Genomic DNA, 111,044 nt, shown 5'->3' with positions numbered 1-111,044 from the left:
GCGACGCGGGAGTCGGGCGCTTCCTGTACGCGTCGACCTGCTCCGTCTACGGCGCCTCGGGCGGCGACGACCTGGTCACCGAGGACGCCCCGCTGCGCCCCGTGACGCCGTACGCGGAGTCGAAGGTGCGGGTCGAGGACGACGTGCACGCGCTCGCCGACGACGACTTCACCCCGGTGTTCATGCGCAACGCCACCGCCTTCGGCTACTCGCCCCGACTGCGCGCCGACATCGTCCTGAACAACCTCGTGGGCCACGCGCTCCTGTCCGGCGAGGTGCTGGTCCTCTCCGACGGCACCCCCTGGCGCCCGCTCGTCCACGCCGCCGATATCGCCCGCGCTTTCACCGCCGCGCTCACCGCGCCGCGCGAGGCGGTCCACGACCGCGCCTTCAACATCGGCAGCGAGATCAACAACGTCACCGTCGCCGAGATCGCCGAGCAGGTCGCCGAGGCGGTGTCCGGCGCGAAGGTCGTGATCACCGGCGAGAACGGCGCCGACCCGCGCTCGTACCGCGTGGACTTCTCCCGCTTCCGCAACGCCGTCCCCGACTTCGACTGCGAGTGGACGGTCAAGCAGGGCGCCCTCGAACTCGCCGACGCCTACCGGAAGTTCGACCTGACCCGGGAGGACTTCGAGCAGCGCTTCACCCGCCTCGCCGTGCTCAAGGCGGCCTCCGAGGCCGGCACCGTCGACGACACCCTGCGGTGGCGCCGATGACCGCAGTCGGCGAGGAGATGCACGCACTGGTGGAGCGGCTGTACCCGCTCTGCCGGAGCATCACCGGCGACGGCGTGCGCGCCACCCTGGACATCGTCGGCGAGTACGTCCCCTTGCAGGTGCACGAGGTGCCGACCGGGACGCAGGTGCTCGACTGGACCGTTCCACAGGAGTGGAACATCCGGGACGCGTACATCGCCGACAGCTCGGGTCGGCGGGTCGTCGACTTCGCCGCGTCCAGCCTGCACGTGCTCGGCTACAGCGTCCCGGTGTCGCGGACCATGCCGCTCTCCGAGCTGCGCGACCACCTGCACACGCTGCCGGAGCACCCGAACTGGGTTCCGTACCGCACGAGTTACTACAAGCCGGAGTGGGGCTTCTGCCTGGCCCAGGAGACCCTGGACGCGCTGCCCGACGGCGACTACGAAGTCCACATCGACTCCACCCTCGCGGACGGCCACCTCACCTACGCCGAGCACGTGGTCCCCGGACAGGTGGCCGACGAGGTCATCGTCTCCTGCCACACCTGCCACCCGTCGCTGGCCAACGACAACCTGGCCGGCATCGCGGTGGCGACGTTCCTGGCCCGCGCGCTGGCGCAGCAAACGCCGTACTACACCTACCGGTTCATCTACGCGCCCGGCACCATCGGGGCGATCACCTGGCTGGCCCGCAACGCGGAGCGGATCGAGCGGGTCAAGCACGGCCTCGTGCTGGCCTGCGCCGGAGACACGGGCCAACTGACGTACAAACAAAGCCGACGCGGCGACGCGGAGATCGACCGGGTGCTCAAGCACGTACTGGCCGCGTCCGAACGTCCGCACCACATCAACGAGTTCACGCCGTACGGCTACGACGAGCGGCAGTACTGCTCACCCGGGTTCAACCTCGGCGTGGGCTCGCTCAGTCGGACCCCGTACGCGGGCTACCCGGAGTACCACACCTCGGCGGACAACCCGGACTTCGTCTCCCCGGAGGCGATGGCCGACACGCTCGCCGTCTGCCGCGAGGCGTTCGCCGTTCTCGACCGCAACCGGCGGTATCTCAACCTCAGCCCCTACGGCGAACCGCAGTTGGGCCGGCGCGGGTTGTACGACGCGCTCGGCGGACGCAGCGACACCAAGCAGGCCCAGATGGCCATGCTCTGGGTGCTCAACCTCTCCGACGGCGAGCACAGTCTGCTGGACGTCGCCGAACGGTCCGGGCTGCCCTTCGACAGCGTCGCCGGAGCGGCCGACGCCCTGCACGAGGCCGGACTGATCAAGACATGACATCGACGACCACCGACGGAGAGAAGGCGGCGCCAGTGCGGTCCGCCAAGCGGGCCCTCGTCGGCCGGCTCTCCTGGGGACTGGCCGACCAGGCCGCCTCCAGCATCAGCAACTTCGCGGTGGGCATCTACGTGGCCCGCTCGCTGGGGGTCACCGCGTTCGGCGTGTTCAGCCTCGCCTGGGTGACCTACGGCGTGGTGCTCAACGTCTCCCGGGGCCTTGCCACCGACCCGCTCGTGGTCCGCTTCAGCGGAGTCCCGGAGGCGTCCTGGCGCGGGGCGGTGGCCCGCTCGACGGGCACCGCGGTCTGCGTCGGTACGGCCCTCGGAGTGCTGTGCCTGGCCGCCGGGGTCGGCCTCGGCGGCCGGGTCGGGCCCGCCTTCGCCGCCCTCGGTCTCATGATGCCGGGGCTGCTGCTCCAGGACGCCTGGCGGTTCTCGTTCTTCGCCGCCGGCGACGGGCGGAAGGCGTTCGTCAACGACATCGTGTGGGGCATCGCGCTGATCCCCGCCATGGTGGTGGCGGCCCACGTCGACACCGTGGCCGCGTTCGTGCTCGCCTGGGGCGCGTCCGCCACGGTCGCGGCCGGATACGGCTGCATCCAGTCCGGCATCCGGCCCCGGCCTGCCCGGGCCCGCGGCTGGCTGCGCGAACAGCGCGACCTCGGCTACCGGTACCTGGTCGAGAACGTCAGCCTCAGCGGCGCGAGCCAACTCCGGGCGTACGGCCTCGGTGTGATCGTCGGAGTGAGCGCGGTGGGCGCGGTGCGCGGCGCCGAACTCCTCCTCGGCCCCTTCCTCGCCGTACTGATGGGGCTCTCGCTGGTCACCGTCCCCGAGGCGGCCCGCGTGCTGCGGCAGGCACCCCGACGACTGGGCAGGTTCTGCCTCTACCTCGGCGGGGGACAGGCCACCGGAGCCCTGCTCTGGGGCTCGGCGCTGCTGCTGATGCCGGGCAGGCTCGGCGAGTTGGCGCTCGGCGACGTCTGGCACTCCTCCTCGCACCTCATCGTGCAGATCACCCTCAGCGTCGCGGGAGCGGGCCTCGGCACCGGCGCCGCGGCCGGACTGCGCGCGCTCGGCGCCGCCCACCGCAGCCTGCGCTGCCAGCTGTTCGCCTCCGCCTGCTACGTCGGCGGCGGGCTCGGCGGCGCGGCCCTCGGCGGTACGGCCGGCTCGGCCTGGGGCGTCGCCGCCGCGACCATCAGCGGCTCGGCCGTGTGGTGGCTGCAACTGCGCTCCGCCCTGCGCGAGCACCGCCGCGAACCCATCCCCGAAGTGAGGACCTCATGACCGACCGACCGAGGCTGAGCATCGGCCTGCCCGTGTACAACGGCGAGGAGTACCTGGCCGAGTCGTTCGACGCCCTCCTCGGCCAGACCTACGAGGACTTCGAACTGGTCGTCTCCGACAACGCCTCGACCGACGGCACCGAGGCCATCTGCCGCAAGTACGCGGTGCAGGACTCCCGCATCCGGTACATCCGGCTGCCCCGCAACATCGGCGCCACCCCGAACCACAACCACGTCTTCGCCGAGTCCCGCGGCGAGTTGTTCAAGTGGGCCTCGCACGACGACCTCTACGGCCGCGACCTGCTGACGCGCTGCATCGAGGCGCTGGACGAGCGGCCGGACGTCATCCTCGCCCACACCGACCAGGCCGTCATCGACGGCGACGGACAGGTGACGGTCCCGTACGAGTACACGCTCGCCACCGGCTCCCCGAGCGCGCCGGAGCGCTTCCGCAGTCTGCTGTTCGAGCCGGGCGGCGACGACTTCTACGGGGTGATCCGGGCCGACGTGCTGCGCCGGGTGAAGCCGATGGACAGCTACCACCACGCGGACCGCACCTTCGTCGCCGAGATCACCCTGCACGGACGCTTCCACCAGGTCCCGGAACTCCTCTACTTCCGCCGCGACCACCCCACCCGCGCCGAACGCGCCAACCCCTCCAAGCGCGCCCGCTGCGTCAACCTGGACCCGCGCCGCGCGGGCGCGCTGCACCCGACGCCCCGGCTGCTCGCCGAGTACATCTGGGGCTTCGCCTCCGCGATCCGCCGGGCACCGCTGTCCCCGGCCGACCGGCGTGCCTGCTACCGCCACCTGGCCTCCTGGATGACCAGCCGGGTCCGGCCCGGTGCCGGCGAGCGCGTCGAGGACCGTGCCCCGGTCGACCCCGCCCAGCTCACGGTCTCCGTGGACGCCCTGGTCGCCGGCCGCGAAGGGAGGCACGCATGACGTCGGCGGCTCAACAGCCGGTGCGCGTCGGGGTGTTCGGTCTGCTCGGCTCCGGCAACCTCGGCAACGACGGCTCGCTCGAAGCCGTCCTCGGGTACCTCCGCGCCGACCACCCGGACGCGGTCGTGGACGCCCTGTGCGGCGGACCCGAGGCCGTGACCGCCCGTTTCGGCATCCCCGCCACCCGGATGCACTGGAACCGCGCCGAGTACCGCACCGCGTCCCGCCTGGGCTCGATCGCCGCGAAGGGCCTGGGCAAGTTCGTCGACATCTTCCGCACCGCCGCCTGGGTGCGCCGCCACGACGTGGTGATCGTGCCGGGCATGGGCGTCCTGGAAGCCACCCTGCCGCTACGGCCCTGGGGCTTCCCGTACTCCCTGTTCCTGCTCTGCGCGAGCGGCAGGCTGACGCGCACCCGCGTCGCGCTGGTCAGCGTCGGCGCCGCCGAGATCCGCAACCGGCCCACCCGCGCCCTGGTCCGCTGGTCGGGCCGCCTGGCCGCCTACCGGTCCTACCGGGACGCCCAGTCCCGGGACGCCATGCGGGCGATGGGCGTGGACACCGCGCGCGACGAGGTCTACCCGGACCTCGCCTTCTCCCTGCCGGCACCGCAGTCGAGCGCGCCCTCGGACGTGCCCGGCACGGTCTGCGTCGGCGTCATGGACTTCCACGGCGGCAACGACGACCGCGCCCGCGCCGACGAGATCTACGCGCGCTATCTCGACGGGACGATCCGGTTCGTGCGCACGCTGGTCGAGGAGGGCAGGCCGGTCCGGCTGCTCACCGGTGACCGGTGCGACGCGACGGTGGTCGCCGCGATCCTCGAAACGGTCGACTCACCGTTGGTCACCGCGGCCGAACCGGCCTCCCTGGACGACCTGATGAACGAGATGGTGGCCGCCGACACCGTGGTGGCGGTCCGCTACCACAACCTGATCTGCGCGCTGAAGACCGGCACACCTGTGCTCGCGCTCAGCTACGCGGCGAAGAGCGACGCGCTCATGGAGCGGATGGGCCTCGGCGCGTACTGCCACCCGGCGCGCGAGGTCGACGCCGACCGGTTGCTGGAGCAATTCCGGGCGCTGGAGAAGCGAGCGCCCGAACTGCGAGGGACCCTCACCGAGCGGAACCAGGCCGCCGCACGCCAACTGCAGGACCAGTTCAGCTCGTTGACCGCGGCCGTGTTCCCCGCGACCCACCACACCCACGCCCGCCAGGAGTCTCCATGAAAGCCACCGAAGTCCCGGAGATCGCCGGCGCGTTCCTCTTCGAGCCGACGCCGTACACCGACGAACGCGGCTTCTTCTGCCGCACGTTCGACGCCGACGTGGTCCGCTCGGTGGGCCTGGACCCGGACGCCTTCGTCCAGGACAGCCTGTCCCGCTCGGTGCGGGGCGTGGTGCGTGGCCTGCACCTGCGCTCCGGCGCGGGCGAGGCCAAACTGGTGCGGTGCTCGTACGGGCGGATCTTCGACGTCGTCGTGGACCTGCGTCCGGATTCGCCGACTTACCGCCATTGGACCTCCTTTGAACTCACAGGAGAATCACAACCAACTCTTTACATTCCCGCGGGATGCGCGCACGGTTTTCAAGCACTGACCGATACCGCCGACACCTCGTACCGGATCGACCGCCCGCACGATCCGTCGGAGGACGTGACCATCGCCTTCGACGACCCGGAGCTGGCCATTCCCTGGCCGCTGCCGGTTGCACTGATGTCCCAGCGGGACCGGGAGGCGCCGAGCCTCGCCGAGGTCCTGAAGCACAGAGAAAGTTGAGGTCCTCGTGGACACCGAAGTGCTTGACCTGCCCCTGTCGCGGACAGCCAACGAGCGGCTGCACGCGCTGATCCCCGGGGGCGCTCACACCTACGCCAAGGGCGACGACCAGTACCCCGAGAACCTGGCCCCGGTCATCAGCCACGGCAGCGGTGCCCACGTGTGGGACGTCGACGGCAACCGCTACATCGAGTACGGCTCCGGCCTGCGGTCGGTCAGCCTCGGCCACGCCCACCCGCGCGTGATCGAGGCGGTGCGGCGCGAACTCGGCCGCGGCAGCAACTTCGTCCGGCCGTCGATCGTGGAGGTCGAGGCCGCCGAGCGCTTCCTGGCCACCGTGCCGACGGCCGAGATGGTGAAGTTCGCGAAGAACGGCTCCGACGCCACCTCCGCCGCGGTCCGCCTCGCCCGCGCCGCCACCGGCCGCACGCGGGTGGCCCTCTGCTCCGACCATCCGTTCTTCTCCGTCGACGACTGGTTCATCGGCACCACCCCGATGTCCGCGGGCATCCCGTCGACGACCACCGAGCTCATCGCCTCCTTCCCCTACGGCGACCTGGCCGCCACGGAGGAGCTGCTCGCCCGCTACCCGGACGAGATCGCCTGCCTGATCCTCGAACCCGCCACCCACACCGAGCCCCCGCCCGGCTACCTCGCCGGCCTGCGCCAACTGGCCGACCGGCACGGCTGCGTCCTGATCTTCGACGAGATGATCACCGGCTTCCGCTGGTCCGAGGCGGGCGCCCAGGGCCTCTACGGCGTCGTGCCCGACCTCTCCACCTTCGGCAAGGCGCTCGGCAACGGATTCGCCGTCTCCGCGCTGGCCGGGCGCCGCGACCTGATGGAGCGCGGCGGACTGCGCGACTCCACCAGCGACCGGGTGTTCCTCCTGTCCACCACGCACGGCGCCGAGACGCACTCCCTGGCGGCCGCGATGGCCGTGCAGGCCACCTACGTCGAGGAGGGCATCACCGCACGGCTGCACTCCCTCGGCGAGCGGCTGGCCGCCGGTGTCCGCGACGCCGCCGAGGCCATGGGCGTCGGCGACCACGTCGTCGTCCGGGGCCGGGCCAGCAACCTGGTCTTCGCCACCCTCGACGAGAACCTGCAACCGTCGCAGCAGTACCGCACCCTGTTCCTGCGCCGACTCCTCGCGGGCGGAGTGCTCGCCCCGTCCTTCGTGGTGAGCAGCGCGCTCGACGACGAGGACATCGACCGCACGGTCGACGTGGTGGCCCAGGCGTGCGCGGTGTACCGCAAGGCACTTGACGCCTCCGATCCCACTCCCTGGCTGGCCGGGCGGGCGGTGAAGCCGGTGTTCCGCCGCCTGGCGTGAGGTGACATGACGTCAGGGGCGCTCGCGCCGACCGGCGACGGCCGTCCTGCGGGACGGCCGGTCACCCAGCCGGTCGGCCGCCCGGTCGACCAGCCACGCGGTCGCCGGAACCACCGCCAGCGCGGTGCACCAGCCGCCGAGGGCGTCGGTCGGATAGTGCGCGCCCAGCCCGACCTCCGCCCACCCCATGACCGCGCCGGCCACCAGCCCCGCCGCGAGCACGAGTGACGTACCGGCCGCCTTCCCGAGGGCGAACCGGTCCGTCGCGAGCAGCGCCGCCATGAGGGCGAGCGCGGTGGCGAAGGCGGTGTGCCCGCTCGGGTACGACAGGTTGCCGGGCCCGTGGATGGTCCGCCCCACCACATGCTTGAGGACCGTGGTCGTCCCCACGGTCACGCCGGCCCCGGCGACGACGAGTACGGCAGCACGGGGAAGCCGAAGCAGGAGACAGCCCACCACGCCGGCCACGATCACCGTCGCCGACCCCGCGGGTTCCCCCAAGAAGTCCAGCACCAGGGCGACTTGGCGCCACGGCGCCCGCACACTGTCCGACGTCGGCGGGAAGATCCACCGGTCCACCGCACCGGGCGCGCTGTGCCCGGAGTACAGCACCCCGATGACCACGACCACCAGCGCGGCGAGCACCCCGATCAGCCCGAGCCGTGGACGCAGCGACGGGGGCAGCACCGCACGCGCCGCGAACTCGCCCGACCCGGCTTCCAGGTCCTCTCCTGCCGCACGATCCAACGCGAGCCCCCCGTCGTGTCCCCTTCGCGAGCCATCAGCACCCTAACTCCTGGGCATCGAGGACGCGCAGACGAGGGAATTGCGGGCCGCTGGACTCCGCCAGGTGGCAACGGCGGTGGAGGGGTACGAGTTCGGGCTGCTGGGGGCGTTGAGCGGTCGCCGTGGCGGACGTCGACTGGATCTGGGCAGTCCGCTGCAGTGCGCGGTCCTGGTCCGGCTGCTGCTCGCGGAGGGGCGGCAGTGCGGGCTCGACGACCTCATCGACGCGCTGTGGGAGGAGCCGTCGGCCCACGCGGTGCGCTCGGTGCAGACGTACGTCTACCGCATCCGTCGTCTCTCGCTGGGCGAGGAGCGGTCCCTGCTGGAGACCACGCAGGGCGGATACCGGCTCGACATCGCGGAGCGGGACGTCGACGCCCAGCGCTTCGAGCGGCTCATCCGTGACGGCGAGGAACTGCGGGCCGCGCGGCAGACCGGCCAGGCGCTGCGCGCGTTCGACGCCGCGCTGGCGCTGTGGTCGGGGGAGCCGCCGTCCGGGGTGCCCGGTCCCTACGCCCGGCGGCACCGCCGACGGTTCGCCGAGCCGCGGCTGAACGCCCAGATTGCGCGGCTGGGATGCGCCGACGAACTGGGCGGGCACACCCGCGTGGCCACGGAACTGATCTCGCTGATCGCCGACCATCCCCTGCGGGAGGACCTGTACGCGCTCCGCATGCGCGCCCTGCACCGCCCGTCGTCACCCTCTCCTTCCCGGCCCACGCCACCCGACGGCTCCGCCTCGGGACCAGCACGCTCAACGCACCCTTCCACTCCCCGCTTCTCCTGGCCCGCGCGCTGGTGTCCGTCGACATCCTCAGCGGGGGACGGCTCGACGTCGGATTCGGGCTCGGCTGGTCGTCCGACGAGTACGGGTCCATCGGGGTGCCGTGGCCAGGACGCGGAGCCCGGCTGGAGGAGATCCTGGACGTCCTGGAACACGTCCGGTCCGGCTCCTCGGCCGAGTACAAGGGGGAGCTGTGGACGATCCCGAGCGCGCACATCGAGACCCTCCCGGTGCAGCGCCCCCGCCCGCCGGTCCTCCTGGGCGGTTTCACCCCGGCCACGCTGGAACGCATCGGCCGGCGCGCGGACGGCTGGGCCGGAGTCGCCCTCCCGGTGCCCCAACTCGCCTACGTCATCAGCCAGATCCGGCAGTTCGCGGAGGCGGCCCGACGTGACCCCGACAGCCTGCGCACCGTCGTCCGCGTGAACCCCACGGTGACGGCCGGGGCCGCACCGGACGACGCCGTTCCGCACCGGGGAACCGTCGTCCAGGTCTCGGACCACCTGCTCGCCGCCCACGCGGCAGGCGCCGGCGAGGTCCTCGTCGACCTGCGGCAGACCGCGCGGAGCGCGGACGAGCCGACGGACCTGGCACACCGCTTCCACGAGCAGCTGAGCAAGGGTTGGGGAGCACCATGTCCGACGTAGTCGCCTCGAAACCGGATGTCCACGACATGGTCGTGGTGCACCTGCACCGCACGTTCCGGCAGTCCTGCGCGGAACTGCCGGCCCTGGTGCGAGGACTGCGCCCCGGCGACACCGCGCGGGCCGCGCTGGTCGTCGACGCGGTGCGGTTCATGCTCATGGGCCTGGAAGCCCACCACACCAGCGAGGACGAGTACCTCTGGCCCCTGCTCACGGCACGCACGTGAGCGCGCGCCGAGGCGGTCGCGCGCCTGGAGGAACAGCACCACCGCCTCGAAGAACTGGTCACGGAGGTGAGGGGCGCGCTGGACGCACTGGCCGCCGACCATCTGAGCGTCGCCGAATGGGAGAAACTCGGCGAGGTCAGCCTGGCGAAGCTGGACAAGAAGGACCTGCTGCGCGCCTTCAGCGCGTTGATGGCCGTGGCGACCCCCGAAGAACAACGCACCCTCCTCACCAAGGCCCCGGCCCCCGCCCGCCTCCTCTGGCGCCTCTCCGGCCGCCGCGCCCACACCCGCAGGTAGGCCCGTCTGCGCGCGGTCCACGGGGGCTGAGCGACCGGGGCCGATGCCCGTACAGAGTTGCTTATGGTGCAGCATGTTGCGTGAGAGGCAACGTCGAATCCGGGGTTCACCTGTCCTCTGGATGCCTTGACAAGGGTTTGGGGGCGCCCTCAAACTGACGTTGCGCTTACCGCAATCCGTTTCGCTATACGCACCGAGGTGTCATGATGATTCCCGCGTGCCTTCTCGTGGATCTGCCGCGAGGCGAGGCCTACCGGCTCGACATCGATCCGCCGGTTTCGGTGTTCCACACCGACGACGGCGAGGTCTTCGCCATCGACGACACGTGCACTCACCAGGACGCCTCGCTCGCCGACGGCTGGCTGGAGGGGTGCGAGGTGGAATGCCCGCTGCACGCTTCGAAGTTCGACCTGCGGACGGGAGCGGTCGACGCCCCGCCGGCCAAGCGCCCGGTGCGTACCCATGAAGTGCTCGTCCAGGACGGCATGATCTACGTCGTGCCGTCCACGGACGCCCCGAACCTGCCGCCCTGCGTCGCGTCCCGGCTCGCCGGCGGACCCGCGTGAGGACCGTGGCCGTGGTCGGCGCCTCGCTGGCCGGGCTGTCGGCGGCACGCTCGCTGCGGAAACAGGGCTACGACGGACGGCTCGTCGTCATCGGCGACGAACCCCATCGCCCGTACGACAGACCGCCGCTGTCCAAGGAGTTCCTGGCCGGAACGGTCGGCGAAGCCGATCTCCTGCTGGAGGCGGACGGCGAGGACCTGCGCGCGGAGTGGCTCCTCGGCGCCCGTGCCGTCGCCCTCCAAGTCGACGGCGCGGAAAGGGTGTTGACCCTCGACGACGGCCGGGAGGTCCGCGCCGACGGCGTCGTCCTCGCGACCGGCGCGGTGGCACGGAACCTGCCGGGCACGGACGGCCTGGCCGGCGTGCACACCCTGCGCACCCTGGACGACGCCCGTGCCCTGCGCGACGAACTCGCCCTGGGCGGACGGCTGGTGGTGATCGGCGGCGGCTTCATCGGCGCCGAGGTCGCCTCCACCGCGTACGCCCTGGGACTGGACGTGACGGTGATCGAAGCGGCACCGACCCCCCTTGCGGGACCGCTCGGTGAGACCATGGGCAGCATCGTCTCCGCCCTCCACGAGGCCCACGGCGTACGGCTGTTGTGCGGTGCCGGGGTGAAAGGGCTGAGCGGGGAGGACCGGGTCGACGCCGTGCTGCTGGAGGACGGGCGGACCGTCCCCGCCGACATCGTCGTCGTGGGGGTGGGCGCGCGACCGTGCGTCGACTGGCTCGGAGGCTCCGGCGTCGAGCTCGACAACGGCGTCAAGTGCGGCGCGGACGGCCGTACCAGCCTCGCCGGGGTGGTCGCCGTAGGAGACTGTGCCAACTGGTACGACCCGCGGGCCGGTTCGCACCGCCGGGTCGAGCACTGGACCGGGGCGCGGGAGCGGCCCGACGCGGCGGTGGCCGCGCTGCTGTCCTGGGGGGCGGCGGAACCGGGGATGCCCCGGCCGCCGTACTTCTGGTCGGACCAGTACGGCGTGAAGATCCAGTTCGCCGGTCACGCGGCCGGTGCCGACAGTGTGACCGTCGAGGAGGGCGCCCCCGGCGACCGGAGTTTCCTCGCCGTCTACCGGTGTGCCGGCCAGCCGGTCGCCGTGCTCGCGATGAACCAGCCGCGGCTGTTCATGCGGTGGCGCAAACAGCTTGCCGCCACGGTGAGTTGACCGTAACTACGCCGTCCGGAGTCGTTCGTCCCGGCGCGTGACCGACCGATCCACGACGTTCTCCGAGGAGTGCACTGTGACCTCGACCAGCCTGCCGGACAGCCTGATCGCCACCCTGCCCGGCTCCTCCTACACGGACCCGGCCATCTTCGCCCAGGAACAGGAACGCATCTTCGAGACGATGTGGTTCTGCGTCGCGCGCTCCTCCGACCTGGCCAAACCCGGCGCCTTCCGGACCGTGGACGTCGGCCGCGAGAGCATCCTCGTCACCCGCGCCCGCGACAACTCCATACGCGCCTACTTCAACGTCTGCCGGCACCGCGGCGCCAAGCTCTGCACCGAGGAGGCCGGAGAGGTCAAGCGGGCCTTCCAATGCCCGTACCACGCCTGGACGTACGACCTGAACGGCAAGCTGGTCGCGGCGCCGAACTTGACGAAGATGCCCGATGTCGGCCGTACCGAATTCGGACTCGTGAGTGTCGCCGTCCGTGAATGGCTCGGCTATGTGTGGGTCAACCTGGCGGAGAACCCACCGTCGTTCGACGAGGACGTCATCAGCGAGGTCGTCACCCGGCTCGGCGACGTGGAGTCCCTTGAGCACTACGACATCGACCACCTCTCGGTGGGCCGGCGCATCGTCTACGACGTGAAGGCCAACTGGAAGCTCATCATCGAGAACTTCATGGAGTGCTACCACTGCGCCACGATCCACCCCGAACTCACCGAAGTACTCCCGGAGTTCGCCGACGGCTACGCCGCGCAGTACTACGTCGGCCACGGCGCGGAGTTCGGCGAGGAGGTGCGGGGCTTCACCGTGGACGGGTCGGAAGGGCTCGACCGCATCCCGGGGGTGAGCGAGGACCAGGACCGCCGCTACTACGCGATCACCATCAAGCCGCAGGTGTTCATCAACCTCGTCCCCGACCACGTTATCTTCCACCGGATGTACCCGGTGGCCGTCGACCGCACGATCGTCGAGTGCGACTGGCTCTACCTCCCGCACGTCGTCGAGAGCGGCAAGGACGTCAGCCGGTCCGTGGAACTCTTCGACCGGGTCAACCGCCAGGACTTCGAGGCCTGCGAACGCACACAGCCCGGAATGAGCTCACGGATGTACGCCAAGGGCGGGGTGCTGGTGCCCAGCGAGCATCACATCGGCGCGTTCCACGACTGGGTGAACGAGCGTCTGGGGATCACCCCGGGGTGACTCAGCCCAGGTAGCCCATGCGGTGGCTGATCTCCTCGGCGCCCTTGACCAGGATCGGCGCGAGTTCGTGCAGCCGCTCCTCGGTGAACCGGTAGGCCGGCCCCGAGGCGCTGACCGCGGCGATGACCTCGCCGTCCCGGTTGCGCACCGGTGCGGCCACGGCGTGCAGCCCGACCTCCAACTCCTCCAGCGTCCAGGCGTATCCGCGCTCCCGGGCCTCGGCGAGGTTCTTCTCCAGCTTGGTCTTCGAGGTGATGGTCCCCGGGGTCACCTTCTTCAGGCCGGCCTCCGACAGCAGCGCGGCGCGCTCCTTGGCGGGCATGTGTGCCAGCAGGACCTTGCCGCTGGAGGTGGCGTGCAACGGGGTGAGTTCACCGACCCAGTTGTGCGCGGTGACGGCGCCGGGGCCGCGGACCTCGTACAGGTTGATCGCGTACTGCTCCTGCATCACCGCGATGTTGACCGTCTCGCCGATCTCCTCGGCGAGACGCTCGCAGACCGGGCGGCCCTGCTGGGTGATGTCGATCCGCCCGGTGACCGCGCCGGCCAGCCGCACGATCCCGAAGCCGAGCCGGTACTTGCCGCGCTCACCCGCCTGCTCCACCAACCCCCGCGCCTCCAGCGCCCCGAGCAGCCGGAACGCGGTCGACTTGTGCACGTCGATCTCACCGGCCACCTCGCTGACCCCGGCCTCGCCGCGCTGGGCGAGAATCTCCAGCACGCTGATGGCGCGGTCCACGGACTGCACCCCGCCGGACTGCGAACCTGTCGTTTCAGTATCTGGACTGTAGTTGCTCACAGCGAAACTATACGCGTAGTACGCTACAAGGTGTTTACTGTGGGGACTCTGACCAGGTCTTTTGGGCTGGTAGCGGCGGATTCAGGTGCCGGGAGGCGTCCTGGCTCCACCTGCGGGTTCCCGGGAGTTCCCGCGAAAGTGTGCGCTGATCGTGCGCTGGGTCCGGGGGTGCCGGGCCGGATGACCGTTGCTGCGCCGGGCGACGGTGGGGCTGTTGAAGCCGTCGGGCCCGCGGACGCGGGGAACGAGGTCCACGGTGGCAACCCGACGCTGCGGTCCGTGCTGGACGAGCGGCAGGTCGGCCACGTCGCTCGCCGTCGCGTGCTCCGCTGAAGTCACCACTGGTGCAGGGAAGTTCCGCACGGACGTCCTGGCCGCGAAGACATCCGCCGCAACGCAACCGCACCACCGGCGAACTCGCCTACTGCCGCTGCTGGTCACCGACCCCGACGCCCCTGGCCTTGCACGCCCACGCCTTGCTCACCGTTGTCCGCGCCGACGATCACGTCGACCACCCCGCCCCGGACGGATCGTGTGCCGCCCACAGGGCGCGGCGTACGGGCACGTCGCCTGCCGCCAGGGGTGAGGCGTGCCCCATGGCCCGGGCCATGGGGGCGCAAACCTGGGTGAACTCGGGCCCGGAACCGAGGGACATGGCAGTCCTGTCCTTTCGGCTCACGGGTCTGAACTGGTGCGATGCGGCGACAACTCGACCGCTTGCAGAGAGACGCGACGCGATCGCCGTGCCGGGGAAGGCCGCCTAGGTGAGAGAGGCGGCGGCGGGAAGGACGAGGACCTTGCCGGAGAGCGCGCCATCTGCGGCCTCGGCGTGCAGTGCCGGCAGTTCGGCCAGGGGCACCCGGCGAGCGATGTCGACGTGCAACGCTCCGGAGTCGACCAGCGTCACCAGCCTCGCCAGCTGCGCGGCGTCGCTGTTGACGAAGAGGTTGACGCCGCGCACGCCGCGTTCCTCGTCGGAAGGCGCGGGCATCCACACCGTCGTGTTCACCACGATGCCGCCGTCGCGGACGACGGAGGTCAGCGCGGCCAATTGCATCGGATCGACCGGCGCGAGGTTGAGCACGACGTCGACCAGCGCGGACAGCTCGGGGACCCCGTGGCCGAACACCTCATCGGCACCCGCCGTCCTGACGCGTTCACTGCTGCGCGGTCCGGCCGTGGCGATCACATGTGCGCCGGCGTGCTTGGCCAGTTGGACGGCGTAGCCGCCGACCGCGCCGCCCGCACCGTTGATCAGCACCCGCTGGCCGGCGGTCAGCTTGGCGTGGTCGAAGAGGGCCTGCCAGGCGGTGAGCCCGACCAGCGGCAACCCGCCCGCGTCGGCCAGCGGGATGCTCGCGGGCGCCGCCGTCAGCAGGCCGGCCGGTGCGAGCGCGTACTCCGCCGCCGCGCCGGCACCGGTCATCGGCAGGAAGCCGACAACCTGGTCACCCGCCCTGACCCCGGCGACACCCTCGCCCAGTGCGTCGACCGTGCCCGCGACGTCGATGCCGGGGGTGTGCGGCAGGGTCACCGGGATGGGGCCCTGCATGAAGCCCGCGCGGATGTTGCCGTCGACCGGGTTGAACGACGTCGCGGCCACCCGGATCCGGACCTCCCCGGCCGCGGGGACCGGCTGTTCCACGTCCTCGTAACGCAAGACGTCCGGAGAACCGTACTCATGGAAACGTACAGCTTTCATGGCACATGCCACCTTTCATGACGGGGAAATATGCTTCAAATCTGAAGCATTATGGAACCTGGGCATGCCTCGGCTTCGAGACAGTGCCTTCAGGTGTGTGAGGGAAGACAGCCGCTAGGCGGCGGTCAGGAGCTGAAGCTTGCCGTGGCTGGGGGAGCCGGGCACGGCGGTGAACACCAGCAGCGTCTGATGCTGCTCCGGATCCAGCAGCATCTCGGCGTACAGTTCCAGCTCCCCCAACTCGGAGTGCAGGTAGCGCTTGAGGTCGTGATGGTGGGTCACTCCCACCTCGTGCAACCGCCAGATGTTCGCGAACTCGGAACTGACCTCCAGCAGCGCCGCGACGATCTCGCCGGCCCTCCCGGTGGGATCCGCCGTGTACGCGTCCCGGATCTCCGCGGCGAAGACCCTGCCCCGTATCGGATGGTCCTCGACGGGGTACAGCCCACGGACCCGCGGATCACCGGTGAACCAGCGGTAGACCAGGTAACGGGACATGCCCGAGTACTGGGTGTAGTCACCGAGCAGGGCGACCGCCGGGCGCGTCTGCAGCAACGCCTCGCCGAGCCGTGACAGCACGATCGCGGGCACGTCCGAGAGACCGGCGACGATCCGCAGCATCGTGGGACCGATGTAGTCGTCCCGAAGGACTCGCCGCGGCGCCGGGATTCCGCCCAGAACGAAGAGGTGGTCACGCTCGCTCTCGTTGAGACGCAGTGCCCGGGCGAGTGCGACGAGTATCCGCTCCGACGGAGCCGGACCTCGCTGCTGCTCGATACGGCTGTAGTAGTCGGCCGACATCCCGGCCAGCGCCGCCACCTCCTCGCGCCGCAGCCCGCCGGTGCGGCGCCGCTGCCCGCGGGGCAGCCCGACATCCTCCGGCTGCAACGCCTCACGACGCGCTCGGAGAAAATCCGCCAGCAACGCCCGGTCCATCGTCCGACCTCCTCTGTTCGACAGGGCAATCCTGACCCGAACCGGGAACCGGATGAAGGGCGGTTCTAACCGCGGACAAGTTGTCCCTGGCTGGTGCTGTGACCACATGGGTTTGCCGAGGCGGCGGCTTCGGCGGCATCGTCGATCACCCGGCCATTCTCCGCGCGCTGTGGCCGAGTTACGCGCTGGGCTACCTGTTCGGGCACTTCGGCACCGCCTTCTTCGCGCTCGCCGCGGTCGTGCTCGCGGTCACCGGCGCGGAGGCGCTCTACGCGGACATGGGGCACTTCGGCCGCCGCGCCATCACCCGCGGCCGGCTGTTCCTCGTCTTCCCCGCCTGCATCCTCAGCTACTTCGGCCAGGGCGCCCTGATCCTCGACGACTCCGCCAACATCAGCAGCCCGTTCTTCCTCCTCGTGCCCTGCTGGGGACGGTGGCCCATGGTCCTGCTCGCCACCGCGGCCACCGTGATCGCCTCCCAGGCGGTGATCACCGGCGCGTACTCGGTCGCCTCGCAGGCGGCGCGGCTCTGCTATCTGCCGAGGCTTGCGGATCGCGCACACCTCCGAGTCCACCATCGGTCAGATCTGCGTCCCCCGGATCAACTGGCTGCTGATGGTCTCGGTCCTCACCCTGGTCTTCGCGTTCCGCAGCTCCGCCGCGCCTGCCTTCGCGTTCGGCATGGCGGTCACCGGCACCAGCACCATCACCACCCTGCTGTTCTTCTCCGTCGCCCGCGCGAAATGGGGCACCCCGGTGTGGCTGATCGCCACCGGCGCGACCCTGCTGCTCTCCGTCGACCTGCTGTTCGTGGCGGCCAACCTGACCAAAATCGTCCACGGCGCGTGGCTGCCGCTGCTGATCGGTATCACCGCGTTCACCGTCATGACGACCTGGCAGCACGGCCGTGAGGTCGTCACCGCGGAACGGGCCGAACACGAGGGTTCCCTGCGCGGGTTCGTCGACCAGCTCCGCAGTGGGGAACGGCCGGTCCTCCGGGTCCCCGGCACGGCGGTGTTCCTCAACCGGGGCAAGCAGACGGCGCCGCTCGCCATGCGGGCCGACGTGGAACGCAACCATGTGCGGAACGAGCAGGTCGTGATCCTCTCCATCGAGACCGAGACCGAGACCGAGACCGTGTCCCGCGTCCCGGTCGACCGGCGGGTGGTCGTCGACGGCCTCGGTTACGCCGACGACGGCATCGTCCACGTCACTCACCGCCCGCTTCGGCTCCGTGGAGACGCCGGACGTGCCCGGCGCGTTGGCGCTGCTCGACCCGGCCGACACGGAGGGCCCGTTGCTGCTCGACGAGGCCTCGTACTTCCTGTCGACGATCGAGCTCCGGCGCGGCCCGGCATCGACGATGGCGCCCTGGCGCAAACGGCTGTTCGTCGCCACCTCCCACATCACGGCCGACGCCGCCGGGCACTTCGGACTGCCCCGCGACCGTACGGTCATCATGGGCTGGCACATCGAGGTGTAGCGGCGGGTCGGTTCCCGGTGGACGGCGATCGGGACCGGTATGGATCGATCGGGACCGATGTGGATGTCGTGCGCTTCAGCGGCGGTCCCGGGCGAGGGCGGCCACCTCGCGTACGGCCTCGGCGACGGCCGGGGCGTCCTTCTTGAGGATCGCGTCGTGGTTGCTCGCGACCTTCGCGCTGATCCTGATGTTCGCGTTGCGGGCGACCACTCCGTCGAGGCTGGCGCGGATCAGTTCCTGCTCGTCGCCCTTGCTGCCGAGGGACGCCCCGGAAGCGACGACGTATCGCGCCGGGACGGTGATGTTGTCCAGGACCGGGCCCAACTCCCGCGCGCGGGCGATCCTGCCGAGCTCGATGTTGCTGTCCGCCATCTGTTCCGCGTTCATCCGCGGGGTCAGGCCCGTCGGGCGCAGCAGCGGCATGAACAGGTTCAGCCGCCGGAAGGTCTTCCGGATCCGCTGCTCCATGGCCTCGTCCAGCCAGTCGTGCGGCTGCGCGCCCTCGACCAGGACCGCGCCCAGCGCCCGGTCCGGATTGCGCGCGGCCCAGTGCGCCGCGACGAACGCCCCGTAGGACCAGCCCACCACCAGCGCCCGTTCCACCCCACGGGCCGCCAGGACGGCGTCGACATCCCGGACGGCGGCCTCGAAGGAGTAGTCCGCGGACCGCTTCGACTTCCTGCCCCGGGCCCGCTCGTCGTAGGTGATGTGCCGCCACTCGACGCCCAGTTCGGCGATGACCCGCCCCCAGTACCCCTGGGTGGCGAACTGGCCGTTGAGATAGACCACCGGGACTCCGGGACCGCCGGAGTCGGTGACGGCCAGGGCCGTGTCGTCGACCGGAACCATGCCGGTCCACTTCGAATCGGCCGAGGACGTGCTGTTCTTCGCCATGTTCTGTTCCTCCTGGTCGCGTGGGAGTTTCTGGTACGGCGTACGGCGGTTTCCTGCCGCTGTTCGCTCAGAGGCTGCGGGCGGTGATGTCGCCGCGGGAGGTGGTGGCGCGGATGTCGAGCGCGGTGGTGCCGTCGTTCTTGAGGGAGTTGCTGACACGGCCGTAGCCGGTGTCGGCCTCCAGGGCGGCCGAGACGCCGGTGGCGGCGCCGACCGAGATGTCACCGGACTCGGTGCGGAGCACGACCGTGCCGCGCACGGCCTCGGCGATCCGGATGTCACCCCGCGCGGTGCTGATCTCGGCGGGACCGCCCAGCCGGCCGACCTCGACATCGCCGTCGACCGCGGTGAGCCGGACGCCCGCGGCCTCGTCGATCTTGATCCGGCGGTACGCACCTTCGAAGGCGACGTCACCGAGACGTCCCACGCCACGGAGTTCGGCACCGGCGGCCCTGGCCTCGACACGGGAACCGGCGGGCAACTGGACCGTCACCTCCACGGAACCGGAGGGGCCGAAGAGCCGGCTGTCCGGGGCCTGAGTCGTGATGCGCAGGACACCGTCGGCGTAGGCGACCTCCGTCCGCTCGGCGGTCTTGGCGTCGCGGCTCTTGGCGGGGTCGGCGGGCAGGACCTCGACGGTCGCGTCGGCACGGTCGGCGGCGATGAAGTGGACGCGTCCGGCGGGGATGTCCAGGACGACGGAGATAGGGGTGGGGGTGTCGAACTTCTGCATGGTGTTCTCCGGGTGTCGGTTCGTCGTTTTCTGACACCGGAAACGCTACGTTGCCTTTCGGTATTCGACAACGAACTTGTTGCGCTCAATCTGCATCTGTACAGTTCAAAGCCTATATATCGTTGCAACGAGTTTGAGGATAATGCAACGCTGGATGGCTCGTTCATTGCAATGGATGAAGAGTGAACGCTATGGTGAGGCGATCAGGGACCGTCACGAAGAACCATCGAGGAGACCGCGATGCCGGGAGGCAGGCTCACCCAGCAGGAACGTCAGCAGATCGCGCTGGGACTGGCCGACAGCCTCCCCTACGCCGAGATCGCCCGCCGCCTCGACCGCCCGACCTCGACGGTCACCCGTGAGGTGATGCGCAACGGCGGCCCCACCACCTACCGTGCAGACCTGGCCCACCGGGCCACGGAACGCCGCGCCCACCGGCGCAAGCACACCCCGCCCCCGGGGCAAGGGGCGCCGCTGCCGGGGCGCGGGCGCGACGACGAGGCCGTGCGCGAGTACGAGGAGGCCTTCACCACCCTCCTGATGCAACAGGGCCTGCCCAAGATGACAGCCCGGGTGCTGACCTGCCTCTTCATCGCCGACGCCGGGAGCCTCACCGCGTCCGAACTCGTGCAGCGTCTCCAGGTCAGTGCGGCCTCCGTCTCCAAGGCGATCGCGTTCCTCGAAGAGCAGGGCCTCGTCAGCCGGTCACGCGACGAAAGCCGGCGCGAGCGCTACTACGTCGACGACGGAGTCTGGTACAAGTCGACGATCGCCAGCGCCCGTGGCATCGCCCAGGTCGCCGACATCGCACGGCAGGGCGTCGGTGTCCTCGGCCGCGACAGCCCGGCCGCCGCCCGCCTGGAGAACATCGCCCGCTTCAGCGACTTCATCAGCGAGAGCATCCTCCGCGCCGCGGAACAGGTCCGCGAAGTCCTCTACACGAAGCCCGAAATCCGGGACGACACCGGTGGCGCCACCGCGGCCGGTGCGGATCGCGGACAGACGGCCACTGTCCGGCGAGGCGTCAGCGGACGTGACGGCCGAGCATGTCGGTGACGTCGGTGAAGACCCGCTCTCCCGCTGTCGCCGCAGCCGGGGAAAGGGTGTCGAGCGTGAGGAATCCGTGGACCATCCCGGCCTCGACGCGGTGGCTGACGGGAACGTCCGCGTCGGCCAGCCGAGCGGCATAGGCGTCGCCCTCGTCCCGGAGCGGGTCGTGCTCGGCGGTGACGACAACGGCGGGCGGCAGCCCACGGAGATCGGCGGCGTGCAGCGGGCTGACCTCGGGATCGGCCCGCCGGGACGGGTCGGGGACCCACTGTTCGGCTCCCCAGGCGACGTCGTCGGTCGTCAGGCCCCAGCCCGTGGCCTTCGACCGGGTACTGGGGCACGAGAGCGTCAGATCGGTGTTGGGGTACAGCAGGACCTGGGCGGCCGGCAGCGGTCCGCCCTCGTCGCGCAGGCGCAGACAGGCGAGCGCGGCGAGGTTGCCGCCGGAACTGTCGCCCATGACGACGACCGGGCCCGCGGTCCCGGCTCCGCAGACCCCGCCGGCCGCCACCCACCGGAGCGCATCCACGCAGTCGTCCACGGCGGCCGGCCACGGGTGCTCCGGAGCCCGCCGGAAGTCGACGCTCAGCACGGCTGTCCCGGTACCGAGCGCCAGTCGTCGGCATGCCCGGTCGTGCGACTCCAGATCGCCGATCGTCCACATCCCACCGTGAAGGAACACCACCAGTGGCCCGTCCGCCGCCGAGGGCCGGTAGAGGCGGGCGCCCACGGCAGACGACCCGACCGTCAGATCCTCGACGCGGGCCAACTCGGGCCCCGGAGGCCGGACTTCGGCACGACGTCGCTGCGCGCGACGCAACTCCACCGCGCCCACGGCCCGGGCGGGAGGCCCGGGGTCCTGCCGAACAGCTCTGACGAAGGCGGTCAGTTCGACATCGGCGAGTGGAGCGTCGATCGGTTCGGCCATGCGGGCCAGGATGTCATCCTGATCGTCCTCCTGATCGACCGCGCCGGTCTCCCAACCCGTGAGCCGCCCCACGGTGATGTGCCCCGGGACCTGATCACGCACAGCACGCACAGCCCGGCCGGCAGCCGCACGGGTCCGCCGCGGCCTCAACGGGCAGTACGGCGGCGGTGCTTGGCCCGCAGCACCCCTTACCCTGCCAGGCGTCCCGGCCTTCCTTGACCGCGACGGCCGCGATCACCAGGGCGGCCGCCGGATCGGCCCAGGACCAGCCGAGGACGGCGTTGGCGACCAGACCGGCCAGCAGCACCGCCGACAGGTAGGTGCACAGCAGGGTCTGCTTGGAGTCGGCGACCGCCGAGGCCGAACCCAGTTCGCGTCCTGCCCGGCGCTGGGCCGCGGACAGGAACGGCATCACCGCGAGCGACACGGCGGCCAGGGCGACACCGACGTACGAACGGTCGGCCTCGCCCGCCCCGGCAAAGGCACGCACCGACTCCACGGCCACATAGACCGCCAGGGCGAAGAACGAGAGGGCGACGATCCGCAGCGCCCGCGCCTCCCTGGCCTCGCGCACCGCGTGGTCCGCCGCGGAGAACTGCCAGGCGACGGCCGCCGCCGAGGACACCTCCACCACGGAGTCGAGGCCGAAACCGATGAGCGCGCTGGAGGACGCGGCGGTCCCGGCGGCCAGGGCGACGACCGCCTCGACGATGTTGTAGGTGATGGTCGCGCCCACCAACAGCCTTATGCGGCGGGCCAGTTCGTCACGGCGGACCGGGGACGGGCCCGGAGGCGCCAAGGGCTTGCCGGCGCTCATCAGCAGCAGCCCTTCGCGTCGGCGTCCGGGCAGGTGCGGTCGCTCTCCACCGCCAGCACCGCCGTGCGCAGGTCCTGCAGCGCGTGGCCGAGGCGGGGATGGGCGAGCTCGTAGCGGGTACGGCGGCCGACCGGCACGGCGACGACGAGACCGCAGTCGCGCAGGCACGCCAGGTGGTTGGAGAGCCGGGTGCGGGAGATGCCCAACTCCTCGGCCAGATCGGAGGGGTGGGCCGGGGCCTCGCGCAGGGCGAGCAGCAGACGGCAGCGGATCGGGTCGGCGAGGGCGCGGCCGAAACGGGCCAGCACCTCGACCTCGGAGGCAGGACTCAGCACACGGCGACGGTACAGGAAATCCTGAATTCAGGAAATCTTGTACCGTCGGCTGGGGCAATCGGTGGCTCAGTGGTCGTGGGGGCCGGGTCGGTGGACGGGACCGTGGGCGTCGTCGCAGTGCGCGTCCCGGTCGTCGGCGGTGGCGCCGGTGATCTGGAGAAGGTCCGGGCTGTCCTCGCCCAGGTGGTCGACCTGCAGCGTGGCGTGGCCGATGCGGTACTCCTCCAGGAGCATCCTCTGCAGGCCGCGGCGTACGGCGTGGCAGTCGCCGCCCGGCTCGACCAGGACGTGGGCGGACAGGGCGCTCTGGCCGGAGGTGATCGTCCAGACGTGCAGGTCGTGCACCTCGACCACGGTGTCCTGCGCGGCCAGGCGGTCCCCGAGGACATCGGGGTCGATCCCGGCGGGCGCGGCTTCGAGGAAGATCCGTCCGGAGTCGCGGACCAGCCCGTAGCCGGCCTTGAGCATCAGGACGACCACGAACAGGGAGGCGATCGCGTCCGCACGGGCGAAGCCGGTGGTGAGTACGACGGCTCCGGCGACGGCGGTGGCGATGAAACCGAACAGGTCGGTCAGGATGTGCTGGTAGGTGCCCTCCACGTTCAGCGAGGTGCGGTTGGCCCTGGAGATGCACCAGGTGGCCACCAGGTTGACCGCCACTCCGACCAGGGCGGTGACGAGGACCAGGCCTCCGGTGACCTCCGGCGGTGAGACGAGACGCCGTACCGCCTCGTAGGCCAGCCAGATGGAAAGCAGCAGCAGGGTCAGGCCGTTGGCCTGCGCGGACAGGATCTCCACGCGCTTGAGGCCGTAGGTGAAGGGCCCCTTCGCCGGGCGGGCCGCCAGGCGCATCGCGATCAGCGCCAGCACGATGGAGGCGACGTCGGTGAGCATGTGCGCGGCGTCCGAGATCAGCGCCAGCGAGTTGGCCGCGACCCCGACCACGACCTCGGCCAGCATGAACACACTGATCAGCGTGAGGGCGATCGTCAGCCAGCGCCGGTCGGCGTCCGCGGACACTCCGTGGGAGTGGCCGGAGTGACCGCCGCCGCTTTCGTGGTCGTGGCCGCCGTGCTCGTGGTCGTGATGGTCGGACACGGGAGCTCCCAGGGTCGCGGTGTTGCGTCGGCGGAGGGCAAGTCAACCGCGCCTCGGAGGGTTTCTCCAAAGGCTGCAATGAGCACCGTTACCACTGTCACCTGCGGCGATGTCGAAAGCGGCTCAGCGGCAACCGGCGTGTCCCGCCGGCGGCGGCGCCGGTTGCCGGCAGATCAGCCCATGGGCGAGTCGCGCCGTCGCGAGCAGTTCCTCGCGGGACGCGTCGGCGTTGGACCGCACCGACAGTCCGTGCCAGAGGGATTGGACGAGCCCGGTCAGGGCCGACGCGTCGGTGCCGGCGGCCAGTTGCCCGTCCCGGATCGCTCGTTCGACGCGTACGAGGAGGGCCTGCTCGTACGCACTGTGCAGTTCGGCGAGGTAGGCGCTGGTGTCGAGTGTGCTCGTGCTGTCAGCCATGACCGCGCTGATGATGAGGCACCCGGGATGTGCGTCACCGGGCTGGGTGAACTCGTGGACCGAGTCGATGAGGACGCGTTCGAAGACGGTCTGGATGTCCTTCTCGGCGGCGGCCTGTCGGTAGATCTCGCGATAGCGCTCGGCGTAGGTCCGCACCGCTTCCTCGAACAGTCCGGCCTTGCTGCCGAACGCGGCGTAGAGGCCGGGCACGCCGTACAGCGCGCCGGTGCCGGTGGTCCGGCCGTCGGAGCTGAAGGTGATCTGGTCGAGGCCGGGGAACTTCCCCGGCCAGCCGTACGCCTTGGCGTACGCGCCGACATCGAGCAGCAGGCGGCCCTTGACCAGGTTGTTCATGCCGGACACGTACTGGGCGATGTCCGGGGCGCTGTCCGCGGACATCGTGGTGTCGATGCTCTTGAGGTAGTCGTCCCAGCCGGTGTACTGGCGCTTGAAGGTGACGTTGGGGTACTTGGCGTGGAAGGCGGCGAGCAGGTCCGGGGTCATGGTGGTGTCGTCCGCGTCGGCGACCACCAGGGTGATCCGCGTGCCGGTCGGTACGGCGGTGGTGACGGGCCCGGAGGCGCTGTCGGTGGCGGCGCCCTTGGCGCCGGGGGGTCAGGGAACTGCCGCAGGCGGCGAGCAGCGAGGACCCGGCGGCGGCGAGGAGGACGCGTCTGGGCAGACGGGGCGGGAGGGGGAAGTGGCTGTGACTCATGGCGAGTTCTCCTGGGGCGACGGAGAGGGAGGCCGGGCGTCGGGTGGAGGCCGGTCCGGGGCGATGCCGTGGGGGACACGGGAGCAGCGGCGGGCTACTGCAGGAGATCGTTTAATAACGCAGTTGCGTTATATAATCGGCACGGCGCCGATGGGCGGCCGCTCGAGGCGTACCGCTGGTGCGGCTGATCACCAGCAGCCGGCGACAGAACCCGGACGGCACTCTGCGCGGTTTCTTCCGCGACGTCCTGGCCCACCACTTCACCGGCGAACAGGCCACCCGCCGGCTGGAGTCGTTCACCGACGGGGGCCGCCTTGCCGAGCCGTACTCCTATGACGGCGAGCCGCAGGTGTACTGCGATCGAACGCGGGCGCGAGACGCCCGGCCACGTGGGCGGGGACGAAAGGGTCGGCTGGTGGTGAAGACCCCGCGGGGCGATATCTCGGCCGTCGTCAGGCCATGGTCTCGTCGAAGATCCCGCCGTCGGCCTCGGAGCGCTCTCGACAGGAATGCCGTCTGCGGGTCGGCGCGGGGCGAACGCAACGAGTGAGGTCCTGGTGCCGGCATGCACCGTGAGCGTGTGGGCAGCTCGACACCTTGCGCCGGGGTGGACAACGGCCGGTCCCGGGACCGGCCGTGCCGGGCCTTGTCCTCCCTCGGGACGGAGAGGCCTCAACCGCCTCGCCCGACATGCCGGAGCGGTTGAGGGCCCGCACCGGGACCCTCAACCCTCCTCGCGGCGTCAGTCGCCCGGGGTGGGCCGCAACCGCAGCGTCAGGATCTGGAACGGACGCAGCGTCACTTCCACGCGGCCACCGGCGTGTCGGTGGCTCGTAGGATCGGCGAGCGGGCGTTCGAGAAGGTCCGTCGCGGTCACCGAGGCCAGTGGGAACGCGGTCGCAAGGGTGGCGCGGGCGCGTGTGCCACGGGACTCGTAGAGGCGTACGACGACATCGCCCGAGCGGTCGTCGGCGAGCTTCACCGCCTCGACGATCACGCCCTCGTGGTCGACCGCCACCAGGGGGGCGACTGCCGAACCTCCCGGCACCGCGCGTTCCGGGAGGTTGAAGCGGTAGCCCTCACGGGTCGCGTCGGAGACGTCCGCGCCGATCAGGAGCGCGTAGCGGAGGCTGTGCGTTCCCTGGTCCTGGTCGGGGTCGGGGAAGCGGGCAGCCCTGAGAAGGGAGAGTCGGACCGTGGTGGTCGTACCCCCGTCGGGGCGGATGTCACGGGTGACGTCGTGTCCGTAGGTGGAGTCGTTGAGGAGGGCGGCGCCCCAGTCGGGTTCGCCGACATGGAGGAACCGGTGCGCGCAGACCTCGAACTTGGCGGCGTCCCAACTGGTGTTGGTGTGGGTGGGCCGCTCGACGTGGCCGAAGGGGATCTCGGCGGTCGAGTGCGCTGCCCGGACGTCCAGAGGGAAGGCGGCCTTGAGCAGCTTCTCCCGCTCGTGCCAGTCGACCACGGTGTCGATCACCAGACGGCGGGAGCCGGCGGGCAGCGAGAGGTGCTGCTCGATCCGTGAGTCCCCGAAGACCCGGACCACCCGAATGCCGTCGCCGGCCGACGTCACTGACTGTGCCTCAGTGAAGTCGCGGACGGTGTTGCGATAGAACACGTCGATGTCCCAGGCGTCCCACTGGTTGGGAAAGTCCTGGTGCAGTTGGAGCAGGTTCCCGACCGCGCCGGGCGCCAGGGCTTCCCGGCCCGCCGCGTGGTCGTACGCCGAAGTGATGAGGCCCCGGCTGTCCACCGCGACCCGCACCACGCCGTTGTCGAGCACGAATCCGTCCCCGTCCGGCACTGGCGCCACCGGAGCCTCCGGCGACCGGGAACGCGGAGCGGCACCGAACGCGGCGACTCCGCCTCGGGTATGGGGCGCCGCGTTGAAGACGACGGACCCGTCCCCCGGGCCGGCCAGCGCCCGTTGCGCAACGCCGATCAGCTCTTCCAGTTCACGGGCGACGGCCGCGTAGGTCTCCTCCGCCTCGCGGTGCACCCAGGCGATCGACGTCCCGGGCAGGATGTCGTGGAACTGGTGCAGCAGCACCGTCTTCCACAGCCGGTCCAGTGCCTCGTACGGGTAGGGCTGCCCGTGGACCACGGCCGCTGTCGCGGCCCACAACTCGGCCTCGCGCAGGAGGTGTTCGCTGCGCCGGTTGCCCTGCTTGGTGGCGAGCTGGCTGGTGAGGGTGCCGCGATGGAACTCCAGGTACAGCTCGCCGGACCAGACGGGGGCGCCGCCGTTGGCCTGGTACTCGGCGTGGGCGCGCTCGAAGAAGTCGGTGGGCCGCTCGATCTCGATCCGGGCCGAGCCCTCCAGATCCCTCAGGCGTGCGGCGCGGGAGAGCATCTCGCGGGTGGGGCCGCCTCCTCCGTCGCCGTAGCCGAACGGGATCAGGGAGTGGTTGGCGGGGCCCTTGTCCTGGAAGTTCCGTACGGTGTGGGCGACTTCGGCGCCGGACAGCTCGCCGTTGTAGCTGTCGACGGGCGGGAAGTGGCTGAAGACGCGGGTGCCGTCGATGCCCTCCCACCAGAACGTGTGGTGGGGGAACTTGTTGGTGGTGTTCCAGGAGATCTTCTGGGTCAGGAACCAGCGCACCCCGGCCAGCTTCATCAGCTGCGGCAGTGCCGCGTTGTAACCGAAGGTGTCGGGCAGCCACATCTCCTCGGTCTCGACCCCGAACTCCTCCAGGTAGAACCGTTTGCCGTGGACGAACTGGCGTACCAGCGCCTCGCCGCCGCTGATGTTGGTGTCGGGCTCGACCCACAGGCTGCCGGTCGGCAGGAACTGTCCGGTCTTCGCCTTTTCCTGGGCCCGTGCGTAGACCTCGGGTCGGTGTTCCTTCAGCCAGGCCAGCTGTTGCGCCTGGGACATCACGAACTTGAACTCCGGGTGGTCGTCCATGAGTTGCGTGACGTTGGAGACCGTCCGGGCGACCTTGCGGACCGTCTCGCGCAGTGGCCACAGCCACGCGGTGTCGATGTGCGCGTGCCCGACAGCCGAGACGCGGTGCGCGCCGGCATGTGCGGGTGCCGCCAGGGCGGGGGCGAGGAGGACCCGTGCCGCTTCCGCGCTGCCGCCGACGTCCTGGAGATCGATCGCGTCCAGGGCCCGGCCGATCGCCTGGAGAATCTGCCAGCGGCGCGGGGAGTCGGCGGACAGTTCGTGCATCAACTGGCCCAGGACGTCGAAGTCCTGGACGAGTTCGTGGACGGTGCGGTCGAGGACGGCGAGGTCCAGACGCCGCAGCCGGTACAGGGGTTCGCCCGGAGCGTCGCCGTCGTCGTCGAGCCACGGTGCGCGTCCGCCCACCGGGGTGGGGCCGAAGGTCAGCTCGCCGGGCGCGGTGTGCATGACGACCGGATTGGCCGCGGCCTCGACGAAGGCCGTGAACTCCTCGCCGCCCGCCGCCCGTTCGGCGACGGGAACCCAGGTGTTGCGCGGGTTGAGCGCCTTCACCGCAGTGCCGTCGGCGCGGTAGACCAGCCCCTCCGCGGAGAAACCGGGGGAGTGGGTGGCGAAACCGAGGTCCAGCACGGCCTCGACCGTCTCGCCGGCCCATTCCGCGGGGATCGTCCCGCTGACCTTGAACCAGCTCGTCGACCAGGCCGGTCCCCAGCGGTCGCCCACCCGGGCCGGACGGTAGGGGGCGGCCAGGCCTTCGCGTACCGGTACCGGTTCGCCGGGCACGTTCCAGATCTGCACGTCGAGGCGGACGGACCGGGCATGGACGGCGGGCCGGATCCGCTCGTTCAGAACGCGGGCCAGCCGCTTTTCGAGGACGTCACGGTCGTTGTGCATGGGTGTCTTTCTGTGCATGGGTGGGGGAGTCAGCCCTTGAGTGCGCCGCCGAGGGCGAAGCCGCCGCCGAGTTTGCGGGAGAGCAGCAGATAGAGCAGGACCACGGGCATCGAGTAGATGAGGGAGAACGCCGACAACTGCCCGTACTGCGTCTGGTCGTGGGCACTGAGGAAGGTGAACACGCTGACGGAGGCCGGGAGTTTCTCCGGCGACAGCAGCAGGATGAAGGGGACGAAGAAGTTCCCCCACATGCCGATGAACGTGAAGATGGTGACCACGACGACGCCGGGTCGCATCAGCGGAAGCACTACTCGCCACAGCACCTGCATGGTGTTCGCGCCGTCGATGCGGGCGGCCTCCTCCAGGACGACGGGTACGCCGTCCATGAAGTTCTTCATCAGCCAGATGCCGAACGGCAGGGCCGAGGCGGCCAGGAACAGGGTCGTGGCGGGCATCGAGTCGATCAGGTTGACCTGTACGAACATGCTGTACACCGGGATCATCACGGCGGTGATGGGCAGGCCGGTGGAGAACAGGATCGTGTAGAGGAACGGACGCCGCACCCGCGAGCGGTAGCGCGAGAGCGGATAGGCGGCGAGCACCGACACCACGACGGTCACCGCGGTCCCGAAGCCGCACAGCAGCAGGCTGTTGAGCATCGGCCGGTAGGTGGTGTCGACGTTGAGGACCGCGTCGAAGTTGTCGAGCGTCAGCGACGAAGGCATGGTCAGGCGGAAGGAGTTGGTGTCGCTCACCGAGGCGAGCAGCATCCACACCAGCGGCAGCACGTACAGCGCCGAAACCGCCAGTAGTACGGCGTTGATCACGACCCGGCTCGGCCGGAAACGGCGTCTCGGATGCGGGGTGCCGGTTTTCGGGGCGGCCCGTCCGGCGGAGGTGGCGGGGGGCGTGGCGACGGTGGCCATCAGTCGTCCTCCAGTTTCAGCAGCCGGATGTACACGACGGAGAAGAGCGCGCCCACCACGAGCAGCACCAGGGCGATGGCGGTGCCGTAGCCGATCAGGCTGTTCTGGAAGGCCTGCTGGTACATGAAGATCGGCAGCGTCTCGCTCTTGTTGCCCGGTCCGCCGCGGGTCATGGTGTAGATCAGACCGAAGACGGAGAGGGTCTGGAGCGTGATCAGCATCAGGTTGGTCAGGATCGACGGCCTGATGACCGGCAGGACGACCCGCCACAGCCGCTGCCAGGGGTTCGCGCCGTCCATCTCGGCGGCCTCCGTCAACTCCTGGGGCACGTCGTTGATGGCGGCGGTGAAGACCATCATCGAGAACGCCGTCCCGCGCCAGACGTTGGCCAGGCACACCGCCAGGACCGGCATCGTGTACAGCCAGTTCTGCCCCGGGAGATGCAGAGCGTCCAGCAGCGAGTTGAGCGAGCCCTGGTCGTAGAAGAAGGCGTACATCAGATAGCCGGCGACCACCTCGGGCAGGACCCAGGCGGCGATGACGACGCCACTGATGAGTGCCCGCACCGGCTTGGTGGCCTTCTGCATCAGGATGGCCAGCGCCAGCCCGAGCGTGTTCTGGCCGATCACCGCCGAGCCGACCACGAAGACCAGGGTGAGCTTGACCGCGTTGAGGAAGTCGCTGTCCTTGAAGGCCCGGGTGAAGTTGTCCAGGCCGATGAAGCGGGCGCCGGAGGCGCCGGTGAGCTGCATGTCGGTGAACGCGTAGTACACGCAGTACGCGATCGGCCCGGCCAGGAAGACGGCGAGCAGCACCACGGCCGGCAGTGTCGGCAGTCCGCGCAGCAGGGTGCGGACGGCGGGGGCGGGCGCCTCGCGGGACCGGCGGCGAGCGCCGGTCCCGCGAGGCGCCGGGGCGAGGGCGGTCACGAGCCGCCCTCGACGGTCTTGTCGCCGCCCACGGCCGCCTTGACATCGTTATCAAAGGTCGATGCGGCCTTGTCGACGGATGCCTGACCGGTCGTCACGGACTCCATCGCCTTCTGGATCGCCGTGGAGACCTGGTTGTAGGCGGGAAGGCCGGGCCGGTAGTGGGTGTCGGCGACCAGCTCGGTGAAGAACTTGTTGGTCGGGACCGAGTTCAGATACGTCGAGTCCGACGCGACGTCCGTGCGCACCGCGATGTTCGCGTTGGTCGCGTTCCACTGGGCGGCGTTGGCCTTGGTCTGCAGTGTGGTCGACAGGAACTTCCACGCGAGGTTCGCGTTGCCCGCCTTCGCGGGGATCGACCAGGCCCACCCGCCGGACATGCTGGTACGGCCGGGTGCCTGGCCGTTCTGCGTCGGCATGGCGGCGGTGCCCATCACCGACTGCCACTCGGTCCAGGGCTTGGCCGCCGCAGAGCTCCAGTTGTTGGGCATCCACGAACCGTCGATGTCGATCGCCAGCTTGCCCTCGGGGATCAGCTCGGTGCCGACGGCGGTCCCGAAGTTGGCGCCGAGCGCCTGCTCCTTGGACGGTCCCAGCCCCTGGCTGTATACGGTGTGGACGAAGTCCAGCGCGTCCTTGAAGCCCTGGCTGCCCACCACCCACTTCTTCTGCGAGGCGTCGTAGAGAGACTTGTCGCCGGCCGGTGTGCCGTAGAGCAGCATCTCGAAGCCCTGCATGGAGGACGCCTCGCCACCCGCCTGGCCCGTGTAGAGGTTCAGCGGGGTGACACCGGGCAGCTTCGCCTTCACCTTCCTGGCGGTGGCGATCACGTCGGCCCAGGTCTTGGGCTGCCAGGGGACGGAGACCCCGGCCTTCTCCAGAAGCTGCTTGTTGTACCAGATACCCCGGGTGTCGGTGTCGTCCGGCACGGCGTAGGTCTTGCCGTCGGACGCGCCGGTCACCGCCCCCTTGGCTGCCTTGGCGTACTGCGACCAGTCGCTCCACTTCGCCGTGTAGGCGTCGAGGGGCTTGAGATAACCGCCCGCGATGTCGGAGTTGATCAGCGCGGTGTCCTCGTAGACCAGGTCGGGAGCGGTCGCGGGGGAGCGCATCATCAGCTGGATCTTGGTGTAGTAGTCGTTCTCCGAGGCGGTCACCGGCACCAGGGTCACCTTGGTGCCCGGGTTGGCCTTGGTGAACTGCTTCACCATCGAGGCGAGGAAGGTGGCCTGGAGCTTGTTCGTGCTGTCCAGGTTCTGCCAGTAGACGACTTTGATCGACTTGGACGAGCTGCCTGAGGAGCCCGAACCGCAGCCGGTGACGGCCAGGGCGGTGGCGGCGGTGAGGGCCGCGGCGGTGACGATTCTCGACGAGCGCACAGTGGTTCCTCCGGAACACGAAACCTGAGGGAAAACCGGGAGTTTGACCGGATGAGAGGCCAGACCGACGGCGCCCCATGCTCGGCGCCGCCCTGCGCTGTCTGGCCGTCATGGCCGGATTTGGTGGGCGCTAGCTAAATCCATTTGATGGATGAAGTCAATGCTTCGAGTATGTAAACTTCCGTCACTGGCGGACCCGCCGGTATGCCCCCTACGGTGGCGCGACCGCGCCGAGGAGAGCGGGGCTGACGTGAGGGGCTCAGGTGACTGACAGGTGACGATGCTCAGCGGGACGAACCTGCCGAGGGTCGGCGGCTACAACCAGGCCGTCGTGCTGGACGCCATCCGGACCACGGGACAGGTGAGCCGGGTCGAGCTGGCCGAACTCACCGGCCTGACCAACCAGACCGTCTCCAACGTCGTCCGCAAGCTGCTCGATGCCGGCCTGGTGGCCGAATCCGGCCAGGCCCCCTCCAGCGGCGGCAAGCGCCGCACCCTCCTGGCCATCCGGGCCGACGGGGCCTGTGCCGTCGGTGTCCACCTCGACCCCGACGCCGCGGTGATCGTCGTCGTCGACCTGGCCGGAGACGTGATCGGCGGACGTCGGCTCCGGCTCACCGACGCCGGGGACCCCGCCGACGTCGTGGAGCGGGTCGCGCGCGCCGCCGGGCGACTCGTCGACCGCACCGGCGTAGACCGCTCACGCCTGCTCGGGCTCGGCATCGCGGCCCCCGGACCGCTCGACGGCACCACCGGCGCCGTCGTCTCCCCGCCGAACTTCCCGGGCTGGGGCCGGGTTCCCCTCGTGGACATGTTCGCCGAGGCCACCGGCCTGCCCGTCGCCCTCGACAACGACGCCACCGCCGCCGCGATAGGCGAACGCTGGATCGGCGGTGCCGAACGGGCGGGCAGCTTCCTGTTCATCTACTTCGGCACCGGCATCGGCGCCGGAATCGTCCTCAACAACACCGTGCTGCACGGCGATTCGGGCAACGCCGGCGAGTTCGGCCACATGGCGGTGGATCCCGGAGACCGTGTCTGCCAGTGCGGCGCCCTCGACTGTCTCGGCCCGTACGTCAGCCCGCCCGCGATCATCGACGACCTGCTGCGGCTGCATGGCCGGGACGCCGCCGACCGCATCGGACTGACCGGCACCCCCGACTCCGTCCACCACGACTGGAGGGCGCTGCGCCGTGCCGCTCGCGGCGGCGACCCCGACGCCTGCGACGTCGTACGCCGTGCCGCGCGCCGGATCGGTGAGGCCGCACGGGGCGCCGCGAGCCTCCTCGACGTCAGCCGGGTCGTCCTGGGCGGCGAGGCGCTGCGCGGCATCGAGCCGATCATGCGGGAGGAGATCGAGACCGCCGTCAACCGCACGTCCGTCGCCCGTACGATCCGCTCGGTCGTCGTCGAGCAGAGCGTCATCGGGGACACCGTGGGCGCGGTGGGGGCGGCGTCGCTGGTGCTGCACGGCAACTACGCACCGGGGTGGCGCATGCTCACGGACACCGCGGGGTGACACGTCGGCGTCGGCCGGCCTTCGGAGGTCCGCCCGGCAGGACATCACGGTACAAGGAGCCTGGTCCTTCCGGCAGTTCAGGCGTCTCCTATGACGTTACGTACTCGGTGGCGAAGGGAAGTCGGGCCCATGCGGCGGCTGGGGGACCTGGAGGCGGAGATCATGGACCGTCTCTGGACGTGGAACCGTCCGGCGACGGTGCGCGAGGTCGTCGACGACATCAACAGGACCCGCCCCGTCGCGTACACGACGGTGATGACCGTGACCAACATCCTCTACAACAAGGGCTGGTTGCTGCGAGGCAAGCAGGGACGTGCCTGGCTGTACTCGCCGGTCCGCAGTCGTGAGGCGTACGCCGCCGCACTGATGGAGGACGGCCTGGGGGTGAGCAGACCGTCCGGCCGCGCTCGTCCACTTCGTCGAGCAGATGTCCGAGGAAGAGGTGGCCGCTCTGCGGAAGGCGCCGCGTGACGTGGGACGACAGGCGAAGGCGTGAACGCGGCCCCGGTCCTGGTCGGCTAGCGCTGGCGGCCGGGACCACGATGTACGGGAGCCGCTCGGCGTCCAGGTAGCGGCCGTCGGACTGTACGCGGTCGGACTGTTCGCCTCCGAGTACGACCAGTTCGACCGTCCGGGCATCGCCATCGCCTTCCACGTCGTCCTGTTCGTCTGGACGCTCGCCACCCTGCCCCGCGTGCAGAGCGCGGTCGCCTGCACCAAGCGCTTCCTCGCCGTCGACCTCGCGATCGCGCTGACCGGCATCGTCCTCACTTGTGCGAGGCCGTGAACGGTTCCCCTCAGCGCATGAAGGAGAGGGCGTTCTCGATCCCCTGCGCCAGGACCTCGTCTGAGAACTTCTGGTCGGAGAGGGCTCGGGAGAGCTGCAACGTGCCCACCATCATGGTGAAGAGCCCGATGGCCTTGCCCCGGGCGGACTGCGGATTCGCAGGCGTCAGGCGGGCGGCGATCTCGTCCACGATGTCTCGTGCGCCTTCGGTGTAAGCCTGCCGCGTCTCGTTCCCGCAGCGGCTGATCTCGTCGAGCAGCGCGGCGGAGGGGCATCCGTCGCCGGGGTGGTCCCGTTGCTCAGGCGACAGGTAGTCGCGAACCAGGTCTTCGAGACCCTGGCGGCCGGGCCGCAGAGTGCCGTACTCCGCGACCTGTGTGCGCAGTTGGTCGGTCACGACATTGGCGACGAGGTCGTCCTTGGATGCGAAGTGGGCGTAGAAGGCTCCGTTGGTGAGCCCGGCATCCGACATCAGAGTGGAGACGCCCGAACCGTCGATGCCGTCCTGCTTGAATCGGTGGCCCGCTGTCTCGATGATCCGTTGCCGTGTCGCCTGCTTGTGCTCCTTGGCGTAGCGCACCACGAGAATCCTCCGCTCGCTCCATAAGGCCGATGTCTCGCGGGCAAGCCTAATCCATGACCTGATGTACGTAATATTACGATCGGTAGGTCATTCGGGTGTCGATTCTCCGGACGGGACCCTCGGGGTCGAGTGCGTATGCTTCGCCCCACTGGCTCAGTGGGACGGCCTTCAGGATGCCGGCCGAGATCAACTTCCGGAAACGGTCGCTGGGGACGCCTCCGGCAGGCCGATGTGGTGGTGGAAGTCGTCGAAGCGTCGGACTCCTTGGTCGCGTCACGCGGGATCAGCAGAGTCCATTTCCATGACACGGGCACGGTGCGGGCCATCGGCGCCGTTGTCGGCAAGGGCTGTCAACCGCCCTGGCCCAGGCGCAGTTGGCAGCCCGGGCGGACCTCCTTCTTGCCCATGGTTTCAGCAACCGCATGCTCGTTTCGGTGTGTCTTCCTCTCGATGGTGCGAGGGCAATGCCTATGGGTGCGGTGGTGACGGCCCGCTACTCCTCGGGTCGTCACCACCGTGCGGCGTAGGCCTGTTCCAGGCACGCGGGGGGCGATGATTTCGCCCGGACGCGCGGTCCTTCGTCAGGCGGCGAGGGTGGGGTAGTCGGTGTAGCCGGTTGCGCCGCCGCCGTAGAAGGTGGCGGGGTCCGGGGTGTTCAGGGGTGCGCCGGTGCGTACGCGCTCGACGAGGTCGGGGTTGGCGAGGGCCATGGTGCCGACGGTGACCACATCGGCCAGGCCGTCTTCGATGTCCTTGGCGCGGGTGGAGAGATCGGCACCGCCCCGGTTGAGGAGCAGCGTGGTCGGCCACAGCTTCCGGAGGGTGTGCAGGAGTTCCTCGGCGCCGCCGTGGCCGATGTGCAGGTAGGCGAGGTTGAGGGGAGCGAGGGCGCGCAGGAGGTGCGGGTAGAGGTCGTGGGGATCGCTCTCCGTGAGGTCGTTGATTTGGAAGGGGTTGCCGGGAGAGATCCGGATGCCGGTGCGGCCGGCGCCGATCTCGTCGGCCACGGCCGTCGCGACCTCCACTGCGAAACGGATGCGGTTGTCGAGGGAGCCCCCGTATTGGTCGGTGCGCTGGTTGGTGCTGGGGAAGAGGAACTGGTTGACCAGGTAGCCGTTGGCCCCGTGGATCTCGACGCCGTCGGCGCCGGCCGCGATGGCGGCTGCGGCGGCGCGCCGGAAGTCGTCGACCGTCGCAGCGACTTCCGCTGTCGACAGCTTGCGCGGCTCCGGCATCTCCTGGAGCCCGGAAGGGGTGAACGTCTGGCCGGCCGGCTTGATCGCGGAGGGTGCCACCGGTTGCCGGTGATGGGGGGTGTTGTCCGGGTGGGAGATGCGCCCGGCGTGCATGAGCTGGATGACGATGCGTCCGTCGGCCTTGTGTACGGCGTCGGTGACCTTGCGCCAGCCGGCGATGTGTTCCTCGGTGTAGATGCCCGGGGTGACCGGGTAGCCCTGGCCGTCGGCGGAGGGCTGGGTGCCCTCGGTGATGATGAGGGCGTGCGAGGCGCGCTGGGCGTAGTACTCGGCGTTGAGCTCGGTCGGCACGCCGTCGGGGGTGGCCCGGCTTCGGGTCAAGGGGGCCATGGCGAGCCGGTGCGGCAGGGAGATCTCTCCGGCGACGGTCGGGTTCCACAGGGCGTTGAGCATGGGTGATTCCTCAGATGGTGAGTGGTCGATCGCTAAGGGTGGTGGCCGGCCGTAGGTGTGATCAGCCGAGCGGGAGGACCGGGCCGTCCTGCTTGGGGCCCGATGGGGGCCCGTCATGGCCCCTGCCGGCCGAGCTGGGCCGGCGCGATCTATGAAATTACAATCATAATACCATTCGGGTGTGCGGGCAGTTTCAAGCAGGAGTCGGCAGTCTGCGGGGCCTCCGAGTTGGTGTGCCGCACGGCCCGGTCCGGAAGCTCGCCCGTCGTCGACCGGGCTGCGGATCAGCCGTTCACGCGGTTTGGCCAGCATCACGTCGTTCTCGCCGTTGAGGACCAGCGTCGGCTGGGTGATCGCGTTCAGGAAGGCGTAGGGATTCTCGCCCGGCAGCGGTTCTGCGTAGGCGACAACCGCTTCGAACTGTGCCTGCGCGACTTCGGGCGAGCTCGGCGTGTCCTGGTCGGCCCGCTGGTGGCGGCGCTCCCAGAAGGCGTGGCCCGCTTCGACCGCGGCTTCCGAGCGGCCGAAGAACAGGAAGAGGAAGTCCTCCAGGGTGGGGACCGGGTTCAGGGCGTACTGAGGCACCTGGGGGTCACTTGTCGGGTCCCCGCCGCGGAGGCCGGTGCCCAGCAGGAGGAGCTTGCGCACCAGTTGGGGGTGGCGCAGCGTGACCTCCTGCGCCTGGTAGCCGCCGAGTGAGAAGCCGAGCAGGTCGACCTGCTCCAGCCCCAGTGCCCGGATGACGGCGGCGATGTCGTCGGCCATGTCCTCCATCCGGTTACGCGGCGTGCCCGATGACGAGGCGGTGCCGCGCCCGTTGAACAGGATGACCTCACGGTCTTCGGCCAGGCCGTCGGTGAGCAGCGGATCCCAGTTGTCCATGCCTCCGCGGAAGTGCTGGAGCAGGAAGATCGGGACGCCGGAGGGCTTGCCCCAGCGTCGGTAGGCGAAGCGGTCGCCGTCGACCTCGATGTACTGGGTCGGTGCGGTCACATGGGCGTCACTCATGGTCTGGCCTTTCTGGAACGGGTAAGCAATAGGATGATGATCGTAATTTAAAAAGTCAAGACCTTTGATGTCGATCGACATCTATGTACGCTTGACCGCAGAGCGTCAATTGAGGAAGGGGCGGCCGATCGTGCGGGTCACCAAGGCGCAGGCAGAGCGCAACCGTGCCCACATCGTCGCGACGGCCGCCAGGCTGTTCCGTGAGCGCGGCTACGACGGTGTCGGTGTGGCGGAACTGATGGCAGCCGCCGGGTTCACGCATGGCGGGTTCTACAAGCACTTCCGCTCCAAGGCCGACCTGATGGCCGAAGCGTCCGCTAGCGGGCTCGCGCAGACCGCGGCGCGGGCGGAAGGCCTGGACCCCGCGGAGTTCGTCGAGCGCTACGTCTCGCGGGAGCATCGCGACGGGCGCGGTGATGGCTGTGCCGTCGCGGCTCTCAGTGGCGACGCGGCCCGTCAGCCGGTGGACATCAGAACAGAGTTCGCGGCAGGGATCGAGAAGCTGCTCACGGCCCTCCAGGCCCATGGCGGCACGCGGGGGGACATGGACCAGGATGCGGCCCGAGCCCTGGTGATCGACACGCTCGCCCATTCGGTCGGCGCGGTCATGTTGTCGCGGGCATGCCCCGACGGTTCTCCGCTGGCGGACGAAATCCTCGAGGTCTGCCGCGCGGAGATTCTTGCGTCACTGACACACGGCAACGTCGACGGGGCGGAGGCGGGGGGCCCGGAAGTCTGACCGCAGCCGAGTGGTTTTGTCGGGTTGCGCGGCGCGGATCGCGGTGACGTACCCGCTGTTCCGGCGTCGAGGGCGACGACGCCGTAGTGCGTGCTCATGAGGTGCCCCCTTTCCGGGGCCTTGATGGGTGGCGCGTGGAGCGAGCGGTCATGCGGCGCGGTGGTGGGGCGCCAGGGTGGCGTGGATCTGGTCGCGGATGTCGGCGAGGACGGCATCGTTGCTGCGGTGCAGGTGCACGGTGGCGGTGGTGCTGATGTGGATGATCGCGGTGATCACCCGTGCCAGCGTCGCCGCGTCGGCGGCGCCGACGTGCTCGTCGCGGGTGAGCAGGCCGGTGATGCCGTCCTCGAGGCGGCCGGCAAGGGCCAGGCCCGCTTGCCGGTAGGGCTCGGTCGGGTCGCCGAAGACGAGTTCGTGCAGGTATGTGCGGCCGTTCTCGATGTGCTCCCTCGCGCACTCCACGACGGGACGGATGAGAGCGATGACCCGCTCCAGCGCGCCCTGTCCGACGGCGGTGTTCGCGGCGGCGAGGCCGTCGTCGATGGCGGCGGCGAACTTCTCGTTCTGCACCATGATCAGCAACTCGGCTTTGGTGGACGCGTACAGGTAGAGCGTCCCGATCGCGACGTCGGCCCGGCGGGCGACCTGCTGCGTCGTGACCTTGTCGACGCCGTGTTCGGCGAACAGCTCGCGGGCTGCGGTCATGATGCGCTCGCCCTTGGCCTGTTTGGCCCGCTCGCGGCGCCCGATCGGCATGTGACCGCTTCCCATGGGACCTCCCTTGACAATATTTCTGAGTGCACTCATAGTTGAGTGTACTCGGATTGATTGAGCGGGGCGAGACCCCGAATGCCACACCGGGTTGGCCGACCCGATCGCAAAAACGGATAAATAGGACAAATTCGAGGAGTGGCGCCCCATGCGAGCGTTCGTCGTCACCAAATACAAGGAGCCGCTGCAGGAGGCGGACGTCCCCGAGCCCACCGTGGGGGAGCGCGACGTGCTGGTGCGGGTGGAGGCCGCCGGGCTGAATCAGCTGGATGAGAAGATCCGTGCGGGTGAGTTCAAGCAGGTCCTGCCCTACAAGCTGCCGCTGATCCTGGGCAACGACGTCGCGGGCACCGTCATCGGTGTCGGGACGTCGGTTCGCGGCTTCAAGCCCGGAGACGAGGTCTACGCCCGGCCCGACCAGGACCGCATCGGCACGTTCGCCGAGCGCATCGCCGTCGCGGAGGGCGACGTGGCGCTCAAGCCCGCCTCGATCAGCATGGAGGAGGCCGGCTCACTGCCGCTGGTGGCGCTCACTGCGTGGCAGGCGCTGGTGGAGCGCGGGAAGGTGCGGCCCGGGCAGAAGGTTCTCATCCACGCCGGCGCCGGCGGAGTCGGTTCGATCGCGATCCAGCTCGCCGCGCACCTCGGGGCGAGCGTCGCCACGACCGCCAGCGCTTCCAACGCGCACTTCGTGCGCGCGCTCGGCGCGGACACGGTGATCGATTACCGCACCCAGGACTTCGAGCAGCTCCTGACCGGCTACGACCTGGTGTTGGACAGCATCGGTGGGGAGACCCTCGAGAAGTCCCTGCGGGTGCTCAAGCCCGGCGGCAAGGCCATCGGGATCGCCGGTCCCCCGGACCCCGCGTTCGCCCGCGAGGCCGGCCTGAACCCGCTGCTGCGCCTGGCGGTCGCAGGCCTGAGCGGCAAGATCCGCAGGCAGGCGAAGAAGCTCGGTGTGACGTACGAGTTTCTGTTCATGCGCGCCAGCGGCGACCAGCTCCGCCAGATCACCACCCTCATCGACGAGGGCGTGGTGCGTCCGGTCGTGGGCAAGGTGGTCCGCTTCGACCAGACCCCGCAGGCGCTGCAGTCCCTGTCCCAGGGCGGCATCCGCGGCAAGGCCGTCATCGGCAACAACTGACCCAGCTCACCCCGCCGCAACCGCGACGGGCGACACAAGACAGACCAGGAGAATCCGCCATGAGCAGCACCGACACCCCGAACGAAGCCGTCATCACCTCCTACGCGAAGGCCCCGGCCCGCACCGTCAGCGCCGGCGGCGTCAGCTACGCGTACCGCGAGCTGGGGCCGAAGGGCGGCATCCCCGTCGTCTTCTTCGTCCACCTCGCCGCGACCCTGGACAACTGGGACCCCCGCATCATCGATCCCATCGCGAAGGGCCGTCACGTCATCGCTTTCGACAACCGCGGTGTCGGGGCCTCCACCGGCCAGGTGCCGGACAGTGTCGAGGCGATGGCCGACGACGCCTACACCTTCATCAAGGCGCTCGGGTACGACAAGATCGACGTCTTCTCCTTCTCCCTCGGCGGCATGGTCGCCCAGGCCCTGGTGGTGAAGCACCCCGAGCTCGTCCGCAAGCTGGTCCTCACCGGCACGGGGCCCAAGGGCGGCAAGGACATTGACAAGGTCGCCAGAGTCACCTACTGGGACGTCCTGCGTGCCACGTTGACCCGTTCGGACCCCAAGGAGTTCCTGTTCTTCAACCGCAACGCCACCGGCAAGCCCGCCGCCCGCGCGTTCGTCAACCGGCTCAAGGAACGCACCGTCGACCGCGACACGGACATCAAGACCAAGGCGTTCCAGACACAGCTGAAGGCGATCAAGAAGTGGGGGCGCTCCGCCCCCGACGACCTGTCGACGATCACGCAGCCCACTCTGATCGCCAACGGCGACAACGACCGCATGGTGCCCTCGGTCCTGTCGGAGGACCTGCACCGGCGCATCAAGGGCAGTGAGCTGATCATCTACCCCGACTCCGGGCACGGCGGCATCTTCCAGTACCACCAGGAGTTCGCCCCCGTAGCGGTCGAGTTCCTGGGCCCGATGACCACCACCTGACCAGGAAAAGACGGCAACATCATGAGCACGTCACCGGTCGCTGCGCCCCCGGAAGTGAAGAAGCCGCTCACTTCCTCGATCCTGCTGCGGGTGCGCACCGACCAGCCCCGCCAGACCGGCATGGACCGCTGGAAGGGCCCGCACTCAGGGATCATCTCCGCCACCCCGGGCCTGGAGGAGTACCGGCAGATCCACCTCGCCGAGCACAACACGGGCCTGTGGCCGGCCATCGACGGGGTCCGGACCGCGATCCCCGCCGACCGGAAGATCGACCGCGTCGCGGAAGTCACCTTCCCATTGGTGCTTGCACCCCTGAAAGGGCGCAAGCAGACGAAGCTGGCCTGCGCCGACGAGATCAACGTGTTCCGCCGCACCCTGCTCTACACCGGCCCGCCGAACTCGTCCCGCTGGTACGACGTCGCAGGCCCCGGACAGACGGTCGGTGCCCGAACGCTGATCTAACTGCGCCGCAGGGACGGGGTCGGCGCCGGCGCCTTCCGGAAGTTCGTCAACGAGCAGCTCGCAACCGCGCTCGCCGGCACCGGAGTGTTGACGGAACTGCGCACCCAGACGTTCCTGCCCTGGAGCGAAAAGCTCTGGGACACCCCTAACGTCGCTCACGACAACCCCCACGACCAGCACTTCCACGCCTCCCTGAGCCTCTGGTTCGCCGACACCGCGGCACGGGACGCCTTCTTCACCGGCAACGCGATCGAGGACCTGTCCAACCGTCTGGCACCGCAGGTCTCCACGATCCACGCCTACGACGTCACCGCCGCCCTCACCTACGTCAAGAACGGCGACATCCTCCCGCACTACGAGGAGTGAGCGGCGCGCACAGACGGGAAGCGAGACCACCGGATCTGCTCGGCAGATCCATCCGCCCCGGCTTCCCGGCCCTCCTCGCGCCCCCGTCGCCATCTGTTACCCACCACGTATCCGGAGCCAGCCATGAGCGAGCCCAGCACCATCCACTACGAGCGCACCTCACCGCAGATCGCGAAGATCACCTTCGCCAACCCGCCCGTCAACCTCATCACCGGCGAGACCGTCCTGCGCCTCATCGAGATCGTCACCGAACTGGCCACCGACCCGGACATCCAGGTCGTGCTGTTCGACAGCGCCACCCCCGACTTCTTCTACAACCACTTCGACCTGGCCGCAGCAGCCGACTTCCCCGCCCCCGAGGACCAGGACGCGGTGCCGGCATGGACGAATCTGGTCCTGGAACTCTCCAAAGCGCCCTACATCACCATCGCGGCCATCCGGGGACGCACCCGGGGCGGCGGGAACGAGCTCGCCCTCGCCCTCGATCTGCGCTACGCCAGCCGTGAGAAGGCGATCTTCGGACAGCCCGAGGTCGGCAGCGGACTGCTGCCCGGCGGTGGCGGCAGCGAACGCCTCCCCCGGGCCATCGGACGCGACCGCGCCCTGGAAGCCATCCTCACCAGCGACGACTACGACGCCGACACCGCCGAGCATTGGGGCTGGGTCACCCGCGCCCTCCCCGACAGCGAACTCGACGCCTTCGTCGGCACCGTCGCCGCCCGGCTCGCTTCCTTCGACCGCACCTCACTCGCCTCGGCCAAAGCCCAGATCAACCGGGCATCCCTGCCCCCGGACGCGGACCTGGTCGCCGCGTACCGCGAGTTCAGCCACTCCCTCACCCTCCCCGGTTTCCTCACCCGGGCCCCAGGCACGCAGGCCCTCGCCGAACAAGCCGGCATCGACTTCGAATACCGTCTCGGGCACCACATCGGCGTCGCCAACCAGCAACGCTGACACCCGGCAGGAAGCGAGCACGGACGCAGCAGATGCCGCGGCCGTGCTCGTTTTGTGGCGAGTCCCATCTGGGTCGTCGTACGCGTGCCCGATGGGGGAGGGGAACGATGGCGCGAAGCCCGGTCACCATCGAGGACGACCGACGGATCGGGGCTGCTGCGGACGCGGTGCGGTGTTCGACATCTTCCGTACCGTGGTCCAGGGCTCACCACGCAGTGGCGCGGCCCGTACGCCGACAGGGCTGCGGGTGGTGTGGGGGAAGAAGTGTCCTTGGCGGTCGCTGGACCAACTGCGCCGGATGGTGCTCGACGAAGCGCTCGCCGGGCATGGCCTGTCCGAGTTTCACCGACACCGACCGGGGTGAACTCGCGGCACCTGGCATCGCCTGCACCCGTGGCCCGACAGCCGCGATGGTCTGTCCTCACGATCGGGACCGAAGGACAAGTTCAGGCGTTCGTGCCGCGCAGGTCCGGGTAGAGCGCCTCGACCGGCCCGCTCAGAGCCGCCTTGACCCCCTGGGTCAACTCGTCGGCCAAGACCTCGTACTCGCCGGCCTCGACCGCGTCGTAGACCGTCGTCACCAGCTGCGTCGCCAGCATCTTGGGTCCCTCGGTGCGCGCGGCCATGTCGGTGTCGACGTAGCCCATGTGCACACCCGTCACGTGGACGCCCATGGGCGCGAACTCGATGCGCAGCGAGTTGGTGGCCGACCACAGTGCGGCCTTGGACGCGCTGTAGGCGCCGCCGAAGGCATACCAGCTGGCAACGGAGTGCACGTCGATGAGGATTGCCCCCTTCTTGGCGGCGAGGACCGGTGCGAAGGCGCGGGCCAGGAGGACCGGTCCGAAGAAGTTCGTCTCCATGTTCGCCCGGATGTCCGCCTCGGTGACGTCCAGCAGGCTCGCGCTCGGCGGGGTGGCGCCCGCGTTGTTGACGAGCACGGTGACGTCCGCCGCGGCGGCGACGGCCGCGTCGATCGACGCGCGATCGGTGACGTCAAGGGTCAGAGGGACGATGCGTTCGTCGTCCCAGGCGCGGGGGGAACGGGCGGTGGCGTAGACCTTGACGGCGCCGCGAGCCAGGGCCTCGTGGACGAAGTGGGTGCCGATACCGCCATTGGCGCCGGTGACGAGGACGACTGCTTCATCGAGGGATGGCATGGGGTGTTCCTTCGTTCCAGGGGGATGTGGAGTGCGTTGCTCTGCACGGATGGAGCAACGACTGCTCGCCCTGTCGTGGGAGAATGAGCGTAGCCATATTCGAGCCCACGCGGTACCGAGTGTAATCATAACTGACTAAGGTCAGAATAATATTCCTGGAGGACATCGCCATGGCTGTCGCCCCCCGGCCGGTCGGACGGCGCGAGCGCAACAAGCAGGAGAAATTCGACCGCATCGTCGCTGCCGCGACGGAGTTGTTCGCCGAACACGGCGTCGATGAGGTCACGACCCAGCAGATCGCCGACAAGGCCGACATCGGCACCGGGACCCTGTTCCTTTACGCCAGGACCAAGGGCGAACTCCTCCTCCTTGTCCAAAACGCCAAGTACGTCGAAGCACTTGAGCGGGGCCGGGCGGACGCCGAGACCGTCCCCGGCGTGCTGGACGCGGTGATGGCGATCGTCCGGCCGATCGTGGAGTGCAACCGCCTCCAGATCGACAACGGACGCACCTACCTGCGAGAGATGGTCTTCGGCGACCCCGAGGAGCCCCGGCACGGTGCGGCACTCGCCATCGTCGCGCAGACCGAGGAGGCCGTCGCCGCCGTGCTCCGCCGAGACGAGCGGGTCGCAGAGGGCGACGCCGCGACGCTGGCACACATCGTGTCCGCCGTGATGTTCCTCAGCATGGCGGTGAGCGTGAACATCGCCTTGAGTGTCGAGGAGATCGTGCAGGACATCCGGGGGCAGGTCGACGTCCTGCTGCCTCGCTGAAGCACGGCCGGCCTCCGTCCCGGGCGATCACCAGGATGGTTCTCGGCTGCGCCATGGCTCTGATCCTGACCGTCGCGACCAGGCGCCGGCGGTGGCTCGACCGGCGATCGGCGGGATTCCACCGCACCTGTTTCTCGCCGGCGTTCACTCCGGAAGTAGTTCATCGGCCCGTTCGGCGACCTCTTGCCGCAGGGCGGCCCACAGGGCGCGTACGGCCGGCCGACTGTTTCGGAACCAGGCCGGCAACTACGTGGACGCAGCTGCATATGGCACAACGTGGGCGCGGGCTCGGAAATACGTCCTGACCCGTACAGAACTCGCCTCCCGGCTGGCAAAGCGGCCCTACGATCTCCAGCACGCCGGGATCTCGTTCTGGCTGTACTCCGGCGTGGACCCCGCCGAGTGCGCTCGTCGCGCGGGCCAGAGCATTGAGGTCCTCTTCCGCCATTACGCCAAATTCCTGGACGGCGTCCGAGAACAGGCCAACCGCCTCATCGAGCAGTCCATGCAGGAGTGGGACCGCGTCAGCCGGGGCGCGGAGTCCGAAGGGTGAGTCGGGCTTTGGTCCGTGACTGGTCCGGAAGTCCTGGTCAGGAGTGGGACAGCAGTGGGAGGAAATGGGAGTTATGGCGCAAGTGGGTCCTTGCCCCGGACGGACCGAGAGGAAGGCGCCTGACGGGCAAAAGCCCAGGTCAGGCGCCCTTTCTTGGGTCTCTAGAAGAAGCCCAGCTTCCTCGGCGAATACGACACCAGAAGGTTCTTGGTCTGCTGGTAGTGCTCCAGCATCATCTTGTGGTTCTCGCGGCCGATACCGGACTGCTTGTAGCCGCCGAAGGCCGCGTGCGCGGGGTACGCGTGGTAGCAGTTGGTCCACACCCGGCCCGCCTGGATCGCCCGGCCCGCGCGGTACGCCGTGTTGATGTCCCGGGTCCACACACCGGCCCCGAGACCGTACAGCGTGTCGTTGGCGACCTTGATCGCGTCGTCGAAGTCGTCGAACGACGCCACCGAGACCACCGGCCCGAAGATCTCCTCCTGGAAGATCCGCATCCGGTTGTCGCCCTCGAAGATCGTCGGCTGGACGTAGTAGCCGCCCTTCAACTCGCCGTCGTAGTCGAGACGTTCACCGCCCGTGAGGACCTTCGCGCCCTCCTGCCGGCCGATGTCGAGGTAGGAGAGGATCTTCTCCAGCTGGTCGTTGGAGGCCTGGGCGCCGATCATCGTGTCGGTGTCGAGGGGGTGCCCCGGCTTGATCAACTCGGTGCGGGCGACGGCCGCCTGGAGGAAGTCGGAGTAGTGGCCGCGCTGGACGAGCGCCCGGGACGGGCAGGTGCACACCTCGCCCTGGTTGAGCGCGAACATCGTGAAGCCTTCGAGTGCCTTGTCGAGGAAGTCGTCGTTCGCCGACGACACGTCGTCGAAGAAGATGTTCGGCGACTTGCCGCCGAGTTCCAGCGTGACCGGCTTGATGTTCTCCGAGGCGTACTGCATGATCAACCGTCCCGTGGTGGTCTCGCCGGTGAAGGCGACCTTCGCCACACGCGGGCTGGACGCGAGCGGCTTGCCCGCCTCGACGCCGAAGCCGTTGACGATGTTCACCACGCCCGGCGGCAGCAGGTCCGCGATCAGGCTCATCCAGTAGTGGATGGACGCCGGGGTCTGCTCGGCGGGCTTGATGACGACCGCGTTGCCCGCCGCGAGCGCCGGGGCCAGCTTCCAGGTCGCCATCAGGATCGGGAAGTTCCACGGGATGATCTGCGCCACGACCCCGAGCGGCTCGTGGAAGTGGTACGCCACCGTGTCGTCGTCGACCTCGCTCAGCGAACCCTCCTGCGCCCGGATCGCCCCCGCGAAGTAGCGGAAGTGGTCGATGGCGAGCGGGATGTCGGCGGCCAGGGTCTCGCGGACCGGCTTGCCGTTCTCCCAGCTCTCAGCGACCGCGAGCGGTTCCAGGTGCGCCTCCATCCGGTCGGCGATCTTGAGCAGGATGTCGGACCGCTCGGTCACCGACGACCGGCCCCAGCCCGGCGCCGCCGCGTGCGCCGCGTCCAGCGCCCGCTCCACGTCCTCCGCGGTGCCGCGCGCGATCTCCGTGAACGGCTGCCCGTTCACCGGGGACGGGTTCTCGAAGTACTGCCCGCGAGCCGGCGGCACGTACTCGCCGCCGATGAAGTGGTCGTAGCGCGCCTGGTAGGAGACGATCGCGCCCTCGGTGCCGGGTGCCGCGTAACGGGTCATGCTGGTGTGCCTCCCGGAGCAGTGCTGCCCGCCGTTGGGCAGCTCTCGGCGCGAGGCTAGGAAGCGGGACGTTGCATGTACGTTGCGGTGCCTCCCGTGAGGTACATCGGCTGCGTCACGTCAGCGGCCCGTCCCGCGGGACCAAGGACCGGGTGCCGCCAACTCCGACTCCAGGGCCGCGAGCCGGGAGCGCACCGGTGCCGTCGGGCGTATCGCCGCGAGCGCCCGCCATACGTCGAGGTCGTCCTCGCCCCAGGGCGCGTGCGCCCAGTCGGCCAGCAGGTCGGGGTCGCGGCGGGCGATCAGCGCCGTACGGAGGCCGTCCGCGATGCGAGCCCTGAGCCGTACCACCGCAGGAGCCTGCGAACCCGGCAGCAACGGACCCGTGTACGCCGCCGCGGCTCCCGTGACCGCACCTCCTTCCAGTCGCCGTTCGACCATCGCCACATCGGACTCGACCGGCTGCGTGAGCCGGTAGGGACGCGAGGCGAGCAGACCCGGTCCCAACAGCCTGCGCAGTCTGGCCAGTTCGGCCCGCAGCGTCACCGGCGGCACCGACTCGTCCTCGTACAGTGCGCACAGCAGCTCGTCGCCGGTCAGTCCCTCGGGATGCCTGGCCAGCAGCACCAGGATCTCGCTGTGCCGACGGCTCAGCCTCATCTTGCGTCCGTCGACGCACAGTTGGGCCTCGTCCCGGCCGAGCGCCGTCAGCTCGGGTCCGTCCACCGACGTCTGCTCCGGGGCGAGCAGCGCCAACTGGGACTCGGCGGCGCGCGCCACCGCCTGCACGAAACCCAGGCTGTGCGGATGCGCCAGCCCGTTCCCGCCGGTGATGTCCACGGCTCCGAGTACCCGCCCGGTGCGCGGGTCGTGCACCGGAGCCGCCGCACACGTCCACGGCTGCACCCGCCGGATGAAGTGCTCGGCCGCGAACACCTGCACCGGCCGGTCCACGGCGACGGCCGTACCCGGCGCATTCGTCCCGACCGCGCTTTCCGCCCAGCGCGCACCCGGCACGAAGTTCATCCGGCCGGCCTTCCGCCGGGTCGCCGGATGTCCCTCGACCCACAACAGCCTGCCCTGTGCGTCGCACACCGCGAGCAGATGCTCGCCGTCCGCGGCGAAGGTGCCCATCAGCTCCCGGATCAGCGGCATCACCCGCGCCAGCGGATGCTGCGCGCGGTAGACGCCCAGGTCACCGTCCGTGAGCTCCACGTTCGCCGTGCCCTCGGGACCGACACCGGCACGCGCCGAACGCCGCCAGGAGTCCGCCACCACCGAGCGCACCGGCTGCGGCACCGTGCCCGCCACGGCGAAGGTCTCGTGCGCCCGGCGCAGCACCCGCACCCGCTCGGCAGGGTCGGCCCCCGGTTGCAGGGCCACCCAAGGATCGGTCAACTCGGCCTCCCAGGAAGGCGATACGGCGTCGCGAGTACCGCGACACCGCGGTGACACGCCCGCGATACGGCGGGGAAACGCCTGCGGACATCGTCACTCCGGGGAAGGGTACGGACAACCGTTTCGACCGGGCCGGTCCGAACGCGGCACATTCCGGTCGGATCAGGCGTGGAGCGGGCGCGGATCGGACTCCGGCCGGCGCGGATCAGGCCGAAGCGACCAGCTTTGTCGGACTGAAGTGACCGGCCTTGTCAGAGCGAAGCGACCGGTCTTGTCAGGCCGAAGTGACCAGCCTTATATAGCGGGTCCAGTCCCAGTTCGGCCCCGGGTCGGTGTGGTCGGTGCCCGGCACCTCGTAGTGCCCGATGATGTGGGACCGGTCCTTGGGGAGCCCGTACTTCGCGCAGATCGCCGCCGTGAGCCTGGCCGACTGCTCGTAGAGCGCGTCGGTGAAGTACGCGGGCTGATCCACCCAGCCCTCGTGCTCGATTCCGATGCTGCGGGTGTTGTAGTCCCAATTCCCCGCGTGCCAGGCGATGCTGGCCTCCCGGACGCACTGCGCCACATGCCCGTCGACCGATCGCACGAGGTAGTGCGCGGACACCTTCTTCTTCGGATTCTGGAAGATGGACAGCGTCGAGGAGTACGTCTCCTGAGTGACGTGGATGACCACGTAGTCGACGGGATAGCTGCCGGGGCGGCTGGACGCCGTGTAGTTGGAGGACGTCGCCGGCTGCCACTCGGCCGACGGATAGTCGACGGCCTGCGGCTGTGCGTCGGCCTGTGGGGCGGGGAGTAACGCGTAGGGGACGGCGGCGAGGGCGGCGCCCTTCAGGAGCCATCGCCTGCTCGGGAGCGGTGTTGCCCGTTCCATGGTCGGGTTGCCTTTCGGTTCAGTGCCGGAGGGCCGCCGCGGTCTCACGCAACCGCGCGTGCAGCCCTCGGTGAGTCTCGCGCGCGGGCAGCCACTCTTTGCGGATCTTGGCCACGCAGGTGTAGTTGGTGTCGCACACGTTGGCCAGCGGCGATTCGACCGCCTGGGTGGCGAATTGATAGGCGTCCAGTTCGCTGAACCCGTAGTCCCGCACCAGCCACCGCACCAGATCGAGCTGGGAGATGCGGAACGCGTCCTCCAACGGGCGTGCCGAACCCGTCGAGATGATGTGCGTGTCCGACTCGATGCGCGGCCAGGGAGTCGCGACGCCCTTGAGCAGTTCCACGATGACCACGGTGTTCATCGCGCACTCGACCGCGACACCACAGGTCTCACCCTCGCCCTGCCGGGCGTGCCCGTCACCGAGGCTGAGGAGCGCGCCCTCGACGTTGACCCCGAGATAGCAGGTGACTCCGGCCCGCATCTCGGGCGTGTCCATGTTGCCGCCGTGCGCGTCGGGCACCAGCGCCGACCGCACCTCCAGGTTGGCCGGGGCCACACCCACCGTGCCGTGCATCGGATCCAGAGGCAGCTCGATCTCGATGTCGCTGTCCCGCGCGCGGAACAACGCAGTACGACGGGTGCGGTCCAGCTGCCAGATCCAGACGGTCTCCGGAAGCGGCGGCTGCAGTGTCGCCGTGGTGTGCGTCGACGTGAGCGCGCCGAAGAGGGGGACCGTGGTCGAGGCGGCCCAGTCGCGGGCCGGTTCGATCGACACGAAGTGCACGGCGACCGTGTCGCCCGGCTCCGCGCCCTCCACATGGAAGGGGCCGGTCTGCGGGTTGAGGAACGGGAACTCGCACACCTCGGACACCAGGTCCTTCTCGGACCGCACCCGCCCGGCGAAGCAGTCCTCCGTGTACAGGTCGAGAACCGTGCCGGGCGCGATGCGCGCCACGGCCGGCGCACCGCCGAACGTCCAGGCGTACTCGCCCGGTTCGGGCCGCACCGTCAGGATCCGGGGGTCGTTCATGGCTGTACTGCTCCGTTCTGAGGAGAACCGCTGGAGGCGCGTTCGTCTAGATGGACACGGGCGGTCTCGGCTATTCGCTCGGGGTGGCGCCGTAGCAGAACCAGCAGCACCGCGACCCCTGCCGCCATCCAGACGCCGACGACCGGGCCGGCGTACGAGACGGGAGCGGTCAGCTCGGTGACGAAGTCGAAGACCGGGAGACCTGCCGCGGTGAGCAGGGCCGGGACGAATGCCAGGATCCCAAGGAGGGGCACCAGCAGGTGTCGTACCGGCTTGAGCAACTCGCGTCTGCGGCGCAGGAAGTAGCCCGGGCATGCGAGGTTCACGACGATGTAGACGCCGATGACGACCGTGACGATCACCGTGGCCAGGAGGAGGAACGCCGTCACCGGGTCGTAGCCGAAACCGAGGCCCAGTACGGCGCCCACCGCGACGACGGTCTGCACGGCGATTCCGGCGACGGGGGACCGGTGGCGGGGGTGCAATGCGGCCAGGACGCGGGGGAGTACCCGGATGCGGGCCAGGGCGAAGGCGGTGCGGGTCGAGACGGTGGCGCACGCGTTGGCGTTGGCGATCGTGGAGTTGACCACGGCCAGGAACACCAGCACCCAGAACAGGCCGAACGACGCGCGCGCCACCCCCTCCCAGGACGCCGCGCCGGAGGCACCGAATCCGGCGAAGCGGTCCGGGCCGAAGTACACCGTCATGGCGTAGGTCGTCAGCACGTAGAAGAGGCCGATGCCGAGGGCCGCGCCGAGTACCGCGCGGTGCATCGTCCGGCGCGGGTCCCGGGTCTCCTCGGCGAGCGGTGCCGCGGCCTCGAACCCGGCGAACGCGAGCACTGTGTAGACCGAGCCTGCGAAGACCCCGCCGAGACCCGAGTAGTCCTTCCCGGTGTGTGAAGTGCCGAACACGGACAGGGTGTTGGCGCTGCCGGCCCTGCCGATCAGCCAGAGGGCGAAGACCAGGAAGACAAGGATCTCGAAGACCCCGAGGACCGTGCCGAAGCGGGCGGAGGCGCGCACTCCGAACCAGCCGGCCGCCGCGATGACCGCAGCACCCGCGAGCGCCCACGGCCACCACAGGCTCTCCGGATACGAGGACCACTCCTGGTGCAGGGTGCCCGCCGTGGTGAAGCCGAGTTGGAGGAGCAGCAGCGGTGGGACCAGTGCCTCGACGAAGACATAGCCCCAGCCGACCAGGAAGCCGACGGCCGGATGCAGTCCCTGCGCCGCGTACGTGGCCACCGAACCGGCGGCGGGCAACTCCCGGGCCAACTCCGCAACGCAGGACGCGGTGAACAGGCAAGCGACCAGCGCGATCAGTACCGACAGCGGCAGACTGCCGCCCGCGAAGGCCGCGCCCGACGGGATCGACGCGGCGACCGCGGCGGCCGGCGCCATCGCCGTGACGCTCTGGAAGAGAACCTCGCGCAGACCGACGGCATCCCGCCGCAGCCCTTGAACTGTCTCCGCCGACACGTGAATCCCCCCCTCGCCCACCTGTCCGTCCGTGCACGCCGGCCGTCGTCACGTCACGACGGCTGCGCCTCGCGTGAATCACGGTACGGCGCTTGCGGGTCGGGCAGTAGGGCGTGGTGGGCTTCCGTGGACGACGGAGGGTCTGTGGAAAACCCGGCCACCCGAACGAGCGAAGGCCGAGTGAAGTCGGCTGTGTTTCAGGCCTGTTCGGCCACGATGTCCACAGCCCGTGCGGTCGCGGTCGCCCCGGTCCGTTCGGCCACCGCCGCAGGGTCGTCGAGCACGGCCCGCACCACTGAGTGCGCGGCGCCCAGCAGCGGACCCTCGGGACCCAGCAGCGACACCGACACCGGACAGGGCGGCCCCGCGGTGCGCCGTGCCAACTCGGCCTCCAGCGACGGCAGCAGCCAGGGCGCCAGCCCGGACAACGCGCCGCCCAGCACCACCAGTTGAGGATCGAGCAGATTGACCGCGCCGGTCAGCGCGATGCCGAGCGCCGTACCCGCGTCGTGCAGGGCACGTCGTACCGCGTCGTCGCCGTCGGCGGCGCGGGTGGCCAGCAGACCGACCCGGTCCGCGCCGGGCTCAAGGCCGGCGGCGCGCAGCACCGCCTCCTCGCCCGCGTACTGTTCCAGGCACCCGCGCCCGCCGCACGCGCACTCCGGCCCGTCCGGACGCACCGGTACATGCCCCAACTCGCCCGCGAATCCCCGGGTTCCGCGCAGCAGCCCGCCGTCCACCACGACCGCCGCGCCGATACCGATCTCGGCCGACACATGCAGGAAGTCACGCGGGGTGGTCTCGCCCAGCCAGAGTTCGGCGAGCCCGCCGAAGTTGGCCTCGTTGTCCACAACGGGCGGGAGTTCGGCGGGCAGCAGGGCGCCGAGATCCGTGTCGTGCCAGTCGAGGTTCGGGGCGCGGACGACCGTACGGCCGTCGCGGGCCACCAGGCCGGGCACGGCGACCGCGAGCCCGGCCGGCCACAGGCCCTCCGCCTCTGCCGCGGCGACGACCTGCCGTACCAGCGCGGTGAGTTCGGCGAGCACCGGCTCGGGGGAACGGCCGCGGTTCACACCGTGCCGCACCGCCCGGGCCCGTATCTCGCCGCGCAGGTCGACCGCGCAGACCGCGAGGTGGTCGACCCCGACCTCCGCGCCGATCCCGGCCGGACCGTGCCCGCTGACGGCCAGCGCCGATCCGGGGCGGCCCACCCGGCCGGGCCGCTCGGGACCCAGTTCTTCGAGGAGTCCGGACCGGATCAGCTCGTCCACCAGCGTCGACACCGCCGCACGGGTCAGCCCGATGCGCGAGGCGACGGCCGCGCGCGAGAGGGGACCCTCGGCGCTCACCGTGTGCATCACCCGGGCGAGATTGCGGCGGCGCATGCCCTGCTGGGTGTCGGGCAGGGCACGTCCGGGCCCGGCGGGGTGCGCCTCGTGCAGCGGTGCGGTCATGCCTCCCTCAGTCCTCGGTCGGTGTGCGTCAACGGCCGCTCGGGTCGCGTTCGAGCAGCGGAGCCGCGTCGGAGAGTACCCCGGAGATCCTGGCGAACGTCGCCTCGTCCCGCTCCACGGCGTCCAGCACCGGCCCCGCGGCCGTGTTCCAGCGCCGGGCCACCGCGGCCGGGTCCTCGCCGGTCAGCAGGCCCGCGGCCTGCGCGGCGGCGCCGAGCGCGACCAGTTCCTTCGCCTCGGGCACCTGGACCGGGCGCCCCGACAGCCGCCGTACCGTCTCCTGCCAGGCGGTGCCCCGCGCGCCCCCGCCGATCAGCAGCAGCGGTGTGGTGCGGTCCGCGTCCTCGTCGAGGACCAGGTCTAGCGCGCCCAGCAGCGCGTGCACGGCACCGTCGTAGGCGGCCTGGAGGAGCTGGCCGCCGGTGGTGTCGTGGCGCAGGCCGTGCAGGAGGCCCGAGGCGTTGGGGAGGTTCGGGGTGCGCTCGCCGTCCAGGTAGGGGAGCAGCGTGACCGACGTGCCGGGTTCCACGGCCTCCCGGTCCAGGCCCAGCAGGGTCGCGATCCGGTCGACGGCGAGAGTGCAGTTCAGTGTGCAGGCCAGGGGCAGCCAGTCGCCGTGCGCGTCGGCGAAGCCCGCGACCGTGCCGGACGGGTCGGCCGGGCGGTGCTTCGACACGGCGTACACCGTGCCCGAGGTGCCGAGGCTGAGCACGGGCGCGCCGGGGCGCAGACCGAGGCCCAGCGCGGCGGCCGCGTTGTCGCCGGTTCCGGGGGCGACGAGAGTGCCCTTGGAGAACGGCAGGTCGTGACAGTCCCGCACGGTGCCCGCCACCTCGCCCGGACGCACCACCCGGGGCAGCAGCGCCGGGTCGAGCCCGACATGCCGGAGGATCTCCTCGTCGTACGACTCGGTCCCCGAGGCCCACCAGCCGGTGCCGGAGGCGTCACCCCGGTCGGTGGTGCCCTGGCCCGTGAGCCGTTCGGTGAGGTAGTCGTGCGGGAGGCGTACGGCGGCCGTCGCGCGTACGGCCTCCGGCTCGTGCTCGGCGAGCCAGGCCCACTTCGTGACCGTGAAGGAGGCGCCCGGCACGCTGCCGGTGCGCTCCGCCCAGGCCTTCGGACCGCCCAGTTCCTCGATGAGGCGGCGGGCCTGCGGCGCCGACCGCACGTCGTTCCAGAGCATGGCCGGGCGTACCGGCTCGCCCTGGGCGTCCAGGGTGACCAGGCCGTGCTGCTGGCCGCCGATCGACACGGCCGCCGCTTCGTGGGCCGCGTCCCCGCACTGGCGCAGGGCCTCGCACAGGGCGTCCCACCACTGCCGGGGGTCGCTCTCCCGGCCCGCCCCCGAGGAGACGGTGTGCGGCGCCTGGCCACTCGCGACGATCTGGCCGGTGGACACGTCGACGACCAGTGCCTTGGTGGACTGGGTGGACGAATCCACGCCGACGACGAGCGGACCCTCGGCTGCTGACATCGGGTTTCTCCCTTGTGTGCGGCATGTGTCTCCGCCCGGAGACACATTGTCCCTTCCCAGAGACGCTCCGGCATACTAATTTGTAAACCGCCATGACGAAATAGTCGGAGCGAAGCAACAAGGAGCCGCGTCATGAACTACCAGCCCACCCCCGAGGACAGGTTCACCTTCGGCCTGTGGACCGTCGGCTGGCAGGGAAGGGACCCGTTCGGCGACGCCACTCGCCGCGCCCTCGACCCGGTCGAGACGGTGCAGCGCCTGTCCGAGCTCGGTGCCCACGGTGTGACCTTCCACGACGACGACCTGATCCCCTTCGGGTCCTCGGACACCGAGCGCGAGGCGCACATCAAGCGCTTCCGCGAGGCCCTCGACGCGACCGGCATGAAGGTGCCGATGGCGACCACGAACCTCTTCACGCACCCCGTCTTCAAGGACGGCGCGTTCACCGCGAACGACCGCGACGTGCGCCGCTACGCCCTGCGCAAGACGATCCGCAACATCGACCTCGCGGTCGAGCTCGGCGCCGAGACCTACGTCGCCTGGGGCGGCCGTGAGGGCGCCGAGTCCGGCGCCGCCAAGGACGTGCGCGTCGCGCTCGACCGCATGAAGGAGGCCTTCGACCTCCTCGGCGAGTACGTCACCGACCAGGGCTACAGCATCAAGTTCGCCATCGAGCCCAAGCCGAACGAGCCCCGCGGCGACATCCTGCTCCCCACCGTCGGCCACGCCCTGGCGTTCATCGAGCGCCTTGAGCGCCCCGAGCTCTACGGCGTCAACCCCGAGGTCGGCCACGAGCAGATGGCCGGGCTCAACTTCCCGCACGGCATCGCCCAGGCCCTGTGGGCGGGCAAGCTCTTCCACATCGACCTCAACGGCCAGTCCGGCATCAAGTACGACCAGGACCTGCGCTTCGGCAACGGCGACCTGCGTGCCGCCTTCTGGCTGGTCGACCTCCTGGAGAGCGCCGGTTACGCCGGCCCGAAGCACTTCGACTTCAAGCCGCCGCGCACCGAGGACCTCGACGGCGTCTGGGCGTCCGCGGCCGGCTGCATGCGCAACTACCTGATCCTCAAGGAGCGTTCGGCCGCCTTCCGCGCCGACCCGGTGGTCCAGGAGGCGCTGCGCGCCTCGCGGCTGGACGAACTGGCGCAGCAGACCGCGGCGGACGGCCTCAAGGCCCTGCTCGCGGACCGCTCGGCGTTCGAGGACTTCGACGTGGAGTCGGCCGCAAAGCGCGGGATGGCCTTCGAGCAGCTCGACCAGCTCGCCATGGACCACCTCCTGGGAGCACGCGGCTGACGGCACGCACGCGTGTGTCACTCACGAGCCCGCCGGTTCTCGTGAGGTCCTCTTTGTGACCGACCCTCGCGCGGAATGCTCCGGAATCATGCGATCCACGGCATGAGTCCGTATCAACCACCGCGCGGGGGTCGCGTCATGACCTCCACGAGGCGACTCTTGTCGGTATGGCCATGCCGCCCGTACCGCCGCGACCACCCGGGCCACCGGACGCCACCCCGCCTCAAGGGGGCGGCTTCGGACCACCTCCCGGGGACTTCGGGCACGGACCGGGAGGGGGCTACGGAGACTACGAACCGCCACCCCGCAGGCGCCCCCGACCGCTGTTCGTCCTGCTCACCGTGATCGTGGCGGCCGGAGCCGTCGTCGCCGTCGCGCTGATGGTCTTCGGGGGACACGACTCACCGGACAAGAAGCAGCCGACGGAGAGCAGTTCGAGCAAGAGCCCCTCCCTGGGCCTCCCGACGAAACTCCCCACCAGCCTGCCGACGGCGCTCCCCTCGAAACTCCCCTCTGAGCTGCCGAGCGAGATCCCGAGCGACATCCAGTCGCTGCTTCCGTCCCTGCTCGGCTAGGGCCTGTCCGGCATGGTTCGCCGGACAGGCACTGGTTCCCTCAGGAGCGGACGCGTCCTAGATGCCGTGGGGGAGCTTCAGGTGCACCAGGGTCGTCTCGATACCGCTGTCGACCAGTCTCCCCTGCGCGTCGAACGCGCCCGCGCCGTCCGTCATCCCGAAGTCGTTGTCATTGATGAGGGCGAGCGTGTCGTGGTCCACGCGCGCGATGCCCTCGATCTTCTGCGGCACGCCGGAAACGGTCCCCAGGTCCACGACCAGCTTCTTGGCCAGCACCGGGACACCTGCAGCCGCAGGGTCGGCGAGCTGCTCCAGCGACGGGGACGTCGTGTCGTCGTCGTAGCGACCGCCGAGGATGTTCGACTTCCGCTCCAGCCCGACCAGTTGGAGCCGGGCCGCCTTGTCGGTGCGCTCCTCGACCAGGAGCCGGTCGCCGCCCACGGCGACCACCGAGGAGATCTTGAGTTCGGAGGTGTCGTCCTCGCTGGGGTCGAGCACGTTCACCGGGTCGAAGCGGTACGCGTACTCCGCCGTGACCGCCTTCTTCTTCGTGGAGAAGCGCAGCAGACGGGTGGTGAGCGACGCGTCCCCGGCGTCCCCGTCCGGGAGCGAGAGCGGGCTCTGCAGGGCCATCACCAGGTCACCGCCGGGCAGTTGGGCGAGCCCCTCGAAGCCTCGGTTGATCTTCCGGTGCAGCAGGACGGCCGGCAGTGCCTCCACCACAGGGTAGTCGGTCCCGGTCAGACGCAGCCCCTTGGGCACGTACCGCGTGAGCACCTTCCCGCGCGCGGAGACATGCACCAGTGAGGGGCCGTATTCGTCGACGAGCCAGAACGATCCGTCCCCGGCCCGCACGATGCCCTCCGTGTCCAGCCCGTTCGGGTTGTACGACAGTGGCGTCTGCGCGTCGTAGGAGTACGGCGCCTCGTCGCGTCCCTGCTGGTTCGGCAGCCCGGTGACGCCCTTCCCGGAGGACGTGGTGATCGGGACGGCGTCCAGGACCTTCACCGTGTCCCCGGAGACACGGATCTTCACGATCGCCGGATCGAAACCGGGCACCGGGAAGGTACGGCGCTTCGTCCCGCTCACCTTGATCTGGCCGTTGGGCCCGCGGTCGGTGATCGTCCAGTACTCGCCCTTGCGGCCGGCCGGGTAGATGTCGCTGCCGATGCCGCCGAGGTCCACTCCCCGGTCGTTGTCCACCGATCCGGGCAGCAGCGCGTTGCTGAACGCGCCGAGCGGGATGTCGCTCAGCGTCGCTGTGCGGGTGACATGGGCGGCTCCGCTCCCGGAAGGGGCTCCGGCGGCCGTACCGGCCGCCATCAGGGCGACCGCGATCGCGAGCGGAACGCCCGCCGCGACGGGACGACGAACTCGGCGCCGGACGGGGGCGTGCGGGGACATCTGGCCTCCTGAGGACAAATTCGTTGGCAGCGGCCAGAGTTGGTCCCCAGGAGGAACCGTGGTCGACGGCCGGATGAATCCGGGGTGTCGGCCGCTCGTCGGGCAGGCGCGGGCCTGGAAGCTGCACTCAGCGCGGGGCACCGAACCACTTGGGCAGGTGATCGAGCAGATCCTCCTGATCGTCACCGACCCAGGCCACATGACCGTCCGGCCGCAGGAGGACAGCGGATACGTCCGGTTCGGGTTCCTCGCCGACGTCGACGATGTGGTCGACGCGATCCGTCCAGCCCGTTGCCGAGAGCCGGCCGGTCCGGTCGAGCAGCAGCCCCCGGCCGCCGTGCATCAGCCCGTAGAGGTGCCCCTGCGTCAACTTCACGTCCCGCATCCGCCGTCCGACGAGTTCATGCTCGTCGCCGAAGTCGTAACGGATGCCGACCGCGGTGATCATCTCGGTCACGTACCGGTTCACCTCCTCGAAGTCCATCAGAGTGGAGAACAGCCCCCGTAGTGCGGTGGCACCGGGATCGCTCCCCAGGAGCGTGATCTGCGCGCGCGTGTTGTCGAGAACGCGGGCGCCCACCGGATGCCGTTCGGTGTGGTAGCTGTCCAACAGTCTTTCCGGAGCCCACCCGTTGACCGCGGCGGCCAGTTTCCAGCCGAGGTTGAACGCGTCCTGCACACCGAGGTTGAGCCCCTGCCCGCCGGTCGGTGGATGGATGTGCGCCGCGTCGCCGGCCAGCAGCACCCGGTCCACCCGATAACGCTCGGCCTGCCGCGTGGCGTCGCCGAACCGCGACAGCCAGCGCGGCGAGTGCACGCCGAAGTCGGTGCCCGCGACGGCCAGCAGCTGCCGCTTGAAGTCCTCCAGGGCCGGCGGGGCCGCACGGTCCTCGGCCACCCCGTCCGCGGGCACCACGACGCGGTACATGCCGTTCTCGCCGGGGCTGACGCCGAACCGCAGCTGGGTCTTGCGGACTTCCTCGACGACGGCCGCGATCGTGTCCGGATCCTCGGTCACCGCCATCTCACCCAGCAGTGTCTCGACCGTGGCGGGCTCCCCGGGAAAACCGACGCCGAGCGACCTTCGCACCGTACTGCGGCCACCGTCGCACCCGACGAGGTAGCGCGAGCGCAGGTGTGTGCCGTCCGCCAACTCGGCTGTCACACCGGCCGCGTCCTGGCTCAAGCCCACGACTTCGCGGCCGCGCAGGATCTCGGCGCCGAGTTCGACGGCACGCTCGCCCAGCAGCCGCTCCGTGACCGGCTGCGGGGTGGCGACACCATAGGGGTGAGCCGTGTCCGAGCCGTCCGGCCAGGGCTTGACGATGCCGCCGAAGAGACCACCGGCCACGAACTTCCCACTCACCGCGAGAAACCGGTCGAGAAGACCGCGCTGGTCCATGATCTCGACGCTGCGCGTGTGCAGACCCTGCCCGCGGGACTCCCCGGTCGGCTCGGTCAACTTCTCCAGGACGACCACACGCACGCCGTGCAGCCGCAATTCACAGGCCAGCATCAAGCCGGTCGGTCCGCCGCCGACCACGATCACGTCCGTCATCGAAACGCTCATTCAACACCCATTCAACGAGATCGCTTTCCTGTCGGCCGCCCTGGGGGCATCTGTTCCACGGACCACGCGTTTCCGCAGGTCCTGGCCTCGGTCGGCCATTTTGCGGCACTACGGGGGCCTTGCCGCAAGCCCCGTACTGCGCTATACGTTGGGTGTGGCAAGGAGCGGACGACCTCCTTGCCTTTGTCTTTTTCGACGCCTTCGACGCACTTCTCCGGGCGGCCGATTTCACGGGGCAGGGGCGCCGGGGGTGTCGTCAACCCCCCTGTGAGGACCCGGATGTCCCCCGTACGGACACGGGGGGTGCCGCCATGGTCGCGACCGGTCACCGATTCGTACGTTTGCTCAGGTCACCCCGTTGCCTGAGAGCCGGAGACCGGACATGTCCCAGACCACCGCAGTCGTCGGCGCGCATGACCCGGGGGAGGCCGTAGCGGCGCCCCCAGGAAGCGAGTTCGCGCCCCTCCTGCGCACGGTCAGGAGCCGAGGCCTGCTGGAGCGGCGGCGCGCCTGGTACGCCCTCTGTGTCTCCCTCAACGCCCTCGCGCTGGCCGGCGTGGTGGCCGGCATCGTGCTGATCGGAGACTCCTGGGCGACCCTGCTCCTGGCTCCGCCGCTGGCCGTGTTCGGCGCCCGTACGGCCTTCATAGGCCACGACGCGGGCCACTCCCAGATCGCCGGCGGCAAGACCGCCAACCGCCTCATCGGCCTGATCCACGGCAACCTGCTGCTGGGAATGAGCTACTCCTGGTGGAACGACAAGCACAACCGCCACCACGCCAATCCCAACCACATCGACAAGGACCCGGACGTCGTCGCCGACATCCTCGTGTTCACCGGTGAGCAGGCCAAGCACCGTTCCGGTTTCCGGCGTTGGCTCACCCGCAACCAGGCCTGGCTGTTCTTCCCGCTCACCCTCCTCGAAGGCGTCGCCCTCAAGGTGCACGGTTTCCAGGACCTGCGACGGCAGCCCAGGCGCGAACGGACCGTCGAAGGCGCGCTCCTGGTGGGCCATGTCGCGGCCTACGCCACGCTGCTGCTGACCTCGATGTCCCCGGGGAAGGCACTCGCGTTCGCCGCACTCCACCAGGCCCTGTTCGGACTGCACCTCGGTCTGGCCTTCGCCCCCAACCACAAGGGCATGGAGATGCCGGACCCGAACGGCGAACGATGGGGCCATCTCCGTCGCCAGGTGCTCACCTCACGGAACATCCGGGGCGGCCCCCTGACGGACTGGTTCCTCGGAGGGCTCAACTACCAGGTCGAACACCACCTCTTCCCGAACATGCCGCGGCCCAATCTGCGGCTCGCCCAGCCGTTGGTGCGCGCCCACTGCGAGGATGTGGGTATCCCCTATGCGGAGACCGGGCTCGTCGACTCCTACCGACAGGCCCTGCGCCACCTCCACGAGGTGGGGGAGCCGCTGCGGCCGGAGTGGACGGAGTGACGACGGAGCGGCCGACGGCTCGGGGACTGGCCGCCCCGGGGACCAGTAGGGGAGCGTCTCAGGGATGTCTCAGGGTCGCGGTCCGGAACTGTGGGAAGCGCGGACCCGTTTCCACATTAGAGAGCGGCCGTGGCCGCGGAGGAGGCAATACATGTCGAGGAACACGAAGATCGTTGTAGGAGGTGTGGCGGTCGGACTGATCCTGTTGATCTGGCTGCCCTGGTGGGTCTCATTCCTGATAGTCGTGGGAGTGCCGGCCGCCGCGTATCTCACGCTGGATCCCTCGCAGCGGCGCCGGTTGCGCCGCGTCGCGGGCAAGGAGATCGGCCGCTGACACCGACACACCGACGCCCCACCGCGCTCCCACCGGGCGCGCGGGAGCAGAGAACAGCACAACACCGTCCGTGAAGCTGCTGACAGCAGCTTCACGGACGGTGCCCGACCACGGGAGCGTACGACCGCTCAACTGGGCCGTACGGCAAGCTTGTCCAGTGCCTCCAGGAGGCTTGGCAACTCCGGGCCCCGACCCACCGGCAGCACCTCGCCCGGCTCCTCGTCGAGCAGGACGAACGCGATGTCGTCGGTCCGGGCCACCATCGACCAGCCGGGGCCGTCGGCACGCAGCGTGCGCGCCTCGCCCGGTGCGAAGGACGATCTGACACGCCCGAGAGGCGGTGGGGCGTCTACATACGCCCGGGCCTCCGACAGCACCCTGCGGACCCCGCTGTGGCCCGTCGGCCGGCCTTCTCCGCCGCCGTCCGAAGCGACCTCGTCCGTCTCGGACGGGTCTTCGGCGGTGACGTCACCCGGTGACGACTTCGAAGACTCGGCTTCCTCGCCGGACTCGCCCTCCTCGCCCTGGGCCGAGAAGGTGGAGTCGTCGATCTGCTCCCGCCACAGGGCCCACTGCAGCGCGATCTCGTCGGCGCCCAGCCGTCGCTGCGCCGGGCCCCAGGTGGTGGTGTCCGGCGGGGTCAACGGCGGACGGTCCACGAGGTCGGGGTCTGGATCGTGCGGCGCGGGCACATTGGGAGCCGCGACCGCGACCGCGAGCGGCCAGCCCGGCAGGGCCGCGACCACCGTGCGCTCGCTCGGCGACAGGTCGTACTCCATGCCGCAGTCCCAGGACGCGATGGCGACCGCGACCAGCGACACGTCGTCGATGACGACCGTCCACCGCGCGCCTTCGCCGTCCTGGCCGAGCACCAGGCCGTACCCGTCGGCGAGCGGCGCCATGCCGAGCGCGGCGCAGGCCTCCGGATAGTCGTCACCCAGCACACTCGGGAACTTCGCCGGCGTCAGCAGCACCGCCGTGAGCACATAGAGCGCGTCGTCCTCGGCGGCGACGGCCTCTTCATCCGTGTCGGCCATCCCAGCCTCCCCATCATTCGTCCAACCGCGCGCACCCTAGTGTGCCCGGAAGCCGCTTGTCACGACTCCCAAGTACACGCGGAGCTGCAGTTATCCGTCTGGACAGGGCGAAATGACCACCGGCAACCCGAAGTGTCAGGCCGCGGGGAGCCCGAGAAGGGCCCGGGCCACCGTCCGCGGCGACTCGTCGCGTTCCCTGGCGAGCGCGACCACGGCCCGGCACGCCAGCTCGCTCACCCCGAAGGACAGCGCCTCCGGCGACACCCAGCCCGCGGCCTCGTCGATCCGGTCCTGGTCGTCCTCCGCGCGTGCCGAGACGTAGACGGCCGCGGCCTCGAACAGGTTGTGCCCCCGCCGTTCTGGGCTGCCACCGGCCTCCGAGCGCGTGGAGGCGAGAATTCTGGCGAAGGTCTTGCGGGGCCTGTCGAACATGCTGACCACCTTCCCCCTGCGTGATGTTCTGTCGCCGACCGTCCATCTACTGCTACCCAACATAGAGTTGGAGTTGCGGCGACAGGAGGGGGGCGTTGTGGTGAAGCACTTCCAGCGTCCCGCGGCGGAGCGGCTCAGCCCTCGCGCACGGCCAGTGCCAGGAAGCGGGCGTCCTCGTCGGCGTACGACGTCATGCGCCACCCCGAACCGGCGAGCAGCGGACGCAGATTGGGCTCCGCCCGCAGGTCGTCCGGGGTGATCTGCCGTCCCTGACGCGCCGCGAGCGCCGCACGGCCGATCGGGTGGAACAGGGCCAGCGTGCCGCCCGGGCGCACCACACGCGCCAACTCCCGCAGATTCTCCTCCGGTTGGGGCAGGTGCGCGATCAGGCCCGCCGCGAACACGGCGTCGAGCGATTCCGTCCGCAGCGGCAGCGCGGCCACATCGGCGAGCAGCAAGCAGCCGTCCCGGCCGCGTCCGGCCCGTACGGCGGCCTCCAGCATGGCCGGGGTCAGATCGGCCCCCACCACCACTCCCGAAGGCCCCACGGCCGCACGGAGCGGCGGCAGGGCGCGCCCCGTCCCGCAGCCCGCGTCGAGCACACGGTCTCCCGCGCGCAGCGCCAGTTCGGCGACGGCCGCCGCATAGGCGGGGCCGTCGTCCGGGAAGCGGCTGTCCCAGTCCGCGGCGCGCGCACCGAAGAATTCCCGGACATGCGTGTGGTCGTCGTTCATGTTCCGCATGATCCCTCACCGACACGGATGACGCTTCGGTGCACACGTTCGAGCGTGACGCGGTCGTTGAGGCGCCCGACTGCGTCATATTGCAACACCTTTCGAAATGCGCCCCCTTTGTGCACCCGTGCCCCCACTAACGTCCCCTGGTCATGGGACACCTGGACCACGCGACCTTCGGCTGGCTGACACCCGTGCTGTCCTACGTGATGGCCTGCATGGGCTCCGCACTCGGGCTGCGCTGCACCGTCCGCGCACTCGGCGCGGCCGGCCGGTCGCGCCGCAACTGGCTCGTCACCGCGGCCTCCGCGCTCGGCACCGGCATCTGGACCATGCACTTCGTGGCCATGCTCGGCTTCGGCGTCAGCGGTACCGACATCCGCTACGACGTGCCACTGACCGTGCTCAGCCTCGTCGTCGCCATCGTCGTCGTCTGCGCGGGTGTCTTCGCGGTCGGCTACGGCCGCGACCGGGGCCGCGCGCTCTTCCTCGGCGGCCTCACCACCGGACTGGGCGTCGCGAGCATGCACTACCTGGGAATGGCGGCGGTGCGCTTGCACGGCGACGTGAGCTACGACCCGGTGCTCGTCGGGCTCTCCGTCCTCATCGCCGTCGTCGCGGCGACCGCGGCCCTGTGGGCGGCCCTCAACATCAAGTCGCCCATTGCGGTCACCGTCGCCTCACTCGTCATGGGGGCGGCCGTCGCCAGCATGCACTACACCGGGATGTTCGCGGTGCGCGTGCACGTCACCCCCTCCGGCTCGGTCCTGCCCGGGGCCACGGCGATGCAGTTCATCTTCCCCCTCGCCGTCGGCCTCGGGTCCTACCTGTTCCTGACCTCGGCGTTCGTCGCACTGTCGCCGACGACGGGAGAACGCGAGGCGACCGCCTCGGCCGAGCGGCCCGCCGAGAGCGTCGCCCACTGACAAGCGGACCGACCGACCAGGGCCCGCTACGGCACGCCCCGAATCCACTCCCGAGCGAGGAGGCCATGCGTAACCCCCGTAGGACCCCCAGAGCCGGCGCCGAGACGCCGCCGCCCGTGCGCGGTCGCCGCGCACACGCCGGACCACCCGCCGACGAGCTCTTCGACGAGCCCCTGGACGCACCGCGGGGCGAGGTACTCCCGCGCGCGGGGCGATGGCGGATGCGACCTCGCACCGTACGGGCCAAGATCGTCTGTCTGCTGATGGTGCCGGTCGTCTCCCTGCTCGCCCTGTGGGCGTACGCCACCGTCAGCACGGCCCAGGACGTCGCTCGGCTACGGCAGTTGCAGCGCGTGGACTCTGCGGTGCGCAGCCCCGTCGCGGACGCCGTCGCCGCGCTGCAGGCCGAGCGGTCGGCCGCGGTGCGCTACGCCACCGACCCCGGCGCCGAGCCGAGCGGTGACCTGAAGAAGCTGGCCGCGAACACGGACCGGGCCGTGGGTCGGCTGCGGCTCGGCGACACCAGCACCGTCGCCGACGGCGAGGAACTGCCGGCCGGAGTCGCCCAACGCCTGGAGACCTTCGTCACCGGAGCCGAACGACTGCGCTCGCTGCGGGCCGACGTACTCGACCACCGCGCGGGATGGGACGAGACGTACGGGCAGTACACGAGGACCATCTCGACGGCCTTCGCCGTGGGCGGGGCGCTCACCGGAATCCAGGACGCCGCCCTCGGCTCCGACGCGCGCGTGCTGCTGGAGTTCTCCCGGGCCGCCGAATCCCTGTCCCAGGAGGACGTGGTGCTCGCGGGTGCCCGTCTCGACGGCCGCCTCGACGGGGAGCGGCTGCGGCTGTTCACCGGCGCCGTCGACACCCGCCGTACCCTCACCGACTCCGCCACCGCGGATCTGCGGGGCTCGGAACGCACCGCCTGGCGGAACCTCGCCGACACCGGCGCCTACACCGTGGTCGGCGCGGTCGAGGACAAGGTGCTCGCCGCCAACTCGGGGACCCGCGCGATCGCTTCGGCTCCTGAGAGCACCTGGAACGACGCGCACGCACGCGTGCGGGACGGCATGCGCGGCATCGAGGCGGACACGGGCAGCGGAGTCGCGGACCGCGCCGATCCGTTTGCAAGAGGACTGCTCACCCCGGCCGGCGCCGCCGTCCTGCTCGGTCTCGCCGCCGTCATTGCCTCGCTCGTCATCTCGGTACGCATCGGACGCGGCCTCGTCGTCGAACTGGTGAGTCTGCGCAACGACGCCCTGGCGATCGCCCGCCACAAACTCCCCGAGGCCATGCGGAGACTGCGTGCGGGGGAGGAGATCGACGTCCGCGCGGAGGCCCCGCCCGGACCGGCAGCGGAGGACGAGACCGGGCAGGTCGCCGAGGCCCTGGGCACCGTGCACCGAGCCGCCCTGAGAGCCGCTGTCGAACGCGCCGAACTCGCGAGCGGCATCTCCGGGGTCTTCGTCAACCTCGCCCGCCGCAGCCAGGTCCTGGTGCACCGTCAACTGAGCCTTCTGGACAGCATGGAGCGCCGCTCCGAGGACCCGAACGAACTGAGCGACCTGTTCCGCCTCGACCACCTCACCACCCGCATGCGACGGCACGCCGAGAGCCTGATCATCCTCTCCGGAGCGGCACCCGGCCGGGCCTGGCGCATGCCGGTCTCCCTGACCAACGTCGTGCGCGCCGCCGTGTCCGAAGTCGAGGACTACGCGCGCGTGGAGGTACGCCAACTCCCCGAAGCCTCCGTCCTCGGCACGGCCGTCGCCGACCTCACGCACCTGCTCGCCGAGATCGTGGAGAACGCCGCCCAGTTCTCACCGCCGCACACCCGGGTGCGCGTCACCGGCGAACCCGTCGGCAACGGCTACGCCGTCGAGGTCGAGGACCGCGGCCTGGGCATGGGCCCGGAGACGCTGGCCGAGGCCAACCGCCGCATCGAGCAGTCCGAGGCCCTCGACCTCTTCGACAGCGACCGGCTGGGCCTCTTCGTGGTCAGCAGGCTCGCCGCACGCCACGGCATCAAGGTGCACCTGAGGACCTCGCCCTACGGCGGAACGACAGCGGTCGTGCTGCTGCCGACGGCCCTGTTGCACGGCGGAGCGGCCGAACGGACCCCCCGCGCGGCAGTGGACGACGGACAGCGGGCCGTGGAACGCGAGTACGCGCGCGTGCCGTCCCCGCCCCAGCACCAGGAGTCCGTCTCGGCAGCGGCCGACCGACCCGCGCTGGCGTCCCCGCCCCGGGCCCCGGCGGAACCGGCGAACGGCACCCCGCCCCCTGGAGTCACCACCTTGCGACTGCACCGACCTCCCGAGGACACCGAAGCCCCCGAGGACGGCGACGACCTGCCCCGCCGGGTACGACAGGCGAGCCTCGCCCCACAGCTCCGCGAACAGCCCGCCGCGGACCGGGAACGGGCGCCTGCAGCCCCACGTGACGACCACCGCAGTCCGGAGGTCGTACGGGACCGGATGGCGGCCTACCGCGAAGGCTGGACGCGCGGCGGCGGCAGGCAGCCGGGCCGCGGCGCCACCCCAGGCCCCGCAACGGGCAGCGACAGCAGCGAAGGAGACCCCGCATGATCCAGGACCCGAGCATGAGGGCCGCCCAGCGGTCCGGTGAACTCGACTGGCTGCTCGACGATTTGGTGATGCGCGTCGGCGAAGTGCGGCATGCCGTGGTGCTGTCCAACGACGGCCTCGCCATCGGCGCCTCCACCGACCTCGACCGTGAGGACGCGGAACACCTCGCCGCGGTCGCCTCCGGATTCAACAGCCTCGCCAAGGGCGCGGGGCGCCACTTCGGTGCGGGCGGAGTGCGGCAGACCATGGTGGAGATGGACGACGGCTTCCTGTTCGTGGCGGCGGCCGGGGACGGCTCCTGCCTCGCCGTCCTCACCTCTGTGACCGCCGACATAGGCCTGGTGGCGTACGAGATGGCACGGCTGGTCAAGCGCGTCGGCGAGCACCTGTACACGCCGCCGCGCGTCGGTGCGCGGCCACCCGCCGCCGGATGAGGCGAGAAGGCGGTCCGTTCCGATGACCGAAGACATGATCGGTGTCCCGCTCGAGCCGGGCAGCCAGTGGTACGACCAGGAGGCAGGGCCCCTCGTCCGCCCCTACGCCATGACGGGCGGACGTACCAAACCGGGCCCCACAGGGGTGCGGTTCGACCTGATCGCGCTGGTCACGCTGGACGCGGGCGCGCCCGGCTTCGACGACGACACCGGGCTCGGACCGGAACACCGGGCCCTCATCGACCTGTGCCGTACGGAAACACAGTCCGTCGCCGAACTGGCCGCAGGAGCGGACCTTCCCCTGGGGGTGGTCAGGGTGCTCCTGGGCGACCTCCTGGAGCTCGGCTGCGTCACCGTCAGCCGTCCGGTGCCGCCCGCGCAGCTTCCCGACGAACGGATTCTGCGCGAGGTGATCGAGGGGCTCCGGGCACTGTGATGAAACTTCAGCACCACTCGAACGCGTACGACGACGACTTGTGCACCCTTCCGCACGCCGAACAGGTGCGAGACGGTCACATCGGGCAAATAGTGGTCCAACCGCCTGCGGTGGGGCCGTACTTGCCAGAATGCACGCCTACGGACGTCGACCGTTGCCGGCACTCCCGAGAGAAGTGATCGATGGTCTCCGAGCACTCCGATGCCGAAGGCGGCGACACGACCGCCCTGGCGTTGAAGATCCTGGTCGCCGGCGGATTCGGCGTGGGCAAGACCACCATGGTGGGCGCGGTCAGTGAGATCAGGCCGCTGCGCACCGAGGAACTGCTCAGCGAGGCCGGCCAGTTGGTGGACGACACCGACGGCGTGGACCAGAAGGTCACCACCACCGTCGCCATGGACTTCGGCCGCATCACCATCAGGTCCGGCCTCTCCCTCTACCTGTTCGGCACACCGGGCCAGGACCGCTTCTGGTTCCTGTGGGACGAACTGTCGCAGGGGGCCCTGGGGGCCGTGGTCCTCGCGGACACCCGGCGCCTTGAGGACTGCTTCCCCGCGGTCGACTACTTCGAGCACCGGCACATCCCGTTCGTGGTGGCCGTCAACTGCTTCACGGGCGCCCGTAGTTACGGCGCCCACGACGTCTCCCGTGCCCTGGACCTCGACCGGGGGACACCGGTGGTCCTGTGCGACGCCCGGGACCGCGACTCGGGGAAGGAGGTGCTGATCCGGCTGGTCGAGTATGCCGGGCGGATGCACACCGCCCGGATGCTCGACTCGGTGGGCTGATCGGAGCTCCTATTCCGAAATGCCCTTCAGGGCCACCACCTTCTCGACCGTGACGCGGACGAGGAGTTCGCCCGGCACTCCGTTGCGCGCGCCGAACTCCTCGGCACGCTCCTCACCCATGTACCGGGCCCCGATCCGGGCGGCCCAGTACCGGAGTTCGCCCGGTTCCTCCGACAATGTGGCGCGCCCCTGCAGCACCACGAAGTCGAACGGCGGACGATCGTCGTCCACGCAGAGGGCGACTCGCCCATCACGGGCCAGATTGCGCCCTTTTACCGTTCCTTTCGCCGTGTTGAACACCACGTCGTCCCCGTCGAGCAGGAACCAGATCGGCGCCACATGTGGGCTCCCATCGGCGCGAACGGTCGACAGCTTGCCCGTGCGCGTGCCGTGCGAGACGAACGCCCGCCATTCCTCGTCGGTCATGTTCTGTGCCATGCCCCTATCCTCCTTGCCCGGGCGACAGGCGTGGTGAAGGCTGACGGGTGATCCTCCGGCCAGGAGGAGACGCGACACGGGGAGGCCGGAACATGGCGCAGAACCAGGGACTGAGCTGGCTGCTGGACGATCTGACCGAGCGTGTCGAGCACGTACGCCACGCGCTGGTCCTGTCCAACGACGGACTGGTGACCGGCGCGAGCACGGGACTTCGCCGCGAGGACGCGGAACACCTCGCCGCCGTCTCGTCCGGACTGCACAGCCTGGCCAAGGGCTCGGGACGCCACTTCGGCGCCGGCGGGGTACGGCAGACGATGATCGAGTTCGACGACGCCGTCCTCTTCGTCACCGCCGCGGGCAGTGGCAGCTGCCTGTGCGTCCTCAGCGGTGCGGACGCGGACATCGGCCAGATCGCCTACGAGATGACACTGCTCGTCAACCGCGTCGGCGAACACCTCGGCGTGGACGCCCGGCAGCCCGAGCGAAGTCCCGTCACAGACCTCTGACCTGTGTGTTCGCTCGCTCCCGCGAGGTTATCCACAGGCTTGCCACGAGATTTCCCGAACCGGCTACGGTTTGTCCATCGCGAACGCACACAGCGTGAGCAACGGACTCCACGGGGGAGATCGACCATGGCAGGCAACACCATCACCACACCGTCGGAACTCTCGTGCACGCCGAGTCGCGCGGCACGGGAACTGGGCCTCAAACGAGGCGAGTTCGACCTTGCCGTCCATCTCGGACGCATCCGCACCGTGCCCGACGAAGGGGGCGGCGGCCGACGCGTCGCCCACACCGAGATCGACCGCCTGCGCTCGGCGGAGGGGTTCCCGGAATCGCTCGTGGACAGCGTCAGGACCGTGGGCACCACGGACGGCGCGGCCCTCATGGAGGTCACCCCCGCCAGGTTCACCCGCCTCGCCCGGCTGGGACTGGTGGTGCCGGTGAGGTTCTATCTGAACCGCTACCGAGCCGTGGTCTGGCTCTATCTCGCCGAAGAACTACGGCAGTTCGCCACCGACCAGAACCACACCGCACTGCTGAACGGCCGTACGCCCGAAGGACTGCGCGGCCAACTCCAGGAGGGCCTGGACCTGAGGCCCCGCAACTGGCGCGGCCGCCACCTGGGATTCCTGCTGCGCGAGGCGGAGGGTCCGTGGGAACGCGCAGGTGCCCTGTCGGCCTTGCTCGGCCCCGTGCAGGTGGCCGAAATCGTCCAGGACCCCTACGAGCGCGCCCACCTGAACCGGTTCCGGCCGGACCCGCCCGCCCACGGCACTCCGGGCTCGCCCTCCGCTCACCTCGCCGAACGGATCATGACGGCGGAAGACCCGGACGAGATCAGCTGGCTGCGGGCGGACCTGGCCCAGGTGCTGGAGGAGGCGCGCCGCCATCGCCCGGCACCGCGACCCGCCTCGCGACCCGCTGTGTCACTGTCGCCCCCGGGCGAACGCCAGGCCGGACCACCGCCGTCCCCCGGCGAGTCCCCGTCCGGGCCGGCCCCGGAACCCAGGCGATCACGCGGCATGTTGAGCTGGCTGCGCCGCAGAAGCGCGTGAGCGGCGGAAACGGGTGAGCCGCGGCGCACGTCCGCCAGTTACAGCGCTCTGAACAGCCCCTCCTGGACGACCGAGACGAGCAGGCGTCCCTCCAGGTCGTAGATGCGTCCGCGGGCCAGACCGCGTCCGCCCGTCGCGATCGGGGACTCCTGGTCATACAGGAACCACTCGTCCGCGCGGAAGGGCCGGTGGAACCACATGGCGTGGTCCAGGGAGGCCATGTCGAAGTTCCGCGGTCCCCACAGGGGCTCAACGGGGATCCGGACGGCGTCCAGGAGCGTCATGTCGCTGGCGTACGTCAACGCGCAGGTGTGCACCAGCGGATCGTCGCCGAGCGGACCCACCGCGCGCATCCACACGGCGCTGCGCGGCTCGGCGTCCTTGATCTCCTCGGCGCTCCAGCGCAGCCCGTCCGCGTACCGGATGTCGAAGGGCTGACGGCGCGCCATCCGCTCCAACTGCTCCGGCAGCACGCCCAGATGAGCCCGGACCTCCTCCGACACCGTCGGCAGGGACTCCGGGGCCGGGACCTCACGGGGCGGCAACTGGTGCTCGAAGGGACCTTGCTCAGGCTTGTGGAAGGAGGCGGTGAGATTGAAGATCGTGCGGCCCTGCTGCACGGCGGTGACCCGGCGGGTGGTGAACGACCGCCCGTCCCGTACCCGCTCGACCTGGTACACGATCGGCACGCCCGGCCGGCCCGGGCGCAGGAAGTACGCGTGCAGCGAGTGCACGGGCCGGTCGCCCTCCGTGGTGCGCCCCGCGGCGACCAGCGCCTGGCCGGCCACCTGGCCGCCGAAGACCCGCTGGAGGGACTCGTGCGGGCTGCGGCCACGGAAGATGTTGACCTCGATCTGCTCCAGGTCGAGCAGGTCGACGAGCCGCTCTGCCGGGTTCGTCATGGGTGGGATTCTCCTGTGCTCACAGCTGTCCGACGTCGGTGACACGGACGACCGCACGGCCCTCCGCGTCGGAGGCCGCGAGATCGATCTCCGCGCTGATGCCCCAGTCATGATCGCCGTTCGGGTCGGCGAAAATCTGCCGAACGCGCCACAGGTTGTGCTGCGGCTCCTCCTCGATGAGCAGCAGCTTGGGCCCGCGGGCGTCGGGGCCGGTGCCGAGGTCCTCGTACTCGTCCCAGTACTTGTCCATCGCCTCGCCCCACGCGTCCTCGTCCCAGCCGGACTCGGCATCCATCTCGCCCAGCTCCGCGACATGGTCGAGGGCGGCCAGCTCGACCCGGCGGAACATCGCGTTGCGCACCAGGACCCGGAAGGCACGCGAGTTCGCGGTGACCGGCTTGACCTGGTCGGCCTTCTCCTGGGCCTCCTCGGCGGTCATCTCCTCCGGATTGGCCAGCTGCTCCCACTCGTCCAGCAGGCTGGAGTCGACCTGACGCACCATCTCACCGAGCCAGGCGATCAGATCCTCCAGATCCTCGGACTTGAGGTCGTCCGGGACGGTGTGATCGAGGGCCTTGAAGGCGCCGGCGAGGTACCGCAGCACGATGCCCTCGGTGCGGGCCAGCTCGTAGTAGGAGGTCAACTCCGTGAAGGACATGGCCCGTTCGTACATGTCACGGATCACGGACTTCGGCGACAGCGGGTGGTCGCCGACCCACGGGTGGCTCTTGCGGTACGTGTCGTACGCGTGGAAGAGCAATTCCTCCAGCGGCTTGGGGTAGCTGACGTCCTGGAGGCGCTCCATGCGGTCCTCGTACTCGACGCCGTCCGCCTTCATCGCCGCCACGGCCTCGCCGCGCGCCTTGTTCTGCTGGGCGGCCAGGATCTGGCGCGGGTCGTCCAGCGTGGACTCGACGACGGACACCATGTCCAGCGCGTACGACGGCGACTCGGGGTCCAGCAGTTCGAACGCGGCGAGCGCGAAGGTGGACAGCGGCTGGTTCAGCGCGAAGTCCTGCTGCAGGTCGACCGTGAGGCGCACGATGCGGCCCTCGGTGTCCGGGGTGTCGAGCTTCTCGACGATGCCGCCGTCCAGCAGCGAGCGGTAGATCGCGATCGCGCGCCGGATGTGCCGCAACTGCTGCTTGCGCGGCTCGTGGTTGTCCTCCAGGAGATGCCGCATCGCCTCGAAGGCGTTGCCCGGACGGGCGATGACCGACAGCAGCATCGTGTGTGTGACCCGGAACCGGGAGGTGAGCGGCTCCGGTTCGGAGGTGATGAGCTTCTCGAAGGTGCCTTCCGTCCACCCGACGAAGCCCTCGGGTGCCTTCTTGCGGACGACCTTCCGGCGCTTCTTCGGGTCGTCACCCGCCTTTGCGAGCGCCTTCTCGTTCTCGACGACGTGTTCGGGGGCCTGGGCGACCACGAGCCCCGCCGTGTCGAAACCGGCGCGGCCCGCGCGGCCCGCGATCTGGTGGAACTCACGGGCGCGCAGCGTGCGCACCCGAACGCCGTCGTACTTGGCCAGCGCCGTGAACAGCACGGTGCGGATGGGCACGTTGACACCCACCCCGAGCGTGTCCGTACCGCAGATGACCTTCAGCAGACCGGCCTGCGCGAGCTTCTCCACCAGACGCCGGTACTTGGGCAGCATGCCGGCGTGGTGCACACCGATGCCGTGCCGCACGTAACGGGAGAGATTGCGGCCGAACTTGGTGGTGAAGCGGAAGTTGCCGATCAGCTCGGCGATCTGGTCCTTCTCCTCGCGCGAGGACATGTTGATGCTCATCAGCGCCTGTGCCCGCTCCACGGCCTGCGCCTGGGTGAAGTGCACGATGTAGACCGGCGCCTGCCGGGTCTCCAGCAGTTCGGTGAGCGTCTCGGTGAGCGGGGTCAGCTTGTACTCGTAGGACAGCGGCACCGGCCGGACCGCCGAGCGGACCACCGAAGTGGGGCGCCCGGTGCGCCGGGTGAGGTCCTTCTCGAACATCGCGACGTCACCGAGCGTGGCCGACATGAGGATGAACTGGGCCTGCGGCAGCTCCAGGATCGGGATCTGCCAGGCCCAGCCGCGGTCCGCCTCGGCGTAGAAGTGGAACTCGTCCATGACGACCTGGCCGACGTCCGCGTGCTTGCCGTCGCGCAGCGCGATCGACGCGAGGACCTCCGCGGTGCAGCAGATGATGGGCGCGTCCGAGTTGACGGACGCGTCGCCGGTCAGCATGCCGACGTTCTCGGTGCCGAACATCTTGCACAGCTCGAAGAACTTCTCCGAGACCAGCGCCTTGATCGGGGCGGTGTAGAAGGTGACCTCGTCCCGGGCCAGCGCGGCGAAGTGCGCACCGGCGGCGATCATGCTCTTGCCGGAGCCGGTGGGCGTCGACACGATCACGTTCGCACCGGAGACCACCTCGATCAGCGCCTCCTCCTGGTGGGGGTAGAGCGTGAGACCGCGCTCCTGGACCCACGACTCGAAGGCTTCGTAGAGGGCGTCGGGATCTGCGGTCGGCGGCAACTGGTCGATGAGGGTCACGACCCCATCTTGCCTGGCGCCGCGGCCGATGGGGGAATCGGCTGCGGAGACGAAGATCGTTGCCGCTACGCTGTGTCGCCGACAGAGTGTCAGGGCGCCCGAGCAACTGACCGGCGGCGCAAGAGGAATGGGGCGGGGAACGGCCATGATGGGACCAGCACACTCACTGTCGGGAGCGGCGGCCTGGCTCGGCGTAGGAGCGGCGACCGCCGCGGCCGGACACCCGATGCCCTGGCCGGTGGTCCTGGTCGGCGCGCTGATCTGCGCCGGCGCCGCGCTCGCCCCGGACCTCGACCACAAGGCGGCGACCATCTCGCGGGCCTTCGGACCCCTCTCCCGGGGTGTGTGCGAGGTCGTCGACAAGCTTTCGTACGCCGTCTACAAGGGGACCAGGAAGCAGGGCGACCCGCGCCGCAACGGCGGGCACCGCACGCTCACCCACACCTGGCTGTGGGCGGTCCTGATCGGGGCGGGGAGTGCGGGCGTGGCCATCCTGGGCGGTCGCTGGGGAGTGCTGGCGATCCTCTTCGTGCACATGGTGCTGGCCATCGAGGGCCTGCTGTGGCGGGCGGCCCGCGGCTCCAGCAGCGACATCCTGGTGTGGCTGCTGGCGGCGACGAGCGCTTGGATCCTGGCGGGAGTGCTGGACAAGCCGGGCAACGGTTCGGACTGGCTGTTCACGGACCAGCACCAGTACCTGTGGCTGGGCCTGCCGGTCGTGCTGGGCGCGCTGGTGCACGACATCGGGGACGCGCTGACCGTCTCCGGCTGCCCGATCCTGTGGCCGATCCCGCTGGGCCGCAAGCGCTGGTACCCGATCGGGCCGCCGAAGGTGATGCGGTTCCGCGCGGGCAGCTGGGTCGAGCTCAAGGTGCTGATGCCGGTGTTCATACTGCTCGGGGGAGTGGGCTGCGCGGCGGCGCTCAATGTGATCTGAGGCCCGGCCCAGCCCTCGGTTCCGGCGTCGGTGCGGGCAGCGGCTCACGCCCCGCCGGAGCCCTGGTCCGCACCGCCGCCGTAACGCCGTTCGAACTGGGCGATGCGGCCCTCGGAGTCCACCGTTCTGGCCTTGCCGGTGTAGAAGGGGTGGCTCTCCGAGGAGATCTCCACGTCCACGACCGGGTAGGTCTCGCCGTCGTCCCAGTCGATGGTCCGGTCGCTGGTCGCGGTGGACCGGGTCAGGAAGGCGTATCCGGCGGAGCGGTCGCGGAAGACCACGGGGTGGTAGTCGGGCTGCTTGTCCTGCTGCATGGCTGCTCCTGCTCCTCGTGCGTCGGGGGTGTGGGTGACGGCCGGGGGACGGCGATGTCAGCCGTAGAGCGAACCCTCGTCCTCTTCGACGATGTGCATCGCGGCCTCCTCGGCGGAGGCCGCCGCGCCGTCGATGCCCACGTCGGTGGCGATCAGGCCGCTCTCCTCGTCCTCGTGCGCGCCTTCGTCGGGTGCCACGAGCCGGCCGGAGCGGGTGTCACCGACCTCGATGTCCAGGAGTTCGCCGTCGGTGTCCTCGGAGTCGCCGAGGCCGTCGCCGTCGGGCACCGCGAGATCCGGGACCTCCTCGGCGAGGCGCTGGTCGAGCGTCTCCCCGTGCAGACGCTCGGCGGCCGTGACGTCGGCGCGCTCCACCGCCCAGGGGCGGTCCGGTGGCGACCAGCCGCGGTCGAGGGGGTCCTCGACACCGTCGGCCAGGAGGGTGTCCTCCGCGTCGAGCAGACCCGCGTCGTCCTGTACCTCGGATCCGTCGGGCTGGTAGACGTCGTCTCCCCATCCGTCGACGCTGTTCACGGGTACCTCCAGGTGGTGGGGACCGGCCCGTACTCACCGCGCTCGGCGGCGGGCCGCCGCTGTGCGGGGCACAGGCGGAGCCCGGCACGAACCACATGGTTCCCGGGCACTCCCCGAACCGGTGCCGCTCCCCAGCCTTCCACCCCTTTTCCCCACCGCGCAACGGCACGGGTCGAGTGGTCCTGCTTCTCACCAGCTCCGCCGGCCCCATCACCACCGTCACGGCATCGAGCGCCCAAAGGGGCACGGGGAACTGCGCGAGCGGCCCCCACCGGCCCGCAGATCAGTTGCCTCCCACCGCGACCAGCGCGGCAACCGACCCGGGGGTCGGTCACCGCCCCACCGGCGGAGCTACCCGTGCCAGGACCGCCAAAGCGCCGCGTACGCCCCCTCCGCCGCCACCAGCTGATCGTGGCTGCCCAGCTCGCTGATGCGGCCGTTCTCGACCACGGCGATGACGTCCGCGTCGTGCGCGGTGTGCAGCCGGTGGGCGATCGCCACGACCGTGCGGCCGTCGAGGACGCGGGCCAGGGACCGTTCCAGATGGCGGGCCGCGCGCGGGTCGAGGAGCGAGGTCGCCTCGTCCAGGACCAGTGTGTGCGGATCGGCCAGCACCAGCCGGGCCAGCGCGATCTGCTGGGCCTGGGCCGGGGTGAGCGCCAGCCCGCCCGAGCCCACCTCGGTGTCCAGGCCCTCGTTCAGCGCCCGCGCCCATCCGTCCGCGTCGACCGCGCCCAGTGCCGCCCACAGCTCCGCGTCCGCCGCGTCGGTCCGGGCGAGCAGGAGGTTGTCGCGCAGGGAGCCCACGAAGACGTGGTGCTCCTGGTTGACGAGGGCCACATGGGAGCGGACGTGTTCGGCGGTCATCCGGGAGAGTTCGGCGCCGCCGAGAGTGATCCGGCCGTCCCGGGGCGCGTAGATACCGGCGAGCAGCCTGCCCAGGGTCGACTTGCCCGCGCCCGACGGGCCGACCAGGGCCAGCCGGGTGCCGGGCGCTACCTCCAGGGACACCTTGCGCAGCACGTCGACGCCCTCGCGGTAGCCGAAGTGCACCCGGTCCGCGCGCACGTCCCGGCCCTCGGGGGACAGCCCGGCGTCCCCGGCGTCGGGCTCGATGTCCCGGACGCCGACCAGCCGGGCCAGCGAGACCTGGGCGACCTGGAGCTCGTCGTACCAGCGCAGGATCAGGTTCACCGGGTCGACGAGCATCTGGGCGAGCAGGGCGCCCGTCGTCAGGTCGCCCACGCCGATCCAGCCGTGCAGGACGAACACGCCACCGAGCATCAGGACCGAGCAGAGCACCGTGACATGAGTGATGTTGATCACCGGGAAGAGCACCGACCGCAGCCAGAGCGTGTAGTTCTCCCAGGCCGTCCACTCCTTGACGCGGCGCTCGGAGAGGGCGATGCGCCGGTCGCCGAGGCGGTGTGCCTCCACGGTGCGTCCCGCGTCCACGGTCTCGGCGAGGGCCGCGGCCACGGCGGCGTACCCGGCGGCCTCGGAGCGGTAGCCGGCGGGTGCGCGCCGGTAGTACCAGCGGCAGCCGACGACCAGCAGCGGTACCGCGATCAGCACGGCGGGCGCCAGCGTCGGCACGGTCACGACCAGGCCGCCGAGGAGCAGCAGCGCCCACACGACGCCGATCGCCAGCTGCGGTACGGCTTCGCGCATCGCGTTGGCGAGCCGGTCGATGTCGGTGGTGATGCGGGACAGGAGGTCGCCGGTGCCGGCCCGTTCCAGGACACCGGGAGGGAGCCCGACCGAGCGGACGAGGAAGTCCTCGCGCAGATCGGCCAGCATCCGTTCGCCGAGCATCGCGCCACGCAGCCGCACCTGCCGGATGAACACGGCCTGGACGGCGAGCGCGATCCCGAACAGCCCGATGGCCAGGCCGAGATGGAGTTCCCGCGCTCCGTCCGACACCCGCTCGACCAGGTCGCCGAGCAGATAGGGGCCCACCATCGACGCGACCACGGCGACCGTGTTCACGGTGACCAGGAGGAGGAAGGCCCGGCGATGCCGGCGGAACAGTTCGGACACGTAGGCGCGTACGGTCGCGGGAGCGCCGACCGGCAGGGTGGTGGCCGTGGTCGGGGCCGCCGGGTCGTACGCCGGGGGCGCCACGCCGATCATGCGGTCTCCTCGATTTCTTCCAGCGCGCCACGCAGCGCGACATCGTGGTCGTCCAGGGTGCTTCGCAGAGCGGCCTCGTCGTCGACGGCGTTCTGCAGAGCGGCCTCGCTGTTGACGGCGTTGTGCAGTGCCGTCTCCTCCTCCGTCTCGCGGGTCACCACGGCCCGGTACCGCGGCTCGCTCCGGAGCAGGTCGCGATGGGTGCCGACCGCGACGACCTGGTCCTCGTGCACGAGGACCACCCGGTCCGCGTGGTCCAGGAGCAGGGGCGAGGAGGTGAACACCGCCGTGGTCCGGCCGGTCCGCAACTTCCTTACGCCGTCCGCGATCCGGGCCTCGGTGTGGGAGTCGACGGCGGAAGTCGGCTCGTCCAGGACGAGTACCTCGGGATCGGTGATCAGCGACCGGGCCAGGGCGAGCCGCTGGCGCTGGCCGCCGGAGAGGGAGCGCCCGCGTTCGGTGATGCGGGCGTCCATCGGGTCGTCGGTGTCGAGCGAACCCTGCGTCAGCGCCACCAGCACGTCACCGCACTGCGCGGCGGCCAGGGCCTCCTCCGCGTCGACCGCGCCCGAGGAGGGCACGTCGAGCAGTTCGCGCAGTGAACCGGACAGCAGCACCGGGTCCTTGTCCTGGACGAGGACGGCGGTGCGTGCCGAGGCGAGGGGGAGTTCGTCGAGCGCCACGCCGTCCAGGAGCACCGAGGTGCCCGCCTCGGCGGGGTGTCCGCCGAGGCGTTCCGCCAGTCGTCCGGCCGCGTCGGGGTCGCCGCACACCACAGCGGTGAAGCGGCCGGACGGCACGAGCAGACCGGTTGCCGGGTCGTACAGATCCCCGGCCGGTACCTCGGCCGCGCGCGTCCCCACGGTGTCGGTGACCCGCTCCAGGGACAGCACGCGCGCGGCGCGTCTGGCCGAGGGCCGGGAGAAGGAGTACGCCATGGCGATCTCCTCGAAGTGCCGCAGCGGGTAGGACGTCACCATCACCGCGCTGTAGACGGTGACCAGTTCACCCACCGTGATCCGGCCCTCGCGGGCCAGGTGCACACCGTGCCAGACGACGACGATCAGCAGCAGGCCCGGCAGCAGCACCTGGATCGCGGAGATCAGCGACCACATCCGGGCGCTGCGCACGGCCGCGTGGCGCACCTCCTGGGAGGCGCGGCGGTACCGGTCGAGGAAGAGTTCCTCACCGCCGATGCCGCGCAGCACCCGCAGTCCGGCGACCGTGTCGGAGGCCAGCTCGGTGGCGCGTCCGGCCTTCTCGCGCTGCACGTCCGCGCGCCGGGTGGCGCGGGGCAGCAGTGGCAGCACGGAGACCGCCAGGACGGGCATGCCCACGGCGACGACGACACCGAGGGCCGGTTGGTAGACGAACAGGCCGACGCACACGACGACGACGGTCAGCGCGGCGGCCAGGAAGCGGGAGAGTGCCTCCACGAACCAGCCGATCTTCTCGACGTCGCCCGTGGACACGGCCACGACCTCACCGGCCGCGACCCGCCGGGTCAGCGCCGAGCCGAGATGGGCCGCCTGGCGGGCCAGCAGTTGCTGGACGCGGGCGGCGGCCGTGATCCAGTTGGTGACCGCGGCGCGGTGCAGGAAGGTGTCGCCCACGGCGATACCCGCTCCGCACAGTGCCATGAACCCACCGGTCAGGGCGAGCCGGCTGCCGGAGCGGTCCACCACGGCCTGGACGGCGAGTCCCACGCAGAAGGGCAGCGCGCAGACGGACACGAAGTGCAGCAGTCCCCAGGCCAGCGACTTGAACTGTCCGCCGAGCTGGTTCCGGCCGAGCCACCACAGGAATCGGGGCCCCGAGCGGGCGTCCGGCACACCAGGGTCGGGATACGGAAGGTCTTGAATCTGCATGACGTCCCAGTGGCTCTGGTCGGGGCGGCGGAAGGAGTCGCGGAGTGCGGCAACAAACCGTGAAAGGTTCGCCTCGCAGCGTGGTCGGAAGCAAGCGGTTTTCCCCGCCGGGGGTCAGAACCGGCGTTCACCCATCCGTGGCCAGATGTCCGTTACCTCACGCAATGTCGCCGAACCCGATGTGACCATGGGCCGATGCAGAGTGGCGGCACACGACGTGCGATGGTCGCGATGGCGGCTCTCGGTTCCCTCCTGACGATGACGACCCTGTCCGCGTGCGGAAGCACGGAAACAAGACACACCGGCGGCCGGGAGGGGAGACCCGGGCCCCAGGCGGCCCACCCGCGAAAAGCCGCCGCCGCCCCGACCCGCATCCCGGACGTCGGCGACCGGCTCCACCGCGAGATTCCCGCCCGGACACGTCAGGTCCTCGCTGTCTACGGCGACGGCAAGGACTCCCCGTACTCCACCGCCGTGCTGTTCACGAAGCACGGGTCCAGCTGGGACCGGACCCGCAGCTGGCCCGCGCACAACGGCAAGCGGGGCTGGACCCTCGACCACCACCTCGGGGACGAACGCAGCCCCGTCGGCGTGTTCACCCTGACCGCTGCGGGCGGTGTGCTCGACGACCCGGGCGCGGCACTCCCGTACAGCCAGGACGAGTCGTACGAGGCGCCGCGCGACTGGGACGAGTCGCACTGGCACGACTTCGACTACGTCATCGCCATCGACTACAACCGTGTCGCGGGCACCCCGCCCGACGACGCGGAGCAGCCGGAGGGTGAGGACAAGGGCGGCGGGATCTGGCTGCATCTGGACCACGGCAGCGGTACGTCGGCCTGCGTCAGCCTGCCCAAGGAAGCGATGGAGTACCTGCTGCGCACGCTCGATCCGGAGCAGCATCCCGTGGTGCTGATGGGGGACAGGGCGGACCTCAAGGGGTAGAACACCGCCCATGAGAAACCGGATAGTCATGTCCATGCTCGCCGGGGCGACCCTCCTGGCGAGCACCCTGCTGGGCGCGGGTCCAGCCCGGGCAGTCGATGCGAAGGCCCCGTCGGCCGATGTCCCCGCCGAGTTCGGCACCGACTGGCACGACCCCCTCACCGCGGCCCCGCCCATCGCCAGGCCCGCCACCAAGTCCTGCCAAGTCACCCTCGCCGACACGGAGTTCCGCGACTTCACCCCGTACCAGGGGACGTACACGCCCCCCAAGGGCTGCGGAGACCACTGGAGCAAGGTCGTGCTGCGCCTCGACGGCACGGTGAAGGGGCGCCAGTACGACCGGCTCGGCTACCTGCATGTCGGCGGGGTCGAGATCCTGCGCACCTCGACACCGGAGCCCTCACCCGACGGCATCGCATGGTCCGTCGAGAAGGACGTCACCCGCTACAGCGCCACCTTCCGCGACACACAGAACGTCGAGATGCTCATCGGCAACGTCGTCGACGACACCTACACCGGAGTCATCGGCGTCAAGTCCACGCTGACCTTCTACGAGGGCAGACCCGCGGCGGCGCAGACCCCCGACCGCGTCCTCACCCTCGGCACCGACTCGACCGTCACCACCCCGCGCAACAGCGAACGCATCGTCGCCGAGGTGTACGCCACCGGATCCGGCGGCGGCTGCGAGGAGTTCTGGTATCTCGCGGTCCCCGACTCGGCGCCGTACTCCTGCCAGGCCGACAAGGGCCCCTACCGCGAGGTGCAGATCAAGGTCGACGGCCGACTCGCCGGAATCGCCGCGCCGTTCCCGAACGTATGGACCGGCGGTTGGTCCGACCCCTTCCTCTGGTACGTCATTCCGGGCCCGCGTGCCTTCGACGTCAAGCCGATCGAATACGACCTCACCCCCTTCGCCGGGCTCCTCAACGACGGCCGCCCGCACCACGTCGACGTCTCGGTCGTGGGCGTGCCCGAGGGGCAGAGCGGTTGGAGCGCGCCGGTGGACGTGCTCGTCTGGCAGGACGCGCAGCGCGCCCACGTCACCGGCAGGCTCACCCTCGACCGGGCGGGCGAGCTCGCCAACTCCTCGACGTACACGCCCGGTTCGGAGGAACGCGTGGACACCGACGCGGGCCATCGGCTGACCGTCGCCGGGTATGTCGACACCTCGCACGGGCGGGTGGCGACCACGGTCGACCGCCAGCTCACGAACACCTCCGTGCACCGCTGGATCGACGGCGAGAACATGGACGGGCTCGACGCGACCTGGACGGACGACGAGTCGGTGACCGTCGACGGACGGGGACCGGCCCGGACGACGGCCACGCACCGGACGTACACGATGGACGGTGCGACGACGATCGGGACGGACGACCGGCTGCGTACCGTTCTCACGCTGGGTGACCGGGCGGCGGTCGTCGATACGCGGGACGGCCGACGGACCGGGTGGTCGCGGCTCGACGACACCTACAGCGGGGACGCGACGTACACGCTCAATGTGCCCCGTGATCAGCGGCACGCGGTGGGGACGTCGAGCGAGCGCTACCGGCTGTACGGCTCGGGCGGCTGCTACGACCGTTCGCTGGCGACCGCGCAGGGGGTGCTGACCGAGGACCGCAGCGGCTGCTGAGCCGTCGTGCGTGCGACGCGTCACTCGGGTGCGTGTTTTACACGGCTGTCACACGGAGGTTTTCCAGGGGATCAACAACGGCTCCAAAGTGATCCACCGGAAGCCGCTTTCCGTATCGCAGAAGTCACCCCACCTCGCTTCCGCGAACGACCGTCCCCCCTCCAAGGAGTGCCCGTGCCGCCGTCCGTCCCGCCCCTGCCGCGACGCGTCGCACGCATATTGCGTACCTCTCTCTTCACGCAGGTCGCCTGCGCGCTCGTCCTCGGAATCCTCGTCGGAAAGCTGTGGCCCGACGTGGCCACGGACTTCCAGCCCCTCGGCGACGGATTCACCCGGCTCATCAAGACGATCATCTCGCCGCTCGTGTTCTGTGTGGTCGTCGTGGGCATCGCCAAGGCCGGTGACCTCAAGGCCTTCGGCCGGATCGGCCTCAAGGCGCTGATCTGGTTCGAGGTCGCGTCCACCGCGGCGCTGATCATCGGCCTGGTCCTCGCCAACGTCGTCCAGCCCGGCTCCGGGATGCATGTCGACCCGTCCACCCTCAACACCTCGGCGGTGGACGCGAAGACGGGCGGTGCCGCGCTGCCCTCGACGACCGAGTTCATCGTCAACGCGCTGCCCACCAGTTTCATCGGTGCCTTCGCCGAGAACTCCCTGCTCCAAGTCCTCATCCTGGCCTGCCTGGTGGGCGCCGCGCTGCTCCACCTCGGCAACACCAGGGTGCCGCAGGTGCTGCCCGCGATCGAGCAGGCCCAGGAGATCATCTTCGCGATCGTCGGCTTCGTGATGCGGCTCGCCCCGCTCGCCGTGTTCGGCGCGATGGCCGTCCTGGTCGGCCAGTACGGGCTTGGCGTGATCAAGACCTACGCCAAGCTGATCATCCTCTGCTACGTCGCCGCCGCGCTCTTCGTCGCGCTGCTCGCCGTGGCGCTGCGGATGGTCACCGGGCTCAGCCTCTGGAAGTTCCTCCGCTACATCCGTGAGGAGATGCTGCTCGCGCTCGGCACCGCCTCCACCGAGTCCGTCATGCCGCGCGTGATGCAGAAGCTCCGCAGGGCCGGCGCCCGTGACGACGCGGTGGGCCTGGTACTGCCCACCGGCTACTCCTTCAACCTCGACGGCGCCTCGCTCTACCTCTCCATCGGCACGCTGTTCATCGCCCAGGCCGTCGGCGTCGACCTCAGCCTCGGCCAGCAGATCACCGTGGTCCTGGTGCTCATGCTCACCAGCAAGGGCATGGCGGGCATCCCCGGCTCGGCCTTCCTCGCCCTGTCCGCGACGGCCTCTTCCCTGGGCGCGATCCCGGCCGGCGCGGTCGCCCTGCTCCTCGGCGTGGACCGCATCATGGACTCGATGCGTGTCGTCACCAATCTCCTCGGCAACTGCGTCGCCGTGTTCGCTGTCTCCCGCTGGGAGGGCGCGCTGGACATCGAGCGGGCGAAGAAGGTCCTCGACGGCGAGATCGCGGTCGTAGAGGACGACGTCGTGGAGGACGATGCGGAGGCGGATGCCGAGATCCCCGCGCGGCTCGTCAAGGAACCGGCCTCCGAGGCCGGTTGAGCCCAGTCGTGACGGGTCGCGGCCCCTGATTCCATCCAGGTGGTGGGGGAGTCGCGGCCCGCTCCTCTATGCGTGGTCGGCGAGGGTGACCGGGTAGGGCTCGTCGAAGTCGGCCGAGCGGCTCACCGGTTCCCATGAGGCCGCCTGTGCGATCTGGTCGCGTGAGTAGTTCTGTGCGAGCTCCACGGCGAAGGCACCCAGGATGAGGTGGGAGGGCAGGGTCGGCTGCTTGACGACCCGGACCAGGATCTCCCCGGCGCGCTTCGGGTCGCCCGCGGCGACCCGGGAGCCGCCGAAGAGGCGGATCATCGCGCCGACCGTCTCGTCGTACTCCGGTGCCGGCTCCGGGATCCGCATCGAGGGACCGGCCCAGTCGGTCGCGAAGCCGCCAGGCTCCACGACGAGGCACCTGATGGCGAACGGCGCGGTCTCGGCCGCGAGGACGCGGGTGAAGCCGTCGACCGCGAACTTCGCCGCCTGGTACGACCCGAGCCCGGGGGTTCCGCCGACCCGGCCGCCGATGGACGAGAACTGCACGACCGTGCCCGCGCCCTGAGCCTTGAGGAACGGGAGCGCGGCCGTCGAGACGTTGTAGACCCCCCAGAAGTTCGTGTCGAACTGCTGGCGGAAGTCTTCCTCGGGGGTCGTCTCGACCGGGGAGAGGTTGGCGTACCCAGCGTTGTTGACCACCACGTCAATCCTGCCGAAACGGTCGACTCCGGCCTGTAGAGCGGCTGTTGCGGCCGTCCGATCGGTGACGTCGAGCGCGACGGGCAGGACGCGGTCGCCGTACTCCTTGACGAGGTCGTCCAACTGCTCCGGCTTGCGTGCCGTGGCGACGACCCGGTCGCCGGCCTCCAGGGCGGCGACGGTGAGATTGCGGCCGAAGCCGCGGGATGAACCGGTGATGAACCATGTCTGCGTCATGGCTCTAGCAAAACACTGTTTCGTTATTAGTGCAACCGGGTTGCGCTATGCTCTGGGGCATGAGCACGACCAGCCCGCAACGCGCCCGCAGCGCCGCGGCCAAGCAGCAGCGTGAACGGGCGATTCTCGACGCCGCCCGGTCCCTCGGCGCCGAGCGCAGCGTGCGCGAGGTCACGCTCACGGACATCGCCGCGGCCGTGGGCATGCACAAGTCCGCCATGCTGCGGTACTTCGAGACGCGGGAGCAGATCTTCCTGGCGCTGACCGCAGAGGGCTGGGAGGACTGGTCGGGAGCGCTCCGCGCACGGCTGCGCGAGTTCGTCGACGCGGATCCCGGCGCGGTCGCGGCCGTCGTCGCGGAGTCGCTCGTCGCGCGGCCGTTCTTCTGCGACCTGCTGGCCCAGGCGCCGTTGAACCTGGAGCGCAACGTCTCCATGGAGACCGTCTACGAGTTCAAGACGGTCGTACTCGGTGAAGTCGCCGCGGTGGGAAGCGAGTTGTGCCGGCTGTTCGCGATCTCCGAACGCGCCGCCATCGATGTGGTCGCCACGGCCACGAGCATGGCCGGGGCGCTGTGGCAGATGGCGGCTCCCGGCACGGATCTTCGCGCGCTCTACGAGACCCGCCCCGAGCTGGCGCACGCGGTGGTCGATGTCGAGCCCCAACTTGCCCGCATCCTGAGCGCGTTGCTGGAAGGGATGCGGTCGAACGCCGAGTGAGGCCGGTGTCGGCGCGGCTCACGCTGTGGGCGCACGGCCGTGCGTGCTCGCGAAACGGCTGCGGTAGTGCGTCGGTGTGGTGTCCAGGTGACGGGCGAAGGCGCGGCGGAGGGTCTCGTCGGTGCCGAGCCCGCTGTGGTGTGCCGCGGAGGTGACGCTGTGGCCTTCGAGGAGCAGGTGCTGGGCGCGGTCGAGGCGGACCCGTTCGACCCAACGGGCGGGTGTGGTGCCGAGTTCGGTGCGGAAGAGCCGGGTCAGGTGCCGGGTGCTGACGGCCGCGGTCGCCGCCATGGCGGGCAGGCTGTGATCGGCGGCGGGGTCGGCCAGCACGGACGCGATCAGTGACCGTAGGGGATCGGTGCGCGGTGGTGGGGTGGTGGTCGCCGCGGAGAACTGCGACTGCCCGCCCGGGCGTTGCATGAAGACGACCAGTTCACGCGCGACCTCCCTGGCCACGGCCGCTCCGTGGTCGTCCTCCACGAGGGCGAGCGCCAGGTCGATACCGGCGCTGATGCCCGCCGAGGTGACGAAGCGGCCGTCGCGGACGTGGATGGCGTCCGGTTCGACGTGCACCCGGGGGTAGCGGCGGGCCAGTGTCGCAGCCTGTCGCCAGTGGGTCGTGGCCGAACGGCCGTCGAGCAGGCCGAGTTCGGCCAGGACGAAGGCACCCGTGCAGACGGACGTGACCCGTGCCGCGTGGTCGGCGAGGGTGCGGGTCGTGCTCAACAGCCCTTCCTCGGCGGGGTGTTGGGCCAGCAGGTCGCCCCCGGCGACCACCACCGTGTCGACCGGCCCGGCGTCGGCCGCGGTCACCGTGCCGGTCAGGGTCAGTCCGTTGGCGGTGGTGACCGGGCCGCCGTGCGGAGAGACCAGCACCAGCTCGTAGGGATGGCCGAGTTTGCCCGACTGGTGCAGCACCTCGGCCGGGCCGCTGACGTCGAGCATGGTCACACCGTCGAAGACGACGAAACCGACCCGAGGGGCCGGGGCCGCTGTCATGTCCGAATCCGTGGTTTTCGTGGCTCTGAGGACATGGCTCCAGCGTACGCCGCCGAAGATCCTGGACGCACAGGCCGTCGAGGAGAGGGAAGAACGATGAGTGAAGTGATCGCAGGCGTGGAGATTCCGGACAGCGCTCTGGCGCGGGAGGCGACCGAGCTGGTGCGGGAGGCCGCGTCGCCGTTGCTGTTCGACCACTCCCGGCGGGTGTTCCTGTGGGGCGCCCTGCGCGGCCGGGAGCAGGGGCTCCGCTACGACCCCGAACTGCTCTACGTGGCCGCGATGTTCCACGACCTCGGGCTCACCGGGAAGTTCCGCCGGACCGACCAGCGCTTCGAGATCGACGGCGCCGACGAGGCCCGCCGGTTCCTGCGCGCACACGGCATCACGGGTGAGCCGGCCGACCGGGTCTGGACGAGCATCGCCCTGCACACCACCCAGGAGATCCCGCTGCACATGTCGGCCGAGATCGCCCTGGTCAACCGGGGTGTCTCGCTGGACGTCGTGGGCATCGGCTACGACGCCGTCACCGACGAGCAGCGCGCGGCCGTGGTGGCGGCGCATCCCCGCCCGGACTTCAAGAACGGGATCCTCGCCGCTTTCACCGAGGGCATCAAGGACCGCCCCGAGACCGCCTTCGGCAACATCAAGGCGGACGTACTGGCCCACTTCGTACCGGGCTTCGTGCGCGGCGACTTCGTCGAGAAGATCAAGGACTCGGACTGGCCGGAGTGACGCCGTGACGACCGCCGGTGGTCAGCAGGTCCGCCCGTGCTCCTCATGGGTGCCGGGCGCTCCGTCCACCAGCGTGTCCAGCAGGGTCCGCAACACCTCGCGCTCCACATCCGTGAGCGGTGCGAGGATCTCGTCCGCCGCGCCCCGCCGGGCGCTGCGCAGCTCGCTCAGCGCCTTGCGGCCGTCGTCCGTGATCTCGATCCGGATGACCCGCCGGTTGGACGGATCGGGCACCCGCCGCACCTTGCCACTCGCCTCCAGGCCGTCGACCAGGGTCGTCACGGCGCGCGGCACCACTTCGAGGCGCTCGGCGAGGTCGGCCATGCGCGGCGGCGAGCCGAAGTGCGCGAGGGTGCGCAGCAGCCGGGACTGGGCCGGGGTGATGCCGAGGTCGCGCTGCTCCAGATGGCGCTTCTGGATGCGGTGCACCCGGCGGGTGAGCCGCAGCAGCTGCTCCGCGAGGAGGCCGTCGGAATCGGGGGTGGTCATGCGGGAACAATATCAGGACCTGGTTCATTGTGAGTATAGGTAACAATGAGCTATGCTCCATCAGATCTCATTGCTCCACGAGTTCTGAGTGCTCGACCAGTCCTGATCGCCTCACCATCCGTAGGAGACCATGCCCCGCGACGAAATCAACTGGACACCGTCCCCAGGCACCTCGACCGACCAACCCCGTCAGGTGCGCCGCATCCTCAGGCTCTTCAAGCCCTACCGCGCCAAGCTCACGGTCGTCGGCCTCCTGGTCGGCGCCGCGTCCCTGGTCACCGTGGCCACCCCGTTCCTGCTGAAGGAGACGTTGGACGTCGCCATCCCGCAGGGCCGCACCGGACTGCTGAGCCTGCTGGCGCTCGGCATGATCCTGAGCGCCGTCCTGACCAGCATCTTCGGCGTACTGCAGACCCTCATCTCCACGACGGTCGGCCAGCGTGTCATGCACGACCTGCGCACCGCCGTCTACGGCCGGCTGCAGCGCATGTCGCTCGCCTTCTTCACCCGGACCCGCACCGGCGAGGTCCAGTCCCGCATAGCCAACGACATCGGCGGAATGCAGGCCACCGTCACCTCCACGGCCACCTCCCTGGTGTCGAACCTGACCAGCGTGGTCGCCACGATCATCGCGATGATCGCCCTGGACTGGCGGCTCACCGTCGTCTCGCTGCTGCTGCTCCCGGTCTTCGTCTGGATCAGCCGCAGGGTCGGCAACGAACGCAAGAAGATCGCCACCCAGCGCCAGAAGCAGATGGCCTCGATGGCCGCCACGGTCACCGAGTCGCTGTCCGTCAGCGGCATCCTGCTCGGCCGCACCATGGGCCGCTCCGACTCGCTCACCCAGTCCTTCTCCGAGGAGTCCGAGGGCCTGGTCGACCTGGAGGTCAGGTCGAACATGGCGGGGCGCTGGCGCATGGCCGTCATCTCGATCGTCATGGCCGCGATGCCCGCCGTCATCTACTGGACCGCCGGAATCGCCCTCCAGATGGGCGGCCCGGACGTCTCGATCGGCACCATCGTCGCCTTCGTCTCGCTCCAGCAGGGCCTGTTCCGCCCGGCCGTCAGCCTGCTGTCGACCGGCGTCCAGATCCAGACCTCGCTGGCGCTCTTCGCGCGCATCTTCGAGTACCTCGACCTCCCGATCGACATCACCGAGCGCGAGACCCCGGTCCACCTGGACAGCATCAAGGGTGAAGTCGCCTTCCAGGAGGTCGAGTTCCACTACGACGGCAAGAGCGGCCCGATCCTCGACGGCATCGACATCACCGTCCCGGCCGGAAACAGCCTCGCGATCGTCGGCCCGACCGGCGCCGGGAAGTCGACCCTCGGCTATCTCGTGCCCCGGCTCTACGACGTGACGGGCGGCCGGGTCACCCTCGACGGGGTCGACGTCCGCCACCTGGACTTCGACACGCTCGCGCGTGCGGTCGGCGTCGTCTCCCAGGAGACGTACCTCTTCCACGCCACGGTCGCCGACAACCTCCGCTTCGCGAAGCCGGACGCCACCGACGAGGAACTGCACGCGGCGGCGCGCGCGGCGCAGATCCACGAGCACATCGCGAGCCTGCCCGACGGGTACGACACGGTCGTCGGCGAACGCGGCCACCGGTTCTCCGGCGGCGAGAAACAGCGGCTGGCCATCGCGCGCACGATCCTGCGCGACCCGCCGGTCCTCATCCTGGACGAGGCGACCAGCGCCCTCGACAACCGCACCGAAGCGGCCGTCCAGGACGCCATCGACGCCCTGTCGGCCAACCGCACCACGCTCACCATCGCCCACCGCCTGTCCACCATCCGCAGCGCCGACCAGATCGTGGTCCTCGACTCCGGGCACGTGGCGGAACGGGGCACGCACGAAGAACTGCTGGAACTGGACGGGCGGTACGCGGCCCTCGTACGCCGGGATGCCCAACTGGAACCGACAAGCTGAAGATATGCCGGGATTGTGACGATATGCGGGTTACCGTGCCCGCATGCAGATGAACACTCCGCCACGGAGCACGATTCGACTGACCCGCCGGGGCCGGGTCGCCCTCATCGCGACCGGGGCCGTCGTGGCCGGCACCGCCGTGGCGGTGCCGCTGCTCAGCCTGGAGGACGAAGGGGACGCACGCCCCACCTCGCTGGTCATCCCGGAGGGCTGGCGCTCGGGCCAGATCTACGAAGCCGTGGACAAGGCCCTCGCCCTCCCGGCAGGCACCACCAAGAAGTCCATCCCGAAGGCCGGCCTCAAGCTGCCGAACGACGCGGAGGGCAACCCAGAGGGCTATCTCTTCCCGGCGACTTATCCGCTGAAGGAGAAGGCCACGCCGGAGTCGCTGCTGTCGTTCATGGTCAACACCGCGAGCCGGAAGTTCAACGGAGCCCCGGTCGCCGCCGGCGCCCAGCGCAACGCGATGAACGTCTACCAGGCGGTCACCATCGCGAGCATCGTGCAGGCCGAGGCGGCGTCCAAGGCAGACATGGGGAAGGTGGCCCGGGTCATCTTCAACCGCCTCGAACGCGGGATGCCGCTCCAGATGGACTCGACCATCAACTACGCGCTCAACCGCACCACGTTGAGGACGACCACGAGCGACACCCGGGTCGACAGCCCCTACAACTCCTACCAGCGCATGGGTCTGCCGCCGACGCCGATCGACAACCCGGGCGAGGACGCGATGCGCGCCGCGATCAACCCGCCCCCGGGCGACTGGCTCTACTTCGTCACGGTCAAGCCCGGCGACACCCGCTTCGCGGCCACCTACGAGGAACACCAGCGCAACGTCGCCGAGTTCAACGCGGCCCAGAAGAGCGGCAGTTCACAGCCCACGAAGTGACCCGCCCGGGACGGCCCCGGGCGGCGGCCGGCTTCCAGGCCGACGACCGCCCGAGGTCCCGTAGAACGACGGGCCCCAGGCAGACGACATCAGACGGCGACCGGCTCCCCGGCCAGCAGCCGTCTGATGTCCCGTACGGCCGCGCGTCCCGCGCGGTTGGCGCCGATGGTGCTCGCGGAGGGCCCGTAGCCGACGAGATGGATGCGCGGATCCGCGGCCACCCGGGTGCCGTCGAGGCGGATGCCGCCGCCCGGGCCGCGCAGCTTCAGCGGTGCCAGGTGGTCGATCGCGGCCCGGAAGCCGGTCGCCCACAGGATGACATCGGCGTCCACATGCCGGCCGTCGTCCCAGTCCACGCCGTCGGGGGTGATCCGGTCGAACATCGGCTGCCGGTCCAGGATCCCGTCCGCGAGGGCCTGCCGGATCGCGTCGTTCAGCGGCAGCCCGGTCACGGAGACGACGCTCCTCGGCGGCAGCCCCTGCCGCACCCGCTCCTCCACCAGCGCGACGGCCGCCCGCCCCACGTCCTCGGTGAACGGACCCTCACGGAAGACCGGCGGACGCCGGGTCACCCACGTCGTCGCCGCCGCGTACGGCGCCAGTTCCATCAGATGCTGCGTACCGGACGCGCCCCCGCCCACCACGACCACCCGCAGCCCGGCGAACTCCTCCGGCCCGGGGTACTGCGCGGTGTGCAACTGCCGCCCCCTGAAGGTCTCCTGGCCCGGATAGCGCGGCCAGAACGGCCGGTCCCAGGTGCCGGTCGCGTTGATGAGCGCCCGCGTCGACCAGGTCCCGTCGGACGTCTCGACGAGCAGCCGCCCGCCCTCGCCCTCCCGAACCGCCTTCACGTCCACCGGCCGCCGTACCCGCAGGTCGAAGGCGCGTTCGTAGGCGGTGAAGTACTCGGCGACGACCTCGGAGGACGGCCGGTCCGGATCTCCGTCGGTGAGTTCCATGCCCGGCAGCGCGTGCATCCCGTGCACCTTGCCGTACGTCAGTGACGGCCACCGGAACTGCCAGGCGCCGCCCGGCGCGGGCGCGTGGTCCAGCACCACGAAGTCGCGCTCCGGCTCGAAACCGGCACGCCGCAGGTGATAGGCGCCGGCCAGTCCTGCCTGCCCGGCGCCTATGACGACCACGTCGACCTCACGGGTGTTGTTCACGCTTCTACGAACAGCCCCGGGGCCGGGGATCTTCCCGCGCGCTCAGCGCCCGCTGCCCACCAGGAACGGCACACCCGCCCGCGCCGGCCCCTCGACCAGTCCGCGCGCCGTCAGCTCGGGAATCACGCCCTCGCCGAACCAGTACGCCTCCTCCAGATGCGGATACCCGGAGAGCACGAAGTGCTCGACACCCAGCGAGTGGTACTCCTCGATCAGGTCGGCGACCTCGGCATGGCTGCCCACGAGCGCGGTGCCCGCGCCGCCCCGCACGAGACCGACGCCCGCCCACAGGTTCGGGTGGATCTCCAACTCCGCCCGCGAACCGCCGTGCAGCGCCGGCATCCGCTGCTGGCCCACCGACTCACTGCGCCCGAGCGCGCCCTGTGCCGCCGCGATCGTGTCCGCGTCGAGATCGTCGAGCAGCCGGTTCGCGGTCGCCCACGCCTCGGCCGACGAGTCCCGCGAGATCGTGTGCAGCCGCACCCCGAAGCGCACGTCCCGCCCCTCGCGTCCGGCGAGGGAGCGAATCCAGTCGATCTTCTCCTTGACCTGCGCGGGCGGTTCTCCCCAGGTGAGATACACGTCCGCATGCCGGGCGGCCACCGGCCCGCCCGCCGCCGACGAACCACCGAAGAACACCTGCGGCACCGGATCGGGCGGCAGCGCGGTGAGCCCGCCCTCGACCTGGTAGTGGACACCGTCGAAGTCGTACGGCTCTCCCCGCCACACCCCTCGTACGACGGACGGGAACTCGTCCGTACGCGCGTACCGCCGGTCGTGATCGAGATGGTCGCCGAACCGCCGCTGCTCGGCCGAGTCGCCGCCGGTGACGACGTTGAGCAACAGCCGTCCGCGCGTGAGGCGTTGGTAGGTCGCCGCCATCTGCGCGGCCGGCGTCGGCGAGATCACCCCGGGCCGGAACGCCACCAGGAACTTCAGCCGCTCGGTGTGCTGCGCGAGCGCCACGGTGGTCAGCCAGGCGTCCTCGCACCACGTGCCGGTCGGCGTGAGCACCGCCTCGAAGCCCAACTGCTCGGCCGCCTTGGCGATTTGGGCCAGGTACTCGTTGTCCGGCGGACGCACCCCGCGGACCGACTCGCGCGGTTGGGCCCGTACGCGTGCCGGTCGACGAGCGTACGGCCGTCGCCGCCGGTCGGCAGGAACCAGTGGAGACGGACACTCGTGTCACTTCTCCTTGTAGACGCGCGGCGCGCTCGTCGAGACCGGCAGACCGCCGTTGAAACGGGTGTCGACGAACTGGGCGAAGTCGACCTTGCCCGGAATCAGCTTCAACGCGGTGAACTGGTCCGCGATCGCCTGCTCAGAGGCGATCAGCGGCTTGTCCACGGCGACCGCGATCCGGGAGGCGTTGGTCCGCTTCACCGAGGCCAGCGCCACCGCGTACGGCAGCCCGGTGTCCTTCGCCCACACCTTGGCCCACGCGTCGGGGTGGTCGTAGACCCAGTCCTGGGCGCGCCGCAGCCGCTCCAGATAGTCCTTGATGGCCGCGGCCTTCTTGCCGTCCGCCAGCGCGGAGGGCGCCGCCACCTGGAAGTTGAGCCCGTTGACCAGACCCTGACCGGTCGTCAGGATACGGCCCTGCTTCGCTTCGAGGACCTGCGAGGTGTACGGGTCCCACACCGTCCAGGCGTCCACCTTGCCGCTGGTGAACGCGGCGAGGGCGTCGGCCGGCTGGAGGTACTTGACCTTGACGTCGCTCAGGGTCAGGCCGGCCGCCCTGAGGGAGGCGATCAGCTGGTAGTGCGCGGAGGAACCCTGGGCCACGGCGATGGACTTGCCCTTGAGCTGCTCCGGACTGGTCAGCTTGGAGTCCATCGGTACGAGGATGGCCTCGCCCTCGGAGTTGCCGTGCCAGGCGGCCACCACCTTGATCTTGGAGCCCGCGCCCGCCGCGAACACCGGTGGGGTGTTGCCGACGCCGCCGATGTCGACGGCCTTGGCGTTGACCGCTTCGAGGAGCGGCGGGCCGGAGGTGAACGTGGACCACTTGATCTTGTAGTCCAGGTTCTTGAGTTCACCGGCGGCCCGCAGGATGGCCTCCGAACCACCCTTCTGGTCACCGACATCGAGCGTGACGGAACCCGTGCCGTCGGTGTCGGTCCCCGTGCTGGCGGACGAGTTGCCACCGCAGGCGGTGAGCAGGAGGGCGAAGGGGAGGAGCAGCGCGGCGGGGACGAGGCGACGTCGCATGGGGGATCCTTCTGTGCAGGTGAGCGGTGGGTGGGGGGAGTTCAGGCGGCTTCGGCGGCGGTGTCGACGCCGAGGCGTTCCAGGAGTCCGGCGCGGAGTTCGGCGAACCGGGGGTCGGTGATGTCGCGGGGGCGGTCGAGGTCGATGCGCTGCTCGTGCGCGATGACGCCGTCGTCCATCACCAGGACACGGTCGGCCAGCAGCACGGCCTCCTCGACGTCGTGGGTCACCAACAGGACGGCGCAGCCCCGCCGTTGCCACAGCTCGCCCACCAGTCGCTGGGCCTTGATGCGGGTGAGCGCGTCGAGCGCGCCGAACGGCTCGTCGAGCAGCAGCAGATCGGGCTCGCGCACCAGAGCGCGGGCCAGGGAGGCGCGCTGGGCCTCACCGCCGGACAGCGTCCTGGGCCAGGCGTCGGCGTGGTCCCCGAGCCCGACCTCCGCCAACGCCCGTTCCGCCACGGCCCGTTCGGGCTTGCCGGGCAGACCGAGCAGGACGTTGCGCCACACCTTCTTCCACGGCATCAGCCGGGGCGCCTGGAACGCGACGGCCTTGCGGCGCGGCACGAGGACGGTGCCCTCGATGTCCCGGTCGAGCCCGGCGAGGATGCGCAGCAGCGTGGACTTGCCGCAGCCGCTGCGGCCGAGCAGCGCCACGAACTCGCCCTGTCGTACGTCGAGTTGAAGCCTGTCGATGACAGGACGGCCGTCGAAGGAGCGGGTCAGCCCCTCGACGCGCACCGCCTGCGAGGTGACCGGCTGTGCGGTCACCGGCCTGTGAACGTCGGTCGCCATTGCAGCAGCAGCCTTTCGAGCGTTCGGACGACGAAGTCGGCCAGCAGGCCGAGGAAGGCGTAGACGATCAGGCAGACCACGATCACGTCGGTCTGCAGGAAGTCCCGTGCCTGCACCATGAGGAAGCCGATCCCGGCGTCCGCGTTGATCTGCTCGGCGAAGACGAGCGCCAGCCAGGCGATACCGAGGGAGTAGCGCAGCCCGGTCATCGCGTTGGGCAGCGCGCCCGGCAGCACCACATGTCGCACGAGCCCCCAGCGGGACAGCCCCAGCGACTCCCCGGCCTCGATCAACTGGCTGTCCACGCCCCGGATTCCGGCGTAGACGTTGAGGTAGAGCGGGAAGGTCACACCGAGCGTGATGATGGCGACCTTGGGCGCCTCGCCGATGCCAAACCAGATGATGAACAGCGGGATCAGTCCCACGAAGGGCACGGTCCGCAGCATCTGCACGGGAGCGTCGACCAGGTCCTCGCCGATCCTGAACAGGCCGGAGAGCAGGGCGAGTCCGGTACCGATGAGGGTGCCGAGCAGCAGGCCGATCGCGACGCGCTGGAGCGAGGTGGCCATGGCCGAGGTCAGCGAACCGCTGTCGACCAGATCCCAGCCGACGTGTGCGATCCGCCCGGGCGAGGCGAGCACGTCGGAGGTCAACACGCCGGTGCTGCTGAGGAGTTGCCACAGCGCGAGCAGCACGAGCGGGCCGGTGGTGCGGCGCAGCCAGCGGGGGACACGGGTGCGGCGGGAGGAGGTGGGGACGAGGGGGACGAGATCGACGGGCGCGTTGTCGTCCGGGCGTGCGTCCGGGCCGGTCTTCGATGTGGATATACGGGAAATGTCCGGCCCGGAGGAGCCGGGTGGGGCATGGCTGATGCTCATGGGTGCTCCACGGAGTGGGGGAGAGCGTCCGGTGAGGAAGGGGGTACGCCTCAACGCCGCCGCGTCACGACTGTGCGCGCGGGCGCGACGGAGTGCGGGAAAGAACAGGGGGTGAGGCGGAAGAAGGCGTCAGCAGCCGCGACAACACGCGGCGGAGGCCACCCGCAGCAGGTCGATGTGACCGCGCGTGGTGAGCAGAACTGAACGCAACATGCGGCCGAAACTAGGTCAGATGGTGTGCCACGGTCAACGGTGTCTCGCGGACTGGACCCCGCGTATCACGGGCCGGTCGGCCGACCGGGTGGGCGACCCCGAAGGATGGGTCAGGATGGGAACATGTCAGCTGCCTTCACCACCCGAGTTCTGCATGTCGCCACCGGCTCCCGGGAGCGGGTCATGGATCTGACCCGCGACTGCGAGGCCTTCCTGCGGGAGGCGGCGGCCGGCCGTGACGGCCTCCTCAACGTCTTCGTCCCGCACGCCACCGCGGGCATCGCGATCCTCGAAACGGGCGCCGGCAGCGACGACGACCTCCTCGCCGCGCTGCACACCCTGCTCCCCGCCGACGACCGCTGGCAGCACCGCCACGGCAGCCCCGGCCACGGCCGCGACCACGTCCTCCCGGCCTTCGTACCGCCGCACGCGACGCTGCCGGTGCTGGGCGGGCGGCTGGAGTTGGGGACATGGCAGTCGGTCTGTCTCGTCGATACGAACCGCGACAACCCGGACAGGGTGGTTCGACTGTCGTTCCTCGGATGAGGCACCGGGCTCCGCGACTTCGGATGTGATGCGCGGCTGGTTCCCTCCAGGTGTGGATGACAGGCCGTCATCCCGACTGTCAGTGGGGCACCGTTGGTCGCGGTGCGGCTGTGCCGCGGCTCGGGGGCCGCTCGGACGGAGGCGCGGGTGCGCGGTTGAGGCGGAGCGCCATCACCGGGCAGGCGGCGACCGCGCGTCGGGCGTGGGGGAGCAGTTCGGCGGGGACCGCGGAGCTGCGGAGCACGGGGTAGCCCCATTCGTCCAGGCCGACCAGTTCGGGGAGCAGTTCGGCGCAGAGGCCGTGTCCGTCGCAGGCGGCGAAATCGACGGCCAGTACGTGGGCCCGGGCTTCGGCCTGGGGGCGGGTCATCGCCATTCCTCCTCCTCGGGGGGCCGTGGAACCGGCACGGGCAGGACGAGGGGGGCGTACGCGGCGCGGCACGGTCCTGTGTGCACGTGCCGGCGGACGTCGTCGGCGAAGACCCGTAGCGCGGAGGCGGCCAGCCGTGCCGCGCCGTCGGGATGGCGGCACGCGCCGCGCCCCGGAAGCAGCCCGAGGCGATGGTGCAGCCCGTCGATCCGCCGGGCGTCCGCAGTGCCCCGGGCGAGCGCGGCGAAGTCCTCGGCGACGGCCGGCAATCCGAACCGGCACGGCCCGCACTGCCGGGCGCTCTGCGCGGCGAGGTACTCCAGCACGGCCGCCGTCTCGGCGAGCCCGCAGCTGTCTTCGGGCAGCGCCACCAGGACGCCCGCGCCCCGTTCCGGGGCCGTGGTGCTCAGCGGCACCGGCATCCAGGTGCCGAAGAAGCCGCCCGCGAGCACGGCGCCGAGCGGGCCCTGGGGGCCACCGGCCCGGGCCAGGGCCGTGGGCACCGGACTGCCCGCCGGGATCTCGTAGACCCCGGGGTGAGCCACGGCGCCCGAGACCGTGACGAGTGTGGTGCCCGGCGCCCGGGAACTGCCGCTCTCGCGGAACCAGGCGGGGCCGTAGCGGGCGATCAGCGCGAGGTGGGCCAGGGTCTCCACGTTGCCGATCAGGGTGGGCCGTTTGCCGACGCCCTTCTCGAAGGGGCGCGGCGGAGTGGCCAGGGGGCGGGCGTCGCCGCCGTTGAGCCACCTCACCAGGGACGTCTCCTCGCTGGACACGAAGTGGTGGGGCAGTGTGTGGACCTTCACCGGTACCGGGTCGAGCCGGGCGCGGCGCCGCTGGGCGACGGCCGCGGTGAGCTGGTCGGCCTGTGTCGCCCGGGTGCGCGGCACGCACACGTGCACCGCGTTCGCGCCGACCGCGACGGCCGCCAGCATCGCGCCGTCCAGGACGAGGTGCGGAGCGAGCGAGAGCAGCACCTCGTCCTTGTGACTGGCAGGTTCGCTCTCCATGCCGTTGGCGACGACGACGGCGGGTCCCTTCGCCCCGGCCACGGAACGGAGTTTGCGGCCGGTGGGGAAACCCCCGCCGCCCCGGCCGGTGAGCCCGGCCTCCTCAACGGCGCGCACCAGCGGCATCGCCGTCCCACGGCTGCGTGCCGACGACAGCGGGACCGGGCCGTAACGGCCGAGGTGTTCCGTCAGGTCGGCGGTCCGGCCGGTGTCGTACCAGCCGTGGAGCAGGCGTTCGCCGTAAGGGCCGCTGGGGGCCGTCGCCGAGTGTTCTCCGGCGAGTACGGTCCCGGTGTCGGAGTTCATTCGGCGTCGTCTCCCTCGTGTTCGGCTTGCTGGTCGGACTGCTGCGATGGGGTCGGCGACTGATGGGGGACCGCCGGGGCGGTGGACGAGGCAGGGGGCTGGGCGGTGCCGCCGGCGCGGTGCGCCCAGCCGGGCCGCAGGGGGCCGCCGGCCAGGAACGCGACCAGTGCCACGGGCACCAGCACCAGAGCCGCCGTCGCCCACCGGCGGATCCGGACCGCTGTCGCTCCGGCCCGGACCAGCCGCCACCACACGGCGGCCACGACGGTCAGCAGACAGCCCGCGTACAGCACCAGTTGCGGGCCCAGACGGGTGTCCGTGCCGGTGCCGGCCGCGTGGAAGAGCGCCACCGGCCAGGACGCGTACGCCAGCCAGTGCACCGCCTTCCACCGGCGCAGGCCGAGGCGTCCGCGGACCGCGCTGGTGATCGCGACCGCCAGCAGCAGGTCGAGCGCCACCGCGCCCAGGCCCACCCACAGCGGACGGTAGGAGGCAATGAAGGGGACGAAGGCCGACGGCCAGGTGAGATGGGCGTAGCTGTCGGCGATGGCCGTGACGATGTGCATCGCCAGGAAGGCCAGGGTGAGCAGCGACACGTTGCGGTGCAGCGCGGACACCTCGAAGCGGCCCAGGCGCACCGGCGCGTACCGTCCCGCCGTCGCGATGCCGAGCGCGACCGTCGCGGTCAGCAGCACCAGCGAGACGGTGCCGCCGGCCCTGGTGGCGTACCAGAGGGGGCTGGGGCCGGAGGTTCCCGCGGCGAGGAGGACGGCGCCGTTCATCGGTCGCCCCCTTCGGCGGGCCAGGCTCCCAGGCACAGAACGCTTCCGTCGGTGCGGACCAGCCGGGCGGGCAGGCCCGTGCCGCGCAGCCAGTCGGGGGCGCGTTCGCCGAGGACCAGGGCGGCGGTGGTCGCGGTGTTGGCGTCCACGCAGGTGCCCGCGGCGACACTGACGGTGCGCCAGACGGGCGGCGGGACGTCGCCGGTGGCCGGGTCGACGATGTGGTGGAGGGTCCGTCCGCCGCGCCGCCAGGTCCGCACGGTCGTACCGGACGTGGCGAGGCCGCCGTCGCGGATCGAGACGACCGGGTGTCGGGGGGCGGTGTCCGGGCCCGCGTGGTTGTCGGCGATGGCGACGCGCCAGCCGCCGTACGGTGGTTCGCCCGCCGCCGACAGGTCGCCGCCGAGGTTGACGAGGACTCCGCAGCCCACCGCGGCGGCGGCGCGGTGGGCCGCGCGGTCCGCGGCCAGGGCCTTGGCCGTGGCGCCGAGGTCGAGCGTGGTGCCGGCGGGAAGGCGCAGGAGCCGTAGGGCCGGGTCCCAGCGGACGGACCGCCAGCCGGGGGCGGGCCGGGGCGCGGTCGCCGGACCGGTGTCCTCGGGTCGCCGCGCGGCGACCTCGGTGAAGGTGCGGTCGTAGCCGAGTGCCACGACCGCCCGGCCCACCGTGGGATCGACGGCACCGTCGGTGAGTTCGGCGGCGCGCAGGGCCACCTGCACGGCCTCGGCTAGCAGGGCGCTCACCGGTACGGGCCCGTTGCCCGCGGCGGCGTTGACCCTGGACAGCTCGGAGTCCGGACGGAACCGGCTGCACGCCGCGTCGATGGCGGCCAGCTCGGCCCGCAGGATCAGCAGCGCGTCGTCGGCGCGGGCCGGGTCGGCGGTCAGCAGTACGGCGGTGGTGCCCAGCGCGGAGAAGACCGCGGTCGCGGGCTCGGTGACGGCCGAAGGGGCGAAGGCGGGAGCGGTCGTGACCGTACGAACGGTCGCGGCCGGGAGTGCGCCATCTCCGATTCGGCCGCGTGCGCCCGCCGACGTGGCGCTCACGACGCACCCGACTGGGTCTGCGGCGCCTGCCCGGTGGGCGCGGGCGCCTGCCCGGCGGGCTGGAGGCCGCCGCTCGTGCCCGTGCTGGTGCCGCTGCCGTGCTGGGCGGTCCCGGCCGGCAGGGCGATGCCGGGGAGCGCGTGCGCGTACCCGGCGCCCAGTACGGCGGTGCCGGCGACGGCCGCGGCGGCCACCCAACGGGTCGTCACGCTCACGCGGCGCAGCCCTCGTTCGCGGCGCCGGACGGCATCGCGCACGGATCGGTCGGCGGCTGCGGGCTGCTCGGGAAGAGGCATGGTTGAACTCCTCGCTGGGAGGCCGGTTTGTCCCACTACCCAGGCTGCCCGGTGGCCCGTCGGGAACCGGTTCAGGAGTTCTTCAGAAGCGGTTAAGATCCCGCCCGCTGGCCGCGCGACGACCCCTGCGACGGTGGCGCGGGCAGTTCCAGCACGACGGTCAGCCCTCCTCCGACCGTGTCCTCCAGCCGTACGGTGCCGCCGTTGGCGGTGACCAGCCGGTGCACGATGGCCAGCCCGAGGCCGCTGCCGGACGCCTCCGGATTGCCGAACCTCCGGAAAGCCGCCTCGCGGGCCGCCGCGCTCATCCCGGGGCCGTCGTCCACCACCCGCAGCAGCACACCGTCGCGCGTCGCCCTCCCCTCGACGCGGACGGCCGCACCTTCACCCACCGCGTCCAGGGCGTTGGCCACCAGGTTGTCGATCACCTGCTCCAGATCGCCCGCGCCCAGGTAAGCCGTCAGGCCGGCACCGCAGCGGCCGACGAGGGACACCCGCCGCTCCCGTGCGACCGGCTCCCACGCGGCGACCCGCTCGTCCACCACATGGTCCACCCGGACCGGAACCGGCCTGGGCACCGCGGTCTCCGCACGGGCCACCGCGAGCAGCCCGTCCACCAGCCGGGACAGCCGGGCGATCTCCTCCTGGGCGGCGGCGAACTCCGCCGCCGTGGCCTCGTCGGCACTCGCCGCCAGCAGGTCGAGCCGCAGCCGCAGCGCCGTCAACGGTGTGCGCAGCTGGTGCGAGACGTCGGCGACGACCGCCCGATGCCCGTGGATCAGGGCCTCCATACGGGCGGCCATGGTGTTGAACGTCGAGGCGAGCCTGCGCACCTCCTGCGGGCCGTGCCCGCCCGGCGCCCGTACGTCGAGGGCGCCTTCGCCCAGCCGCAGCGCGGCGGCGTCCACGGCCCGCAGCGGGCGTCCGACCCACCGGGCCAGCGCCACCGCCACCAGCCCGCCCGCCACCAGACCACCGGCGCCGATCAGCGCCAGCCGCCCCCACATCGCGCTGATCCGGTCGTTCGTGGTCTCCGCCGACCGGGACAGCACCGCCACCCCGACCGGACGCGCGGTGTCGCCGATGGGCACGGCGACGACCAGCCGGTCGTCCCGCTCACGGGTGGCGGTCTCCGGATGGGCGAGCACCTGGTGCGCCAGGTCGCCCCAGCTGTCGGCGGCCTCGTCCTCCGCGCCGTCGTCGCCCGTCCGCCCGGGGCACTCGGTGGCCGCCACGACCTGTCCCGACGCGTCGAAGACCGCGGCGCAGTCCCCGGCCCGCTCGGCCTGTTCCAGGAGCTGTCGCATGGAGGCGGCGGAACGGTGGTCCGACAGGTGTTCCTCGGCCGCCGCGGCGATCGTCCGGTCCACCGCCTCGGTGGTGTCCCGGAAGGAGGTGCGCTCGCGCTGTGCCAGGGACAGCCCCAGCGGCACCACCGCCAGGACCAGCAGCATGACGATCACTGCCATGAAGGCCAGTGCGATACGCCGGGTCATCGCGCACCGGCGCCGGGGTCCTGGCCGGCATCGGGTGCGCCGAGGCGGAACCCGCGGCCGTACACGGTCTCCACCAGTCCGGGTACGCCGAGCTTGCGGCGCAGCGCCGCGATGTGCACGTCCAGCACCTTGGTGGGGCCGTACCAGTGCGCGTCCCAGGCGCGCTCCAGGACCTCCTGCCGGGTGACCACCCGTCCGGGATCGGCGGCCAGGCACTCCAGGATGTCGAACTCCTTCGGCGTGAGGGCGACTTCACGGCCGCCGACGGTCACCTTGCGGGTCCGCAGGTCCACCGCGAGCGGCCCGTGCCGCAGCAACTCGGAGTCGGGCGGCTGGACGCGCCGCAGCACGGCCCGGATCCGGGCCAGCAGCTCCGCCAGGCCGAACGGTTTGACCAGGTAGTCGTCGGCGCCCTCGTCCAGGGCCGCGACCCGGTCGGCCTCCTCCCCGCGCGCCGTCACCACGATGATCGCCGCCCGGGAACGGGCCCGCAGCCGGCGGCAGACCTCGACGCCGTCCAGGTCGGGCAGCCCCAGGTCCAGCAGCACCACATCGGGTTCCGGGTCCGCGGCCAGCGCCTCCCGCCCGGTGCCGACGCGGCGCGCCCGGTACCCGGCCCGCTCCAGCCCCAGTACCAGGGAGGCAGCGATCCCCGGGTCGTCCTCGACCACCAGCACATGCACGCGGACATCCTACGATTCCGCCGCCCCTGCCCGAATTGGCCGACCGGCCCGTCGTTGGGGACCGTTCGGCCCTGCCGTCCGGTGCGGTGTGCGCGGTTGCATGGAAACCCGGGGATGCTGTCGCGCCCGGCGGCGTGCGTGTCCGGAGAAGCCGGAGGTCTGCTGCCGTGTCGGAGAGGGGAGCCGCCGGAGACGGGCAGGAGCGGCAGGCCCGGAGCGTCCGTGAACTGCTCGAACCGGCCCTGCTGGCCCTGACGGCGACCGCCCTGCTGAGCGGGGGGATCGCCTGGGCGGCCGGGAACCGCGGCGTCGCCGACGCCTGCTGGGCGGCCGGCACGGTGGTGGCCGTCGTCCCCGCCGTGGCCTGGGTCCTGGCCGCGGTGCGGAAGGGCCGGGCCGGCGTCGACCTGATCGCGGTGCTGGCGCTGGCCGGGACGCTCGCGGTGGGGGAGTACCTGGCGGGTGCGCTGATCGCGCTGATGCTGGCGACCGGCCGGGCGCTGGACGCCGCCGCCGAGCGCCGGGCCTCGCACGACCTGCGGGCCCTGCTGGAGCACGCGCCTCGCTCGGCGCGCCGCCGGACCGGCCGGGAGGTGGCCGTGGTCCCGCTCGCCGAGGTCGTCGTCGGCGACGTGCTCGTGGTCGGTCCGGGAGACGTGGTCCCCGTCGACGGCACTGTCCTGGACGGTACGGCGGAACTCGACGAGTCCGTGCTGACCGGCGAGTCCGCCCAGGTCGAGCGCGGCACCGGCGAGGCCGTCCGCAGCGGCGTCGTCAACGCGGGCGGTGTCTTCGAACTCCGGGCGACCGCCACCGCACAGGACAGCACGTACGCGGAGATCGTACGGCTGGCTCAGCACGCGGGCGCCGAACGGGCACCGACCGTGCGGTTGGCGGAGCGGTACGCGGCCTGGTTCCTGCCGCTGTCGCTGGGGCTGGCCGGTGTCGCCTGGCTGCTGAGCGGGTCCGCCGTCCGCGCGGTCGCCGTCCTCGTCGTGGCGACGCCCTGCCCGCTCCTGCTCGCCGCGCCGGTCGCCATCGTCTCCGGACTGTCGCGGGCGGCCCGCCGGGGTGTCATCGTCCGGGACGGCGGGGCGCTGGAGCGCCTGGGCCGGGCCCGCACCCTGGTGATCGACAAGACCGGCACCCTGACGGTCGGCCGACCGCACGTCCTGGCGGTCGCCGCCGCCCCCGGGTGGTCCCCGTCCGAGGTGCTGCGCCTGGCCGCCTCGCTCGACCAGGTCTCCGCGCATGTGCTGGCCGACGCGATCGTCCGGGAGGCACGGGCCCGGGGCCTCGCGCTGTCGATGCCCGTCGACACCACGGAAGAAGCGGGGCGCGGCCCCTCCGGCGCGGTGGACGGCCTCCGCGTCCGTGTCGGCAGGACCGGCCTGACACAGGCGGCCCTCCCCGACTGGGCCCATGCCGTGGACAACCGGGCCCTTCTCGACGGGGCCGCCATCGCCTGGCTCACCGTCGGCGACGCCCTCGCCGGCGCCGTCCTGCTCCAGGACCCGCTGCGCCACGACGCCCCGCGCACGGTGCGCCGACTGCGGTCGGCGGGGCTGACCCGGCTCCTCATGCTGACCGGGGACCGCGCCGAACCCGCCCGTGAGGTGGGGGCCGTCCTGGGCCTCGACGACGTCCGGGCCGGTCAGCTCCCCGCCGACAAGGTCGCGGCGGTACAGGAGGAACGCGCGCGGGCCGTCACCGTCATGGTGGGCGACGGCGTCAACGACGCGCCCGCGCTGGCCGCCGCCGACATCGGGGTGGCCATGGGCGCCCGCGGCTCCACCGCGACCTCCGAAGCCGCCGACATCGTCCTCACGACCGACCGGGTCGACCGGCTCGCCGACGCCATGGAGATCGCCGTACGGGCCCGCCGGATCGCGGTCCAGAGCGCCGCGGGCGGCATGGTGATGTCCCTGCTCGCCATGATCGCGGCCCTCCTCGGATGGCTGCCGCCCGCCGTCGGCGCCCTTCTTCAAGAAGCCATCGACGTCGCTGTCATCCTCAACGCCCTGCGCGCACTGCTGCCGGCCCGTGGCGCCGGTACCGCTCTCGAACCGGACGCCGAGGACCTCATCCACCGCTTCGCGGCCGAGCACGACGACCTCCGGGACGCCCTGGACGCCATCCGTGAGGCCGCCGGCCTGCTCTCCGCGCAGGACGGTCCGGGATCACTGGCCGCCGTGCGCCACGTCGACCAGCTGCTCACCACCCGGGTGCTCCCACACGAAGACGCGGAGGAACACCAGCTGTACCCCGCGCTGAACCGACAACTCGGCGGCCCGGAATCCACCGAGACCATGAGCCGGGCCCACACCGAGATCGCCCGTCTGTCCCGCCGCATCACCACCCACCTCCGCCTGGCCGACGAGGCGGGCGCCTTGAAACCGGAACAACTCGACGACCTGCGCGCCTGCCTGTACGGGCTCCACTCCGTCCTCCGCCTGCACTTCAGCCAGGAGGAGGAGAGCTACTTCTCCCTCGCTCCCTGAGCCGGTCCGCCGGTGCCTCCGGCCCGGGTGGCGCGGTTCGCGATCTGTTCCGGCGCGATGTCAGCCGTCCGCGTCGGTTGCCGTGAGGGAGGCGAGGGCGGCGTCGAGGCGGTGGGTGGCTTCCTCGGCGACGGGGCGCAGGGCGTCGAGTCCGGTGAGGGCGACCATCGTGTTCGGGTCGAGCGCCTGTACGGCGGTGCGGTCGCCGTCGGTGCGGACGACGACGTTGCAGGGCAGCAGCAGGCCGATGCTGCGGTCGGTGTCCAGGGCGCGGTGGGCCAGGGGCGGGTTGCAGGCGCCGAGGATCACGTAGTCCTCCATGTCGTGGTCGAGCTTCGCCTTGAGCGTGGCGGTGACGTCGATCTCGGTGAGGATGCCGAAGCCCTGTGCGGCAAGGGCGTCGCGGACGCGGCCGACGGCGGTGGCGAAGTCGGTGTCGAGGTGCACGGTGCGGTCGTAGCGCATGGCGGTGGCCCTTCTGATCGGCTCGCGCGGTGCGGAACGGGTGTTCCGTCGCGCGGGCGGTGCTTGTGAGGTGTTTCCAGGGCTTCTCTCGGCTCCAAGAATACCCCTGGGGGTACTCGTGCTACCGTCGAAGACATACCCCCTGGGGTAATTCTTCGTTGGAAGGGAGTACCGCGTGTTCTTCGTCGACACGATCGAGGTGTCAGGGCTCGGCAACCGCAGCTATCTCGCGGGCGGTGAGCGGACGGCGGTGGCGGTCGACCCGCCCCGCGACGTCGACCAGGTGATCGCGGCGGCGGCGCGGCGGGGGGTGCGGGTCTCACTGGTCGTCGAGACGCACGTCCACAACGACTACGTCACCGGCGGCCTGGAACTCGCCCGGCTCACCGGCGCCGCCTACCTCGTTCCGGCCGGGGCCCGCGTCTCCTTCGCGCGCGTGCCGGTGCGTGACGGCGACCGCACGGAGATCGACGCCGGGGCCGGACTGGCCCTGCGCGCGCTCGCGACGCCCGGCCACACTCCGCACCACACCTCCTACGTGCTGGAGGAGAACGGCACGGCGGTCGCGGTGTTCACCGGGGGCTCACTGCTGATCGGCACCGTCGGCCGCCCGGATCTCGTGGAGCCGCGGCTCACTGAACACCTGGCCCGGGCCCAGCACGCCTCGGCGCACCGGCTGGCCGCCGAACTGCCCGACGAGACAGCCGTGTTGCCCACGCACGGCTTCGGCAGCTTCTGCTCCTCCTCCCAGACGGAGGGCAGCGACACGACCATCGGCAAGGAGAAGGCCTCCAACGACGCCCTGACCCGGAACGTGGACGACTTCGTCGCCGACCTGCTGGCCGGTCTGGACGACATCCCCGCCTACTACACACACATGGGCCCGGCCAACGCCGCCGGACCCGCGCCCGTCGACCTCACCCCGCCCGCCGTCGCCGACGCCGAGGAGATAGCCGCCCGGCTGGCGGCGGGGGAGTGGGTGGTGGACCTGCGCAACCGCGTCGCCTTCGCCGAAGGGCACGTGTCCGGCTCGTTCAACTTCGAGGCCGAGGGGCAACTCGCCACCTATCTGGCCTGGTTGATCCCGTGGGGCAGGCCCCTGACGCTGCTGGCCGAGTCGCCCGGGCAACTGGCCGCCGCCCAGCGTGAGTTGGTCCGCGTGGGCATCGACCGCCCCGCCGCGGCGGCGACCGGTGACCCCGGCGGCTGGGTCCGGGAGGGAGAGACCCCGGCTTCCTTCCCGCGGGCCACATTTTCCGAACTCGCCCGCCGGTATCCGGCGCAGGGCGTCCGCGTCCTCGACGTCCGGCGTGCTTCCGAGCGGGCGGCCGGGTACATCGAGGGCTCGGTCCACATCCCGGTCCACGCCCTGCACCGCCGCCTCGGCGAAGTCCCCGCCGGTCAGGTGTGGGTGCACTGCGCCGGCGGCATGCGCGCCGCTGTCGCCGCCTCCCTGCTGGACGCCGCCGGGCGCGAGGTCGTGGCCGTGGACGACTCCTTCGACGCGGCCGGGAAGGCCGGGCTCACCGTACGGACCGCCTGACGGCTCCGCACGTCGCGGGCCCCGCCGATCTTCCGTACCGAAAAGGGAAACAGGAGCGAGAAACCGAGATGAGCATTTTCCGACGAGGCCGGGGAGGCCCGGGCCGGGTGACCGTCCAGGAGGCGGCCGCACGCACCGGCCACGGCGCCCCCGCCGAAGTCCCCACCGACGCCGTGCTGTTGGACGTGCGCGAGCCCTACGAGTGGCAGGCTGGGCACGCTCCCCGAGCCGTACACCTGTCCCTCTCGGCGCTGGCCGCCGGGGCCGGACTGCCCGCCCAGGCGCAGGCGCGGCCCTTGGTCGTGATCTGCCGCTCGGGCAACCGGTCGCGGCAGGCGGCCGAACTGCTGGCCGCGCGCGGTGCGGAGGCCGTGGACGTGATCGGCGGCATGCGGGACTGGGCGGGAGCCGGTCTGCCGGTGGTGGACGCGCACGGCGGGAACGGCACCGTCGCGTGAGCACTCTCATACTCGCCCTGACCGCCGGCGCGGTCATCGGTCTGGCGCTCGGCGCGCTCGGGGGCGGGGGGAGTGTGCTCGCCGTCCCCGCCCTGATCTACCTGCTCGGTTTCACCCCGGTCGCGGCCACCACCGCGAGCCTGGTCATCGTCGCCGTCACCTCGGCCACCGCCATGTCCGCGCACGCCCGCGACGGGCACGTCCGCTGGCGGACCGGGCTGCTGTTCGCGGCGGCCGGGATCGGCCCGGCGATGCTGGGCGGCGCGCTCGCCGGACGCATCCCGGCCGCAGTGCTGACGGCGGCCTTCGGCGTGGTCGCGGGAGCGGCCGCCCTGCGCATGCTGCGGAGCCGTCCGCGCGCGGTGGACACGGTGGTGCCAGTACGGCCGGGCCGGGCCGCGGTCGCCGGGGCGGGGCTCGGCGCGGTCACCGGCGTCCTCGGCGTCGGCGGCGGCTTCCTCGCCGTACCGGCGCTGGTGGGCGTGCTCGGTATGCGGATGCGCTACGCGGTGGGCACCAGCCTGCTGGTCATCACCGTCAACTCCCTGGCCGCGCTGGCGATGCGCACCGGCACGGCCGACGGGCTGGACTGGGCTGTCGTCGGCCCCTTCGCCGGGGCCGCGATCCTCGGAGCCTGGGACGGGAAACGGCTTGCCACGAAGGTCTCCGGGCACACGCTGCAGCGGGTCTTCGCCCTGGTGCTGATGGCGGTGGCCGCCTTCATGCTGATCGACGCGGCGGCATGACGCGCCGCGGCGGACAGGCCCGGGCGGACCCTATGCCAGGGACAGGAACAGCTTCTCCAATCGGGCGCGCATCTGCTGGGCGTCCTCGCCGTTCTTGCGGCCGGACTCGATGTCCGTCATGCACTGCTGCATGCCGGTCGCGATGATCGCGAAACCGGCGCGGTCGAGAGCGCGCGAAGCGGCGGCGAGCTGCGTGACGACGTCCTCGCAGTCGCGCCCCTCCTCGATCATCCGGATCACGCCGGAGATCTGACCCTGCGCACGGCGCAGGCGGTTCAGCACGGCCTTCAGGTCCGCACCCTCAAGTTCCAGCTCCACGATCACTCCTCAGGCAATACCCCTAGGGGTACTGTACGTCCCGGTTCGGGACGGCGTCGACCATGAAGGATCACACCCGCCATGTCCCACTCTCCCCTCCCCGCCACCCTCGCCACCGACGAGGCCCGCACCCGGCTCCACGAGCTCACCGTCATCGACGTGCGCACACCCGCCGAGTACGCCTCCGGCCATCTGCCCGGTGCCCTCAACATCCCCCTGGACCACGTCCGCCGTGCCCTGCCGGAGATACGGCATGCCGCGGAACGTAGTGACGTCCTCGTAGTGTGCGCTTCCGGCGCTCGCTCCGGGAACGCCTGCAAGCTGCTGTCCGAGCAGGGCATCGTGACCGCCACCCTCGCCGGCGGCACCGGCGCCTGGGCAGCCGACGGCCACGGCCTGCACCGTCCGGCCGCCTGCGACACCCGGGCCGGCTGGAGCATGGAGCGACAGGTGCGCTTCACCGCCGGGACGGTGGTGCTCCTGGCTCTCGTCCTCGGTCTGCTCGTGCACCCCGCCTTCCAGCTCCTGGCCGTCGGCATCGCGGGAGGCCTGGTCTACTCGGCGGTCACCGACACGTGCGGCATGGCCGCCGTCCTGGGCAAACTGCCCCACAACCGCCCTCGGGCAGCCGACCTCGACGCCGCGCTCGCCGTCCTGCGCAGCCGCTGAACCGGTGTTCCCGGGTGCGCGGGCGCCCTGGAACGCGCCGAGGTGTCAACTTCGTTCCCTCGCCGCCCGCTTGCGGCAGTGCGCCCGGATTGACGTACAGGGCGGTCGGGCCGCGGGAGGGGCCCCGACGGAGTTCGGCGGACACGCATCGGGACAACCCCGAAGGGACTGTTCGGCTGTCGTTCCTCGGACGAGGCGCTCGTACGGCGACCCGCCCACCTGCAGGTGGCCGCGTGGACGCCTGTCCAAAGTCGGTGGAGGCCTCGTGGCCTGCTCTGTTACGGTCCTGGAGCCGGCCGCGGGACTCCGGCGCGACTTCCGGAACCTGCCTATGAAGCAATGATTCGCAGCTCGTGCCCCCATTCCCCGGCCGGCGTCCGCATCCACGGGGGACGACGGGGGAAGAGCCGGATGGATTCGTACGGGGACCTCATCGCGGCCGACGACGTCCTGCTCTTCGTCAACGCGGCGATCACCTCCACCGGCCAGCGCGAGTTCCACAGCGACGCCGCCGAGCAGCGACTGTCCCTCGACTTCCTCCACGCGTACATGCTGGGGAACTACCGTGACCTGTACGCGGGGGTTCTCGCCCTCGACATCAACGACCACAACGCGGTCCTCGTCGTCCGACGTCTGCTGGAGACGAGCGGGGAGGCCACCGCCGAACAGCGGCGCAGCGAGGGCCGGTTGATAGCGGGCCGGCTGGCGGCCCTGCCGCCGCAGCGCGTGTACGGGCTGTTCGACGCGCTGCGCCGGGCCCGGGTGAACAACCGCCGCACCCGCGCGATCATGCGTGACTGGCTGTCCGCCCGACCGGACGCGGCGTTCGACGCCGTGAAGTACCGCGGCGGCCTCAAGCGAGCCCTCCGTCACGCCCATCTCGCGCCCGCCACCGAGGAGTTGGGGGCGTTCGTGTTCGCGCCGCTGACCCGCAGGCACTACGAGGCACCGCTCCTGGAGACCTGGCGCCGCGCCCACTACGAGCAGGCCGCACTGTACGAGCTGCCCTACACGGCCGCCGAGGGCTTCGCCGCCCGGCACGGCATTCCCCGCAAGGTGTTCCTGGAGCGCATCGCCCCGCGGATGACCCGCCTGGAGGCCCTGCGGCTGCGGGACTCCGCGCACCGGATCGGCGCCACCGCGATACCGGCGGACCTGGCGAGGATGCCACTGACCCGGTTGGCGACGTATGCGCTCTCCCTGCCGGTCGACGAACGGGTGCGCCGACGCGCCGAGTTGACCCATGCCCTGGAAGCGGCGGCCGGGCGGGTCGCCGGACCGCACCGGGGGAGCTGGGGCAAGGTCACCGCCGTACTGGACGACAGCTTCTCCGCCTTCGGCTCGGTCCACAAGCGACGCCGGCCACTGGCCGTCGCCCTGGCCTGCCACCATCTGCTCGCGGCCCTCGCCGACGACTACACCGCGCTGTGGACGTCGGGGCGGACCGACGCGCTGCTGGCCCGTCCGTACGGGCCGACGCCGTTGGGCCGCCGGATCCTGGACGCGCTGGACACCGCCCCGTCCCGGCTGGTGATCGTCTCCGACGGCTGGGACAACGCGCCACCCGGCCTGGCCGGTGAGGTGCTGCGCGTCTTCCGGACCCGGCTCGACCCCGAGCGCCGCACCAGCATCGTGCACCTCAACCCGGTCTACGACGCCGCCGACTTCGACGTACGCCGACTGTCCCCGACCGTGCCCACCGCGGGTGTCCGCGACGCCGAGGACC

The 111,044-nt window shown here is 70.7% G+C and carries 105 protein-coding genes and 8 pseudogenes (2 of these 113 only partly in view); 56 read left to right on the top strand and 57 right to left on the bottom strand.

What is annotated here, in order from left to right; all coding sequences use genetic code 11:
• The 7 genes in view from ACWDEW_RS15980 to ACWDEW_RS15950 are tightly spaced (at most 7 nt apart) and all read left to right on the top strand, a layout consistent with a single transcriptional unit that may run on beyond the window.
• On the top strand, positions 1-719 hold the 3' portion of the coding sequence (locus tag ACWDEW_RS15980) for an NAD-dependent epimerase/dehydratase family protein (RefSeq protein WP_450513388.1). It extends 307 nt beyond the left edge of the window; the window shows 719 of its 1,026 coding nt (coding positions 308-1,026); the start codon falls outside the window, past its left edge; it ends in the stop codon at positions 717-719.
• Complete coding sequence (locus ACWDEW_RS15975) at positions 716-1,990, top strand: DUF4910 domain-containing protein (RefSeq protein WP_450513258.1); 1,275 nt, start codon at positions 716-718, stop codon at positions 1,988-1,990. The genes ACWDEW_RS15980 and ACWDEW_RS15975 overlap by 4 nt, the downstream gene beginning before the upstream one ends.
• A complete protein-coding gene (locus tag ACWDEW_RS15970; RefSeq protein ID WP_450513256.1) occupies positions 1,987-3,282 on the top strand; it encodes a hypothetical protein in 1,296 nt (431 codons plus the stop codon). The genes ACWDEW_RS15975 and ACWDEW_RS15970 overlap by 4 nt, the downstream gene beginning before the upstream one ends.
• Entirely contained in the window at positions 3,279-4,226 is a 948-nt protein-coding gene (locus tag ACWDEW_RS15965; RefSeq protein ID WP_450513254.1) for a glycosyltransferase family 2 protein, read from the top strand. The genes ACWDEW_RS15970 and ACWDEW_RS15965 overlap by 4 nt, the downstream gene beginning before the upstream one ends.
• The gene (locus tag ACWDEW_RS15960; RefSeq protein WP_450513253.1) at positions 4,223-5,455 is read left to right on the top strand and encodes a polysaccharide pyruvyl transferase family protein; all 1,233 of its coding nucleotides are present in this window, start codon (positions 4,223-4,225) and stop codon (positions 5,453-5,455) included. Before ACWDEW_RS15965 ends, ACWDEW_RS15960 begins: the two co-directional genes overlap by 4 nt.
• Positions 5,452-6,003: a dTDP-4-dehydrorhamnose 3,5-epimerase gene (gene rfbC, locus ACWDEW_RS15955; RefSeq protein ID WP_450513251.1), complete on the top strand. Its 552-nt coding sequence runs from the start codon at positions 5,452-5,454 to the stop codon at positions 6,001-6,003. The genes ACWDEW_RS15960 and rfbC overlap by 4 nt, the downstream gene beginning before the upstream one ends.
• A gap of 7 nt (positions 6,004-6,010) precedes the next feature.
• Complete coding sequence (locus ACWDEW_RS15950) at positions 6,011-7,339, top strand: glutamate-1-semialdehyde 2,1-aminomutase (protein ID WP_450513250.1); 1,329 nt, start codon at positions 6,011-6,013, stop codon at positions 7,337-7,339.
• 12 nt (positions 7,340-7,351) lie between these two features.
• Here ACWDEW_RS15950 and ACWDEW_RS15945 read toward each other — a convergent pair whose 3' ends face one another.
• The gene (locus ACWDEW_RS15945) at positions 7,352-8,086 is read right to left on the bottom strand and encodes a phosphatase PAP2 family protein (RefSeq protein ID WP_450513249.1); all 735 of its coding nucleotides are present in this window, start codon (positions 8,084-8,086) and stop codon (positions 7,352-7,354) included.
• A gap of 103 nt (positions 8,087-8,189) precedes the next feature.
• Between ACWDEW_RS15945 and ACWDEW_RS15940 the strand changes: the two are divergent.
• From ACWDEW_RS15940 to ACWDEW_RS15910, 7 genes and pseudogenes are all read left to right on the top strand, one after another.
• A pseudogene (locus ACWDEW_RS15940) lies at positions 8,190-8,756 on the top strand (AfsR/SARP family transcriptional regulator); the annotation flags it as partial.
• Positions 8,702-9,556, top strand: coding sequence for a TIGR03619 family F420-dependent LLM class oxidoreductase (locus ACWDEW_RS15935; RefSeq protein ID WP_450513247.1), 855 nt, complete (start codon positions 8,702-8,704; stop codon positions 9,554-9,556). The pseudogene ACWDEW_RS15940 and the gene ACWDEW_RS15935, both read left to right, overlap by 55 nt.
• Positions 9,544-9,780, top strand: a complete 237-nt coding sequence (locus tag ACWDEW_RS15930) for a hemerythrin domain-containing protein (protein ID WP_450513245.1) — start codon at positions 9,544-9,546, stop codon at positions 9,778-9,780. Before ACWDEW_RS15935 ends, ACWDEW_RS15930 begins: the two co-directional genes overlap by 13 nt.
• A 66-nt stretch (positions 9,781-9,846) precedes the next feature.
• Positions 9,847-10,077, top strand: a complete 231-nt coding sequence (locus tag ACWDEW_RS15925) for a hypothetical protein (RefSeq protein WP_450513243.1) — start codon at positions 9,847-9,849, stop codon at positions 10,075-10,077.
• A 203-nt stretch (positions 10,078-10,280) separates the two neighbouring features.
• Positions 10,281-10,643: a bifunctional 3-phenylpropionate/cinnamic acid dioxygenase ferredoxin subunit gene (locus ACWDEW_RS15920; RefSeq protein ID WP_019069625.1), complete on the top strand. Its 363-nt coding sequence runs from the start codon at positions 10,281-10,283 to the stop codon at positions 10,641-10,643.
• Positions 10,640-11,809, top strand: coding sequence for an NAD(P)/FAD-dependent oxidoreductase (locus ACWDEW_RS15915; RefSeq protein WP_450513241.1), 1,170 nt, complete (start codon positions 10,640-10,642; stop codon positions 11,807-11,809). The genes ACWDEW_RS15920 and ACWDEW_RS15915 overlap by 4 nt, the downstream gene beginning before the upstream one ends.
• 76 nt (positions 11,810-11,885) lie before the next feature.
• Complete coding sequence (locus ACWDEW_RS15910) at positions 11,886-13,016, top strand: aromatic ring-hydroxylating oxygenase subunit alpha (RefSeq protein WP_450513239.1); 1,131 nt, start codon at positions 11,886-11,888, stop codon at positions 13,014-13,016.
• A 1-nt stretch (position 13,017) separates the two neighbouring features.
• On the opposite strand, the gene ACWDEW_RS15905 is transcribed toward ACWDEW_RS15910, so the two are convergent.
• Complete coding sequence (locus ACWDEW_RS15905; RefSeq protein ID WP_450513386.1) at positions 13,018-13,764, bottom strand: IclR family transcriptional regulator; 747 nt, start codon at positions 13,762-13,764, stop codon at positions 13,018-13,020.
• Between the two features lie 288 nt (positions 13,765-14,052).
• On the opposite strand from ACWDEW_RS15905, the pseudogene ACWDEW_RS15900 reads away from it, so the two are divergent.
• Positions 14,053-14,342, top strand: a pseudogene (locus ACWDEW_RS15900) (hypothetical protein); the annotation flags it as partial.
• A 233-nt stretch (positions 14,343-14,575) separates the two neighbouring features.
• Here the strand turns inward: ACWDEW_RS15900 and ACWDEW_RS15895 are convergent.
• Together ACWDEW_RS15895 and ACWDEW_RS15890 are read right to left on the bottom strand one after the other, a co-directional pair.
• On the bottom strand, positions 14,576-15,517 hold the full coding sequence (locus tag ACWDEW_RS15895) for an NADP-dependent oxidoreductase (RefSeq protein ID WP_450513237.1): 942 nt from the start codon (positions 15,515-15,517) through the stop codon (positions 14,576-14,578).
• A gap of 114 nt (positions 15,518-15,631) precedes the next feature.
• Positions 15,632-16,453 (bottom strand): helix-turn-helix transcriptional regulator, encoded by an 822-nt coding sequence (locus ACWDEW_RS15890; RefSeq protein WP_450513235.1) that lies wholly within the window; start codon positions 16,451-16,453, stop codon positions 15,632-15,634.
• A gap of 98 nt (positions 16,454-16,551) precedes the next feature.
• Here ACWDEW_RS15890 and ACWDEW_RS15885 point away from each other — a divergent pair.
• The 3 genes and pseudogenes from ACWDEW_RS15885 to ACWDEW_RS15875 form a co-directional block, all read left to right on the top strand.
• Positions 16,552-16,944, top strand: a pseudogene (locus ACWDEW_RS15885) (KUP/HAK/KT family potassium transporter); the annotation flags it as partial.
• A gap of 55 nt (positions 16,945-16,999) precedes the next feature.
• Positions 17,000-17,608, top strand: a pseudogene (locus ACWDEW_RS15880) (KUP/HAK/KT family potassium transporter); the annotation flags it as partial.
• 94 nt (positions 17,609-17,702) lie between these two features.
• Entirely contained in the window at positions 17,703-17,936 is a 234-nt protein-coding gene (locus ACWDEW_RS15875; protein ID WP_450513233.1) for a KUP/HAK/KT family potassium transporter, read from the top strand.
• 75 nt (positions 17,937-18,011) lie between these two features.
• Here ACWDEW_RS15875 and ACWDEW_RS15870 read toward each other — a convergent pair whose 3' ends face one another.
• Both ACWDEW_RS15870 and ACWDEW_RS15865 read right to left on the bottom strand, forming a co-directional pair.
• On the bottom strand, positions 18,012-18,830 hold the full coding sequence (locus tag ACWDEW_RS15870) for an alpha/beta fold hydrolase (protein ID WP_450513231.1): 819 nt from the start codon (positions 18,828-18,830) through the stop codon (positions 18,012-18,014).
• Positions 18,831-18,897: 67 nt separating this feature from the next.
• A complete protein-coding gene (locus ACWDEW_RS15865) occupies positions 18,898-19,563 on the bottom strand; it encodes a DUF4097 family beta strand repeat-containing protein (protein WP_450513229.1) in 666 nt (221 codons plus the stop codon).
• Between the two features lie 240 nt (positions 19,564-19,803).
• Here ACWDEW_RS15865 and ACWDEW_RS15860 point away from each other — a divergent pair, with 240 nt between their 5' ends.
• Positions 19,804-20,619, top strand: coding sequence for a helix-turn-helix domain-containing protein (locus ACWDEW_RS15860; protein WP_450513227.1), 816 nt, complete (start codon positions 19,804-19,806; stop codon positions 20,617-20,619).
• Here ACWDEW_RS15860 and ACWDEW_RS15855 read toward each other — a convergent pair.
• The 9 genes from ACWDEW_RS15855 to ACWDEW_RS15815 all read right to left on the bottom strand — a co-directional run bounded on the left by ACWDEW_RS15855 (position 20,588) and on the right by ACWDEW_RS15815 (position 31,962).
• On the bottom strand, positions 20,588-21,541 hold the full coding sequence (locus ACWDEW_RS15855) for an alpha/beta hydrolase (RefSeq protein ID WP_450513226.1): 954 nt from the start codon (positions 21,539-21,541) through the stop codon (positions 20,588-20,590). The genes ACWDEW_RS15860 and ACWDEW_RS15855 overlap by 32 nt on opposite strands.
• A 94-nt stretch (positions 21,542-21,635) precedes the next feature.
• Positions 21,636-22,358 carry a cation transporter gene (locus ACWDEW_RS15850; protein ID WP_450513224.1) on the bottom strand — a complete coding sequence of 241 codons (723 nt, stop codon included), beginning with the start codon at positions 22,356-22,358 and terminating at the stop codon, positions 21,636-21,638.
• Positions 22,358-22,693 carry an ArsR/SmtB family transcription factor gene (locus ACWDEW_RS15845; RefSeq protein ID WP_450513222.1) on the bottom strand — a complete coding sequence of 112 codons (336 nt, stop codon included), beginning with the start codon at positions 22,691-22,693 and terminating at the stop codon, positions 22,358-22,360. Before ACWDEW_RS15845 ends, ACWDEW_RS15850 begins: the two co-directional genes overlap by 1 nt.
• Positions 22,694-22,759: 66 nt before the next feature.
• Positions 22,760-23,791, bottom strand: coding sequence for a cation diffusion facilitator family transporter (locus ACWDEW_RS15840; RefSeq protein WP_450513220.1), 1,032 nt, complete (start codon positions 23,789-23,791; stop codon positions 22,760-22,762).
• A 123-nt stretch (positions 23,792-23,914) separates the two neighbouring features.
• The gene (locus tag ACWDEW_RS15835) at positions 23,915-24,739 is read right to left on the bottom strand and encodes an extracellular solute-binding protein (RefSeq protein WP_450513218.1); all 825 of its coding nucleotides are present in this window, start codon (positions 24,737-24,739) and stop codon (positions 23,915-23,917) included.
• A 926-nt stretch (positions 24,740-25,665) separates the two neighbouring features.
• The gene (locus ACWDEW_RS15830) at positions 25,666-28,728 is read right to left on the bottom strand and encodes an alpha-mannosidase (RefSeq protein WP_450513216.1); all 3,063 of its coding nucleotides are present in this window, start codon (positions 28,726-28,728) and stop codon (positions 25,666-25,668) included.
• Between the two features lie 29 nt (positions 28,729-28,757).
• Positions 28,758-29,654, bottom strand: coding sequence for a carbohydrate ABC transporter permease (locus ACWDEW_RS15825; protein ID WP_450513214.1), 897 nt, complete (start codon positions 29,652-29,654; stop codon positions 28,758-28,760).
• Positions 29,654-30,583, bottom strand: a complete 930-nt coding sequence (locus tag ACWDEW_RS15820) for a carbohydrate ABC transporter permease (protein WP_450513212.1) — start codon at positions 30,581-30,583, stop codon at positions 29,654-29,656. The genes ACWDEW_RS15825 and ACWDEW_RS15820 overlap by 1 nt, the downstream gene beginning before the upstream one ends.
• Positions 30,580-31,962 (bottom strand): extracellular solute-binding protein, encoded by a 1,383-nt coding sequence (locus ACWDEW_RS15815; RefSeq protein ID WP_450513210.1) that lies wholly within the window; start codon positions 31,960-31,962, stop codon positions 30,580-30,582. The genes ACWDEW_RS15820 and ACWDEW_RS15815 overlap by 4 nt, the downstream gene beginning before the upstream one ends.
• Positions 31,963-32,242: 280 nt before the next feature.
• On the opposite strand from ACWDEW_RS15815, the gene ACWDEW_RS15810 reads away from it, so the two are divergent.
• The 3 genes and pseudogenes from ACWDEW_RS15810 to ACWDEW_RS15800 form a co-directional block, all read left to right on the top strand.
• Complete coding sequence (locus tag ACWDEW_RS15810; RefSeq protein WP_450513384.1) at positions 32,243-33,481, top strand: ROK family transcriptional regulator; 1,239 nt, start codon at positions 32,243-32,245, stop codon at positions 33,479-33,481.
• 129 nt (positions 33,482-33,610) lie between these two features.
• A pseudogene (locus ACWDEW_RS15805) lies at positions 33,611-33,977 on the top strand (BlaI/MecI/CopY family transcriptional regulator).
• Between the two features lie 87 nt (positions 33,978-34,064).
• Positions 34,065-34,253 (top strand): annotated as a pseudogene (locus ACWDEW_RS15800) (DUF5931 domain-containing protein); the annotation flags it as partial.
• Between the two features lie 25 nt (positions 34,254-34,278).
• On the opposite strand, the gene ACWDEW_RS15795 reads toward ACWDEW_RS15800, so the two are convergent.
• The 3 genes and pseudogenes from ACWDEW_RS15795 to ACWDEW_RS15785 form a co-directional block, all read right to left on the bottom strand.
• Positions 34,279-34,851, bottom strand: a complete 573-nt coding sequence (locus ACWDEW_RS15795; RefSeq protein WP_450513208.1) for a TetR/AcrR family transcriptional regulator — start codon at positions 34,849-34,851, stop codon at positions 34,279-34,281.
• Positions 34,852-35,432: 581 nt separating this feature from the next.
• Positions 35,433-36,500, bottom strand: a complete 1,068-nt coding sequence (locus ACWDEW_RS15790) for an alkene reductase (protein ID WP_450513382.1) — start codon at positions 36,498-36,500, stop codon at positions 35,433-35,435.
• Between the two features lie 303 nt (positions 36,501-36,803).
• Positions 36,804-37,508: pseudogene (locus ACWDEW_RS15785) on the bottom strand (alpha/beta fold hydrolase); the annotation flags it as partial.
• A 67-nt stretch (positions 37,509-37,575) separates the two neighbouring features.
• Here ACWDEW_RS15785 and ACWDEW_RS15780 point away from each other — a divergent pair.
• A complete protein-coding gene (locus ACWDEW_RS15780; protein ID WP_450513206.1) occupies positions 37,576-38,247 on the top strand; it encodes a TetR/AcrR family transcriptional regulator in 672 nt (223 codons plus the stop codon).
• Positions 38,248-38,394: 147 nt separating this feature from the next.
• On the opposite strand, the gene ACWDEW_RS15775 is transcribed toward ACWDEW_RS15780, so the two are convergent.
• Positions 38,395-39,018 (bottom strand): TetR/AcrR family transcriptional regulator, encoded by a 624-nt coding sequence (locus ACWDEW_RS15775; protein ID WP_450513204.1) that lies wholly within the window; start codon positions 39,016-39,018, stop codon positions 38,395-38,397.
• A 148-nt stretch (positions 39,019-39,166) separates the two neighbouring features.
• Between ACWDEW_RS15775 and ACWDEW_RS15770 the strand changes: the two genes are divergently transcribed.
• The 5 genes from ACWDEW_RS15770 (at position 39,167) to ACWDEW_RS15750 (ending at position 42,882) form a co-directional block, all read left to right on the top strand.
• Positions 39,167-40,162 (top strand): NADP-dependent oxidoreductase, encoded by a 996-nt coding sequence (locus ACWDEW_RS15770; protein WP_450513203.1) that lies wholly within the window; start codon positions 39,167-39,169, stop codon positions 40,160-40,162.
• A 59-nt stretch (positions 40,163-40,221) separates the two neighbouring features.
• The gene (locus tag ACWDEW_RS15765) at positions 40,222-41,100 is read left to right on the top strand and encodes an alpha/beta fold hydrolase (RefSeq protein WP_450513201.1); all 879 of its coding nucleotides are present in this window, start codon (positions 40,222-40,224) and stop codon (positions 41,098-41,100) included.
• Between the two features lie 21 nt (positions 41,101-41,121).
• Positions 41,122-41,562 carry a hypothetical protein gene (locus ACWDEW_RS15760; protein WP_450513200.1) on the top strand — a complete coding sequence of 147 codons (441 nt, stop codon included), beginning with the start codon at positions 41,122-41,124 and terminating at the stop codon, positions 41,560-41,562.
• 87 nt (positions 41,563-41,649) lie between these two features.
• Positions 41,650-41,928, top strand: a complete 279-nt coding sequence (locus tag ACWDEW_RS15755) for a hypothetical protein (RefSeq protein WP_450513198.1) — start codon at positions 41,650-41,652, stop codon at positions 41,926-41,928.
• A 123-nt stretch (positions 41,929-42,051) separates the two neighbouring features.
• Positions 42,052-42,882, top strand: coding sequence for an enoyl-CoA hydratase/isomerase family protein (locus ACWDEW_RS15750; RefSeq protein WP_450513197.1), 831 nt, complete (start codon positions 42,052-42,054; stop codon positions 42,880-42,882).
• Positions 42,883-43,328: 446 nt separating this feature from the next.
• Here the strand turns inward: ACWDEW_RS15750 and ACWDEW_RS15745 are convergent, their stop codons facing one another.
• Positions 43,329-44,042 carry an SDR family oxidoreductase gene (locus ACWDEW_RS15745; RefSeq protein ID WP_450513195.1) on the bottom strand — a complete coding sequence of 238 codons (714 nt, stop codon included), beginning with the start codon at positions 44,040-44,042 and terminating at the stop codon, positions 43,329-43,331.
• 170 nt (positions 44,043-44,212) lie between these two features.
• Between ACWDEW_RS15745 and ACWDEW_RS15740 the strand changes: the two genes are divergently transcribed.
• The gene (locus ACWDEW_RS15740; protein WP_450513193.1) at positions 44,213-44,815 is read left to right on the top strand and encodes a TetR/AcrR family transcriptional regulator; all 603 of its coding nucleotides are present in this window, start codon (positions 44,213-44,215) and stop codon (positions 44,813-44,815) included.
• 250 nt (positions 44,816-45,065) lie between these two features.
• Positions 45,066-45,368, top strand: coding sequence for a hypothetical protein (locus ACWDEW_RS15735; RefSeq protein ID WP_450513191.1), 303 nt, complete (start codon positions 45,066-45,068; stop codon positions 45,366-45,368).
• A 161-nt stretch (positions 45,369-45,529) separates the two neighbouring features.
• Here ACWDEW_RS15735 and exaC read toward each other — a convergent pair whose 3' ends face one another.
• The 7 genes from exaC to xylB form a co-directional block, all read right to left on the bottom strand.
• A complete protein-coding gene (exaC, locus tag ACWDEW_RS15730; protein ID WP_450513189.1) occupies positions 45,530-47,053 on the bottom strand; it encodes an acetaldehyde dehydrogenase ExaC in 1,524 nt (507 codons plus the stop codon).
• A 120-nt stretch (positions 47,054-47,173) separates the two neighbouring features.
• Positions 47,174-48,451, bottom strand: coding sequence for a GAF domain-containing protein (locus ACWDEW_RS15725; RefSeq protein ID WP_450513187.1), 1,278 nt, complete (start codon positions 48,449-48,451; stop codon positions 47,174-47,176).
• Positions 48,452-48,725: 274 nt separating this feature from the next.
• Positions 48,726-49,325 carry an N-acetylmuramoyl-L-alanine amidase gene (locus tag ACWDEW_RS15720; protein WP_450513185.1) on the bottom strand — a complete coding sequence of 200 codons (600 nt, stop codon included), beginning with the start codon at positions 49,323-49,325 and terminating at the stop codon, positions 48,726-48,728.
• Positions 49,326-49,344: 19 nt separating this feature from the next.
• A complete protein-coding gene (locus tag ACWDEW_RS15715) occupies positions 49,345-50,358 on the bottom strand; it encodes an acetamidase/formamidase family protein (RefSeq protein ID WP_450513183.1) in 1,014 nt (337 codons plus the stop codon).
• The gene (locus ACWDEW_RS15710) at positions 50,355-51,839 is read right to left on the bottom strand and encodes an APC family permease (protein ID WP_450513182.1); all 1,485 of its coding nucleotides are present in this window, start codon (positions 51,837-51,839) and stop codon (positions 50,355-50,357) included. The genes ACWDEW_RS15715 and ACWDEW_RS15710 overlap by 4 nt, the downstream gene beginning before the upstream one ends.
• A 197-nt stretch (positions 51,840-52,036) precedes the next feature.
• On the bottom strand, positions 52,037-53,293 hold the full coding sequence (locus ACWDEW_RS15705; RefSeq protein ID WP_450513180.1) for an ROK family protein: 1,257 nt from the start codon (positions 53,291-53,293) through the stop codon (positions 52,037-52,039).
• A gap of 28 nt (positions 53,294-53,321) precedes the next feature.
• A complete protein-coding gene (gene xylB / locus ACWDEW_RS15700; RefSeq protein WP_450513178.1) occupies positions 53,322-54,767 on the bottom strand; it encodes a xylulokinase in 1,446 nt (481 codons plus the stop codon).
• Between the two features lie 132 nt (positions 54,768-54,899).
• Between xylB and xylA the strand changes: the two genes are divergently transcribed.
• Together xylA and ACWDEW_RS15690 are read left to right on the top strand one after the other, a co-directional pair.
• Positions 54,900-56,066, top strand: a complete 1,167-nt coding sequence (gene xylA / locus ACWDEW_RS15695; protein WP_450513176.1) for a xylose isomerase — start codon at positions 54,900-54,902, stop codon at positions 56,064-56,066.
• A gap of 167 nt (positions 56,067-56,233) precedes the next feature.
• On the top strand, positions 56,234-56,641 hold the full coding sequence (locus ACWDEW_RS15690) for a hypothetical protein (protein ID WP_450513175.1): 408 nt from the start codon (positions 56,234-56,236) through the stop codon (positions 56,639-56,641).
• A 57-nt stretch (positions 56,642-56,698) separates the two neighbouring features.
• Here ACWDEW_RS15690 and ACWDEW_RS15685 read toward each other — a convergent pair whose 3' ends face one another.
• Together ACWDEW_RS15685 and rox are read right to left on the bottom strand one after the other, a co-directional pair.
• Positions 56,699-58,045 carry an esterase-like activity of phytase family protein gene (locus ACWDEW_RS15685; protein WP_450513173.1) on the bottom strand — a complete coding sequence of 449 codons (1,347 nt, stop codon included), beginning with the start codon at positions 58,043-58,045 and terminating at the stop codon, positions 56,699-56,701.
• Positions 58,046-58,172: 127 nt separating this feature from the next.
• Positions 58,173-59,603, bottom strand: coding sequence for a rifampin monooxygenase (rox, locus tag ACWDEW_RS15680; protein WP_450513172.1), 1,431 nt, complete (start codon positions 59,601-59,603; stop codon positions 58,173-58,175).
• Between the two features lie 394 nt (positions 59,604-59,997).
• Between rox and ACWDEW_RS15675 the strand changes: the two genes are divergently transcribed.
• Positions 59,998-61,062 carry a fatty acid desaturase family protein gene (locus ACWDEW_RS15675; RefSeq protein ID WP_450513171.1) on the top strand — a complete coding sequence of 355 codons (1,065 nt, stop codon included), beginning with the start codon at positions 59,998-60,000 and terminating at the stop codon, positions 61,060-61,062.
• A gap of 151 nt (positions 61,063-61,213) precedes the next feature.
• Positions 61,214-61,396 (top strand): hypothetical protein, encoded by a 183-nt coding sequence (locus ACWDEW_RS15670; protein WP_019069330.1) that lies wholly within the window; start codon positions 61,214-61,216, stop codon positions 61,394-61,396.
• A gap of 128 nt (positions 61,397-61,524) precedes the next feature.
• Here ACWDEW_RS15670 and ACWDEW_RS15665 read toward each other — a convergent pair whose 3' ends face one another.
• The 3 genes from ACWDEW_RS15665 to ACWDEW_RS15655 form a co-directional block, all read right to left on the bottom strand.
• Positions 61,525-62,433 (bottom strand): hypothetical protein, encoded by a 909-nt coding sequence (locus tag ACWDEW_RS15665; protein ID WP_450513169.1) that lies wholly within the window; start codon positions 62,431-62,433, stop codon positions 61,525-61,527.
• Positions 62,434-62,568: 135 nt separating this feature from the next.
• Positions 62,569-62,865 (bottom strand): hypothetical protein, encoded by a 297-nt coding sequence (locus tag ACWDEW_RS15660; protein WP_450513168.1) that lies wholly within the window; start codon positions 62,863-62,865, stop codon positions 62,569-62,571.
• 134 nt (positions 62,866-62,999) lie between these two features.
• Positions 63,000-63,599 carry a class I SAM-dependent methyltransferase gene (locus ACWDEW_RS15655; RefSeq protein ID WP_450513166.1) on the bottom strand — a complete coding sequence of 200 codons (600 nt, stop codon included), beginning with the start codon at positions 63,597-63,599 and terminating at the stop codon, positions 63,000-63,002.
• 152 nt (positions 63,600-63,751) lie between these two features.
• Between ACWDEW_RS15655 and ACWDEW_RS15650 the strand changes: the two genes are divergently transcribed.
• The 5 genes from ACWDEW_RS15650 (at position 63,752) to ACWDEW_RS15630 (ending at position 68,777) form a co-directional block, all read left to right on the top strand.
• On the top strand, positions 63,752-64,525 hold the full coding sequence (locus tag ACWDEW_RS15650) for an MHYT domain-containing protein (RefSeq protein WP_450513164.1): 774 nt from the start codon (positions 63,752-63,754) through the stop codon (positions 64,523-64,525).
• A gap of 65 nt (positions 64,526-64,590) precedes the next feature.
• On the top strand, positions 64,591-67,119 hold the full coding sequence (locus ACWDEW_RS15645; RefSeq protein WP_450513162.1) for a nitrate- and nitrite sensing domain-containing protein: 2,529 nt from the start codon (positions 64,591-64,593) through the stop codon (positions 67,117-67,119).
• Complete coding sequence (locus ACWDEW_RS15640; protein ID WP_019069336.1) at positions 67,116-67,553, top strand: roadblock/LC7 domain-containing protein; 438 nt, start codon at positions 67,116-67,118, stop codon at positions 67,551-67,553. The genes ACWDEW_RS15645 and ACWDEW_RS15640 overlap by 4 nt, the downstream gene beginning before the upstream one ends.
• A 22-nt stretch (positions 67,554-67,575) precedes the next feature.
• Positions 67,576-67,989, top strand: a complete 414-nt coding sequence (locus ACWDEW_RS15635; RefSeq protein WP_450513160.1) for a DUF742 domain-containing protein — start codon at positions 67,576-67,578, stop codon at positions 67,987-67,989.
• Between the two features lie 182 nt (positions 67,990-68,171).
• Positions 68,172-68,777: a GTP-binding protein gene (locus ACWDEW_RS15630; RefSeq protein WP_450513158.1), complete on the top strand. Its 606-nt coding sequence runs from the start codon at positions 68,172-68,174 to the stop codon at positions 68,775-68,777.
• Between the two features lie 9 nt (positions 68,778-68,786).
• Here ACWDEW_RS15630 and ACWDEW_RS15625 read toward each other — a convergent pair whose 3' ends face one another.
• Positions 68,787-69,215, bottom strand: a complete 429-nt coding sequence (locus ACWDEW_RS15625; RefSeq protein ID WP_262057240.1) for a PPOX class F420-dependent oxidoreductase — start codon at positions 69,213-69,215, stop codon at positions 68,787-68,789.
• A gap of 92 nt (positions 69,216-69,307) precedes the next feature.
• On the opposite strand from ACWDEW_RS15625, the gene ACWDEW_RS15620 reads away from it, so the two are divergent.
• The gene (locus ACWDEW_RS15620; RefSeq protein WP_450513156.1) at positions 69,308-69,721 is read left to right on the top strand and encodes a roadblock/LC7 domain-containing protein; all 414 of its coding nucleotides are present in this window, start codon (positions 69,308-69,310) and stop codon (positions 69,719-69,721) included.
• Between the two features lie 126 nt (positions 69,722-69,847).
• Complete coding sequence (locus ACWDEW_RS15615) at positions 69,848-70,774, top strand: DUF6397 family protein (RefSeq protein WP_450513154.1); 927 nt, start codon at positions 69,848-69,850, stop codon at positions 70,772-70,774.
• Positions 70,775-70,812: 38 nt separating this feature from the next.
• On the opposite strand, the gene ACWDEW_RS15610 is transcribed toward ACWDEW_RS15615, so the two are convergent.
• Entirely contained in the window at positions 70,813-71,676 is an 864-nt protein-coding gene (locus ACWDEW_RS15610) for an acyl-CoA thioesterase (RefSeq protein ID WP_450513152.1), read from the bottom strand.
• A 19-nt stretch (positions 71,677-71,695) separates the two neighbouring features.
• A complete protein-coding gene (locus tag ACWDEW_RS15605; protein ID WP_450513150.1) occupies positions 71,696-74,209 on the bottom strand; it encodes a DUF3516 domain-containing protein in 2,514 nt (837 codons plus the stop codon).
• Positions 74,210-74,354: 145 nt separating this feature from the next.
• On the opposite strand from ACWDEW_RS15605, the gene ACWDEW_RS15600 reads away from it, so the two are divergent.
• Positions 74,355-75,146, top strand: coding sequence for a metal-dependent hydrolase (locus ACWDEW_RS15600; protein WP_026178646.1), 792 nt, complete (start codon positions 74,355-74,357; stop codon positions 75,144-75,146).
• A 44-nt stretch (positions 75,147-75,190) separates the two neighbouring features.
• Here the strand turns inward: ACWDEW_RS15600 and ACWDEW_RS15595 are convergent, their stop codons facing one another.
• The 4 genes from ACWDEW_RS15595 to ACWDEW_RS15580 form a co-directional block, all read right to left on the bottom strand.
• Entirely contained in the window at positions 75,191-75,460 is a 270-nt protein-coding gene (locus tag ACWDEW_RS15595; RefSeq protein WP_450513148.1) for a type B 50S ribosomal protein L31, read from the bottom strand.
• Between the two features lie 57 nt (positions 75,461-75,517).
• A complete protein-coding gene (locus tag ACWDEW_RS15590; protein WP_450513146.1) occupies positions 75,518-75,994 on the bottom strand; it encodes a DUF5709 domain-containing protein in 477 nt (158 codons plus the stop codon).
• A gap of 351 nt (positions 75,995-76,345) precedes the next feature.
• A complete protein-coding gene (locus tag ACWDEW_RS15585; protein WP_450513144.1) occupies positions 76,346-78,127 on the bottom strand; it encodes an ABC transporter ATP-binding protein in 1,782 nt (593 codons plus the stop codon).
• On the bottom strand, positions 78,124-79,995 hold the full coding sequence (locus ACWDEW_RS15580; RefSeq protein ID WP_450513142.1) for an ABC transporter ATP-binding protein: 1,872 nt from the start codon (positions 79,993-79,995) through the stop codon (positions 78,124-78,126). The genes ACWDEW_RS15585 and ACWDEW_RS15580 overlap by 4 nt, the downstream gene beginning before the upstream one ends.
• Positions 79,996-80,190: 195 nt before the next feature.
• Here ACWDEW_RS15580 and ACWDEW_RS15575 point away from each other — a divergent pair, with 195 nt between their 5' ends.
• From ACWDEW_RS15575 to ACWDEW_RS15565, 3 genes are all read left to right on the top strand, one after another.
• On the top strand, positions 80,191-80,940 hold the full coding sequence (locus ACWDEW_RS15575) for a L,D-transpeptidase family protein (protein ID WP_450513140.1): 750 nt from the start codon (positions 80,191-80,193) through the stop codon (positions 80,938-80,940).
• A 10-nt stretch (positions 80,941-80,950) separates the two neighbouring features.
• A complete protein-coding gene (locus ACWDEW_RS15570; protein WP_450513138.1) occupies positions 80,951-82,570 on the top strand; it encodes a peptide-N4-asparagine amidase in 1,620 nt (539 codons plus the stop codon).
• 174 nt (positions 82,571-82,744) lie between these two features.
• Positions 82,745-84,130 carry a cation:dicarboxylate symporter family transporter gene (locus ACWDEW_RS15565; protein ID WP_450513136.1) on the top strand — a complete coding sequence of 462 codons (1,386 nt, stop codon included), beginning with the start codon at positions 82,745-82,747 and terminating at the stop codon, positions 84,128-84,130.
• Between the two features lie 66 nt (positions 84,131-84,196).
• Here ACWDEW_RS15565 and ACWDEW_RS15560 read toward each other — a convergent pair whose 3' ends face one another.
• Entirely contained in the window at positions 84,197-85,057 is an 861-nt protein-coding gene (locus tag ACWDEW_RS15560; protein ID WP_450513135.1) for an SDR family NAD(P)-dependent oxidoreductase, read from the bottom strand.
• A 59-nt stretch (positions 85,058-85,116) separates the two neighbouring features.
• Here ACWDEW_RS15560 and ACWDEW_RS15555 point away from each other — a divergent pair, with 59 nt between their 5' ends.
• Entirely contained in the window at positions 85,117-85,776 is a 660-nt protein-coding gene (locus tag ACWDEW_RS15555; RefSeq protein WP_450513133.1) for a TetR family transcriptional regulator, read from the top strand.
• Positions 85,777-85,794: 18 nt separating this feature from the next.
• On the opposite strand, the gene ACWDEW_RS15550 is transcribed toward ACWDEW_RS15555, so the two are convergent.
• The gene (locus ACWDEW_RS15550; RefSeq protein WP_450513131.1) at positions 85,795-86,775 is read right to left on the bottom strand and encodes a GlxA family transcriptional regulator; all 981 of its coding nucleotides are present in this window, start codon (positions 86,773-86,775) and stop codon (positions 85,795-85,797) included.
• Positions 86,776-86,871: 96 nt separating this feature from the next.
• Here ACWDEW_RS15550 and ACWDEW_RS15545 point away from each other — a divergent pair, with 96 nt between their 5' ends.
• Positions 86,872-87,510 carry an HD domain-containing protein gene (locus ACWDEW_RS15545; RefSeq protein ID WP_450513129.1) on the top strand — a complete coding sequence of 213 codons (639 nt, stop codon included), beginning with the start codon at positions 86,872-86,874 and terminating at the stop codon, positions 87,508-87,510.
• A gap of 21 nt (positions 87,511-87,531) precedes the next feature.
• On the opposite strand, the gene ACWDEW_RS15540 is transcribed toward ACWDEW_RS15545, so the two are convergent.
• Entirely contained in the window at positions 87,532-87,999 is a 468-nt protein-coding gene (locus tag ACWDEW_RS15540; protein ID WP_450513128.1) for a MarR family winged helix-turn-helix transcriptional regulator, read from the bottom strand.
• 130 nt (positions 88,000-88,129) lie between these two features.
• On the opposite strand from ACWDEW_RS15540, the gene ACWDEW_RS15535 reads away from it, so the two are divergent.
• The gene (locus ACWDEW_RS15535; protein ID WP_450513126.1) at positions 88,130-89,932 is read left to right on the top strand and encodes an ABC transporter ATP-binding protein; all 1,803 of its coding nucleotides are present in this window, start codon (positions 88,130-88,132) and stop codon (positions 89,930-89,932) included.
• A gap of 43 nt (positions 89,933-89,975) precedes the next feature.
• On the top strand, positions 89,976-90,821 hold the full coding sequence (gene mltG / locus ACWDEW_RS15530) for an endolytic transglycosylase MltG (RefSeq protein WP_450513124.1): 846 nt from the start codon (positions 89,976-89,978) through the stop codon (positions 90,819-90,821).
• An 89-nt stretch (positions 90,822-90,910) separates the two neighbouring features.
• On the opposite strand, the gene ACWDEW_RS15525 is transcribed toward mltG, so the two are convergent.
• From ACWDEW_RS15525 to ACWDEW_RS15500, 6 genes and pseudogenes are all read right to left on the bottom strand, one after another.
• The gene (locus ACWDEW_RS15525) at positions 90,911-91,987 is read right to left on the bottom strand and encodes an NAD(P)-binding domain-containing protein (protein ID WP_450513123.1); all 1,077 of its coding nucleotides are present in this window, start codon (positions 91,985-91,987) and stop codon (positions 90,911-90,913) included.
• Positions 91,988-92,029: 42 nt separating this feature from the next.
• A pseudogene (locus tag ACWDEW_RS15520) lies at positions 92,030-93,147 on the bottom strand (LLM class flavin-dependent oxidoreductase).
• A 25-nt stretch (positions 93,148-93,172) separates the two neighbouring features.
• Entirely contained in the window at positions 93,173-94,198 is a 1,026-nt protein-coding gene (locus ACWDEW_RS15515) for an ABC transporter substrate-binding protein (protein WP_450513122.1), read from the bottom strand.
• Between the two features lie 41 nt (positions 94,199-94,239).
• Entirely contained in the window at positions 94,240-94,992 is a 753-nt protein-coding gene (locus ACWDEW_RS15510; RefSeq protein ID WP_450513120.1) for an ABC transporter ATP-binding protein, read from the bottom strand.
• Positions 94,965-95,870, bottom strand: coding sequence for an ABC transporter permease (locus tag ACWDEW_RS15505; protein WP_450513118.1), 906 nt, complete (start codon positions 95,868-95,870; stop codon positions 94,965-94,967). The genes ACWDEW_RS15510 and ACWDEW_RS15505 overlap by 28 nt, the downstream gene beginning before the upstream one ends.
• Positions 95,871-95,999: 129 nt before the next feature.
• Complete coding sequence (locus ACWDEW_RS15500) at positions 96,000-96,083, bottom strand: putative leader peptide (protein ID WP_315986669.1); 84 nt, start codon at positions 96,081-96,083, stop codon at positions 96,000-96,002.
• Positions 96,084-96,206: 123 nt separating this feature from the next.
• Here ACWDEW_RS15500 and ACWDEW_RS15495 point away from each other — a divergent pair, with 123 nt between their 5' ends.
• On the top strand, positions 96,207-96,629 hold the full coding sequence (locus ACWDEW_RS15495; RefSeq protein WP_450513116.1) for a secondary thiamine-phosphate synthase enzyme YjbQ: 423 nt from the start codon (positions 96,207-96,209) through the stop codon (positions 96,627-96,629).
• A 79-nt stretch (positions 96,630-96,708) separates the two neighbouring features.
• Here ACWDEW_RS15495 and ACWDEW_RS15490 read toward each other — a convergent pair whose 3' ends face one another.
• From ACWDEW_RS15490 to ACWDEW_RS15460, 7 genes are all read right to left on the bottom strand, one after another.
• Positions 96,709-96,999: a ferredoxin gene (locus ACWDEW_RS15490; RefSeq protein ID WP_450513114.1), complete on the bottom strand. Its 291-nt coding sequence runs from the start codon at positions 96,997-96,999 to the stop codon at positions 96,709-96,711.
• Positions 96,996-98,315 carry an NADH-ubiquinone oxidoreductase-F iron-sulfur binding region domain-containing protein gene (locus ACWDEW_RS15485; protein ID WP_450513112.1) on the bottom strand — a complete coding sequence of 440 codons (1,320 nt, stop codon included), beginning with the start codon at positions 98,313-98,315 and terminating at the stop codon, positions 96,996-96,998. Before ACWDEW_RS15485 ends, ACWDEW_RS15490 begins: the two co-directional genes overlap by 4 nt.
• Positions 98,312-99,097, bottom strand: coding sequence for a ferric reductase-like transmembrane domain-containing protein (locus tag ACWDEW_RS15480; RefSeq protein ID WP_450513110.1), 786 nt, complete (start codon positions 99,095-99,097; stop codon positions 98,312-98,314). Before ACWDEW_RS15480 ends, ACWDEW_RS15485 begins: the two co-directional genes overlap by 4 nt.
• Positions 99,094-100,143 (bottom strand): FAD:protein FMN transferase, encoded by a 1,050-nt coding sequence (locus ACWDEW_RS15475; protein WP_450513108.1) that lies wholly within the window; start codon positions 100,141-100,143, stop codon positions 99,094-99,096. Before ACWDEW_RS15475 ends, ACWDEW_RS15480 begins: the two co-directional genes overlap by 4 nt.
• Entirely contained in the window at positions 100,140-100,439 is a 300-nt protein-coding gene (locus ACWDEW_RS15470; RefSeq protein WP_450513106.1) for a hypothetical protein, read from the bottom strand. The genes ACWDEW_RS15475 and ACWDEW_RS15470 overlap by 4 nt, the downstream gene beginning before the upstream one ends.
• 92 nt (positions 100,440-100,531) lie before the next feature.
• On the bottom strand, positions 100,532-101,908 hold the full coding sequence (locus tag ACWDEW_RS15465; RefSeq protein ID WP_450513105.1) for a sensor histidine kinase: 1,377 nt from the start codon (positions 101,906-101,908) through the stop codon (positions 100,532-100,534).
• A gap of 23 nt (positions 101,909-101,931) precedes the next feature.
• On the bottom strand, positions 101,932-102,618 hold the full coding sequence (locus ACWDEW_RS15460; RefSeq protein ID WP_450513104.1) for a response regulator transcription factor: 687 nt from the start codon (positions 102,616-102,618) through the stop codon (positions 101,932-101,934).
• A 167-nt stretch (positions 102,619-102,785) separates the two neighbouring features.
• On the opposite strand from ACWDEW_RS15460, the gene ACWDEW_RS15455 reads away from it, so the two are divergent.
• Positions 102,786-105,119: a heavy metal translocating P-type ATPase gene (locus ACWDEW_RS15455; RefSeq protein ID WP_450513102.1), complete on the top strand. Its 2,334-nt coding sequence runs from the start codon at positions 102,786-102,788 to the stop codon at positions 105,117-105,119.
• Positions 105,120-105,179: 60 nt separating this feature from the next.
• Here ACWDEW_RS15455 and ACWDEW_RS15450 read toward each other — a convergent pair whose 3' ends face one another.
• Complete coding sequence (locus ACWDEW_RS15450) at positions 105,180-105,584, bottom strand: DUF302 domain-containing protein (protein WP_450513100.1); 405 nt, start codon at positions 105,582-105,584, stop codon at positions 105,180-105,182.
• A 175-nt stretch (positions 105,585-105,759) separates the two neighbouring features.
• Here ACWDEW_RS15450 and ACWDEW_RS15445 point away from each other — a divergent pair, with 175 nt between their 5' ends.
• The 3 genes from ACWDEW_RS15445 (at position 105,760) to ACWDEW_RS15435 (ending at position 108,331) form a co-directional block, all read left to right on the top strand.
• A complete protein-coding gene (locus tag ACWDEW_RS15445; protein WP_450513098.1) occupies positions 105,760-107,127 on the top strand; it encodes an MBL fold metallo-hydrolase in 1,368 nt (455 codons plus the stop codon).
• Between the two features lie 68 nt (positions 107,128-107,195).
• Positions 107,196-107,585 (top strand): rhodanese-like domain-containing protein, encoded by a 390-nt coding sequence (locus ACWDEW_RS15440; RefSeq protein ID WP_450513097.1) that lies wholly within the window; start codon positions 107,196-107,198, stop codon positions 107,583-107,585.
• Positions 107,582-108,331 (top strand): sulfite exporter TauE/SafE family protein, encoded by a 750-nt coding sequence (locus ACWDEW_RS15435; protein ID WP_450513095.1) that lies wholly within the window; start codon positions 107,582-107,584, stop codon positions 108,329-108,331. The genes ACWDEW_RS15440 and ACWDEW_RS15435 overlap by 4 nt, the downstream gene beginning before the upstream one ends.
• A 30-nt stretch (positions 108,332-108,361) precedes the next feature.
• Here ACWDEW_RS15435 and ACWDEW_RS15430 read toward each other — a convergent pair whose 3' ends face one another.
• Positions 108,362-108,649, bottom strand: coding sequence for a metal-sensitive transcriptional regulator (locus ACWDEW_RS15430; protein WP_075032675.1), 288 nt, complete (start codon positions 108,647-108,649; stop codon positions 108,362-108,364).
• An 81-nt stretch (positions 108,650-108,730) separates the two neighbouring features.
• On the opposite strand from ACWDEW_RS15430, the gene ACWDEW_RS15425 reads away from it, so the two are divergent.
• A complete protein-coding gene (locus ACWDEW_RS15425; protein WP_450513093.1) occupies positions 108,731-109,318 on the top strand; it encodes a rhodanese-like domain-containing protein in 588 nt (195 codons plus the stop codon).
• 411 nt (positions 109,319-109,729) lie between these two features.
• A protein-coding gene (locus ACWDEW_RS15420; RefSeq protein ID WP_450513091.1) for a hypothetical protein crosses the window boundary here: on the top strand, positions 109,730-111,044 show its 5' portion. It continues 125 nt past the right edge of the window; only the first 1,315 of its 1,440 coding nucleotides appear in the window; the start codon lies at positions 109,730-109,732; its stop codon lies off the right edge, out of view.

The organism is Streptomyces sp. NPDC001100, assembly GCF_053598575.1.
The sequence above is the reverse complement of the archived record's forward strand: the minus strand, read 5'-3'. Positions and strand labels throughout refer to the sequence as shown.

Bases quoted from the DNA above. Each gene is read 5' to 3' on its own strand.
- ACWDEW_RS15975 (WP_450513258.1), top strand. From the start codon at position 716: ATGACCGCAGTCGGCGAGGAGATGCACGCACTGGTGGAGCGGCTGTAC.
- ACWDEW_RS15970 (WP_450513256.1), top strand. From the start codon at position 1,987: ATGACATCGACGACCACCGACGGAGAGAAGGCGGCGCCAGTGCGGTCC.
- ACWDEW_RS15965 (WP_450513254.1), top strand. From the start codon at position 3,279: ATGACCGACCGACCGAGGCTGAGCATCGGCCTGCCCGTGTACAACGGC.
- ACWDEW_RS15960 (WP_450513253.1), top strand. From the start codon at position 4,223: ATGACGTCGGCGGCTCAACAGCCGGTGCGCGTCGGGGTGTTCGGTCTG.
- rfbC (WP_450513251.1), top strand. From the start codon at position 5,452: ATGAAAGCCACCGAAGTCCCGGAGATCGCCGGCGCGTTCCTCTTCGAG.
- ACWDEW_RS15935 (WP_450513247.1), top strand. From the start codon at position 8,702: ATGCGCCGACGAACTGGGCGGGCACACCCGCGTGGCCACGGAACTGAT.
- ACWDEW_RS15930 (WP_450513245.1), top strand. From the start codon at position 9,544: ATGTCCGACGTAGTCGCCTCGAAACCGGATGTCCACGACATGGTCGTG.
- ACWDEW_RS15920 (WP_019069625.1), top strand. From the start codon at position 10,281: ATGATGATTCCCGCGTGCCTTCTCGTGGATCTGCCGCGAGGCGAGGCC.
- ACWDEW_RS15895 (WP_450513237.1), bottom strand. From the start codon at position 15,517: ATGAAAGCTGTACGTTTCCATGAGTACGGTTCTCCGGACGTCTTGCGT.
- ACWDEW_RS15890 (WP_450513235.1), bottom strand. From the start codon at position 16,453: ATGGACCGGGCGTTGCTGGCGGATTTTCTCCGAGCGCGTCGTGAGGCG.
- ACWDEW_RS15870 (WP_450513231.1), bottom strand. From the start codon at position 18,830: ATGGCGAAGAACAGCACGTCCTCGGCCGATTCGAAGTGGACCGGCATG.
- ACWDEW_RS15865 (WP_450513229.1), bottom strand. From the start codon at position 19,563: ATGCAGAAGTTCGACACCCCCACCCCTATCTCCGTCGTCCTGGACATC.
- ACWDEW_RS15860 (WP_450513227.1), top strand. From the start codon at position 19,804: ATGCCGGGAGGCAGGCTCACCCAGCAGGAACGTCAGCAGATCGCGCTG.
- ACWDEW_RS15855 (WP_450513226.1), bottom strand. From the start codon at position 21,541: ATGGCCGAACCGATCGACGCTCCACTCGCCGATGTCGAACTGACCGCC.
- ACWDEW_RS15850 (WP_450513224.1), bottom strand. From the start codon at position 22,358: ATGAGCGCCGGCAAGCCCTTGGCGCCTCCGGGCCCGTCCCCGGTCCGC.
- ACWDEW_RS15830 (WP_450513216.1), bottom strand. From the start codon at position 28,728: ATGCACAACGACCGTGACGTCCTCGAAAAGCGGCTGGCCCGCGTTCTG.
- ACWDEW_RS15825 (WP_450513214.1), bottom strand. From the start codon at position 29,654: ATGGCCACCGTCGCCACGCCCCCCGCCACCTCCGCCGGACGGGCCGCC.
- ACWDEW_RS15810 (WP_450513384.1), top strand. From the start codon at position 32,243: ATGCTCAGCGGGACGAACCTGCCGAGGGTCGGCGGCTACAACCAGGCC.
- ACWDEW_RS15790 (WP_450513382.1), bottom strand. From the start codon at position 36,500: ATGCTCAACGCCCTGTGGAACCCGACCGTCGCCGGAGAGATCTCCCTG.
- ACWDEW_RS15780 (WP_450513206.1), top strand. From the start codon at position 37,576: ATGTCGATCGACATCTATGTACGCTTGACCGCAGAGCGTCAATTGAGG.
- ACWDEW_RS15775 (WP_450513204.1), bottom strand. From the start codon at position 39,018: ATGGGAAGCGGTCACATGCCGATCGGGCGCCGCGAGCGGGCCAAACAG.
- ACWDEW_RS15770 (WP_450513203.1), top strand. From the start codon at position 39,167: ATGCGAGCGTTCGTCGTCACCAAATACAAGGAGCCGCTGCAGGAGGCG.
- ACWDEW_RS15765 (WP_450513201.1), top strand. From the start codon at position 40,222: ATGAGCAGCACCGACACCCCGAACGAAGCCGTCATCACCTCCTACGCG.
- ACWDEW_RS15760 (WP_450513200.1), top strand. From the start codon at position 41,122: ATGAGCACGTCACCGGTCGCTGCGCCCCCGGAAGTGAAGAAGCCGCTC.
- ACWDEW_RS15750 (WP_450513197.1), top strand. From the start codon at position 42,052: ATGAGCGAGCCCAGCACCATCCACTACGAGCGCACCTCACCGCAGATC.
- ACWDEW_RS15745 (WP_450513195.1), bottom strand. From the start codon at position 44,042: ATGCCATCCCTCGATGAAGCAGTCGTCCTCGTCACCGGCGCCAATGGC.
- ACWDEW_RS15740 (WP_450513193.1), top strand. From the start codon at position 44,213: ATGGCTGTCGCCCCCCGGCCGGTCGGACGGCGCGAGCGCAACAAGCAG.
- exaC (WP_450513189.1), bottom strand. From the start codon at position 47,053: ATGACCCGTTACGCGGCACCCGGCACCGAGGGCGCGATCGTCTCCTAC.
- ACWDEW_RS15720 (WP_450513185.1), bottom strand. From the start codon at position 49,325: ATGGAACGGGCAACACCGCTCCCGAGCAGGCGATGGCTCCTGAAGGGC.
- ACWDEW_RS15715 (WP_450513183.1), bottom strand. From the start codon at position 50,358: ATGAACGACCCCCGGATCCTGACGGTGCGGCCCGAACCGGGCGAGTAC.
- ACWDEW_RS15705 (WP_450513180.1), bottom strand. From the start codon at position 53,293: ATGACCGCACCGCTGCACGAGGCGCACCCCGCCGGGCCCGGACGTGCC.
- xylB (WP_450513178.1), bottom strand. From the start codon at position 54,767: ATGTCAGCAGCCGAGGGTCCGCTCGTCGTCGGCGTGGATTCGTCCACC.
- xylA (WP_450513176.1), top strand. From the start codon at position 54,900: ATGAACTACCAGCCCACCCCCGAGGACAGGTTCACCTTCGGCCTGTGG.
- ACWDEW_RS15690 (WP_450513175.1), top strand. From the start codon at position 56,234: ATGGCCATGCCGCCCGTACCGCCGCGACCACCCGGGCCACCGGACGCC.
- ACWDEW_RS15685 (WP_450513173.1), bottom strand. From the start codon at position 58,045: ATGTCCCCGCACGCCCCCGTCCGGCGCCGAGTTCGTCGTCCCGTCGCG.
- rox (WP_450513172.1), bottom strand. From the start codon at position 59,603: ATGACGGACGTGATCGTGGTCGGCGGCGGACCGACCGGCTTGATGCTG.
- ACWDEW_RS15675 (WP_450513171.1), top strand. From the start codon at position 59,998: ATGTCCCAGACCACCGCAGTCGTCGGCGCGCATGACCCGGGGGAGGCC.
- ACWDEW_RS15670 (WP_019069330.1), top strand. From the start codon at position 61,214: ATGTCGAGGAACACGAAGATCGTTGTAGGAGGTGTGGCGGTCGGACTG.
- ACWDEW_RS15665 (WP_450513169.1), bottom strand. From the start codon at position 62,433: ATGGCCGACACGGATGAAGAGGCCGTCGCCGCCGAGGACGACGCGCTC.
- ACWDEW_RS15660 (WP_450513168.1), bottom strand. From the start codon at position 62,865: ATGTTCGACAGGCCCCGCAAGACCTTCGCCAGAATTCTCGCCTCCACG.
- ACWDEW_RS15655 (WP_450513166.1), bottom strand. From the start codon at position 63,599: ATGAACGACGACCACACGCATGTCCGGGAATTCTTCGGTGCGCGCGCC.
- ACWDEW_RS15650 (WP_450513164.1), top strand. From the start codon at position 63,752: ATGGGACACCTGGACCACGCGACCTTCGGCTGGCTGACACCCGTGCTG.
- ACWDEW_RS15645 (WP_450513162.1), top strand. From the start codon at position 64,591: ATGCGTAACCCCCGTAGGACCCCCAGAGCCGGCGCCGAGACGCCGCCG.
- ACWDEW_RS15640 (WP_019069336.1), top strand. From the start codon at position 67,116: ATGATCCAGGACCCGAGCATGAGGGCCGCCCAGCGGTCCGGTGAACTC.
- ACWDEW_RS15635 (WP_450513160.1), top strand. From the start codon at position 67,576: ATGACCGAAGACATGATCGGTGTCCCGCTCGAGCCGGGCAGCCAGTGG.
- ACWDEW_RS15630 (WP_450513158.1), top strand. From the start codon at position 68,172: ATGGTCTCCGAGCACTCCGATGCCGAAGGCGGCGACACGACCGCCCTG.
- ACWDEW_RS15625 (WP_262057240.1), bottom strand. From the start codon at position 69,215: ATGGCACAGAACATGACCGACGAGGAATGGCGGGCGTTCGTCTCGCAC.
- ACWDEW_RS15620 (WP_450513156.1), top strand. From the start codon at position 69,308: ATGGCGCAGAACCAGGGACTGAGCTGGCTGCTGGACGATCTGACCGAG.
- ACWDEW_RS15615 (WP_450513154.1), top strand. From the start codon at position 69,848: ATGGCAGGCAACACCATCACCACACCGTCGGAACTCTCGTGCACGCCG.
- ACWDEW_RS15610 (WP_450513152.1), bottom strand. From the start codon at position 71,676: ATGACGAACCCGGCAGAGCGGCTCGTCGACCTGCTCGACCTGGAGCAG.
- ACWDEW_RS15600 (WP_026178646.1), top strand. From the start codon at position 74,355: ATGATGGGACCAGCACACTCACTGTCGGGAGCGGCGGCCTGGCTCGGC.
- ACWDEW_RS15595 (WP_450513148.1), bottom strand. From the start codon at position 75,460: ATGCAGCAGGACAAGCAGCCCGACTACCACCCCGTGGTCTTCCGCGAC.
- ACWDEW_RS15585 (WP_450513144.1), bottom strand. From the start codon at position 78,127: ATGATCGGCGTGGCGCCCCCGGCGTACGACCCGGCGGCCCCGACCACG.
- ACWDEW_RS15580 (WP_450513142.1), bottom strand. From the start codon at position 79,995: ATGCAGATTCAAGACCTTCCGTATCCCGACCCTGGTGTGCCGGACGCC.
- ACWDEW_RS15575 (WP_450513140.1), top strand. From the start codon at position 80,191: ATGCAGAGTGGCGGCACACGACGTGCGATGGTCGCGATGGCGGCTCTC.
- ACWDEW_RS15570 (WP_450513138.1), top strand. From the start codon at position 80,951: ATGAGAAACCGGATAGTCATGTCCATGCTCGCCGGGGCGACCCTCCTG.
- ACWDEW_RS15560 (WP_450513135.1), bottom strand. From the start codon at position 85,057: ATGACGCAGACATGGTTCATCACCGGTTCATCCCGCGGCTTCGGCCGC.
- ACWDEW_RS15555 (WP_450513133.1), top strand. From the start codon at position 85,117: ATGAGCACGACCAGCCCGCAACGCGCCCGCAGCGCCGCGGCCAAGCAG.
- ACWDEW_RS15550 (WP_450513131.1), bottom strand. From the start codon at position 86,775: ATGACAGCGGCCCCGGCCCCTCGGGTCGGTTTCGTCGTCTTCGACGGT.
- ACWDEW_RS15545 (WP_450513129.1), top strand. From the start codon at position 86,872: ATGAGTGAAGTGATCGCAGGCGTGGAGATTCCGGACAGCGCTCTGGCG.
- ACWDEW_RS15540 (WP_450513128.1), bottom strand. From the start codon at position 87,999: ATGACCACCCCCGATTCCGACGGCCTCCTCGCGGAGCAGCTGCTGCGG.
- ACWDEW_RS15535 (WP_450513126.1), top strand. From the start codon at position 88,130: ATGCCCCGCGACGAAATCAACTGGACACCGTCCCCAGGCACCTCGACC.
- mltG (WP_450513124.1), top strand. From the start codon at position 89,976: ATGCAGATGAACACTCCGCCACGGAGCACGATTCGACTGACCCGCCGG.
- ACWDEW_RS15515 (WP_450513122.1), bottom strand. From the start codon at position 94,198: ATGCGACGTCGCCTCGTCCCCGCCGCGCTGCTCCTCCCCTTCGCCCTC.
- ACWDEW_RS15510 (WP_450513120.1), bottom strand. From the start codon at position 94,992: ATGGCGACCGACGTTCACAGGCCGGTGACCGCACAGCCGGTCACCTCG.
- ACWDEW_RS15505 (WP_450513118.1), bottom strand. From the start codon at position 95,870: ATGAGCATCAGCCATGCCCCACCCGGCTCCTCCGGGCCGGACATTTCC.
- ACWDEW_RS15500 (WP_315986669.1), bottom strand. From the start codon at position 96,083: ATGTTGCGTTCAGTTCTGCTCACCACGCGCGGTCACATCGACCTGCTG.
- ACWDEW_RS15495 (WP_450513116.1), top strand. From the start codon at position 96,207: ATGTCAGCTGCCTTCACCACCCGAGTTCTGCATGTCGCCACCGGCTCC.
- ACWDEW_RS15490 (WP_450513114.1), bottom strand. From the start codon at position 96,999: ATGACCCGCCCCCAGGCCGAAGCCCGGGCCCACGTACTGGCCGTCGAT.
- ACWDEW_RS15485 (WP_450513112.1), bottom strand. From the start codon at position 98,315: ATGAACTCCGACACCGGGACCGTACTCGCCGGAGAACACTCGGCGACG.
- ACWDEW_RS15480 (WP_450513110.1), bottom strand. From the start codon at position 99,097: ATGAACGGCGCCGTCCTCCTCGCCGCGGGAACCTCCGGCCCCAGCCCC.
- ACWDEW_RS15470 (WP_450513106.1), bottom strand. From the start codon at position 100,439: ATGCCTCTTCCCGAGCAGCCCGCAGCCGCCGACCGATCCGTGCGCGAT.
- ACWDEW_RS15465 (WP_450513105.1), bottom strand. From the start codon at position 101,908: ATGGCAGTGATCGTCATGCTGCTGGTCCTGGCGGTGGTGCCGCTGGGG.
- ACWDEW_RS15450 (WP_450513100.1), bottom strand. From the start codon at position 105,584: ATGCGCTACGACCGCACCGTGCACCTCGACACCGACTTCGCCACCGCC.
- ACWDEW_RS15440 (WP_450513097.1), top strand. From the start codon at position 107,196: ATGAGCATTTTCCGACGAGGCCGGGGAGGCCCGGGCCGGGTGACCGTC.
- ACWDEW_RS15425 (WP_450513093.1), top strand. From the start codon at position 108,731: ATGTCCCACTCTCCCCTCCCCGCCACCCTCGCCACCGACGAGGCCCGC.